This is a genomic window from Mesorhizobium sp. EU05-FHT14A09 (assembly GCF_058790995.1).
Window position 1 is genome coordinate 55361 of the sequence record NZ_JBYTDF010000003.1, and the last position, 110353, is coordinate 165713.

General features: G+C 62.4%; 119 protein-coding genes and 1 tRNA gene (2 of these 120 cut by a window edge). 73 read left to right on the forward strand and 47 right to left on the reverse strand.

Annotation, left to right across the window (positions count from 1 at the left end; translation table 11 throughout):
• On the reverse strand, nt 1–578 hold the 5' portion of the coding sequence (gene zapE / locus AC3WTO_RS11790; RefSeq protein WP_492460928.1) for a cell division protein ZapE. It extends 589 nt beyond the left edge of the window; the window shows 578 of its 1167 coding nt (coding positions 1–578); it begins with the start codon at nt 576–578; its stop codon lies off the left edge, out of view.
• Nucleotides 579–626: 48 nt separating this feature from the next.
• Nucleotides 627–1172, reverse strand: coding sequence for an AprI/Inh family metalloprotease inhibitor (locus AC3WTO_RS11795; protein ID WP_492460929.1), 546 nt, complete (start codon nt 1170–1172; stop codon nt 627–629).
• A gap of 240 nt (nt 1173–1412) precedes the next feature.
• On the opposite strand from AC3WTO_RS11795, the gene AC3WTO_RS11800 reads away from it, so the two are divergent.
• The 7 genes from AC3WTO_RS11800 to AC3WTO_RS11830 all read left to right on the forward strand — a co-directional run bounded on the left by AC3WTO_RS11800 (nt 1413) and on the right by AC3WTO_RS11830 (nt 7376).
• Nucleotides 1413–1991: a hypothetical protein gene (locus AC3WTO_RS11800; RefSeq protein ID WP_492460930.1), complete on the forward strand. Its 579-nt coding sequence runs from the start codon at nt 1413–1415 to the stop codon at nt 1989–1991.
• A gap of 111 nt (nt 1992–2102) precedes the next feature.
• Nucleotides 2103–2264 (forward strand): DUF1328 domain-containing protein, encoded by a 162-nt coding sequence (locus AC3WTO_RS11805; protein WP_492460931.1) that lies wholly within the window; start codon nt 2103–2105, stop codon nt 2262–2264.
• An 83-nt stretch (nt 2265–2347) separates the two neighbouring features.
• Nucleotides 2348–3229 carry a diaminopimelate epimerase gene (gene dapF / locus AC3WTO_RS11810; RefSeq protein ID WP_492460932.1) on the forward strand — a complete coding sequence of 294 codons (882 nt, stop codon included), beginning with the start codon at nt 2348–2350 and terminating at the stop codon, nt 3227–3229.
• Complete coding sequence (gene mtaB / locus AC3WTO_RS11815; protein WP_492460933.1) at nt 3229–4530, forward strand: tRNA (N(6)-L-threonylcarbamoyladenosine(37)-C(2))-methylthiotransferase MtaB; 1302 nt, start codon at nt 3229–3231, stop codon at nt 4528–4530. Before dapF ends, mtaB begins: the two co-directional genes overlap by 1 nt.
• A 14-nt stretch (nt 4531–4544) precedes the next feature.
• Nucleotides 4545–6401, forward strand: a complete 1857-nt coding sequence (ftsY, locus tag AC3WTO_RS11820; protein WP_492460934.1) for a signal recognition particle-docking protein FtsY — start codon at nt 4545–4547, stop codon at nt 6399–6401.
• A 3-nt stretch (nt 6402–6404) separates the two neighbouring features.
• Nucleotides 6405–7052 carry a septation protein A gene (locus tag AC3WTO_RS11825; protein WP_492460935.1) on the forward strand — a complete coding sequence of 216 codons (648 nt, stop codon included), beginning with the start codon at nt 6405–6407 and terminating at the stop codon, nt 7050–7052.
• Nucleotides 7053–7211: 159 nt separating this feature from the next.
• Nucleotides 7212–7376: a DUF1127 domain-containing protein gene (locus AC3WTO_RS11830; protein WP_129412452.1), complete on the forward strand. Its 165-nt coding sequence runs from the start codon at nt 7212–7214 to the stop codon at nt 7374–7376.
• Between the two features lie 94 nt (nt 7377–7470).
• On the opposite strand, the gene AC3WTO_RS11835 is transcribed toward AC3WTO_RS11830, so the two are convergent.
• The 5 genes from AC3WTO_RS11835 to ccmA all read right to left on the reverse strand — a co-directional run bounded on the left by AC3WTO_RS11835 (nt 7471) and on the right by ccmA (nt 10695).
• On the reverse strand, nt 7471–8361 hold the full coding sequence (locus AC3WTO_RS11835; RefSeq protein ID WP_492460936.1) for a bile acid:sodium symporter family protein: 891 nt from the start codon (nt 8359–8361) through the stop codon (nt 7471–7473).
• A gap of 181 nt (nt 8362–8542) precedes the next feature.
• Entirely contained in the window at nt 8543–9121 is a 579-nt protein-coding gene (locus AC3WTO_RS11840) for a DsbE family thiol:disulfide interchange protein (protein ID WP_492460937.1), read from the reverse strand.
• Between the two features lie 16 nt (nt 9122–9137).
• Nucleotides 9138–9302: a heme exporter protein CcmD gene (gene ccmD, locus AC3WTO_RS11845; RefSeq protein WP_492460938.1), complete on the reverse strand. Its 165-nt coding sequence runs from the start codon at nt 9300–9302 to the stop codon at nt 9138–9140.
• A 119-nt stretch (nt 9303–9421) separates the two neighbouring features.
• Nucleotides 9422–10087, reverse strand: coding sequence for a heme exporter protein CcmB (gene ccmB / locus AC3WTO_RS11850; RefSeq protein WP_492460939.1), 666 nt, complete (start codon nt 10085–10087; stop codon nt 9422–9424).
• Entirely contained in the window at nt 10087–10695 is a 609-nt protein-coding gene (ccmA, locus tag AC3WTO_RS11855; RefSeq protein WP_492460940.1) for a heme ABC exporter ATP-binding protein CcmA, read from the reverse strand. Before ccmA ends, ccmB begins: the two co-directional genes overlap by 1 nt.
• A 289-nt stretch (nt 10696–10984) precedes the next feature.
• Between ccmA and acnA the strand changes: the two genes are divergently transcribed.
• Nucleotides 10985–13675, forward strand: coding sequence for an aconitate hydratase AcnA (gene acnA, locus AC3WTO_RS11860; protein ID WP_492460941.1), 2691 nt, complete (start codon nt 10985–10987; stop codon nt 13673–13675).
• A gap of 180 nt (nt 13676–13855) precedes the next feature.
• On the forward strand, nt 13856–14623 hold the full coding sequence (locus AC3WTO_RS11865) for a DUF1223 domain-containing protein (RefSeq protein ID WP_492460942.1): 768 nt from the start codon (nt 13856–13858) through the stop codon (nt 14621–14623).
• 45 nt (nt 14624–14668) lie between these two features.
• Here AC3WTO_RS11865 and AC3WTO_RS11870 read toward each other — a convergent pair whose 3' ends face one another.
• Nucleotides 14669–15532 carry a PhzF family phenazine biosynthesis protein gene (locus AC3WTO_RS11870; protein WP_492460943.1) on the reverse strand — a complete coding sequence of 288 codons (864 nt, stop codon included), beginning with the start codon at nt 15530–15532 and terminating at the stop codon, nt 14669–14671.
• Nucleotides 15533–15572: 40 nt separating this feature from the next.
• Nucleotides 15573–15941, reverse strand: coding sequence for an ArsR/SmtB family transcription factor (locus AC3WTO_RS11875; RefSeq protein ID WP_492460944.1), 369 nt, complete (start codon nt 15939–15941; stop codon nt 15573–15575).
• A gap of 468 nt (nt 15942–16409) precedes the next feature.
• On the opposite strand from AC3WTO_RS11875, the gene AC3WTO_RS11880 reads away from it, so the two are divergent.
• Nucleotides 16410–16796 carry a DUF2794 domain-containing protein gene (locus tag AC3WTO_RS11880; RefSeq protein WP_492460945.1) on the forward strand — a complete coding sequence of 129 codons (387 nt, stop codon included), beginning with the start codon at nt 16410–16412 and terminating at the stop codon, nt 16794–16796.
• A 13-nt stretch (nt 16797–16809) separates the two neighbouring features.
• Here AC3WTO_RS11880 and AC3WTO_RS11885 read toward each other — a convergent pair whose 3' ends face one another.
• The 4 genes from AC3WTO_RS11885 to AC3WTO_RS11900 form a co-directional block, all read right to left on the reverse strand.
• Nucleotides 16810–17388, reverse strand: coding sequence for a GNAT family N-acetyltransferase (locus AC3WTO_RS11885; RefSeq protein ID WP_492461525.1), 579 nt, complete (start codon nt 17386–17388; stop codon nt 16810–16812).
• Nucleotides 17389–17552: 164 nt separating this feature from the next.
• Nucleotides 17553–18332 (reverse strand): Bax inhibitor-1/YccA family protein, encoded by a 780-nt coding sequence (locus tag AC3WTO_RS11890; RefSeq protein ID WP_492460946.1) that lies wholly within the window; start codon nt 18330–18332, stop codon nt 17553–17555.
• A gap of 253 nt (nt 18333–18585) precedes the next feature.
• A complete protein-coding gene (locus AC3WTO_RS11895; protein WP_492460947.1) occupies nt 18586–21162 on the reverse strand; it encodes an ABC transporter permease in 2577 nt (858 codons plus the stop codon).
• A 10-nt stretch (nt 21163–21172) separates the two neighbouring features.
• The gene (locus AC3WTO_RS11900) at nt 21173–21871 is read right to left on the reverse strand and encodes an ABC transporter ATP-binding protein (protein ID WP_492460948.1); all 699 of its coding nucleotides are present in this window, start codon (nt 21869–21871) and stop codon (nt 21173–21175) included.
• Between the two features lie 64 nt (nt 21872–21935).
• Here AC3WTO_RS11900 and AC3WTO_RS11905 point away from each other — a divergent pair, with 64 nt between their 5' ends.
• Both AC3WTO_RS11905 and thpR read left to right on the forward strand, forming a co-directional pair.
• Nucleotides 21936–22574, forward strand: coding sequence for an arylesterase (locus tag AC3WTO_RS11905; protein ID WP_492460949.1), 639 nt, complete (start codon nt 21936–21938; stop codon nt 22572–22574).
• A gap of 118 nt (nt 22575–22692) precedes the next feature.
• Entirely contained in the window at nt 22693–23289 is a 597-nt protein-coding gene (thpR, locus tag AC3WTO_RS11910; RefSeq protein ID WP_492460950.1) for an RNA 2',3'-cyclic phosphodiesterase, read from the forward strand.
• On the opposite strand, the gene AC3WTO_RS11915 is transcribed toward thpR, so the two are convergent.
• Nucleotides 23193–23711 (reverse strand): low molecular weight protein-tyrosine-phosphatase, encoded by a 519-nt coding sequence (locus AC3WTO_RS11915; RefSeq protein WP_492460951.1) that lies wholly within the window; start codon nt 23709–23711, stop codon nt 23193–23195. The two genes, thpR and AC3WTO_RS11915, sit on opposite strands and share 97 nt — an antisense overlap.
• A gap of 131 nt (nt 23712–23842) precedes the next feature.
• On the opposite strand from AC3WTO_RS11915, the gene AC3WTO_RS11920 reads away from it, so the two are divergent.
• The 8 genes from AC3WTO_RS11920 to AC3WTO_RS11955 all read left to right on the forward strand — a co-directional run bounded on the left by AC3WTO_RS11920 (nt 23843) and on the right by AC3WTO_RS11955 (nt 28727).
• Entirely contained in the window at nt 23843–24139 is a 297-nt protein-coding gene (locus AC3WTO_RS11920; protein ID WP_492460952.1) for a 4a-hydroxytetrahydrobiopterin dehydratase, read from the forward strand.
• Nucleotides 24140–24274: 135 nt separating this feature from the next.
• A complete protein-coding gene (locus tag AC3WTO_RS11925; protein WP_492460953.1) occupies nt 24275–24637 on the forward strand; it encodes a YkvA family protein in 363 nt (120 codons plus the stop codon).
• Between the two features lie 268 nt (nt 24638–24905).
• Nucleotides 24906–25409, forward strand: coding sequence for an invasion associated locus B family protein (locus AC3WTO_RS11930; RefSeq protein WP_492460954.1), 504 nt, complete (start codon nt 24906–24908; stop codon nt 25407–25409).
• A 79-nt stretch (nt 25410–25488) separates the two neighbouring features.
• The gene (locus AC3WTO_RS11935) at nt 25489–25992 is read left to right on the forward strand and encodes a GNAT family N-acetyltransferase (RefSeq protein WP_492460955.1); all 504 of its coding nucleotides are present in this window, start codon (nt 25489–25491) and stop codon (nt 25990–25992) included.
• A gap of 90 nt (nt 25993–26082) precedes the next feature.
• Nucleotides 26083–27315: a dual-specificity RNA methyltransferase RlmN gene (gene rlmN / locus AC3WTO_RS11940; RefSeq protein ID WP_492460956.1), complete on the forward strand. Its 1233-nt coding sequence runs from the start codon at nt 26083–26085 to the stop codon at nt 27313–27315.
• Nucleotides 27315–27788 (forward strand): hypothetical protein, encoded by a 474-nt coding sequence (locus AC3WTO_RS11945; RefSeq protein ID WP_492460957.1) that lies wholly within the window; start codon nt 27315–27317, stop codon nt 27786–27788. Before rlmN ends, AC3WTO_RS11945 begins: the two co-directional genes overlap by 1 nt.
• On the forward strand, nt 27785–28252 hold the full coding sequence (locus AC3WTO_RS11950) for a hypothetical protein (protein WP_492460958.1): 468 nt from the start codon (nt 27785–27787) through the stop codon (nt 28250–28252). The genes AC3WTO_RS11945 and AC3WTO_RS11950 overlap by 4 nt, the downstream gene beginning before the upstream one ends.
• A complete protein-coding gene (locus tag AC3WTO_RS11955) occupies nt 28236–28727 on the forward strand; it encodes a GNAT family N-acetyltransferase (RefSeq protein WP_492460959.1) in 492 nt (163 codons plus the stop codon). Before AC3WTO_RS11950 ends, AC3WTO_RS11955 begins: the two co-directional genes overlap by 17 nt.
• Here the strand turns inward: AC3WTO_RS11955 and AC3WTO_RS11960 are convergent.
• Nucleotides 28699–29340: a LysE family translocator gene (locus AC3WTO_RS11960; RefSeq protein WP_492460960.1), complete on the reverse strand. Its 642-nt coding sequence runs from the start codon at nt 29338–29340 to the stop codon at nt 28699–28701. The genes AC3WTO_RS11955 and AC3WTO_RS11960 overlap by 29 nt on opposite strands.
• Before the next feature lie 72 nt (nt 29341–29412).
• On the reverse strand, nt 29413–31497 hold the full coding sequence (locus AC3WTO_RS11965) for a putative bifunctional diguanylate cyclase/phosphodiesterase (protein ID WP_492460961.1): 2085 nt from the start codon (nt 31495–31497) through the stop codon (nt 29413–29415).
• Between the two features lie 396 nt (nt 31498–31893).
• Between AC3WTO_RS11965 and AC3WTO_RS11970 the strand changes: the two genes are divergently transcribed.
• From AC3WTO_RS11970 to AC3WTO_RS11980, 3 genes are all read left to right on the forward strand, one after another.
• Nucleotides 31894–33117 (forward strand): argininosuccinate synthase, encoded by a 1224-nt coding sequence (locus tag AC3WTO_RS11970; protein WP_492460962.1) that lies wholly within the window; start codon nt 31894–31896, stop codon nt 33115–33117.
• A gap of 2 nt (nt 33118–33119) precedes the next feature.
• Nucleotides 33120–33647: a hypothetical protein gene (locus tag AC3WTO_RS11975; protein WP_492460963.1), complete on the forward strand. Its 528-nt coding sequence runs from the start codon at nt 33120–33122 to the stop codon at nt 33645–33647.
• Between the two features lie 133 nt (nt 33648–33780).
• On the forward strand, nt 33781–34089 hold the full coding sequence (locus AC3WTO_RS11980) for a hypothetical protein (RefSeq protein ID WP_492460964.1): 309 nt from the start codon (nt 33781–33783) through the stop codon (nt 34087–34089).
• A gap of 109 nt (nt 34090–34198) precedes the next feature.
• Here the strand turns inward: AC3WTO_RS11980 and AC3WTO_RS11985 are convergent, their stop codons facing one another.
• The gene (locus AC3WTO_RS11985) at nt 34199–34990 is read right to left on the reverse strand and encodes a lytic murein transglycosylase (RefSeq protein WP_492460965.1); all 792 of its coding nucleotides are present in this window, start codon (nt 34988–34990) and stop codon (nt 34199–34201) included.
• Nucleotides 34991–35030: 40 nt separating this feature from the next.
• Between AC3WTO_RS11985 and AC3WTO_RS11990 the strand changes: the two genes are divergently transcribed.
• The 6 genes from AC3WTO_RS11990 (at nt 35031) to rpsP (ending at nt 39670) form a co-directional block, all read left to right on the forward strand.
• Nucleotides 35031–35222, forward strand: coding sequence for a hypothetical protein (locus tag AC3WTO_RS11990; RefSeq protein WP_492460966.1), 192 nt, complete (start codon nt 35031–35033; stop codon nt 35220–35222).
• Between the two features lie 63 nt (nt 35223–35285).
• Nucleotides 35286–35876: a DUF1236 domain-containing protein gene (locus AC3WTO_RS11995; protein WP_492460967.1), complete on the forward strand. Its 591-nt coding sequence runs from the start codon at nt 35286–35288 to the stop codon at nt 35874–35876.
• Between the two features lie 220 nt (nt 35877–36096).
• The gene (locus AC3WTO_RS12000) at nt 36097–37038 is read left to right on the forward strand and encodes a CPBP family intramembrane glutamic endopeptidase (RefSeq protein WP_492460968.1); all 942 of its coding nucleotides are present in this window, start codon (nt 36097–36099) and stop codon (nt 37036–37038) included.
• 267 nt (nt 37039–37305) lie between these two features.
• Nucleotides 37306–38901, forward strand: a complete 1596-nt coding sequence (gene ffh, locus AC3WTO_RS12005; protein WP_492460969.1) for a signal recognition particle protein — start codon at nt 37306–37308, stop codon at nt 38899–38901.
• A gap of 7 nt (nt 38902–38908) precedes the next feature.
• Nucleotides 38909–39226, forward strand: coding sequence for a chorismate mutase (locus tag AC3WTO_RS12010; protein ID WP_492460970.1), 318 nt, complete (start codon nt 38909–38911; stop codon nt 39224–39226).
• Between the two features lie 57 nt (nt 39227–39283).
• Nucleotides 39284–39670, forward strand: a complete 387-nt coding sequence (gene rpsP, locus AC3WTO_RS12015; protein ID WP_492460971.1) for a 30S ribosomal protein S16 — start codon at nt 39284–39286, stop codon at nt 39668–39670.
• A gap of 55 nt (nt 39671–39725) precedes the next feature.
• Here rpsP and AC3WTO_RS12020 read toward each other — a convergent pair whose 3' ends face one another.
• On the reverse strand, nt 39726–40136 hold the full coding sequence (locus AC3WTO_RS12020) for a cupin domain-containing protein (protein ID WP_492460972.1): 411 nt from the start codon (nt 40134–40136) through the stop codon (nt 39726–39728).
• A 99-nt stretch (nt 40137–40235) separates the two neighbouring features.
• On the opposite strand from AC3WTO_RS12020, the gene AC3WTO_RS12025 reads away from it, so the two are divergent.
• Entirely contained in the window at nt 40236–41129 is an 894-nt protein-coding gene (locus AC3WTO_RS12025; protein ID WP_492460973.1) for a LysR family transcriptional regulator, read from the forward strand.
• Nucleotides 41130–41396: 267 nt separating this feature from the next.
• Entirely contained in the window at nt 41397–43916 is a 2520-nt protein-coding gene (locus AC3WTO_RS12030; protein ID WP_492460974.1) for a putative bifunctional diguanylate cyclase/phosphodiesterase, read from the forward strand.
• Nucleotides 43917–43922: 6 nt separating this feature from the next.
• Here AC3WTO_RS12030 and AC3WTO_RS12035 read toward each other — a convergent pair whose 3' ends face one another.
• The 3 genes from AC3WTO_RS12035 to AC3WTO_RS12045 form a co-directional block, all read right to left on the reverse strand.
• On the reverse strand, nt 43923–44828 hold the full coding sequence (locus AC3WTO_RS12035) for a bestrophin family protein (RefSeq protein ID WP_492460975.1): 906 nt from the start codon (nt 44826–44828) through the stop codon (nt 43923–43925).
• A 136-nt stretch (nt 44829–44964) separates the two neighbouring features.
• Nucleotides 44965–45276 (reverse strand): YMGG-like glycine zipper-containing protein, encoded by a 312-nt coding sequence (locus tag AC3WTO_RS12040; RefSeq protein ID WP_492460976.1) that lies wholly within the window; start codon nt 45274–45276, stop codon nt 44965–44967.
• Nucleotides 45277–45357: 81 nt separating this feature from the next.
• Nucleotides 45358–45786 carry a DoxX family protein gene (locus AC3WTO_RS12045; RefSeq protein WP_492460977.1) on the reverse strand — a complete coding sequence of 143 codons (429 nt, stop codon included), beginning with the start codon at nt 45784–45786 and terminating at the stop codon, nt 45358–45360.
• Between the two features lie 133 nt (nt 45787–45919).
• Here AC3WTO_RS12045 and AC3WTO_RS12050 point away from each other — a divergent pair, with 133 nt between their 5' ends.
• The 3 genes from AC3WTO_RS12050 to AC3WTO_RS12060 all read left to right on the forward strand — a co-directional run bounded on the left by AC3WTO_RS12050 (nt 45920) and on the right by AC3WTO_RS12060 (nt 48923).
• Nucleotides 45920–46327 carry an ACT domain-containing protein gene (locus tag AC3WTO_RS12050; RefSeq protein WP_492460978.1) on the forward strand — a complete coding sequence of 136 codons (408 nt, stop codon included), beginning with the start codon at nt 45920–45922 and terminating at the stop codon, nt 46325–46327.
• A gap of 60 nt (nt 46328–46387) precedes the next feature.
• A complete protein-coding gene (locus tag AC3WTO_RS12055) occupies nt 46388–47587 on the forward strand; it encodes a GGDEF domain-containing protein (protein WP_492460979.1) in 1200 nt (399 codons plus the stop codon).
• Nucleotides 47588–47699: 112 nt separating this feature from the next.
• Entirely contained in the window at nt 47700–48923 is a 1224-nt protein-coding gene (locus AC3WTO_RS12060) for a GGDEF domain-containing protein (RefSeq protein WP_492460980.1), read from the forward strand.
• Here AC3WTO_RS12060 and AC3WTO_RS12065 read toward each other — a convergent pair.
• Nucleotides 48907–49257, reverse strand: coding sequence for a hypothetical protein (locus AC3WTO_RS12065; RefSeq protein WP_492460981.1), 351 nt, complete (start codon nt 49255–49257; stop codon nt 48907–48909). The two genes, AC3WTO_RS12060 and AC3WTO_RS12065, sit on opposite strands and share 17 nt — an antisense overlap.
• A gap of 294 nt (nt 49258–49551) precedes the next feature.
• Here AC3WTO_RS12065 and AC3WTO_RS12070 point away from each other — a divergent pair, with 294 nt between their 5' ends.
• The 9 genes from AC3WTO_RS12070 (at nt 49552) to AC3WTO_RS12110 (ending at nt 57540) form a co-directional block, all read left to right on the forward strand.
• Nucleotides 49552–49956, forward strand: coding sequence for a hypothetical protein (locus AC3WTO_RS12070; protein ID WP_492460982.1), 405 nt, complete (start codon nt 49552–49554; stop codon nt 49954–49956).
• A gap of 235 nt (nt 49957–50191) precedes the next feature.
• Nucleotides 50192–50596 (forward strand): succinate dehydrogenase, cytochrome b556 subunit, encoded by a 405-nt coding sequence (sdhC, locus tag AC3WTO_RS12075; protein ID WP_492460983.1) that lies wholly within the window; start codon nt 50192–50194, stop codon nt 50594–50596.
• 3 nt (nt 50597–50599) lie between these two features.
• Nucleotides 50600–50995, forward strand: a complete 396-nt coding sequence (gene sdhD, locus AC3WTO_RS12080; protein WP_492460984.1) for a succinate dehydrogenase, hydrophobic membrane anchor protein — start codon at nt 50600–50602, stop codon at nt 50993–50995.
• Between the two features lie 4 nt (nt 50996–50999).
• Complete coding sequence (sdhA, locus tag AC3WTO_RS12085; RefSeq protein ID WP_492460985.1) at nt 51000–52838, forward strand: succinate dehydrogenase flavoprotein subunit; 1839 nt, start codon at nt 51000–51002, stop codon at nt 52836–52838.
• A gap of 2 nt (nt 52839–52840) precedes the next feature.
• Nucleotides 52841–53281 carry a DUF3052 domain-containing protein gene (locus tag AC3WTO_RS12090; RefSeq protein WP_492460986.1) on the forward strand — a complete coding sequence of 147 codons (441 nt, stop codon included), beginning with the start codon at nt 52841–52843 and terminating at the stop codon, nt 53279–53281.
• On the forward strand, nt 53281–54060 hold the full coding sequence (locus AC3WTO_RS12095) for a succinate dehydrogenase iron-sulfur subunit (RefSeq protein WP_379065363.1): 780 nt from the start codon (nt 53281–53283) through the stop codon (nt 54058–54060). The genes AC3WTO_RS12090 and AC3WTO_RS12095 overlap by 1 nt, the downstream gene beginning before the upstream one ends.
• Nucleotides 54061–54073: 13 nt before the next feature.
• Nucleotides 54074–54715, forward strand: a complete 642-nt coding sequence (locus AC3WTO_RS12100; protein ID WP_492460987.1) for a YceH family protein — start codon at nt 54074–54076, stop codon at nt 54713–54715.
• A gap of 2 nt (nt 54716–54717) precedes the next feature.
• A complete protein-coding gene (locus AC3WTO_RS12105) occupies nt 54718–55824 on the forward strand; it encodes an NAD(P)-binding domain-containing protein (RefSeq protein ID WP_492460988.1) in 1107 nt (368 codons plus the stop codon).
• Between the two features lie 162 nt (nt 55825–55986).
• A complete protein-coding gene (locus AC3WTO_RS12110) occupies nt 55987–57540 on the forward strand; it encodes an MFS transporter (RefSeq protein ID WP_492460989.1) in 1554 nt (517 codons plus the stop codon).
• A gap of 28 nt (nt 57541–57568) precedes the next feature.
• Here the strand turns inward: AC3WTO_RS12110 and AC3WTO_RS12115 are convergent, their stop codons facing one another.
• A complete protein-coding gene (locus AC3WTO_RS12115; protein WP_492460990.1) occupies nt 57569–57994 on the reverse strand; it encodes an OsmC family protein in 426 nt (141 codons plus the stop codon).
• A gap of 179 nt (nt 57995–58173) precedes the next feature.
• Between AC3WTO_RS12115 and AC3WTO_RS12120 the strand changes: the two genes are divergently transcribed.
• Nucleotides 58174–58530 (forward strand): YciI family protein, encoded by a 357-nt coding sequence (locus AC3WTO_RS12120; RefSeq protein ID WP_492460991.1) that lies wholly within the window; start codon nt 58174–58176, stop codon nt 58528–58530.
• An 18-nt stretch (nt 58531–58548) separates the two neighbouring features.
• Here AC3WTO_RS12120 and AC3WTO_RS12125 read toward each other — a convergent pair whose 3' ends face one another.
• Nucleotides 58549–59019: a YbaK/EbsC family protein gene (locus AC3WTO_RS12125; RefSeq protein WP_492460992.1), complete on the reverse strand. Its 471-nt coding sequence runs from the start codon at nt 59017–59019 to the stop codon at nt 58549–58551.
• A 96-nt stretch (nt 59020–59115) separates the two neighbouring features.
• Nucleotides 59116–60381 (reverse strand): ubiquinone biosynthesis hydroxylase, encoded by a 1266-nt coding sequence (locus tag AC3WTO_RS12130; RefSeq protein WP_492460993.1) that lies wholly within the window; start codon nt 60379–60381, stop codon nt 59116–59118.
• Between the two features lie 106 nt (nt 60382–60487).
• Here AC3WTO_RS12130 and tesB point away from each other — a divergent pair, with 106 nt between their 5' ends.
• The 6 genes from tesB (at nt 60488) to AC3WTO_RS12160 (ending at nt 68052) form a co-directional block, all read left to right on the forward strand.
• On the forward strand, nt 60488–61363 hold the full coding sequence (gene tesB / locus AC3WTO_RS12135) for an acyl-CoA thioesterase II (RefSeq protein WP_492460994.1): 876 nt from the start codon (nt 60488–60490) through the stop codon (nt 61361–61363).
• Between the two features lie 219 nt (nt 61364–61582).
• On the forward strand, nt 61583–61921 hold the full coding sequence (locus AC3WTO_RS12140; protein WP_492460995.1) for a P-II family nitrogen regulator: 339 nt from the start codon (nt 61583–61585) through the stop codon (nt 61919–61921).
• A gap of 29 nt (nt 61922–61950) precedes the next feature.
• A complete protein-coding gene (locus tag AC3WTO_RS12145) occupies nt 61951–63273 on the forward strand; it encodes an ammonium transporter (protein WP_492460996.1) in 1323 nt (440 codons plus the stop codon).
• Between the two features lie 250 nt (nt 63274–63523).
• The gene (locus AC3WTO_RS12150; RefSeq protein WP_492460997.1) at nt 63524–66247 is read left to right on the forward strand and encodes a DNA translocase FtsK; all 2724 of its coding nucleotides are present in this window, start codon (nt 63524–63526) and stop codon (nt 66245–66247) included.
• A gap of 75 nt (nt 66248–66322) precedes the next feature.
• Nucleotides 66323–67012, forward strand: coding sequence for an outer membrane lipoprotein carrier protein LolA (locus AC3WTO_RS12155; protein WP_492460998.1), 690 nt, complete (start codon nt 66323–66325; stop codon nt 67010–67012).
• Nucleotides 67013–67248: 236 nt separating this feature from the next.
• Entirely contained in the window at nt 67249–68052 is an 804-nt protein-coding gene (locus AC3WTO_RS12160; protein WP_492460999.1) for an exodeoxyribonuclease III, read from the forward strand.
• Nucleotides 68053–68264: 212 nt separating this feature from the next.
• Here AC3WTO_RS12160 and AC3WTO_RS12165 read toward each other — a convergent pair whose 3' ends face one another.
• The 3 genes from AC3WTO_RS12165 to AC3WTO_RS12175 form a co-directional block, all read right to left on the reverse strand.
• Nucleotides 68265–68759, reverse strand: coding sequence for a GNAT family N-acetyltransferase (locus AC3WTO_RS12165; RefSeq protein ID WP_492461000.1), 495 nt, complete (start codon nt 68757–68759; stop codon nt 68265–68267).
• 45 nt (nt 68760–68804) lie between these two features.
• Nucleotides 68805–69260, reverse strand: coding sequence for a cyclic nucleotide-binding domain-containing protein (locus AC3WTO_RS12170; RefSeq protein ID WP_492461001.1), 456 nt, complete (start codon nt 69258–69260; stop codon nt 68805–68807).
• Between the two features lie 232 nt (nt 69261–69492).
• A complete protein-coding gene (locus tag AC3WTO_RS12175) occupies nt 69493–70176 on the reverse strand; it encodes a response regulator transcription factor (protein WP_492461002.1) in 684 nt (227 codons plus the stop codon).
• A gap of 107 nt (nt 70177–70283) precedes the next feature.
• Between AC3WTO_RS12175 and AC3WTO_RS12180 the strand changes: the two genes are divergently transcribed.
• Nucleotides 70284–70868, forward strand: coding sequence for a L,D-transpeptidase family protein (locus AC3WTO_RS12180; RefSeq protein WP_492461526.1), 585 nt, complete (start codon nt 70284–70286; stop codon nt 70866–70868).
• Nucleotides 70869–70899: 31 nt separating this feature from the next.
• Here AC3WTO_RS12180 and AC3WTO_RS12185 read toward each other — a convergent pair whose 3' ends face one another.
• Nucleotides 70900–71148 carry a hypothetical protein gene (locus AC3WTO_RS12185; protein ID WP_492461003.1) on the reverse strand — a complete coding sequence of 83 codons (249 nt, stop codon included), beginning with the start codon at nt 71146–71148 and terminating at the stop codon, nt 70900–70902.
• A 134-nt stretch (nt 71149–71282) separates the two neighbouring features.
• On the opposite strand from AC3WTO_RS12185, the gene AC3WTO_RS12190 reads away from it, so the two are divergent.
• Nucleotides 71283–72233 (forward strand): LysR substrate-binding domain-containing protein, encoded by a 951-nt coding sequence (locus AC3WTO_RS12190; protein WP_492461004.1) that lies wholly within the window; start codon nt 71283–71285, stop codon nt 72231–72233.
• On the opposite strand, the gene AC3WTO_RS12195 is transcribed toward AC3WTO_RS12190, so the two are convergent.
• The 5 genes from AC3WTO_RS12195 to tsaD all read right to left on the reverse strand — a co-directional run bounded on the left by AC3WTO_RS12195 (nt 72230) and on the right by tsaD (nt 75788).
• Nucleotides 72230–72838, reverse strand: a complete 609-nt coding sequence (locus AC3WTO_RS12195; RefSeq protein WP_492461528.1) for a class I SAM-dependent methyltransferase — start codon at nt 72836–72838, stop codon at nt 72230–72232. The two genes, AC3WTO_RS12190 and AC3WTO_RS12195, sit on opposite strands and share 4 nt — an antisense overlap.
• 50 nt (nt 72839–72888) lie before the next feature.
• Nucleotides 72889–73314 carry an EVE domain-containing protein gene (locus AC3WTO_RS12200; RefSeq protein WP_239362381.1) on the reverse strand — a complete coding sequence of 142 codons (426 nt, stop codon included), beginning with the start codon at nt 73312–73314 and terminating at the stop codon, nt 72889–72891.
• 72 nt (nt 73315–73386) lie between these two features.
• Complete coding sequence (locus AC3WTO_RS12205) at nt 73387–73683, reverse strand: YciI-like protein (RefSeq protein WP_492461005.1); 297 nt, start codon at nt 73681–73683, stop codon at nt 73387–73389.
• A gap of 24 nt (nt 73684–73707) precedes the next feature.
• Entirely contained in the window at nt 73708–74706 is a 999-nt protein-coding gene (locus AC3WTO_RS12210; protein WP_492461006.1) for an NAD(P)H-dependent glycerol-3-phosphate dehydrogenase, read from the reverse strand.
• Complete coding sequence (tsaD, locus tag AC3WTO_RS12215) at nt 74703–75788, reverse strand: tRNA (adenosine(37)-N6)-threonylcarbamoyltransferase complex transferase subunit TsaD (protein WP_492461529.1); 1086 nt, start codon at nt 75786–75788, stop codon at nt 74703–74705. Before tsaD ends, AC3WTO_RS12210 begins: the two co-directional genes overlap by 4 nt.
• Before the next feature lie 108 nt (nt 75789–75896).
• Between tsaD and hemC the strand changes: the two genes are divergently transcribed.
• The 6 genes from hemC to AC3WTO_RS12245 all read left to right on the forward strand — a co-directional run bounded on the left by hemC (nt 75897) and on the right by AC3WTO_RS12245 (nt 81826).
• Complete coding sequence (hemC, locus tag AC3WTO_RS12220; RefSeq protein ID WP_492461007.1) at nt 75897–76823, forward strand: hydroxymethylbilane synthase; 927 nt, start codon at nt 75897–75899, stop codon at nt 76821–76823.
• Nucleotides 76824–76845: 22 nt separating this feature from the next.
• Nucleotides 76846–77562, forward strand: coding sequence for a uroporphyrinogen-III synthase (locus tag AC3WTO_RS12225; RefSeq protein ID WP_492461008.1), 717 nt, complete (start codon nt 76846–76848; stop codon nt 77560–77562).
• A 98-nt stretch (nt 77563–77660) separates the two neighbouring features.
• Nucleotides 77661–79031: a COG4223 family protein gene (locus AC3WTO_RS12230; protein WP_492461009.1), complete on the forward strand. Its 1371-nt coding sequence runs from the start codon at nt 77661–77663 to the stop codon at nt 79029–79031.
• Between the two features lie 4 nt (nt 79032–79035).
• A complete protein-coding gene (locus tag AC3WTO_RS12235) occupies nt 79036–80571 on the forward strand; it encodes a heme biosynthesis protein HemY (protein WP_492461010.1) in 1536 nt (511 codons plus the stop codon).
• 45 nt (nt 80572–80616) lie between these two features.
• Nucleotides 80617–81099 (forward strand): tellurite resistance TerB family protein, encoded by a 483-nt coding sequence (locus tag AC3WTO_RS12240; RefSeq protein ID WP_492461011.1) that lies wholly within the window; start codon nt 80617–80619, stop codon nt 81097–81099.
• Between the two features lie 16 nt (nt 81100–81115).
• Nucleotides 81116–81826: a glutamine amidotransferase gene (locus AC3WTO_RS12245; protein ID WP_492461012.1), complete on the forward strand. Its 711-nt coding sequence runs from the start codon at nt 81116–81118 to the stop codon at nt 81824–81826.
• Between the two features lie 8 nt (nt 81827–81834).
• Here the strand turns inward: AC3WTO_RS12245 and AC3WTO_RS12250 are convergent, their stop codons facing one another.
• From AC3WTO_RS12250 to AC3WTO_RS12260, 3 genes are all read right to left on the reverse strand, one after another.
• Nucleotides 81835–83076 (reverse strand): MFS transporter, encoded by a 1242-nt coding sequence (locus AC3WTO_RS12250; RefSeq protein WP_492461013.1) that lies wholly within the window; start codon nt 83074–83076, stop codon nt 81835–81837.
• Between the two features lie 237 nt (nt 83077–83313).
• Complete coding sequence (locus AC3WTO_RS12255) at nt 83314–84414, reverse strand: pyridoxal phosphate-dependent aminotransferase (protein WP_492461014.1); 1101 nt, start codon at nt 84412–84414, stop codon at nt 83314–83316.
• Between the two features lie 110 nt (nt 84415–84524).
• Nucleotides 84525–85100 carry a TetR/AcrR family transcriptional regulator gene (locus AC3WTO_RS12260; protein ID WP_492461015.1) on the reverse strand — a complete coding sequence of 192 codons (576 nt, stop codon included), beginning with the start codon at nt 85098–85100 and terminating at the stop codon, nt 84525–84527.
• A 140-nt stretch (nt 85101–85240) separates the two neighbouring features.
• On the opposite strand from AC3WTO_RS12260, the gene AC3WTO_RS12265 reads away from it, so the two are divergent.
• Complete coding sequence (locus AC3WTO_RS12265) at nt 85241–87307, forward strand: 3-hydroxyacyl-CoA dehydrogenase NAD-binding domain-containing protein (protein ID WP_492461016.1); 2067 nt, start codon at nt 85241–85243, stop codon at nt 87305–87307.
• An 11-nt stretch (nt 87308–87318) separates the two neighbouring features.
• On the opposite strand, the gene AC3WTO_RS12270 is transcribed toward AC3WTO_RS12265, so the two are convergent.
• Nucleotides 87319–87394: transfer RNA gene (locus AC3WTO_RS12270), tRNA-Ala, on the reverse strand.
• A 234-nt stretch (nt 87395–87628) separates the two neighbouring features.
• Here AC3WTO_RS12270 and AC3WTO_RS12275 point away from each other — a divergent pair.
• From AC3WTO_RS12275 to AC3WTO_RS12285, 3 genes are all read left to right on the forward strand, one after another.
• Entirely contained in the window at nt 87629–87919 is a 291-nt protein-coding gene (locus AC3WTO_RS12275; RefSeq protein ID WP_492461017.1) for a YggT family protein, read from the forward strand.
• Between the two features lie 8 nt (nt 87920–87927).
• Nucleotides 87928–88248, forward strand: a complete 321-nt coding sequence (locus AC3WTO_RS12280; protein WP_492461018.1) for a DUF167 family protein — start codon at nt 87928–87930, stop codon at nt 88246–88248.
• A gap of 117 nt (nt 88249–88365) precedes the next feature.
• Nucleotides 88366–88953 (forward strand): hypothetical protein, encoded by a 588-nt coding sequence (locus AC3WTO_RS12285; protein ID WP_492461019.1) that lies wholly within the window; start codon nt 88366–88368, stop codon nt 88951–88953.
• Between the two features lie 63 nt (nt 88954–89016).
• Here the strand turns inward: AC3WTO_RS12285 and ppa are convergent, their stop codons facing one another.
• The 5 genes from ppa to AC3WTO_RS12310 form a co-directional block, all read right to left on the reverse strand.
• Entirely contained in the window at nt 89017–89553 is a 537-nt protein-coding gene (gene ppa / locus AC3WTO_RS12290) for an inorganic diphosphatase (protein WP_492461020.1), read from the reverse strand.
• 185 nt (nt 89554–89738) lie between these two features.
• Complete coding sequence (locus AC3WTO_RS12295; RefSeq protein ID WP_492461021.1) at nt 89739–90245, reverse strand: GNAT family N-acetyltransferase; 507 nt, start codon at nt 90243–90245, stop codon at nt 89739–89741.
• Between the two features lie 152 nt (nt 90246–90397).
• Complete coding sequence (locus tag AC3WTO_RS12300; protein ID WP_492461022.1) at nt 90398–91036, reverse strand: TPM domain-containing protein; 639 nt, start codon at nt 91034–91036, stop codon at nt 90398–90400.
• A gap of 2 nt (nt 91037–91038) precedes the next feature.
• Nucleotides 91039–91887: a TPM domain-containing protein gene (locus tag AC3WTO_RS12305; RefSeq protein ID WP_492461023.1), complete on the reverse strand. Its 849-nt coding sequence runs from the start codon at nt 91885–91887 to the stop codon at nt 91039–91041.
• A gap of 83 nt (nt 91888–91970) precedes the next feature.
• The gene (locus tag AC3WTO_RS12310; protein ID WP_492461024.1) at nt 91971–92615 is read right to left on the reverse strand and encodes a LemA family protein; all 645 of its coding nucleotides are present in this window, start codon (nt 92613–92615) and stop codon (nt 91971–91973) included.
• Between the two features lie 383 nt (nt 92616–92998).
• On the opposite strand from AC3WTO_RS12310, the gene pdxY reads away from it, so the two are divergent.
• The 5 genes from pdxY to AC3WTO_RS12335 all read left to right on the forward strand — a co-directional run bounded on the left by pdxY (nt 92999) and on the right by AC3WTO_RS12335 (nt 98349).
• Nucleotides 92999–93883 (forward strand): pyridoxal kinase PdxY, encoded by an 885-nt coding sequence (gene pdxY / locus AC3WTO_RS12315; protein WP_492461026.1) that lies wholly within the window; start codon nt 92999–93001, stop codon nt 93881–93883.
• Between the two features lie 36 nt (nt 93884–93919).
• Nucleotides 93920–94708: a DUF429 domain-containing protein gene (locus tag AC3WTO_RS12320; RefSeq protein ID WP_492461027.1), complete on the forward strand. Its 789-nt coding sequence runs from the start codon at nt 93920–93922 to the stop codon at nt 94706–94708.
• A 243-nt stretch (nt 94709–94951) separates the two neighbouring features.
• Nucleotides 94952–95596, forward strand: coding sequence for a carbonic anhydrase (locus AC3WTO_RS12325; RefSeq protein ID WP_492461028.1), 645 nt, complete (start codon nt 94952–94954; stop codon nt 95594–95596).
• 204 nt (nt 95597–95800) lie between these two features.
• Nucleotides 95801–96166 (forward strand): nuclear transport factor 2 family protein, encoded by a 366-nt coding sequence (locus tag AC3WTO_RS12330; RefSeq protein ID WP_492461530.1) that lies wholly within the window; start codon nt 95801–95803, stop codon nt 96164–96166.
• Nucleotides 96167–96303: 137 nt separating this feature from the next.
• Entirely contained in the window at nt 96304–98349 is a 2046-nt protein-coding gene (locus tag AC3WTO_RS12335; protein WP_492461029.1) for a M3 family metallopeptidase, read from the forward strand.
• Between the two features lie 32 nt (nt 98350–98381).
• Here AC3WTO_RS12335 and AC3WTO_RS12340 read toward each other — a convergent pair whose 3' ends face one another.
• Complete coding sequence (locus tag AC3WTO_RS12340; RefSeq protein WP_492461030.1) at nt 98382–98993, reverse strand: TetR/AcrR family transcriptional regulator; 612 nt, start codon at nt 98991–98993, stop codon at nt 98382–98384.
• Nucleotides 98994–99064: 71 nt separating this feature from the next.
• Here AC3WTO_RS12340 and AC3WTO_RS12345 point away from each other — a divergent pair, with 71 nt between their 5' ends.
• The gene (locus AC3WTO_RS12345) at nt 99065–100348 is read left to right on the forward strand and encodes an MFS transporter (RefSeq protein WP_492461031.1); all 1284 of its coding nucleotides are present in this window, start codon (nt 99065–99067) and stop codon (nt 100346–100348) included.
• Nucleotides 100349–100514: 166 nt separating this feature from the next.
• Complete coding sequence (locus AC3WTO_RS12350; protein ID WP_492461032.1) at nt 100515–102092, forward strand: alkaline phosphatase D family protein; 1578 nt, start codon at nt 100515–100517, stop codon at nt 102090–102092.
• A gap of 7 nt (nt 102093–102099) precedes the next feature.
• On the opposite strand, the gene AC3WTO_RS12355 is transcribed toward AC3WTO_RS12350, so the two are convergent.
• A complete protein-coding gene (locus AC3WTO_RS12355) occupies nt 102100–102375 on the reverse strand; it encodes a hypothetical protein (protein ID WP_492461033.1) in 276 nt (91 codons plus the stop codon).
• Nucleotides 102376–102587: 212 nt separating this feature from the next.
• Here AC3WTO_RS12355 and typA point away from each other — a divergent pair, with 212 nt between their 5' ends.
• Nucleotides 102588–104411 (forward strand): translational GTPase TypA, encoded by a 1824-nt coding sequence (typA, locus tag AC3WTO_RS12360; RefSeq protein WP_326893177.1) that lies wholly within the window; start codon nt 102588–102590, stop codon nt 104409–104411.
• A 187-nt stretch (nt 104412–104598) separates the two neighbouring features.
• Entirely contained in the window at nt 104599–105000 is a 402-nt protein-coding gene (locus AC3WTO_RS12365) for a hypothetical protein (protein ID WP_492461034.1), read from the forward strand.
• Here the strand turns inward: AC3WTO_RS12365 and AC3WTO_RS12370 are convergent.
• Nucleotides 104960–105601: a DUF1062 domain-containing protein gene (locus AC3WTO_RS12370; RefSeq protein WP_492461035.1), complete on the reverse strand. Its 642-nt coding sequence runs from the start codon at nt 105599–105601 to the stop codon at nt 104960–104962. The genes AC3WTO_RS12365 and AC3WTO_RS12370 overlap by 41 nt on opposite strands.
• 394 nt (nt 105602–105995) lie before the next feature.
• Here AC3WTO_RS12370 and AC3WTO_RS12375 point away from each other — a divergent pair, with 394 nt between their 5' ends.
• Nucleotides 105996–106610: a LysE family translocator gene (locus AC3WTO_RS12375; protein ID WP_492461036.1), complete on the forward strand. Its 615-nt coding sequence runs from the start codon at nt 105996–105998 to the stop codon at nt 106608–106610.
• 37 nt (nt 106611–106647) lie between these two features.
• Here the strand turns inward: AC3WTO_RS12375 and AC3WTO_RS12380 are convergent, their stop codons facing one another.
• Nucleotides 106648–107211 carry a peroxidase-related enzyme gene (locus AC3WTO_RS12380; RefSeq protein ID WP_492461037.1) on the reverse strand — a complete coding sequence of 188 codons (564 nt, stop codon included), beginning with the start codon at nt 107209–107211 and terminating at the stop codon, nt 106648–106650.
• A gap of 140 nt (nt 107212–107351) precedes the next feature.
• Between AC3WTO_RS12380 and AC3WTO_RS12385 the strand changes: the two genes are divergently transcribed.
• Nucleotides 107352–110353, forward strand: the 5' portion of a protein-coding gene (locus AC3WTO_RS12385) for an NAD-glutamate dehydrogenase (RefSeq protein WP_492461038.1). 1792 nt of this gene lie beyond the right edge of the window; only the first 3002 of its 4794 coding nucleotides appear in the window; its start codon is at nt 107352–107354; its stop codon lies beyond the right edge, outside the window.

The window sequence follows — 110353 nt, forward strand, 5'->3', positions numbered from 1 at the left end:
TCACGGTAAAGGTCGCGCGGCGCGACGTTGGACGTGGCAATCAGCACGATGCCGTTGGTAAAGAGCGCGGAAAACAGCCGCGACAGAATCATCGCGTCGGCAATATCGGTGACGGTGAATTCGTCGAAGCACAGAACCCAGGATTCCTCGGCCAGCGCCTTGGCGACAGGCGGAATGGGATCGTCTTCCTTGACGGTGCCTTCCTTGCGCGCCTGCCGGTGCTTCTGGATACGATCCTGCACATCGGCCATGAAGTCGTTGAAATGGACACGCCGTTTGCGCCTGACCGGCACAAGCTCGAAGAAGATGTCCATCAGCATGGTCTTGCCGCGGCCGACTCCGCCGTAGAGATAGAGGCCCTTGACGGTTGCCTGCGTGCGCGGGCGCCTGGCGAAAAGCCAACCCAGCGCACTGGATTTCTGGGCCAGCCGCTTGTCCGCGATCTCGTCGATGAGGCGGTCGAGCCGCCCCACGATGCGCTCCTGCGCGGGATCACGCGTCACCGCACGGGTTTCGACCAGATGATCGTAACGCTGCCTGACGGTTACGTGGGTCTGGAGGCCGTCACGCACATGCATAATGTCTGGTCACCGGATGGGGACAGGAGCTTCCTGTCCCGGCGGGTCTTATCTGGAAAGCGAGATCGGCTGGCCGTTGGAGGTCTGGCCGTCGAACTTGGTCGCGCTCGAGGAATAGAGCCGGGCCAGCGTGCCGCCGTCCTGATCGTAGAGGGTCAGCTGCTTGCCGGCGACATTCCACGACTTGACGTTGTCGATCGGCGGCGGGCAACGCAGCGGTCCGGCGCGATAACCCTGGCCAAACTTGGTCTGCGGCGTCGCCACCTTGCAGCTCTGGCCAGCGACCGAAGCACTCCAGACGCCGGCGATCGCCGAAGCGGTGAGGTCGGGCGCGTTCGGGGGAGGGGTTGCGCCACCACCTGCCGGCAAGGAGGCCACCTGAGTGCCGGCGCCCGGTGCTGTCGGGAATTTGGACGCGTCGGTCGGCGCCGGAGCGGCCGGCGGCGGCAGCTGGCTCGACGAGACGGTGCCGGAAGGCTGTGGCTCGAGCGGAGCGGGCTGCGAGTCCTCCGAGCCAAAGCGCGTGCTGGTACAGCCGCTGGCAACAAGTGCGGCAAGCGATACGGCAACAAGACCGGATCTCGAAAGGATCATGGCAACCTCCGCGGCCCGAAACGGGCGCCGTCCAAAGAAAATGCGCCTTCCACCAAAACGGCGAAGGCGGCAGAATTTCAACCCGATATGGTTAAAATAGGGTTTGCGCTGCCATCTGTTGCATTTTTATCGCAGTGTCCAACCAAGAACGGCAGGGGTTTGAAGGCAACTCGACCATTCCTTATCGATTGGTTTAACTCGCTACATTCGCAAACAGCGAGAATATGCAGGACAGCTTCGATGAGACAGTTGTTGGCGTGTCTGTTGGTTTCCGGGCTGTTTTTGAATCCGACTCATGCAGGACCTATTTCTGAAAACGCTGCTGAAGCGGAGAAATTGGCAAAGTCGGGAGCCCCTGAAGAAGCTCTGGCAAAGTTTCGCGCGGCTGAGGACGCCTTCTGGCAGGCGATCCCGCTTACGGTCGTAAATCTAAAGCATGTGCGCTCGGCAGGAGGGTTCGGCATTTACGCGGAGCGCCCCGACCACGTTTACAAACCTGACGAAAAAATAATGCTTTACATGGAGCCAGTGGGTTTTTCCTACGGCTCTGACGGGCTCGGTAACAACACCATTGCATTGTCTGTTGACTCTGCGCTCTATTCGAGCTCCGGCAAGAAGATTGGCAGCTCCAAAACCGTTAGCCAGGTCAATGCGGCCACTCGCGCCAAAAATCGTGAAATATTCATTAATCTTGGTATTTCTCCGAATGAGGAAAAATTACCAGCTGGAAGGTATCGTGTCGAACTCATCCTAACGGACGACAATTCCAGAAAGAGTGTTACATTATCAACCGACTTTGAGATATCTCAATCCTTGTGATCATCCTTATTCGCAGACTTCAAGCGATGGCGCCGCCATCTTAATTTCTCGGAACCTAGCATCCGACACGGCGTTGACCCAGGACGCTCATCGATTGCGAGGGTACCTGAAGTGATCAAATGGATTCTCATCCTGCTTATCGTCGCAGCCGCGGCGAGCCTGCTCGGCATGCCGGCATTGGCTGGCGCAGCCGCGACAGGCGCGCGCATTCTCATCGCCATCGTGCTGATCCTGTTCCTGCTCATCCTGCTCGGCGTCTTCGCCGTCACCTGACGCGACCTTTCCGCGGCCGGACTGGTAATTTCCGGCCGTTTCCGCCATATAGCGCCAAACAGACGTGGAATTTCAGGAACGTTATGGCTGGCGCGGCTCCCTTCGCCAAAATGAACGGCATCGGCAACGAGATCATCGTTGCCGATATGCGAGGCCGTGCCGACAAGGTTACCGCAGCGGCGGCGATCGCCCTGAACGCAGATCCCGCGACGCGCTTCGACCAGATCATGGCGATCTATGACGCGAAGACACCCGGCACCGCCTATTTCGTGGAAATCCTGAACTCGGACGGATCGTCGGCGCAGGCCTGCGGCAACGGCATGCGCTGCGTGGTGCAGGCGCTGGCCGCCGAGACGGGTCAGACGGTGTTCACCTTCGAGACTGTCGCTGGCATCCTCAACGCCAAGCAGCATGCCGACGGACTGATTTCGGTCGACATGGGCAAGCCGCGTTTCGGATGGCAGGAAATCCCGCTGGCCGAGGAATTTCGTGATACCCGCATGATCGAGCTGCAGATCGGGCCGATCGATGCGCCGGTATTGCATTCGCCTTCGGCCGTCTCGATGGGCAACCCGCATGCGATCTTCTGGGTCGACAACGACGTCTGGAGCTATGAGCTTGAGCGCTTCGGCCCGATGCTGGAAAACCATCCGATGTTCCCGGAGCGTGCCAACATCAGCATTGCCCAGGTGACCTCGCCCGACAGCATGGTCATCCGTACATGGGAACGTGGTGCCGGTCTCACCAAGGCCTGCGGCTCCGCCGCCTGCGCGGCCGCGGTTGCTGGTGCGCGCACCAGGCGCACCGGGCGCAGCGTCAATCTCACGGCGCCGGGCGGTCAGTTGCATGTCGAATGGCGTGACGATGATAATGTCATGCTGACCGGGCCAGCCGCATGGGAATTCTCCGGCACGTTCGATCCGGCCAATGGCGTCTGGACGCGCGACACCGAGAGCGCCGCCTGATGTCTGAAGCGCCTGCCAAGGGGATCGAGGTCGTCACCTTCGGTTGCCGGCTCAACACCTATGAATCCGAGGTGATGCGCCGGGAAGCGGAGAGCGCTGGCCTTGGTGCCTTGAAGGGCGGTGCCATCATCTTCAACACCTGCGCCGTGACAGGCGAAGCCGTGCGCCAGGCCAAGCAGTCTATTCGAAAGGCGCGGCGCGAGAATCCGGAAGCACGCATCATCGTCACCGGCTGTGCCGCCCAGACCAAGCCGCAGGATTTCTCGGTCATGGACGAGGTCGACCTCGTGCTCGGCAATGAAGAGAAGCTGAAGGCGCACAACTACCGCGCCTTGCCCGATTTCGGCGTCAACGATTTCGAGAAGGCCCGCGTCAACGACATCATGTCGGTGAAGGAAACGGCCTCGCACATGGTGGATGCCATCGAGGGGCGGGCGCGTGCTTTCGTGCAGGTCCAGAATGGCTGCGATCACCGCTGCACTTTCTGCATCATCCCTTACGGACGCGGCAATTCCCGCTCGGTGCCAATGGGTGCCGTGGTCGAGCAGATCAAGCGGCTGGCCGGCAACGGTTATGCCGAGATCGTGCTTTCCGGTGTCGACATGACCAGTTTCGGCGCCGATTTGCCTGGTGCGCCACGCCTGGGCAAACTGGTGAAGACCGTTCTGCGCCAGGTGCCGGAAGTGAAGCGGCTGCGGCTGTCGTCGATCGATTCGATCGAAGCCGATGACGATCTGCTTGAAGCGATCGCCACCGAGACCCGGCTGATGCCGCATCTGCATCTGTCGTTGCAGTCGGGCGACGACATGATCCTGAAGCGCATGAAGCGACGCCATCTGCGCGACCAGTCGATCCAATTCTGCGAGGATGTGCGCAAGCTGCGGCCCGGTATCGTCTTCGGCGCCGACATCATCGCCGGCTTTCCGACCGAAACCGACGAAATGTTCGAGAATTCGATCGCGATCGTCGAGGAATGCGGCCTCACCCATCTGCATGTTTTCCCGTTCAGCCCGCGTGAGGGCACGCCGGCCGCGCGCATGCCGCAGGTGCGGCGGGATGTGGTCAAGAGCCGGGCGGCACGCCTGCGCGCAGCAGGCGATGTGGCCTATGCGAGGCATCTGGCATCGCTGGCCGGAACCAGGCAGTCGATCCTGATCGAACGCGAAGGTCTTGGCCGTACCGAGGGCTTCACACTGGCGGCAATCATGGCCGGCCAGCCCGGCGAAATCATCGAGGCGGTGGTGACCGGCCATGACGGCGCCCGGCTCGAAGCCGCGCCGTTGACCGCGCGCGCAGCCTGAAACGAGCGGAACGCATGGCATTCGGGTTCATCAAGAAAGTCTTTTCCTTCGGCAAGAAGGAAGTGGTGGAGGAGAAGGTCGATGAGACCGCCCCGCTGCCGCCGCTCAATTTCGATGCGCTGGAGGCACTCAAGCCCGCCGCCGAGCAGGTCGTTCCCGATTTCCTGAAGCGAGAAGAGCCAGCCGAAGTCCTGCCTGCCGCGGAGCTGGTCGCGCGCGCGCCCGAAAAGGTCGAGCCGGAGACGCCCGTCGAAGCGCCGGTTGAACAACCGATAGACGCTATCGCCGAACCGGAAGCGCCCATCCAGCCGGAAGAGCCGGACGTTCGGACCGAAGAACCTGCGGTTGCCGAACCTGCTCCGGAGCCGGTCGAAGACGCAGCAGCGGCGGAATTCAAGCCAGAGCCAGAGCCCGAGCCCGCACTGGAAGTGCCCGAACCGACGTCGGAAGAGCCTGAAGAGGTTCCGGCCGAGCCGATCGAAGTTGAGCAGGCAGAGATCGCCGAGCTTGATCCAGTTGTTGCCGAACCGACAGAGCCTGAGCCTGTCGCCGAAATCGAGGTCGAGCCGGAAGCGGATGCAGCCGAGCCGGTGTCGGTCGTCCTGGACAGCGAGCCGGAGGTTGCGCCAGCCGAGCTGGAACAGCAGCCCGAGCCACAACCATTAGAGGAAGAGCCGGCAGCAAAGGAAGAGCCGGCGCCGCTGGTCGAACCCGAGATCGTCGTCGAGGCAGTGCCGGAAGCACAACCCGAAGCCGCGGCGGAAACGGCTGAGGTCGCACCGGCACCCGAGGCTCCTGCCCTGGTGCCCGTGGAAGCGCCTGAGGTTGGTGCGGTCGAGCCGCCCGCGCCTGTCGCAGAATCGGCCGCTGCCCGCGCAACGGCCGGCAAGGTCACCGTCAGCAAGAAGGTCGAGCAGAAGGCCGAGGCCGAAAAGGCGCCGGAACCGGTGGCCAAGCGCTCATGGTTCCAGCGCATGCGCGAGGGACTGGCTCGTTCGTCGCGTGAGCTGAGCGGCAACATTGCGGGCGTCTTCACCAAGCGCAAGCTCGACGAAGAGACATTGCAGGATCTGGAAGACGTGCTGATCCGCGCCGATCTCGGCGTCGAGACGGCCTTGCGGATCACCGATTCCCTGGCCTCCAGCCGCTACGGCAAGGATGTCTCCGACACGGAAGTGCGGGCGGTGATGGCCGCGGAAGTGGAAAAGGTGCTGGGGCCGGTGGCGAAGCCGCTGGAACTCGACCTGTCGCACAAGCCGCATGTCATCCTGGTCGTCGGCGTCAACGGCACCGGCAAGACCACCACCATCGGCAAGCTCGCGGCCAAACTCACCGATGGCGGGCTCTCGGTGATGCTCGCCGCCGGCGACACGTTCCGCGCCGCTGCGATCGAACAGCTCAAGATCTGGGGCGAACGCACCAAATCGCCGGTCATCGCCACCAAGCTCGGCGCCGATGCCGCCGGCCTCGCCTATGACGCCTTTGAGAAGGCCAAGGAGGCCGGCTCCGACGTGCTGATCATCGACACGGCCGGGCGCCTGCAGAACAAGGCCGAGCTGATGGCGGAGCTGGAAAAGATCGTGCGTGTCCTGGGCAAGCTCGATCCGGAAGCCCCACATACGGTTCTGCAGACGGTGGATGCGACCACCGGACAGAACGCGCTCAACCAGGTCGAGATCTTCCGCAACATTGCCGGGGTCAACGGACTGGTGATGACCAAGCTGGACGGTACGGCACGCGGCGGTATCCTGGTTGCCATCGCCGCCAAACATAAGCTGCCGGTCTACTTTATCGGTGTCGGCGAACAGGTCGACGACCTTGAACCCTTTTCCGCCAGCGATTTCGCCAAGGCGATCGCCGGCGTTGGATAGATGATGAACGAACCCATTCTCGAACAAGACCCGTCCGATCCTCGCAAGAAGGCTTTGCATCCCGGCCTCAAGTTCCTGCTGGAACTCGGGCCCGGCCTTGTCTTTTTCTTTGTGACGGTGCGCGGCGAATGGCTGGCGCAGAAGTTCCCGCTGCTGGCGGAGCTTGGCGAGCCGATCCTGATCGCCACCGCCTTCTTCATGGCGGCAACCGCGATTTCTCTGACGGTTTCCTGGCTTTTGACACGCAGCTTGCCGATCATGCCGCTGGTGTCGGCCGTCGTGGTCTTTGTGTTCGGCGCGCTGGCGATCTGGTTGCAGGACAAGACCTTCGCCTTCATGAAACCGACGATCATCAACTCGCTGTTCGGAGCTGTCCTGCTTGGCGGGCTGCTGTTCGGCAAGTCGCTGCTCGCCTATGCGTTCGACACGGCTTTCAAGCTTGATGCCGAAGGCTGGCGCAAGCTCACCTTCCGCTGGGGGCTGTTCTTCTTCTTCCTGGCCGTGGTCAACGAAGTGGTCTGGCGCAACTTTTCCGAGAACACCTGGCTGTACTTCAAGGTGTGGGGCATCATGCCGATCACGCTGCTGTTCACCTTCAGCCAGATGCCGTTGATCATGCGACACTCGGTCGAGGAACAGCCCAAAAAATAGGCCTTCAATCGATTAATTCGGCATTAACCTGCCATGCGCGGGGTGCAATGCTGCATTGCAGCATCTTGTTTTGCAATGCACACGAACTATGTCATGGTGGAATTGAAAAGGGAGGACTAACCGCCGCGCCAATGCGGCCTCAAGCGAAGGAATTTCGCCATGATCCTCGACCTCGTGTCCCGTGCTCGTGACAGCATGAACAAGCGCAAGCGCTACAACCAGCTCGTCAACGAGATCCAGAGCCTGACCGACCGCGACCTCGCCGACTTCAACGGCAACCGCGCCGAGATGCTCTACAACGTCCGCAAGCAGATCTACGGCTAAGCCGGTTTGTCGCAGGTCGCGCCAGGAATTCCCGGCGCTTGACGCGGAAAGTTCTGGAACCCGAAAGCCGGCCGGCTTTCGGGTTCTTTTGCTATCAGGATGATCTCTGCGCGGCAGCCGATGCTGTCTGCGCCCGCTTCAGCCAATAGCCGAAGATCGCAGCGGTCACGAAGGCGATGACCCCGTAGATCGCCGCCGGCACCGCCATCGTTGCATTGTTGAGCAGAAGCGGGCTGAGCGCGATGGCGATTGCCAAAGTGCCGTTGTGGATGCCGATCTCCATGCCGATGGCGGTCGCCTGCCGTTTGTCGATGCCTGCGGCGCGCGGCACGCAATAGCCGACTGCCAGACTGACCAGGTTGAAGGCAAGCGCAGCCAGTCCGACCACCGGCCCCCACGTCGCCGCGGTTTCCCACTCCTGAATCAGTGCTACCACCACCACCGCAAACAGGAACAGCATCGACAGGATCTTCACCGGCTGCGCCATGCGAGCGGCGAACGCGGGAAAGCGGCTGCGCAGCCACATGCCGATCAGCACCGGTCCGAGCACGATGACGAACACCTGCAGCACCTTCGCAAACTGCAGCGGGATAGCCTGATCGCCGGTCATGAAATGCGCGAGCGACCAGTTGACGATCAAGGGCAGCGTGGCGATCGACAGTGCCGAGTTGATCGCGGTCAGTGTGATGTTGAGCGCCACGTCACCGCCGGCGAGATGGCTGTAGAGATTGGCCGATGTGCCGCCGGGACTGGCTGCCAGCAGCATCATGCCCACGGCCAGCGCGGGTTCCAGCTTAAACAGGTAGACGAGTGCCAGGCAGGCCAGCGGCAGGATCAGCGTCTGGCACAGCAGTGCCACGATCACGGCCTTTGGTTTCTGGAGAACGTTGCGGAAATCCTGGAGCGTCAGCGACAGGCCGAGGCCCAGCATGATGACGCCGAGCGCAAGCGGCAGAAAGATTGTCAGCGCGGAACTGTCCTGCATCGAAGTCCCCTCCTCTTAGACTGCACGCGCCGTTTTGGCGCTCTCCCTCGCAGCCATTGACGGAAAGGTAATCGAAAAGCCGGTCGCTTGCCTATCAGGCACGCGGCCGAGCCGGCTTACCATGGGGCAGGTTGGGGGAAGACCGTTGCAGCACCCCACGTGCCCAGCAGTGCCAGGCGCCTTAGTCGGCTGCCAGCGCCTTTTCGATTTCGGGCAGGAGCAGTGCCTTGGCGGTCTGCGGGGTCAGCGGTCCGACATATTTGAAGGCAACCTTGCCGTCCTTGTCGATCAGGAAGGTTTCAGGCACGCCATAGACGCCCCAGTTGATGGCGGCGCGCCCGTTTGCATCGACGCCGATGACGCTGAACGGATTTCCGAGTTCGCCGAAGAAGCGACGCGCATTCTCCGGCTTGTCCTTGTAGTTCAGTGCTGCCATCACGAAACGCTTGTCCTGGGCAAGTCCCATCAGCACCGGATGCTCCTCGCGACAGGGTACGCACCATGAGGCGAAGACGTTGAGCAGCGTCACCTGGCCTTCGAACTCGGAGGAATCCAGGCCCGGCAGGCTGCTGCCTTCCAGGGGCGGAAGATCGGTCTCCGGCGCATCCTGACCAATGAGCGCCGAAGGGATGGCGGAAATGTCTCGCCCGGACAGCAATTGCGACAGGAACAGTCCGGCGAGACCGAGGAAGATCGCCAATGGCAACAGCAGGATCGGTTTGAAACGCCGGCGTCCGGGTGCTTCGGTTTGTTCGCTCACTTAAGACACCGCTTCATCATTTGCCCGCCTTGTCGGAGCGACGGCGAACGCCGGCCGCCTCCAGTTCTGCCAGTTCCCGGTTGCGGGCGCGCTGGTCAAGCAGGATCCAGCCGATCAGCCCGGCCAGGGCAATGGCGGTGATGCCGTAGGCGGCAGCTACATAAAGGGCGTGTGCACTCATGCGTGGCCTCGCGCGCAATCGACAGGCAGACTGTTTTCCGAGCCTTTTGCGATCATGCCTACCCTTAGTCCTCGCCTTTTCGGGACGCAATCCGGCGCCACGCCGCACCCAAAGTGCGATCAGTCGCCGCTGTGGCGCAGCGCCAGGGCAGCAGCCAATGGTCCGATGACTGCCAGAAACAACGTCAGCGCGGCAAGAATGAGGAAAGGCGGTAAAAAAGGATCGGGATCGTTGACGGCGCCGTAGCTGGCCGAGACGCCGAAGATCAGCACCGGAATGGTGATAGGCAGAACCAGCACCGAAATCAGCAGGCCGCTGCGCGGCAGCGCCACTGCTACGGCGGCGCCCGCGGCGCCGATGAAGGTGATGGCGGGGGTGCCGACCAGCAGGGTCAGCGCGGTGGCGCCGATACCGGTCGGGGTCATGTTCATGAACAGGCCGAGCAGGGGGGAGGCCACGACCAGCGGCAGCACGCTGACCGTCCAATGGGCGAGACATTTGACGAAGACGGTGAATGCCAGCATGTGGCGGTCGCCGTTGAGCACGAGCACGTCGAGCGAACCGTCCTCGCGCTCGGCCTGGAACAGACGGTCAAGGCCAAGCAGGGACGCAAGCAGCGCGCCGATCCAGAGGATTGCCGGGCCGATGCGGGCAAGCAGGTTGAGATCCGGGCCGACGCCGAAAGGAATGGTGGCAATCACGGCCAGGAAGAAGATCACGCCGGTCAGCGCTCCGCCACCGGCGCGAAAACCCAACCTGAGATCGCGGGCATAGAGAGCAAGCATCAGGATTGCCCTCCCATCTCCAAGGTCTTTGCCTTTTCGAGACCCAGAGGCAGGTGGGTCGCGGCGATAACGATGCCGCCAGCGGCGCAGTGGGCGTTGATCAGGTCTGCGAAACGCTGTTCCGATGCCTTGTCGAGGCCTGCGGTCGGCTCGTCCAGCAACCAGATGGGGCGGTGCGAGACCAGCAGCTTGGCAATGGCGGCGCGCCGGCGCTGTCCGGTCGACAGATATCCGAACGGCAAATGGCCGATGCCACCCAGCCCGACCGCATCGAGCGCTTCGGCGATGCCGAGCCGGCCCTCGCCACAGAAGCGCTGCCAGAAGGCGAGGTTCTCGGTCACCGTCAGCGCCGTCTTCATTGCATTTTGATGGCCGAGATAATGGCAGGCTGAAGCGACGCTCGGAAAGGTCACTCCTCCTTCGGCGATTCGCACAGTGCCGCCGGCGACTGGCAGGAAGCCGGCGATCACGCGCAACAGTGTCGACTTGCCGGAGCCGTTGGGGCCAGTGACCACGAGGCCTTCGCGATCTGCGACCGAAAAACCGATATCTTCGAAAACCGGCTCTCCGCCGCGCTCTCCGCTCAGATTTTCGGCGATAAGCCGCATTATTTACCCTTCGCCGAAAGTCTGAACGGCAGTGCATTGCGTCGCAGCAAAAATGCCGATTCCACGTCTAGAACTATTCCAGGATTTTCTCTATATGCACCCTTACCAACCCCAGCGGTCGGGGAAGGCAAAATGAATTTGCGCCGAACCAGCGCACGCGCCGCCTTGAACGGCTCGGGTTGCTTGGGAGCGGACAGCGGAAATGGCCGTACCCGCACCTTTGCGCGTGATGAGCATGCCCATCGGAGTCCGTTCCCTTTCAGGCTGAACAGACAAGGATGGATCGCTCGTGTCCAAATCACTAGACAGTTTCAATTGCCGCCGCACCCTGACCGCAGGTGGCGGTGAGTATGTGTATTTCGACCTGACCGAGGCTGAGAAGAACGGCCTGGCCGGAATATCCAAGCTCCCCTATTCGATGAAGGTGCTGCTGGAGAACCTGCTTCGCAATGAAGACGGCCGCTCCGTCACCAAGGAGGCGATCCAGGCGGTCGCCGGCTGGCTGGCCGACAAGGGTACCGCCGGTGTCGAAATTGCCTATCGCCCGGCGCGCGTTTTGATGCAGGACTTCACCGGCGTGCCCGCCGTGGTCGATCTTGCTGCCATGCGCGACGGTATCGCCGCCCTCGGCGGCGATCCTGAGAAGATCAACCCGCTCGTGCCGGTCGATCTGGTCATCGATCACTCGGTCATCGTCGACGAGTTCGGCACGCCGATGGCGTTCGCACGCAACGTCGAGCTGGAATATCAGCGCAACGAAGAGCGCTACAAGTTCCTGAAATGGGGCCAGCAGGCGTTCCGCAACTTCCGCGTGGTGCCGCCCGGCACCGGCATCTGCCACCAGGTCAATCTCGAATATCTCGGCCAGGTGGTGTGGACGAATGACGAGGATGGCGAGACCGTCGCCTATCCGGACACCTGCGTCGGAACCGATTCGCACACCACCATGATCAATGGTCTGGGCGTGCTGGGTTGGGGCGTCGGCGGCATCGAGGCCGAAGCTGCCATGCTTGGCCAGCCGGTTTCCATGCTGCTGCCCGAGGTTATCGGCTTCAAGCTGACCGGCAAGCTGAAGGAAGGCGTGACTGCCACCGACCTGGTGCTCACCGTCACCCAGATGCTGCGCAAGAAGGGCGTTGTCGGCAAGTTCGTCGAGTTCTTCGGTCCCGGCCTGTCCAACATGACGCTGGCCGACCGCGCCACCATCGGCAACATGGCGCCCGAATATGGCGCGACCTGCGGCTTCTTCCCGGTCGACGGCGAAACCGTGCGTTATCTGACCATGTCCGGCCGCTCGGAAGACCGCATCGCACTGGTCGAAGCCTATTCCAAGGCGCAGGGCATGTGGCGCCATGACGGTTCGGCCGATCCGGTGTTCACCGATACGCTCGAACTCGACCTCGGTTCCGTGGTGCCGTCGATGGCCGGTCCGAAGCGTCCGGAAGGCCGTGTCGCGCTCGAGGACATTCCGGCCGGCTTCGCCAAGGCGATGGAGACCGAGTACAAGAAGGCCGCCGAGATCCACAAGCGTTACGCGGTCGAGGGCACTGATCACGATCTCGGCCATGGCGATGTCGTCATTGCCGCCATCACCTCGTGCACCAACACCTCCAATCCTTCGGTGCTGATCGGTGCCGGCCTGCTGGCCCGCAACGCCAATCGCCTTGGCCTCAAGCAGAAGCCATGGGTCAAGACCTCTCTGGCGCCTGGCTCGCAGGTTGTCGCAGAATATCTGGAGAAGTCCGGCCTGCAGAAGGAACTCGACCAGATCGGCTTCAACCTCGTCGGCTTCGGCTGCACCACCTGCATCGGCAACTCTGGCCCGCTGCCGGGCCCGATCTCGAAGACCATCAATGACAAGGGCCTGATCGCTGCCGCGGTGCTCTCCGGCAACCGCAACTTCGAAGGCCGCGTGTCGCCGGATGTGCAGGCGAATTACCTCGCCTCGCCGCCGCTGGTGGTCGCCCACGCGCTCGCCGGCACCGTCACCAAGGATCTGACCAAGGAACCGATCGGCGATGACAGGGACGGCAAGCCGGTCTACCTGAAGGACATCTGGCCGACCTCGTCGGAGATTCAGGAATTCATCGAGAAGAACGTCACGCGCGAGCTGTTCTCCCGCAAATATGCCGACGTCTTCAAGGGCGATGAGAACTGGCAGAAGGTACAGGCCCCGTCAGGCCAGACCTATGCCTGGGACGACCAGTCGACCTATGTGCAGAACCCGCCTTATTTCGCCGGCATGGGCAGCAAGCCCGGCCATATCAGCGACATCAAGGGCGCACGGGTGCTGGGCCTGTTCGGCGACAAGATCACCACCGACCACATCTCGCCGGCGGGTTCGATCAAGGCTGCTTCGCCGGCTGGCAAATATCTCACCGACAACGGCGTCGGCGTTGCCGACTTCAACCAGTATGGCACGCGCCGCGGCAACCATGAGGTGATGATGCGTGGCACCTTCGCCAACATCCGCATCCGCAACCACATGCTTGGCGAGAACGGGCGCGAGGGTGGCTACACGATCCACTATCCGTCCAAGGAAGAGATGTCGATCTACGATGCCGCGATGGAATACCGCAAGGAAGGTGTGCCGCTGGTCATCTTCGCCGGTGTCGAATACGGCAACGGCTCCTCGCGCGACTGGGCGGCCAAGGGCACCAACCTGCTCGGCGTGCGCGCCGTGATCGCCCAGTCCTTCGAGCGTATCCACCGCTCGAATCTGGTCGGCATGGGCGTCATCCCATTCACCTTCGAGGAAGGCACGTCGTGGGCTTCGCTCAACCTGAAGGGTGACGAGCTGGTCGAGATCGACGGTCTCGAGACGATCAAGCCGCGGCAGAAGATGGTTGCCAAGGTCACGTTCGCCGACGGCACCGTCAAGAGCGTTCCGATCCTGTGCCGCATCGATACTCTCGACGAGCTCGATTATTACAAGAACGGTGGCATCTTGCAGTACGTGTTGCGCGACCTCGCAGCCTGACCTGCCAAGCATAGTTCAACAAGAGACCGCCGGAACGGAAGTTCCGGCGGTCTTGTTTTAGGGAAACAATCGTTTCGTTGACCTGCAAATTTCACCGCAACGTGACTTCCGGTTGAGCGTCGCTTCTGGCAGTAATTCAGAAAACACGAACATGCCGGCCGCGCCGGCGGGACCGGAAATATGTCCTTTCAGAAACCTTTTCAGCTGGCCGTGGCCGGGCTGGCGGTTTCGATGCTCGCAACTGCGGCCCAAGCGACCGAAAAGGCGCGGCCGCTGGGGGTTGTCGAACTGTTCACCAGCCAGGGCAACAAATCCTGCCCGCCCGCCGACCGTTATCTGGCGGAGATCGCCGCCAAGGGCGATGTGATCGCGCTCGCCTACCATGTCGACTACTGGGATTATCTCGGCTGGCAGGATTCGCTTGCCCGCAAGGAGAACACCGAACGCCAATACGGCTACATGCGTTCCTTCAAGGGACGCTCGGTCTATACGCCACAAGCCGTCATCAACGGTCGCGCCGACGTCAACGGCGCCAGCCGCGAGGCCATCAGTGGCGCGCTGGCCCGGTTGAACAAGAACGGCGAGGGCATGCGCATCGACATCACGGTGACCAACACCGGAGACGGGATATCGATCGAGGCCGGCAATGCTCCGAGCGATTCCGCCGGCACCCCGCTCAAGGCACATGTCGTCATCGTCTATTTCAATCCGCCGCAGGTGGTGAATGTCGGCAACGGCGAAAACAACGGCCGCAAGATGACGTATTGGAACGCCGTTTCCAATGTCCAGACTGCCGGCATGTGGTACGGCAAGGCGCAACGCTATGATCTGCCAGCCAGCGAGATTGCCAAGGCGGCCGGCTCCGCCGTGCTGCTGCAGTCGGTAGGCCGCGACGGTGAGCTCGGCCCGATCATCGGAGCGTCTTTCATCCGCAGGCCATCCGTCTGATCGCGGCCAGATCGACATCGTAGCCGGTAACGTCTCCGGCCCGTGTCATGAAGACGGCGCGATTACCGTGCCATGGCCGACGATGGCGATCCTGCCACCTACCTTTACCGAGCTGACATTGCCCGGCACTCCATGCGGCTCGACGACGAGCTCGCTGGGCCGTCCCGTGAAGCGTCCCTGGTTCAGGGTGAAGGCCTTGCCGGAGCGTGAATCGCCATATTGCAGGCAATAGCCACCAATGGTGCCGGCGGCGCTTCCCGTGGCGATATCCTCGATGATGCCGTCATTGTTCCAGTGCCGTATTTCGCACGCGGTTCGGTCGAAGAGCACGGCGAACTGGGCGCCGCTGGCTGCAAGGAGGCTGGTGATGTCAGCCTTGATCCTGGCGCGTGGCAGCACGTGCGGACGTACCGGCACGATCAGATAGCGCAGGCCGGTGCTCACAACGGCCAGCGGCAGTGCGGGATCGAAATCGGCAAGGGTCAGGTCGAAGGCCGCTGCGATCTCCTCGGACGCGGCGATTTCACCAAGGAACTGAGCCGCGCCCTGATCAAGCAAGCCGAAATAACCGGAGTCGGTCCGTTGCGTCACGACCGTGACGCTCTTGTCGGCAAGGTCGAACGTCCAGTGCTGGTCGTCCTTGTGCCCGGCTGTCTCGTGTAAGGCAGCCGCGGCGCCGATGATGGGGTGGCCGGCGAAGGGTAACTCTTCGACAAGATCGAAGACGCGCGCGCGGTATGTCGATGCGTCCGCCCCGGCTTCCAGGAAGATGGCCTCGAAATGCCGGAGTTCGCGGGTGATCGCCTGCATCTGGACAGCGTTGAGACCGGTGCTGTCGAGAAACACCGGCAGGCTGTTGCCGGCATAGGCGTGCGGCGCGAACACGTCGACATGCAGGTAAGACGGCATGAGTTACTCCGGTCCGCGTTTTCGTGAAAACGGAAACGCTCTAGAGGTCGCTGGCGAGATCACTTGTGAAACGAGTGATCTCCTCTTCGTTGCGCCGATAAAAGGTCCAGCCCTTCTTGCGCGTGGCGATAAGCAGCCCGCAGTCGGCCAAAAGGGTCAGATGACGTGAAGCGGTTGCGGCGGCGATGCCGAGCTTGTCGCGCAGAAAGTCGGCGCAGACGCCGTCGGCCACCAGGTCGCCGTCCTCCTGTGGCGGGAAATTTGCGACAGGATCCTTGAGATAGGCGAGAACTGCGAGCCGCACAGGGCTCGCAAGCCCCTTCAAGACGGCCAACCGGTGTTTGAAATCCGTACCTGTTTCGTTATTTCGCATAAATACGAAATAGATTGCATCGGTAATGAGAGTCAAGTCTTCGTCATCGTATCGTGCAAGGTTGGGTGCGAAGAAGATGACCGCAGGTCGGAGGCCGGTAGAAGGGGCGCCCTGAAAACATAAAAACCGACGTCAGCTCGGGTCCGACGCCGGTCTAAATTGTTCAGATTGTTGCCGCGACTTTCCTTCCGGAAGGCCGAGGTTGGTTCGATCCGACTCAGACCCGTGGGCGGGGGGCTTGGGGTTTACGAGCCGGTGCCGGACCGAACCGTCTCAGGCAACACCCGCAAGTTCGTCGGACATTGGGGCGACAACGCGGATAAAAGACGGCGAGAATGTGGCAAGGAATCACCATTTCCAACATATCGTTTGCAAACGTGAGTAGACGTCGCCGTCATTGGTGACGGCTGCTGACGTCGCGAACAGATTCGTGCGCGCCCTTGCAATTGCGATCCGAAAGCGCGACCCTGTTGCCAGCAAACGATTCAGCCTGAGGACAAAGGCATGATGGACCGTGGTGGCGGGACGGAGGATGGGGACGCATCCGCAATACTGATCCCGCTGCATGAGGCACGACGCGAGCGCCTCGATTTGCCGGTCGCTTTCGAGCGACGCGAACTAGATCTTATCCTTCGTCTCTATGGACGCATGGTTGCCGCCAATGAATGGCGCGACTACGCCATCGATCATCTTGCAGACCGTGCCGTGTTTTCCGTTTATCGCCGCGCTTCGGAAGTGCCCCTGTTCCAGATCGTCAAGGACCCGAAGCTGGCGCGACGCCAGGGTGCCTTCGCGGTTGTCGCCGCGGGCGGCCGCATCCTGAAACGCGGTCATGAACTTGCCCGTGTGCTTGGTATCTTCGACACCAGGCTCAAGCTGGTAAAGGCCTGAGAGTCGAAATCTTTCAAGCAGTTGGCTGCTTCTGGAAATTCCGTTCCGCCAACGATGCCGGGTCCGGCGGCAGCGAAGCGCCGCCGTTCAGTTCGAGCTGCATGAATACGGTATCCAGCCAGCGCTCGTGCTTGTAGCCAGAGCCGACAAGGCGCCCGGAATGGCTGAAGCCAAGCCGCTCGTGCAGTTTCACCGAAGCACTCTCGGGATGGCCGTCGCCGATCACGGCGACGACCTGCCGGAAGCCCAGCGTCCGTGCCGCCTCGATGAGGTCTTCCATCAAGCGCCGGCCGACGCCGCGGCCCTTTGCTTCGGGGGCGACATAGACCGAATCCTCGACGATGAAACGGTAGGCCTGGCGCGGCCGGAAGGCGCCGGCATAGGCGTAGCCGAGGATGGCGCCGCTCGAATCAGTGGCGACCAGATAAGGGAAACCGCCGGCCCTCAATGATTCGTAGCGTGCAGCCATTTCCTCGCGGCTCGGAGGGGCGAGTTCGTAAGACGCGGTGCCATTGGCGACGGCATCCGCATAGATTTCGGTTATCCGGTCGAGATCGGCTGGCTCCGCATCGCGGATCGTCAGATTGCTCATTTTTTGTGCACTCATGATTCCTGCCTCAGATAACAGCAAACCTGCGTGCAAAAGAAAAGGGGCGGCCGTTGGGCCGCCCCTTCGATTTCGCTGGTCCAGGCTTCAGAGCTTGGTTTGTCGCATCATCTCTGTCCGAAAAGTCTGCAACTTTTCGGGATCATGCTCTAGCGACGGTCGCCCATGAACTGCAGCAGGAACATGAACATGTTGATGAAGTCGAGATAGAGCTGCAGCGCGCCCATGATGGCCTTGCGGCCGGCGACGAGCGTATCGTCGTTCTCGTAGTACATTTCCTTGATCTTCTGGGTATCGTAGGCGGTGAGGCCGGCGAACACCAGCACGCCGATCGCCGAAACGGCGAAAGACAGCGCCGACGACTGCAGGAAGATGTTGATCACGGAGGCGATGATCAGGCCGAACACGCCCATGATCAGGAACGAGCCCATCGCGGTCAGGTCGCGCTTGGTGGTGTAGCCATAGAGCGACAGCGCGCCGAAGGCGGCAGCGGTAGCAAAGAAAGTCTGTGCGATCGATGCAGTCGTGTAGACGAGGAAAATCGACGACAGCGACAGGCCAACCAGACCGGCATACACCCAGAAGGTGGTCTGCGCGGCCGAGACACTCATCGTCTGCACACGGAACGACAGGAAGAACACCGCGGCAAGCGGGGCGAGGATGACGACCCAACGCAGCGGCGAAGCGAAGATAGCGTAACCGAACGAAGTCAGCATGTCGCCGCTCGGCAGCGTAGCGACTGCCGAGGCAGGGTCGGTCGTGGTAGCCAGCATAACGGTGCCAACAGCGGCAAGACCCGTGATCAGAAGGCCAAGGCCCATAAGGTTGTAAACCTTGAGCATATAAGCGCGCAGGCCTTCATCGATGCCGGCGTCGGCACGGGTTCCAACCGGCACGCTACGCGTTTGATAGTTGCGGAAGTCGGACATGGATTCCTCTGTTGCTCTGCCCCGTCGGGTGTCAGGTCCCTCGAACGAAACCTGGGCGCCGCTGGCGGGGCTCCAGCATGCCTGTGCGAAATATGAGGGTTATTGCCGACAAGAACAAGACCGTAACGGGCTGCAACGCTTCGTGACTGGCCGAAACACCATCATTCTTCGCCAGAACAGGCCATTTCTTACCGAAAATTAATCAGAACCCAAGGCAAGCACGCCCTCGCGTTTCCGCTAAAACGGAAACGCTCTAGACGCTGCGCAGCACGGGCGCCGCCTTCTGCCCGAGAATTCGCCACGTGCCGATAAGGCCGATCCCGACAGTGACGACCAGCGAAAGCACGATCGTGCCGACGGCCACCTCAGGCAGGAAAGTCCACGGCAGCGTCATGACATTCGAAATCACGAACCAAGCGGCGATGCCCCCGGCAAAAAGCGCAAAAATGGCGGTGGCAAGACCGATCAGCATGTATTCAAGGGAAAAGGCGGCGATCAGCGTGCGCCGCGTGGCGCCCAATGTCTTCAACACCACCGCATCGTGCACGCGAGCCCGGTTGCCGGCTGCCAGGGCGCCTGCCAGCACCAGCACGGAGGCGATGAGCGCCACGCCGGCCGCGGCACGGATCGCGGTGCCGATCTGCCCGACCAGCTGGTTGACGACGTCGAGCGCGTCCTTGACCCGGACGGTCGTCACCGTCGGATAGGCGCGGGTGACGGCGTTGAGCAAGCGGGCATCGTCGGCGACGGTCGCCGACTTGTCGGAAAGCGTGGCCAGCCAGGAATGCGGCGCACCGGCGAAGGTGTTGGGCGAAAATACCATGACGAAGTTGATGCCCATGCTCTCCCACTGCACGCGGCGGAAGCTGGCGATCTTGGCGGTGATGTTGCGACCAAGCACATTGACCGTCACTGTGTCGTCGAGCTTCAGGCCGAGCGCCTTGGCTTCATCAGCGGAGAAGGAAACCAAGGGCTCGCCCTGGTAATCGGCCGGCCACCAGGTGCCTTCGATCAGTGTCGCGTTTTCGGGTTTGGCGGGAGCATAGGTGACGCCGCGGTCACCCCTCAGGACCCAGGCCGCCTCGGGCGGCACCTTGACCTTGTCGACAGGGACGCCGTTCAGGGCCATGAGCCGTCCCCGCAGCATCGGCACCTTGGCCAGCGCGCCGGCTGGAGCCTCCTTGCCGACCAGGGAGGTGAAAGCATCGACGTCGGCCGCCTGGATGTCGACGAAGAAGAAATTGGGCGCACGTTCCGGCAAGCTGCCACCGATCTGGCGCCGCAGATTGCCGTCGATCAGCGCCAGCGTCACCAGGAGGGTCAGCCCCAACCCCAGCGACAGAACGACCGAAGGCGTCAGCGCGCCCGGCCGGTGGATGTTGCCGACGGCGAGCCGCAGGGCAGTAGACCGCACTCGCGGGCTTTTCCGGGCGATGAACTGGACGAGTGCGCTGACGATGCGCAGCACCAGGAATGAAAACACCGTTGCGCCGACGAAAATCGCGGCGATGCGGCGATCGTTGGCCATGAAAATCGCCAGCACAGCCAACGCGATCGCTATGGCCAGCGCGATTATGACATAGACCAGCTTTGGCAGGCCACGGCTCTCGAAGCCCATTTCGCGGAACAGGGCGGTTGCAGGGACGTCACGCGCCCGCCCGAGTGGCAGGAGCGCAAAGACCAGCGTCACCATCAGACCGAACAGCGCCGCGAGCGCGAGCGAGCCGGGATAAAACCCACCTTCGGCCGGCACCGGAATGACGGATTGCAATGCGGCACTTGCCGCAAAGGGCATTGCTGCGCCAAGCAGCAGGCCGGCAAGGATGCCAAGTCCGGAAATGATCAGGATCTGGACCAGGTAGACCGTAAAGACGAAACGGCCTGAAGCACCGAGGCTCTTGAAAGTGGCGATCACCGCGCGCTTTCCGTCGAGATAGGCGCGCACGGCGTTGGCGACGCCGACGCCGCCAACCACCAGCGCTGTCAGCCCCACCAACGTCAGGAACTGCGAAAAACGCTCAATGTTCGAGGACAGGGCAGGGGCTGCATTGGTGCGGTTGCGGATCGACCAGCCTGCTTCCGGGAATTTCTCCGTTGCCAACTGACGGATGTTTTCGATGTCGGCCTCGCTGGCGCTTGCCGGCAGCCGCACCTTGTAGGCGTTTTCGACCAGGCTGCCGGGCTGAACCAGGCCGGATGCCTGGAGAGCCTCCCTGGAGACGAGCAGGCGCGGTGCGAAGCCGAAGCCATCGGAGACAGCATCCGGTTCGCCGATCAGCCGGGCGCGCAATTCGAAGGTCGTATTGCCCAGCTTGACGCGGTCGCCCGGTTTCAGATGCAGTCGCTCGAACAACAGGTCGGGAGCGGCGGCTCCGAAAACACCAGCGGTTTGGCCGAGCAACGCATCGCGCGTCAGGGACGGTTCGGTCTGCAGGGCACCGTAGAGCGGATAGGCGTCGTCGACTGCTTTGGCTTCGACCAGGGCCTGGTCGGAACCATCCGGCAGCCGCGCCATCGAACGCATGCTGGAGCTTTCCGAGACGACGCCCAACCCGTCGAGGAAACTCCGTTCAGCAGGGTTCGCCTCGCGCTGGTTGAGCTGGAAGCGGATGTCGCCGCCGAGCAGTGTCTGGCCCTGGGCAGCGACGCCATCCGAAATAGAGCGAGCCACCGAATTGACGCCGCCGATGGCGGCCACGCCAAGCGCGATGCAGGCGAGAAAAATGAGAAAACCGGACAGGCCGCCGCGCATCTCTCGCAACGAAAAACGGATCGCCAAAGCCAGTATCCCGGCAGGTGAAGAGGCGCTGGTCGTGGCGTTGCCGGGCATCCGTCAGCTCTCAGGCCGGAATCTTGGCCGGGGCGGCATCGGCCTCGATGCGACCGGAGCGCATCGCCACCTGCCGCGAGCAACGGGCCGCCAGGGAGGGATCATGCGTGACCAGGACCAGCGTCATGCCGCGTTCCGCGGCCTTGGCGAAAAGCAGGTCGGCAACCTGCTTGCCTGTGGCCTGGTCGAGATTGCCGGTGGGCTCGTCGGCGATCAGGATGCGCGGCGAAGGCGCAAGCGCCCTGGCGATCGCAACGCGCTGCTGCTCACCGCCCGAAAGTTCACCTGGATAGTGGGTAACACGGTCGGCCAGACCGACGGCGGCCAGTTCGCGCGCGGCAATACCGAACGGATCGGCCGTGCCGGCCAGTTCGAGCGGCACGGCCACGTTCTCGAGCGCGGTCATGTTGGGGATGAGGTGGAAGGACTGGAAGACGATACCGACATTGCGGCCCCGAAAGGCCGCGATCTGGTCTTCGCTCTTTCCGTTGAGCACTTCGCCGGCAATACGCACCGTGCCGGCGTCGACCCGCTCCAACCCGGCCAGAACCATCAGCAAGGTAGATTTGCCCGAACCGGATGGCCCAACGATACCTGTGGTTTCGCCGGTCGCGACATCGAGACTGATGCCCTTGAGCACGTTCACCGAGGAAGCACCCTCGCCGAGGGTCAGGGAAACGTCCTTCAGCTGAATAGCGGCTTCAGTCAAAGCAAAACTGTCCTATATGAAGGGAACGCGGGCGGGTTTGCCCCGGTGATATGGGTTCTGCCGCATGGCTTTCAAACATCTGGCTGCTTTTGTCGCGCTTTTCCTTGCATTTGTCCTGACTTCGCCCGTTCGGGCCGAACAAGTCCAGATCGTCGGGTTCGGTGACAGTCTGACCGCGGGCTTCGGCCTGGCGCCGGGAGAAGGCTTTACCGATCGGCTGCAGGTGGCTCTGCGCGCCAAGGGTTATGATGTCGCCGTCGCCAATGCCGGCGTCTCGGGCGATACGTCGAGCGGCGGACTGGCGCGGCTCGACTGGTCCATTCCCGATGGCACGAGCCTGGTGATCCTCGAACTCGGTGCCAACGATATGTTGCGCGGCATCGATCCGCAGATGGTCGAGACCAATCTGGACAAAATGCTGGCACGGCTGAAGGAGCGCAAAATTCCCGTCCTGCTCGCCGGCATGGTAGCCGCTCCCAATCTCGGCCATGCCTATGGCGAGGCGTTCGGCACGCTCTATCCGCGACTGGCCAAGAAATACGATGTGCCGTTCTACCCTTTCTTCCTCGACGGGGTCGCCGGCAACCCTGCCTTGCAGCTGGAGGACAAGATGCATCCCAATGCAAAGGGCATCGACGTCATCGTCGAGCGGATCCTTCCGGATGTCGAAAAAGTGATCAAGGCGCTTCCGGCAAGGTCCTGAGCCGGCTGCTCGACTGGCGGCCCGCGTCGAGATGTCTGGAAAATAAACCTCTTGCTCCCGCCGCTTTTCAGTGATTCGCTGTCATTCGAGAGTTCGATTCGAGGACAGGAGGCTTACGATGCCACGTCTTTTCACGGCCCTCGAAATTCCGCGTGATGCGGCGCTTTCGCTCTCCTTGCTCAGGGGCGGCCTGCCCGGCGCCCGATGGATCGATGTCGAAAATTACCATCTGACGTTGCGCTTCATCGGCGATGTCGAAGGCCATGTTGCCGATGAGGTTGCCAATGCGCTGGACCGCATCGACCGCTCGTCCTTTTCGCTGACCCTTTGCGGTGTCGGCGCTTTCGGCCAGAAAAAACCGCATGCGGTGTGGGCCGGTGTCATTCCCTCTCCCGACCTCAACATGCTCCAGGCCGATATCGAGCGTGTCTGCAAGCGGCTTGGCGTGCCGACCGATCCACGCAAATTCACTCCGCATGTGACGCTGGCGCGGCTGCGCAACTCCAGCCCTCTTGAGGTTGCCGGATATCTCTCCGCACGCGGCAATTTCGCTGCCATGCCGTTCAGGGTCGGCCGCTTCGTGCTGATGTCGTCGCGCGATTCCGTCGGCGGCGGGCCTTACGTCGTCGAGGAAGCGTGGCCGCTGTCTGATGCCGCCACGCGCCCGTCCAACCGGGTGGCAATGACCTCCGACGCTTCGCGGATCATGCGATAGACCGAAGCAAAACCCTCCGGCCCGCCGTAATAGGGATCCGGGACCTCGCGGCCGCGATCGCCGGCGAATTCGAGGAACAGATGGATGTGTTCGCGCGCCTCCGGCGGCGCCGACGCCTTGAGATCCGCAACATTCGACCGGTCCATGCCGAAGATCAGGTCGAAACGTGAAAAATCGTCGATGGCGACCTTTCGCGCTTTCTGGCCCGAGATGTCGATGCCGTGGCGCGCGGCGATTTCGATCGAGCGCGGATCGGGTGCCGAACCAGCGTGCCAACCACCCGTGCCTGCCGAATCCAGCAGAAATCGATGCTCCAGTCCACGCCCGGTCAACACATCCCTGAACACGCCTTCCGCCAGCGGTGAGCGGCAGATGTTGCCGAGACAGACGAAAAGGATCGATTTAGGGGGTTCCACGCGCATCCGACGCTACGGTATCCTCTGCCAATTCTGATGCGCGTTGCGCATCAGGTATTGTTTTGCGCATGTCGTTGTCGCGGAGCCGCTGGCACTTTTGAGCGACATGTTTAACCGCGATAGCACGGAAGCAAGCCATGGCGAGAGAAAAATTGGACGGGCAGGCCGTTGCGGCACTTCTGGCCGGACTCGAGAACTGGACGCTTGCCGCCGATGGGACGTCGATCCGGCGCAGGTTCGAATTCAAGAATTTCTCGGAGGCCTTCGCCTTCATGACGCGCTCGGCGCTTGCCGCCGAGAAGCTGGATCACCATCCAGACTGGTCGAATGTCTACAAGACGGTGGATGTCACGTTGAATACACATGACGCCGGCGGGCTCACAGCGCTCGACTTCGAACTGGCCAAGAAGATGGATCGCTTCGCCGGTAACTGAACCGACCAAGTCGGCACCGCCGACTGAGTGAGCCGAGCCGACCAAATCGATTGCATCTTGTGAAGGATCGCAAGGGTCACCACATTTTCTGGCGAGGCCAGGCGTTGCCTGACGCTTCACGAGGGAAAACCACTGATGGTGCAAGGCAGCAACTACGAATTCTTCGGGCCCGACGGCAAGGCTATCGGCGAAGAGAACGTGCGCGCGAAATTCTGGCGCACCGCGAAGAAGGCAGCGCGGCAGGTTCCGTTCATGGAAGACGTCGTTGCGGCCTATTATTGCGCCCTGGACAAGGAAACGCCGGTCAAGGTCAAGGCGATCCTGCTTGGTGCACTCGCCTATTTCGTGCTGCCGGTCGACGCCATTCCCGATATCGTCGCGGGCATCGGTTTCACCGATGACGTTGCGGTTCTGACCGCGGCGATCACCGCGGTGCGCGCGCATATTACGCCCGCTCACAAACTGGCTGCCCGCCAGGCGATCGCCGAACAGGACTGACGCGGCGTCACCGCATTGCGTGCCGATGCGGTCCCTTTCGGGTAAGTCCAGTCAAATTCTTGCCGTTTTCCTGCTCTCCAAGTCGGCGCCGGGACACCGTGTCGTTGCCTGAAGGGTGGCCAAGGCACGGAATTGGCGGCGGTTTCCGAAGGGCATCTTCTTTTCAATGAAAAGTTCACCCTTTGGTAACCCAGATTAAATCAAACTAAAGCGAACCGGCGGGCGGGGGTCCGCCTGGCCCCGCACCGTATGGAATACAGGGAATAAGATGCGCGGATTGATCCTCACAGCCACCAGTCTGGTCCTGCTCGCCGTTGCCTCGCCGGCATTGGCGCAGCAGGCAACCAAGATCGGCCAGCATAATGCCTGGGGCACCTACAGCTACAAGGCGCAGACCGGCAAGGTGTGCTACGTGTTGACCGTTCCGACCGACAAACAGCCGCCCACGCTCGACCATGGCGACATGTTCTTCTTCGTCAGTCAGCGCCCGGGCCAGCAGGTTTCGTACGAGCCGCAGTTCATCGCAGGCTACAACTTCCAGCAGAATTCGAAGGCTACCGTGACGATCGACAACAAGTCGTTCTCGATGTTCACGCGCGGCAAGTCGGCCTGGGTTGAAAACGCCGCGGAGGAGCCGATGCTGATCGCGGCGATGAAGACGGGCAAGGACATGAAAGTGATGGCCAAGTCCGGCCGCGGCAACCCGACCTCCTATGTCTTCTCCCTGAAGGGCATTTCGGCGGCACTTCAGTCGATCGCCAGTTGCAAATAGGGTTCTGAAATCCCAATTTCTCGAAGAAGGGCCGGGCAACCCCCGGCCCTTCCTGTTTCAGGAACGAGGGGGCTTCCCAATGATGCGCGTCGTTGTCGATGAGGCTGGCGAACATCTCGATGCGGCGGCGCAGATATGGGCCGAGGCGACCAGTTGGCGCGACAATGACAAGGATGTGGCGCCGCTCGAATTGTCACGGCCCATCATCAAGCGCGTGCTGGAGATCTCGCCGCGTTCTTTCCTGCTGATGGTTTTCGAGGACGAGGATGACGGGCGACCGATCGCCTTCACCGCGGTCGCGCCCGTTACCGGAGATGAAGATATGGCTGAATTGCACTATCTCGGCGTCGAGCCGTCGTCCTGGGGCAGGGCCTATGGCGCGGTGGCGCTGGTGACAACGCAGGATGCCATGTTCGAACGGGGCTTTTCCGCAGCGAAGCTCTCGGTATACGTCGATAATGAGCGCGCGGTTCAATTCTACGAACGCTGGGGTTGGCGAGCGCATGGCGAGCCGGTGCCGCATCCGCGCACCGGTAGGCTGGAACAGGAGTATCGGTTCACTCTTGAGCCGCCCAAGCAATAAATCGGCCATCGTGACGCCATGCAATAGCTGTGATATGTGGCGCCTGAACCCTATCTAGCCAGGATTGTTCTTGTTCAAGCCAGATCTGCCATGACCTTTTCGCTCGACATCACTGATGGCAACACCCGTGCCGCGCTTGCGGCACGCGCAGCCGCGCCGCAAAAAGGCTCGCTCGTCGGCCTCAGCCGTGTCGAAATGGCCGAGGCGCTGGTCGCTGCCGGTATTGTCCCCGAAAAGCAGGCCAAGATGCGCGTGCAGCAGCTCTGGCACTGGCTCTATGTGCGCGGCGTCTCCGAATTCTCGCAGATGTTCAACATCTCGAAGGATCTGCGCACCGCGCTCGATCAGCATTTTGTGATTGGTCGTCCAGAGATCGTCGAGGAACAGATCTCATCGGATGGCACGCGCAAGTGGCTGTTCCGTTTCCCCCCGCGCGGCGCCGGCAGGCCGGTGGAGATCGAGACCGTCTATATTCCCGAGGAGGGGCGCGGCACGCTGTGCATTTCCTCGCAGGTCGGTTGTACCCTGACCTGTTCGTTCTGCCACACCGGCACGCAAAAGCTGGTGCGCAACCTGACGGCGGAAGAGATCCTGGCGCAGTTGCTGACGGCACGCGACCGGCTGGGCGACTTCCCGGATCGTGACACGCCGGCCGGCGCCATCGTGCCGGCGGAAGGCCGTAAGGTCTCCAACATCGTCATGATGGGCATGGGCGAGCCGCTCTACAATTTCGAGGCGGTCAAGCAGGCGTTGCTGATCGCTTCGGATGGCGATGGCCTGGCCCTGTCCAAGCGTCGTATCACGCTCTCCACGTCGGGCGTTGTGCCGGAAATCTTCCGAACCGGCGAAGAGATTGGCGTGATGCTGGCGATTTCGCTGCATGCGTCGAATGACGACCTGCGCGATCTTCTGGTGCCGATCAACAAGAAGTACCCGCTGAAGGATCTGATCGACGCCTGTCGCAAATATCCAGGCCTGTCCAACGCACGCCGTATTACTTTCGAATACGTGATGCTCAAGGACGTCAACGACAGTCTGGACGATGCCAAGGCGCTGGTGCAGTTGCTGAAGGGCATTCCGGCCAAGATCAACCTGATCCCATTCAATCCCTGGCCCGGCACCAACTATCAGTGCTCGGACTGGGAAACGATCGAGAAGTTCGCCGATTCCATCAACAATGCCGGCTACGCTTCGCCGATCCGGACGCCGCGCGGTCGTGATATCCTCGCCGCTTGCGGCCAGCTGAAGTCGGAATCGGAGCGGCTGAAGAAATCCGAGCGCCTGGCGCTCGAAGCAATGATGATCGCGGGACACGGCGAGTAGTGAGCGGGCAGAGGTCTGCTCCGACACTCTGGCTTGGTCGTTTCGGCCTCCTCATCCTCGGCTACCTGGCCGCAGTCACCGCAGCGACCGCAGCCACGGTGATCGCGCTCTTTATGACCAGTCTCGTCGCGGACGGCGCCGATATGCCCGCCCTGCTGAAGGGCCTGCGCCAGATACCGCAGACCTTTATGATCGGCATCGTCATAACCGTGCAATCGGCATTGCCCGGCTTCCTGATTGCCATATCGGCTGCGGCAATCCTCAGGTGGATCAAGCCGCTGAGCTACACGCTGGCAGGGGGATTGAACGGCGCCTTCTCCATTATTGTGCTCAATTTCTTCACGGACACCCGACTGTTCAACCTCCCGCAGGGTCTACTGATCCTGTGCGTCATCGGCGGCCTCGTCGGCGGTTTCGTTTTTCATCTGGTTTGCATCCGCCGAATTGCCAACTGGGGCAGGACGACCGCATGAACCGCTTCGCGGCTTATTTCATCCGCTGTGTTGTCATCCTGTTCGGTTATGCCGTTGCCGTACTGGCGGCGAGCGCCTTCATCAACGTGCTGTTTCTGGGCGCGATCGGATTCAACGCCGAGGAAACCCGCTGGTTGGCGAGCGGACCATTGGTCGTCACCATTCCGCTCCTGGCCGTCTTCGTCGGCTATTTCGCGTTCGCGCCCTCGGCTCTGCTGATCCTGGTGACAGAGGTTCTTGGTCGGCGCGACTGGCTGTTTTATGCGCTGGGCGGTGGTGTGGTCGCAGGCATAGTGCTTGGCGTAGCCTGGCAATCGGGCGATCCGGACTTCGCGGTTACCGACACGCGCATCATTCTCGGCATCCTCGGCGCGGGAATGGTCGGCGGCATTTTCTACTGGCTCAGCGCCGGCCGCTGGGCCGGTAGCTGGTGGCAGGACAGCATTGATGACGGGCAACGCTGAAATCGACATTGCGCAAACGCGCGCCGATACGCCTGAAATCGCTGAGCTGATCGCAGAGCGTCTCGCGCATTCGCACGCAACCGTGCCGGTGCAGAGCATTCACACGCTGGGTCTCGAGGCATTGAACCGGCCGGAGATCCTTTTCTGGACGGCGCGCCTGAGAGGGGCGCTGGTTGGCTGCGGTGCGCTGAAGCTGGAGAGCGGCAGGCTGGCCGAACTCAAGAGCATGTTCGTGCGTCCGCAGGCGCGCGGGCTCGGCATATCGAAACACGTGCTTACTGCGATAGAAAGCGAAGCAGCGCGCCGGTCCATCGAGCGCATCAATCTCGAAACCGGCACGGACAGCCACGCCGCGCGCAGGCTCTACGAGAACTTCGGCTATGCCTATTGCGAGCCGTTCGGTGCCTACTCGCCCGATCCGCTCTGTGTCTTCATGACGAAGCGGATCATTTCGCCTGGGCCGTCAGGATCTTGAGCGCGAAAGCGGAGAACACGCCAGCGAACAGATAGTCCACGGCTCGCGTCACGCGGGGGCTTGCCTTCATCGCCGCCGAGAATTTTTCCGCCGCAAAGACCATTGGCGCGGTGACCGGAATCGACAACACCACGAACATGGCGCCGAGAAAGAACAGCTTGCCGGGCGCATGTGGGTCGTGCGCGGAAACGAATTGCGGCAGGAAGGTCATGAAGAACAGGATGATCTTCGGGTTGAGCAGGTTTACTCCCAGTCCGGCCGCCCAGGCGCGGGTTAGCGAGACTTGCGGTCCGGCCCGCTTTTCCGGCGAGAAAGCCGATCCCTTGGCAATTGCCTGCCAGGCGAGGAAGACAAGGTAGCCGGCGCCGAAGATCTTCAGCACGAAAAACGCCATTGGCGAGGCAACGATCAGCGCTGAAATGCCGACCACCACCAGCGATGTGTGGATCAGCGTGCCGCACAGTGCTCCCGCCATCGAGGCGAAGCCGGCGGCGCGCCCCTGGCTCAAGGTGCGGCTGACAAACAATGTCATGTCCGGCCCCGGCGTGATCGCCAGGATGAAGGTGGCGATGGCGAACTGGATCAGCGTGGTGGTATCTGGAACAAACGACATTGCGATCCCCGCAGCAGGCAATCCGAGCCATAGCCGATAAGCTCGTCTTGCTCCAGGGGCAGTTTTGCCGCCCTATCGACCCAGCCGTCTCAGCGATGGAAGCTCCAGGACGGGGACTTCGGCAACGTCCTCGACGATGCCCGGGCCAAAGGTTGCTTCGATGATCTTCCCCAGCGGTTGCGGCCTGCCAAGCAGGTAACCCTGTGCCTCGTTGCAGCCTTCCTTCTGCAAAATGGAAAGCTGGATTGTTGTCTCGACACCTTCTGCAAGCACCGGGATTTCGAGGCTGCGCCCCAAAGCCAGCACTGCGCGCACGATGGCCTTGGCCTGCGGGCTCTTTTCGATATCGCCCATGAAGGAGCGGTCGAGCTTGATCTTGTCGAACGGAAAGGAACGCAGCGTATCGAGCGAGGAATAGCCGGTGCCGAAATCATCGATCGCGATGGTGACGCCAAGCGCCTTGATCTGGCGCAGCGCATGCAGGGTTCGCGACTTGTCAGCAATGATGGCGGACTCGGTCAGTTCCAGCTCCAGCCGGCGCGCCGGCAAGCCGGTTTCCAGCAGGATCTCGTGGATCAGCTTCGGCAGGTTGTTGTGCGAGAGCTGCTTGGGCGACAGGTTGACGGCAACCTTGTGCTCATTATGCCAACCTGCCGCGTGCCGGCATGCGGTGCGCAAAACCCACTCGCCGATCGCCTGGATTGAGCCGTTTTCCTCCGCGATCGGTATGAACTCGGCCGGTGGGATCATGCCACGTTCGGGGTGACGCCAGCGCAGCAGCGCCTCATAGCCGGTCACGTCACCGGTCAGCACGGAGGCTTGCAACTGGTAGTGAAGGGCCAGCTCGCCGCGCTCGATCGCGTGGCGCAGATCGTTCGCAAGCGCGCGCCGGTCGCGGGCCGCCTCATCCATGGCTGGTTCATAGAAGCACACGACTTGCTGCACATCCGCCTTGGCACGATACATGGCGAGGTCGGCATTGCTCACCAGGCGTTCACAGTCCTCGCCGTCGAGCGGATAGACGGCAACGCCGATGCTTGCCCCGGTAACGATCTCGAAATCGTCGAAACGCAGCGGCTGGAACAGCGCCTTTTCCAGTCTGGCAACAAAATCGAGAAGATCACTCTGCTCAGAAAACCGTTTGATCGCGGCGAACTCGTCGCCGCCGAGCCGAGCTGCGAACTCCCCATCCTTCAGCAGGCGCGTCAGGCGCCGCGCAATGGTCTTCAGGGCCTGATCGCCTGCAGCGTGTCCGCGCAGGTCGTTGATCTCCTTGAAACGGTCGAGATCGATGCCGATAACGGCGACCCGGGTGTCCTCGGCTTCACCCGCCCGCTCGATCGCATGAGCAAGATGGTCGTTGAAACTCGTCCGGTTCGGCAGGCCGGTCAGCCCGTCGTTGAGGGCGAGATGCTGCAGGCGCTCGTAGTTCTCGAAACGTGTGCGCTCGTCGATGAGATGGCTGACGGCGCCGGTGCCGGCGATCAGCAGTCCGACGATCGCCACCGAGACGGCCATGGCCTCGAGCACGCTGGGGTTGGTGCCGCCGGTGACGAAGGACATCGGCGTCACGGAAACGGCGGCCATGCCCGTGAAGTGCAAGCCCACGATTGCCAGAACCAGGCTGGCGGTGCCGACGAGGAATGCCTTCGGGCTCTGCCCATCGACCCACTGCCTCAATGCCAGGGACGCAGCGACAACTGCTATAAGGACGGATGTGGCGACGTAGGCGCCGTCCCATTCGACGATGCCGGCAACGTGATAAGCGGCCATGCCAGTATAGTGCATCGCCGAGACCGACAGGCCGACGACGGCACCTCCTGTCACCGCTGCGAAACGGTGGCTGCTTGCTGCCCCGGCAAAGCCGAGACCGGTGCCGATGATGGCAATGACCAGCGACGCCATGGTCAGCAGAGGCTCGAAGAAAATGGGGGCACCCGGGTCATAGGCCAGCATGGCGACGAAATGCGTACACCAGATCGACGAGCCGGCAGCGACGGCGGTCAGGACCAGCCAACCCTTGGCCTGCACGCCTTCGGTTTTCCTGGCGCGCTGGAAAAGGCCGGAGGTGACCCAGCAACCGGTGACGCAGAGGAATGCCGCAAGGAAGACGAGCCACAGGTTGTGTTCCATGGCGATGCAGGAGATGACGCGCATCAGATTCAGCTGACCTTCGAAGTGAGGCGATCGAGAGAATTGAGACCGACTAGCGGTTGAATCGTGAAGGCAGCTTTAACCCACTGGTATTTGAGGGGAGTTGCCTGTGGAGTTGAGCGGTACGGTCAATTAAGTGTTTTCATCAGCCGCCCCTAATGTTGGGCGGATGCCCGGCTCAACATCTTTGCTGCCAAACAATTTGGCGCAGTTGGCCGCTTCCCTCGGGATGGGAACCGCATTAGAGCGTTTCCGTTTTTCACGGAAACGCGGAAACGCTCTAGTCTTTTGTTTTTACGCAATTCCGGACGGAAAACCGCTACACACTTTTCCCGGAATTGCTCTAATAGTGGCGCCGAAAAGCGGTTCTGGCCAAATGCAGGAAGGTTGTCCTCCGATATGTCCAAGTTCAAAGACGTGAAGAAGGTTGTGCTCGCCTATTCGGGTGGTCTCGATACCTCGATCATCCTGAAGTGGCTGCAGACCGAACTCGGCGCGGAAGTCGTGACCTTTACCGCCGACCTTGGCCAGGGCGAAGAACTGGAGCCGGCGCGCCGCAAGGCCGAGATGCTCGGCATCAAGGAGATCTTCATCGAGGACGTGCGCGAGGAATTCGTGCGCGACTTCGTCTTCCCGATGTTCCGCGCCAACGCGGTCTATGAAGGTGTCTATCTGCTCGGCACGTCGATCGCCCGACCGCTGATCTCAAAGCACCTGATCGAGATCGCCGAAAAGACCGGAGCCGATGCCATCGCGCATGGCGCGACCGGCAAGGGCAACGACCAGGTGCGTTTCGAACTCTCCGCCTATGCGCTGAACCCCGACATCAAGATCATCGCGCCATGGCGTGACTGGTCGTTCAAGAGCCGCACGCACCTGCTGGAATTCGCCGAGCAGCACCAGATCCCGGTTGCCAAGGACAAGAAGGGCGAGGCGCCATTCTCGGTCGACGCGAACCTGCTGCACTCCTCTTCGGAAGGAAAGGTGCTGGAAGATCCATCGGTCGAAGCGCCTGAATATGTGCATATGCGCACGATCTCGCCGGAAGCCGCCCCGGACAAGGCGACGATCATCAAGATCGGTTTCGAGAAGGGCGATGCGGTTTCGATCAATGGCGAGCGTTTGTCGCCGGCGACGCTGCTTGCCAAGCTCAACGACTACGGCCGCGACAACGGCATCGGCCGTCTCGACCTGGTCGAGAACCGCTTCGTCGGCATGAAGTCGCGCGGCGTCTACGAGACGCCTGGCGGCACGATCCTGCTTGCCGCGCACCGTGCGATCGAGAGCATCACGCTCGATCGCGGTGCGGCTCACCTCAAGGATGAGCTGATGCCGCGTTATGCTGAGCTGATATACTACGGCTTCTGGTTCTCGCCGGAGCGGCAGATGCTGCAGGCCGCGATCGACCTCAGCCAGAAGGATGTCGAGGGCGAGGTGACGCTGAAGCTCTACAAGGGCAATGTTATGGTCACTGGCCGCGAGAGCCCGAAATCGCTCTACTCCGACAAGCTGGTAACCTTCGAGGACGATCAGGGTGCCTACGACCAGAAGGACGCAGCCGGTTTCATCAAGCTGAATGCGCTGCGCCTGCGCACACTCGCCGCCCGCAACAAACGCGGCTGATCGTGCGTAAGCCCTTTTGCTCTGCCGCCGGTATTGTGCTGCTGGCGGCGGTTCAACCCGCTGCTACCCAGGATTTTGATCCAGCTGCACTGGATCTGCCCGCGCTGGTCGAATGCCGCGTCGATGTGCCGACCTACAACGGTCTCGCCTTGTGGCTTGCGGGCGAAGGTGACGCGGCCGGAAAGCTGGGTTGGCGCAAGGTCGAGAGCGGCAATCCCTTTCTGTCGCAATATGAGCTGGAAAAGCCGTTTGCCGCCTTCGGCATGGAAACGAAAACGCTGGTTTTCACGTCCAGCGGTCCGATGGCCGTGCTGGATGGTACCGATGCGGCCGATCTGGCGAAGAAGCTCGGCGTAGAGCCGATGATTTCCAACCCGCAAAAATTCCTCGGAGAAAAGGTCGTTTCGGAGAACACCGAGACGTCCGAAGGCGTGACGTTTGCCACGCGCATCAGCCTCAACGTTTCCACGGTCGAGACGCATCCAGGCAAAGTGTTGGCGGGATGTTCCTACACGATCGACATCAAGTAGCGCATCCGGTGATGCTATGCTGGCGGTCTGATTGCTTCTTGAAGTCTTGTACAATGATAGGCCAAGCTAAGGCATCGCTACAGCTTGAAGTTTGCTGCGCCTGCATTTGCATCATTTGGCTGAGGGGGCCTTGATGAAGAATTATCTCGCTGCGTTGCTCGCAACGGTCGTTTTGCTTGCCGGTGCTCGCATGGCTGAAGCCGACGGCAAGCCAAACATAAAGGCTGGCATCGAGCAGTGCGTAAAGGATTACGCCCTGTTTCCTCTCTCCCTGAAGGAAGAGTTGAGAACTTTCATGGGGGTTTCGAAAGAGCGTGCGCCTGCGCTTTTTTGTCAGCGCCTGGTCAAAGCTGTTGCCAGCGGTCGGATTACATTTTCCGACATCAACCGGCTCCAGGAGAGCCGGGCCACCGAAATCTGGAAGGTCATCAAAGGACGGTAGTCGAGGATCGCCGGGCCGGCGATCCTCGCAATTTCCGTCTGAACGGCCTGAAGGAGTTAGAGCGTCTCCGTGAAGCACGGAGACGCTTCAGGCCCAAAGCCGTCTCCCATCAATCGTTGTCGATGGCCGTGGCGATGCGGGCGATTGCCTGCTGATAGACGCTGGCGGAGTTCCAGCCAGCGATAGCCCCCATGTTGCCCTCGGCGCCGACGCCAGCCTGCCAGCCGTGGCCCTTGAGGAAATTGGCGGTGGAAGCGAGCGCGGTTTCCTTGTCGCGCAGGTTCGCGCCGCCGACGCCATATTTCAGGACGTTCCCAGGCAGGAACTGGGTATGGCCGATCTCGCCATGCATCGCGCCCACCGAGCTGGCCGTCAGCGCGCCGCGATCGACGAGCTTGAGAGCCGCGATGGCATGGGGGTAGAAGAACTCGGGCCGGCGGCAGTCATAGGCGAGGGTCACAATGGCGGAGACGGTGTTCTGCTTGCCCATGGCAGCGCCGAAACCGGTTTCCATGCCCCAGATGGCGAGCAGCACGCCGGGTGTCACGCCATAGGTGCTCTCAATCCTGTTGAAGAGGGCCGCGTTCGCCTTCTTCATGGACTTGCCGCGCGAAATGATCGTCGCAGCGCCCCTGCGCTTCATGAAATCTTCGACAGAGCCGCTGAAAGCCTTCTTGACCGCCCGGTCAGCCCGGATGGTCGCCGTGGCGTATGTTGCACCTTCCAGTGCCGCAAGGCCGCGGCTCTTGACGCCGGCAGCCTGCGCTTCCTGGGCGAATTCCACTTTCCACTGGTCGAACCCAGCGCCAGACTTGCCGCATTCGGCGGCCTGGGTGGCGCCCGTCAGCAGCAAAAGCGCCGCCGCGGCCGCGAAAACCTTTCCCTTGGCATGCAATGCCATTCTCATCTCCTGGTTGCCTGAATCACCTCGCGAGGCGAATTTGCCAGCGAACATCGAACTTGTCATCGACGTTTGCCAGGCGCCCGCCGTGTTCCGGCTAAAAAGCCAGAACCCCGCTCCAATCAAGCTTTTTTTGCGGATTTTGCCCGATTGGAGCGTCGATCTGGCGGTGCCTGCGGCTCACCTGCAACGACAAGCCGGAACAAAGCGTGAGCATCCGGCAAAACTTTAACGGGAACGGCGGGGTGACGCGGACGTTTCCGCAGCGAGGGACGTTAACAAGAGGAGCGAGACAATGAGGACATTGCTGTTGTCCGCGATCGCGGGAACACTGGTTGCCCTGTCGGGCTCGGCCTGGGCGGATACGCTCGTATCGGCCGACAGAGACCTCAACATGCGGGCCGGGCCTGGTTCGGGCTATCCTGTGGTCGGTGTCCTGGCGGCAGGCCAGACCGCGGTGCTGGATGGTTGCCTACAAGGATCGAAATGGTGCGCCGTCGGCGATGTCGGCAATCGTGCCTGGGTCAATTCGGACTATGTGACCAGCGAATTCTCCGGGAGGCGCGTGATCCTGGCAGAGCGGCCTCTCGATTCCGGGGTGACCGTGATCGAGACACCGGCTGTTGCCGAGGAAGACGAGCTGTCGACCGGTGCAATCATCCAGGCCGACGAGGCGTCGATACCGCCGATGGAAGTTCGCAGCTATGTCAGGACGAATGCAGTCGATCCGATTTATGTAGAGGACGAAATTCGGACCGGCGGTTCGCTGCCCGATACGGTCGTGCTGCGCGAAGTTCCGGGCTACGACTATCGTTATGCCTATGTGAACGGCGAACCGGTCATCGTCAGCCCGTCGTCCCGGCATATCGTCTATGTCGGTGACTAGGACAGCCAGCAACGGTGCGCAGCGTTCGTGCGTCCGGAATTGCGTGAGGCAAAGGATTGGGGCGTTCCCGCGAGAGGCGGAACGCTTGAGGACATCGCGATGCAGGCGGGCCATCCAGCGAATTAACCCAATTCCTTGCGGTGTGATTGCGAGGGTTCCGGGCATCGCCTAGTCATGGCGATGCCCGCTTCAGCATGCGGGTTGATCGAGAAGAACCTGCATGACCACCGAGCCAACAGCCTTCGAGCGCTATCGTGCGAGCCAGAGCGGCAAGATGACTCTGCTGCGTCTGTTGCTCGGGACAGTCATCATCGTGCTGGCCTGGACGCTTGCGACCTTTGCGGTGGTGCGGATTGGCTGGGGTTTCGTCGCGCTCGTGCCCGTCTCGTTACGGCCGGCCGGTTATGGGATGGAGGCTTTCCTGGCTTCACCCATCGGTGTTCTGACAGCGCTTCTCACGTTCTGCGGTATCTGGGGCGGTGCGTGGCTGGTGATGCGATGGATCCATCGCGAGCCTCTATCGGCGCTTTTCGGCAACAGCCGTCGCATTTCCCGATCCGATTTCCTCAAGGGGTTTGTTGCCGTCATTCTCACTTCGATCGCTTCCGAGGTGCTGCTGTATGCGCTCGATCCCGTCATCCGGCGCGGTTCGATTGGTCTTTCCGTCTGGTTGATCGCACTGGTGCCGGTGGCGTTGCTGACTTTCGTGCAGACTTCCGCGGAGGAGCTGCTGTTTCGCGGCTACCTGCCACGCGGCTTGGCCGGGCGTTTCCGCAGTCCCTTGGTGTGGGCACTGCTGCCGACGCTCGTCTTCACCGCGCTGCACTGGAGTGGAGGCTACGCGCCGGCGATGAATGCCGCCGGGCTCATCACCATCGGTGCCTTTGCGGCGGTCCTGATGATGCTCGTCTACGTGACGGGCAATCTGGGCGCTGCCTTCGGTGCGCATCTCGGCAACAACCTGTTCGGTTTCCTGCTGATTTCGCATCAGGCCAATCTTTCCAGTTTCGCGCTGTTCGAGGCGCGATCGCTGGAAGGACCGGGCTGGGCTGGCATCGACATCGCCCTGATCGCAGGCATTGGCATCGTGTCCAGCCTGCTGACGGCGCTGCTTCTGCTGCATCCGCGTTCCCTGCTCCGGGTGACGCGCGATCCTGGTTGAATGATCGAAAAGCCGGATTTCCGGCGTTTCCCTTGACTCCCGGCCATTTTTCCTGTCAAAGGCCGGCAACTTCCGCGACGAACGTTTTCGCGAAAGCCGACCGGGACGTGGCGAGCGCCGCATGATGCGCTGCAGAATGATCCCGGAGGCCAACACCCGGCAGCGCTGAGCGCCCCCGGGTGCTTTTTGGTTTTGGGCTTTTGCTTGGATGATCGGGACGGACGTATTACCTCTCGGGTCCGACCACCCGGGATCGAAGGAAGAAGCATGTTCGAATCGCTGCAAGAGCGACTAGGCTCAATTCTGAACGGCCTCACCGGCCGTGGCGCGTTGTCGGAGGCAGATGTCTCGGCTGCGCTGCGCGAAGTGCGCCGTGCGCTGCTGGAGGCTGACGTCGCGCTGGAAGTCGTGCGCTCGTTCACCGACAAGGTGCGCGAGAAGGCGGTCGGTGCGGCGGTTCTGAAGGCGATCAAGCCCGGCCAGATGGTCGTCAAGATCGTGCACGACGAACTGGTCGACATGCTGGGCGCCGAAGGTGTCGCCATCGATCTCAATGCGCCGGCTCCGGTCGTCGTCATGATGGTCGGCCTGCAGGGCTCCGGTAAAACGACAACCAGCGCCAAGATCGCCAAGCGGCTGACCGAGCGCCAGGGCAAGAAAGTGCTCATGGCCTCGCTCGATACGCGCCGCCCGGCTGCGCAGGAGCAGTTGCGGCAACTCGGCGAGCAGACCAAGGTGGCGACGCTGCCGATCATCGCCGGGCAGACGCCGGTCGATATCGCCAAGCGCGCCGTGCAGGCGGCCAAGCTGGGCGGCCACGACGTCGTCATCCTCGACACCGCCGGCCGCACGCATATCGACGAGCCGCTGATGGTCGAGATGGCCGACATCAAGAAGGCCTCGACCCCGCATGAAATCCTGCTGGTGGCCGACTCGCTGACCGGTCAGGACGCCGTCAACCTCGCCAAGAATTTCGACGATCGCGTCGGCATCACCGGCCTGGTGCTGACCCGCATGGACGGCGACGGCCGCGGCGGTGCCGCGCTTTCGATGCGTGCCGTCACCGGCAAGCCGATCAAGCTCATCGGCACCGGCGAAAAGATGGATGGGCTGGAGGAATTCCATCCCAAGCGCATCGCCGATCGTATCCTCGGCATGGGCGATATCGTCTCGCTGGTCGAGAAGGCCGCCGAAACCATCGACGCGGAAAAGGCCGCGGCGATGGCCAAGAAGATGCAGTCCGGCAAGTTCGACCTGAACGACCTCGCCGATCAGCTCGGCCAGATGCAGAAGATGGGCGGCATGGGCGGCATCATGGGCCTGATGCCCGGCATGGGCAAGATGAAGGACCAGATGGCGTCCGCTGGCCTCGACGACAAGATGTTCGGCCGCCAGCTCGCCATCATCTCGTCGATGACCAAGGCTGAACGCGCCAATCCGGACCTTCTCAAGCACAGCCGCAAGAAGCGCATTGCCGCCGGTTCGGGCACCGATGCCGCTGAGATCAACAAGCTGCTGAAGATGCATCGCGGCATGGCCGACATGATGAAGGCGATGGGCGGCAAGGGTAAGGGCGGCGGCATGATGCGCGGCCTGATGGGCGGCCTCGCCAACAAGATGGGCCTCGGCGGCATGATGCCAGGCATGGGCGGCATGCCCGATCTTTCCAAGATGGATCCCAAGCAGATCGAAGCCCTGCAGAAGCAGGCGGAAGCCGCTGGTCTCGGCAAAGGCCTGCCTGGCGGAATGCCAGGAGGGTTTCCCGGCCTGGGCGGCGGTGGTCTGCCTGGCCTGCCCGGTGGCCTGAAGCTCCCGGGCCTGGGCGGCCCGGGTGGCCTGCCCGGCCTTGGCAAGAAGAAGTGAGGCGGCAATGAGCGACGAAAAGACAATGGAAGGCGCACGCGCCCAGCTTGCCGGCTACCGCGCCTCGATCGACAACATCGACGCCGCGCTCGTCCATATGCTGGCGGAGCGCTTCCGCTGCACCAAGGCGGTTGGCGTGCTGAAAGCCACGCATGGCCTGCCGCCGGCCGATCCGAAGCGCGAGACCGAGCAGATCGAGCGACTGCGCCGGCTTGCCAAGGAAGCGCAGCTCGATCCCGACTTCGCAGAGAAATTCCTGAACTTCGTCATCCGCGAAGTGATCCGCCATCACGAGCAGATCGCCGCGGAAACGGCGCAAGCATGACCGGCCGAACCCGGCCGTAACCCGATCAACGAGAATCAGAGCTTTAGGAGAAACAAAATGGCACTGAAGATCAGACTGGCCCGTGCGGGCTCGAAGAAGCGTCCTTACTACCACATCGTCGTCGCCGACGCGCGCTCGCCGCGCGACGGCCGCTTCATTGAAGCGATCGGCGCCTGGAACCCGCTGCTGCCCAAGGACGGCGAGCGCATCAAGATCGATGCCGACCGCGCCAAGCATTGGCTGGGCAACGGCGCACAGCCGACCGATCGCGTGCTGCGCTTCTTCGACGAGGCAGGCATCGCCAAGCGCGAAGCCCGCAACAACCCGAACAAGGCTGAGCCGGGCAAGAAGGCGCAGGAACGCGCCGCCCTGCTGAAGAAGGCCCAGGAAGACGCGGCCGCTGCCGTGGCTGCTGCTGCCGCTCCGGCTGAAGCCAGCGAATAAGCAATTCCGCTTTTGCGGAGAGAAACGGCGGGTCGCAAGGCCCGCCGTTTTGCGTTCACGCCATAGGATCGGCAAACGGAGTGTCCGGCCTGCTGGCGTAGAAGATCACCATGCGCGCGGGCGTATCGCCACTCAGGTTGCGGCCGGTCATGGCGACATGCGCCGGCTCTATGAAGACGTCGCCTGCCTTCACGTCCACCGGCGTCCGGCCATCGAGTTCGAGCGTGAACGTGCCTTCCAGCATGTAGACCGTGACCGGGTGGCGATGGCTGTGGCGCGGCGTGCAGTCGCCCGGATCGAGCCTGGCCAGAAGAACCCGTATTTCCTGGATCTCCTCCTGCGGCATGCCGGTCGCCGTCTCGCGGCATAAGACCGAGAGTTTCGCGGTGCCCGAGGCTTGTGCCGAGGTGATGATGCCGACGGTCATGCCGGCGATGGCGTCTCTGGTTGCCATTGTCTTATGCATCGCTTCCTCCATCCCTGCCGAATGAAGGCTAGTGCGGAGGCGGGATTTGCGGCAGCCGCAAGCTTGCAGAGCTGCCGGGCAGAAGCGCATAACTTCGGGATGTTCGACTGGAACGACCTGCGCTACCTGCTTGCCGTCGCGCGTGAGGGCAGCACGCTGGCGGCTGCCCGGGTCCTGGGCGTCAACCAGTCCACGGTTCACCGGCGGCTCGTCGAACTCGAACGCCGCATCGGTTTCGCGCTCGTGGTGCGCCACGCGACAGGCTACAGGCTGACCGGACTTGGCGAGACGTTGCTCCCGGCGGCCGAGCGCGTGGATGAAGCAGTCTCACTTCTGCAGAACCAGATCCGGGCCTATGGCGATGAGCTTGTCGGGATCATTCGCCTGACCTGTCCTGAACCGCTGGTATCGCGCCTGGTCGGGTCGCCCTATCTCGACCTTTTCCACGAAAACCATCCAGGTCTGAAAATCGAATTCGTGATGAGCGACCGCTATCTCGACCTCGGAAAGGGCGAGGCGGATGTGGCGTTGCGTTCAGGCGAACCGGACGACGAGAGGCTGATAGGGCGCAAGATTGCCGATTCGATATGGGCGGTCTACGCCAGCAAAAGCTATCTCCAGCATCATGGCCGGCCGGAACGGATCGACGATCTCGGTCATCACGCGCTCGTCGGCTTCGACGGAATGCTCGCCGGTCATCGCGCTGCGAAATGGCTGGCGGCGGTCGCACCCGCTGCCAGGATCGCAGCGCGCAACAACAGTGTGCTTGGCGTGCTGCATGCCGTGAAATCGGGTATCGGTATCGCGCCGCTGCCCACCACCATCGCGGGGATGGACAACGATCTGGTCCAGGTTATCCCGCCTGTCCAGGATCTGACGCGCGGCTGGTATCTCCTGACCCGGGTGGATCTGCGTCATACGCCGCGTATCAGCAGCTTCTTTGATTTCACCTTCCGTCATCTCGACCTCATCCGGCCGATCCTGATGGGGTGAGGCCGTCCTGTCTCATGGCTGAAAGACCGGCGCGGACGCGCGTTTCGGCCCTTCGAAGTATGACGGCTATATGACGCTCGGCTTAAGCAAGAAGTAAGTAAGCCGCCGCTAACGTGCCGGCATGGCGCGCGATCCGACGATGTTGCGCGAGGCATGATGCCGTGATGCCTGGCCGATACCTTTCGGCATGAAAATCGATGCGACTCTGCCGTGAAGCCTGATGGAAGCCGGGCCGTGGAAGCGTTGCGGCAATGGCGGGCTGGAAAGATGTCGATCGCAGTGCGGATCAAGGAACTGGATGAACTTGCGAGGCAGCAGCGGCCTCTCGAGCCCAATCCGCCGGGCCAGGCTGAGCGCGCATTCTGGATCGATACCGAATTCGAGGATGTCCGATTGATGCTGCGCCGCTGGCAGGCAGCTTACATCGACGGTGTCCTCCCACCCTATGAGGAACTTGCACTGGGCAGCGTCGGCCGTTTTGCCGACGAGCTGGCGGTGATACGGCTCTCGGAGGGCCATGAGGGTTTTATCCTGCGCGCCGGCACCCGCTTCTGCGGCCTTGCCGATATCGCGGAAGCTTCAGTCTCCCTTTCCGCGCTGCCTTTTGCCGTCCGGCGTGCCGTGAACGACGCCATCGATCTCTCCCGTCTGGCTGCGCGCCCTTACCTTACGCTGTGCCGGTCGATCATAGACGGCATGGTGTCGACGATGGAGGTGCTGGCGCTGCCATTGTCCTGTCGCTGGCCAGGTGAATATTTCCTGATCTTCGCCAGACCGCGCAAAAGCCAGGTCGATCTCGCCCGCCTGCTCATCAACTCGACCGAAGAGGGCATTCTGGCGTTGAGTCCGCTGGAAGGCGTCGGCACCGCGCCCCGCGACTATCAGGTTCTTAGCATAAACAATGCCGCTGCCAGGATGCTCGGCGCGCCGGCGGAAAACATGCGTCTGCGTCTGCTGTCCGAGGTGCGCGCCGCAGAATGCCTGGCGCGCCTGCTGGAGCGTTGCCGCGACCGAGCCCAGGGGGCCGCGGCGCCGTCGCTCGAACTCGAATACGAACTCGCAGGCGAAGCCATCTCTTTGCAGGTCGGGGTCGCCGAGACCGATGGCCTTCTTGCCGTGACGCTGACCGACGTGCGCGACATCCGCAACCGCGAGGTTCTGTTTCGCTCGCTGTTCGACGACAATCCGGTGCCGATGTATGTGCGCCATCTCGCAACCGGCGAGTTTCTCAACGTGAATGCCGCGGCCCTTCATCTCTATGGGCACGATCGCGCAGCGTTCCTGGCCCTGGACATCCGCAATCTCGAGCCGAATTCCGCCGCGCGCGTCGGTTCCTCGGGCGAGCGCTTCGCGCGCCATCGCACGGTATCCGGAGCCGAGCTGGACGTCATCGAATACACACGCGCCATAACCGTTGGCGGGCAGGCTGCAACGCTGTCGACCATCGTCGACGTGACGGAACGCAAGCGAGCGGAAGAACGCATCTCCTTCCTCGCCCATCACGATCCGCTGACCGGCGTCGGCAACCGCACCACCTTCTCGCAGGAAATCGAGGAAGCCGTGGCGACGGCGGTCGCTGGTCACCAGCCCTTCGCGCTGGTCCTGATCGACCTCGACGACTTCAAGGCGGTCAACGACACGCTGGGGCATGCAGCGGGCGATTCCCTGCTGATCGAGACGGCGGACAGGATCCGCCGGCTGCTGCGTCGCACCGATCTCGTGGCGCGTCTCGGTGGTGACGAGTTCGCGGTTCTGCTGCGCGGCGCGCTGAGCCGGGACGATGTCCAACTGCTGGCCGGGCGGATCATCCAGGCGATCGCCCAGCCGCATGGCTATGAAGGGCACAAGCTGTCGATCGGCGCCAGCCTTGGCGCCGCCATCGCTCCTGTCGATGCGCGCGAGGCCGGCACACTGCTGAAATGCGCCGACCTGGCGCTCTACCGCTCGAAGCGGGAAGGCAAGGGCACATTCCATTTCTTCGAACCGGAGATGGATGCCGAAATGCGGGAGCGCCGCGAGCTGGAGCTCGAGCTGCGCGCCGCGGATTTCGACCGCGAACTGGAGTTGCACTACCAGCCGATCATCTCCCTGCGCAGCGGTGGCCTGCGTGGCTTCGAGGCACTGGTGCGCTGGCGCAACCCGAGACGTGGCATGGTGTCTCCGGCGGAATTCATCCCGCTGGCCGAAGAGACCGGCATGATCGACGCCATTGGCAGATGGGTGCTCGAAGAGGCCTGTCGGCGCGCGGCCACCTGGCCGCAGGACCTCATCATCGCGGTCAATGCCTCGGCGGTACAATTTCGCCAGGGGCGCTTCGCGGAGACTGTCAGTCAGGCACTCGCCGCATCCGGCCTCGACCCTGCGCGCCTGGAGATCGAAATCACCGAATCCGTGCTGCTTGCCGATACCGGGGCCAACCTGGCCTTGCTGGAGCGGCTCAAGGATGTCGGCGTGCGTATCGCGCTCGACGACTTCGGCACCGGCTATTCCAGCATGAGCTATCTCAGACGCTTCCCGTTCAGCCGGCTGAAGATCGACCGCTCCTTCATCCGCGACATAGGCTCCAGTCGCGAATCCATGGCGATCGTCAGGGCCATCATTGGTCTGGGCACCAATCTCGGCATCGACACCACCGCGGAAGGGGTCGAGACCGGAGCGCAGCTTGAGCTGCTGAGGCAGGAACGCTGCGGCGAGATCCAGGGCTTCCTGTTCAGTCCGCCGGTCGACAGTGAGGGCGCCTCGCGCATCATCGACAGCTACCGAAGCGACGACAGCAAGGTCGCCTAGGGGGCGTCAGGAGTAGAAGAAGTTCTCAGCCTCCAGCATCGCGGGCGCCGGTTCGCCGAGCGCTTCGAACACGGAGACCTCGCAGACCCGGCAGAGCGCATCGAGCGCAAGGTCGTTGGCCTCCGTGCCGAAAGGATCTTCCAGTTCTTCCGACAAGGCATCGAGCCCGAAGAAGGTATAGGCGATCAGCGCCGTGAACAGCGGCGTCACCCAGCCGGCCGACGCGGCAAGCCCGAAGGGCAACAGCAGGCAGACGATGTACGCCGTTCTGTGCAGTAGCAGGGCGTAGGCAAAAGGCAGCGGTGTGCCGGCGATGCGTTCGCAACCGGCCTGCATGGCCGCAACCGCCGACAAACGCTCGTCGAGGATACGGTAGCCAATGCTGTCGATCGCACCGCCCTCGCGCAAGGTTGCGACCCGCTTGCCCATGCGCCGCACCATCTCGTCCGGCCGATTGGCGAAGCGGGTGAGGTTATCCGTGGCATCACCGATGAAAAGGCGCACCTCGGCGGTGCTGTCGATCCGGCGCAGTTGGCCGCGCAGCAAATGGCAAAAGGCCAGAAGATCCATCAGCAGCAAACGCTGTTCTTCCCGCACCGAAATCAGGCCGGTGGCTGCGCGGGCGAGATTGCGGACGTCGTAGACCAGTTGCCCCCATAATTTGCGCGCTTCCCACCAGCGGTCGTAGGCGGCGTTGTTGCGGAAGCCGAGATAAATCGACAGGGTCACGCCCAGCAGGCCGAAAGGGGCGATGGTGAAGCCGCTGAGTTCGATGCCGAAATATCTGACCAGCGCGACAACGGCCGCCGCATAAGCGGCAAACCCAAGGATCTGGGGCAGGATTCGCGGTACGATCGACCCGCGCATGATGAAGAAGAGCTGCCAGAGCCCCGGTTTTGGCCGTACGATCATGACAACCCCATTCCTGACCCGCTTGGATGTGTCCGTCAGATTCTCTGGGCATAGAATGGGAAGCGGTTGCTAGCAACAGACGGTCGCGACGCGATGCGTCGAGGCCGATGCTTCAAAAACTGTTTGCGGTTGCGCGTCAGTAGTCGGGGCGAGCGCGATAGTCGGGATCGTCGTTGTAATAACGGCCGCCGCGATCGGGACAGCGATCAACGAAGACGCGTCCGTAGCGGTCACGATAGCGACATTTGCCGCGTTCGCTGGCATTGCCGATCAGGGCGCCCGCCACCGTGCCGACGGCGCCGCCGATGACCGCGCCTTCGACCGGATTGCCGGCTACGGCGGCACCCACCGCTGCACCACCCAGTCCGCCGATCGCAGCACCCTTTTCCGTCTGCGAACAGGCGGCGAGGGGCAGCAGCACCGCCGCCAGGATCAACACATTCTTCATGATCGTTCCTTTCGAGGCGATATGCCTCCCGCCTGTGTTGAACGTCATAGTTCTGGATTCGATCCAAAACGTTGGCATCTCTCAGCTTGCGAACGGCAGCAGTGCGCGCAGCCGCCGGTCGCGCAGCCACAGGCCGCCCCACAAGAGCAGGCCGAGATAGATCCCGAAGAAGGTGTGCGAAAACAGCGGATTGCCGATCCTGACATGGGTGGCGATCGCACCGCCGAAATAACCGGTGAGCAGGATGGCGCCCAGGACGGATGTCCGTGGCCAAGCATAGAGCGCTGTGGAAACCAGCCCGATAATGCCGAGAAGGCGCGCGGTGCCGACATCGGCGGGCCAGCCGATTTCGGTCATCGTCTGGGTGACGATATCGAGCGGCGGCAATTTGATGACGCCGTCAAAGATCATGAAAAGGATGATCAAGCCGCTCATGATGCGGCCGGCCCACAGAGCGCGCGGCGAGATGGTTTCCAGGTTCGGCACGTTGATCTGCGAGATGTTGGACATGGTTGTTCCCTCCAGTTGCTTCGGGGGTCTGGAATTGTCTCCAACCACCTGCGAAGTTACGCCTAGGACGAGCCAGCAGTCGCAAACCCGACATGGGGTCGCATTTTTTGTCATCGAAATCGCGAGGATAGACATGAGCGGCGAAACCAACCTCTCGAAATTGCTCGGCTCGATGCGTCCGCAACTGCAACCGGACAGGTATGTCTTTGTCTCGCTTCCACTGGACCGCAGTCTGCCGGACGGCGTTCCGCCTTTGATGGTGTTTGGCGAGAAAGAAGGCTGGACCTGCATCGTGAATGAGGATGCGGCGAGCCAGGCTGGGCTTTCCGGTACCTTCCCGTGCCGTATGATCACGCTTTCCGTCCACTCGTCACTGGAAGCTGTCGGCTTTCTGGCCGCGGTGCTGCCGCGTCTTGCGGCGGCAGGCATGGGGGTCAATCCGGTTTCCGGCTTCTACCACGATCATCTGTTCGTGCCGGCCGATCGTGCGCAAGACGCCATGCACATCCTTGAGGAACTGGCACAGGCACACAAAGGCTGACACCCCCACTTAACGCGTTGTTTGTCCCTTCGCTCTAAGGTGAAGGCGGGACATTCGGGCGTGTCGGTGAGTCAGGACCTCTTCATATCACTTCTCAATCCGGTGCTGTCGATCGTTCTGTCGACGGCATTTTTCGTGCTGTGGTCCTTCAGGCGCGAAAACCGTTACGTGCTGCAGCTGAGCATCTGCTACTTCGCGGTGGCCGTCGGCTTCATGCTGCAGTCTTTCGATTTCGGCGCGGGGCCGGCCGTATCGAAGGTCATTTCCAATCTCCTGTTTTTCGGAGCGCTTCTGCTGCTGGTGGCAGCTGTCACGACCCGCCAGGGCGTGCGCGTTCCCTTGCTGGCATCGCTTCTGTGCATAGCGGCCGGCATGGGCGGGCTGCTGTGGTTCCTGTTTGTGCAGCCCTATTTTCCGGGACGGGTGTTTTCCGTGAACTACGGACTTGGCGCGCTGTGCATCGTCGCCATGTTGCGGCTGCGCCAATCCAACCGTCGTTCGGTGATTGACCGCATGATCGTCCTGATGGCCGGCGTCAGGGCCGCGGACTTTTTCATTCGTCCGCTGCTGGTGGCGCTGCTGAGCGGCGTCGACGCTGGACTTCCGCCATACACGCACTCGCCTTACTGGCTGACCACGAGCCTTTCTGTGATGGTTTTCTCGCTGCTGATCGCACTCACCCTGCTGACCGCCGTTGCGCTCGACACCATCAAGGAACTGCAGGCCGAGTCGGAGACCGATGCGCTATCGAAGCTGCTCAACCGGCGTGGCTTCGAGCAGAAGGCCGCATCCGTGCTGGAGCGCTGCACCCGCATGGGTACGCCAGTGACGCTGGTGCTCGCCGATCTCGATCACTTCAAGTCGGTGAACGACCGTTTCGGACATGCTGTCGGCGACCAGGTCATCGTCGAGTTCGCCACAAAGCTGCAGAGTGCAGGCTCACGCGCGGTCGTCGGCCGGGTCGGGGGGGAGGAATTCGCGGTGCTGATGCCGTCGACAGACCTTGTCGCCGGGCGTCTCTTTGCCGAAACGGTGCGCGAGGCCTTCTGCTCGGAGACGGTGGAAGGTGTGCCACCCGGCGTCAAGCTGACGGCCAGCTTCGGTGTTGCCGGCCGCTTCGGCGGCGAGGAACTCGCCCCACTGATGCTGCGTGCCGATGAGGCGCTCTACAAGGCCAAGCAGAACGGTCGCGACAGTGTCCGCATCTCGTTTCAGCGGCAACCGGCTGCGACGTTCGTGGAACTGCCAGCCGCAAGTTGAGGAGGTCGTCGTCCGGTTAACCTGTTCTTCGTATCGCGGCGTTATGATCATCACTTGCTAAAATGACCAATTTGATGCGACCGGAACCGAGGCTGCGGATAGATTTGTCGCGATGAGTGGTGCGAACTTCATCCTGGCGATCAACCTTTTCGTCGCTGGCCTGCTGGCAGCGGCCTTCATGACTGTTGCCGCCTATGACACGCGTCGTGTCGCCGCACGCTGGCTGGCGCTGGGCTATGCCGTCGGCATGGCCTATTTCGTCGTCGAATTCTCTATCCCCGCTTTCAACTATGCGACGCCGCCGGTGGTGGCGGCCTTTGCCGTGTTCCTTGCCGCAACGCTCATCTTCAACATCGGGCTGGCATACAAATACGGCATAACGCCACCCTGGCGCTTCATGGCCGCGTTCCTGCTGGCCACTTCGGTGATCGTCTATTTCGTGCAGGATCTGCCCCGGAACTCCTTCCCGCGCATGATGGCCTACCAGTTTCCCTATGCGGCAGCACAGCTGATCGGATTTTGGATCGTCTGGTCGTCCAGGCAACGGCGCGAGAAGCTCGACATCATCCTGATGGTGGTTCTCGTGGCAAGCGCCCTGCAGTTTGCGTCGAAGCCGCTGATCGCCCATGCGCTGGGTGGTTGGGGCGCCGACCCGCAGGCCTATCTGCAAACGAATTATGCGATGGTTTCGCAGTCGTTGGGCACGGTGTTCGCGATCGCGCTTGCCCTGCTGCTTCTGGTCATCCTGGTGCGTGACGTTCTCTCCGAGGCCACCTCGAAATCCGAGACCGACACGCTGTCCGGCCTGCTCAATCGTGGTGGGTTCGAGCGTCATGCCGAAACCGCGCTGCGCGAGGGCACCCGCCAAGGCCTGCCGGTATCGCTGGTCATCGCCGATCTCGATCATTTCAAGCTGGTCAACGACAATTTCGGCCATGCCTGCGGCGATCGCGTCATCGAAACCTTTTCCGGTTTCCTGCGCGACGCGGCCGGCCAGAGTCATCTCGCCGCGCGTCTCGGCGGCGAAGAGTTCGCGGTGATGCTGCCAGGTACCAATCTTGCCGCCGCGCGGCTGTTCGCGGAAGGTGCGCGCAGCGCCTTCGGTGCGCTGCCGATCAAGGGGCTGCCATTGTCCTATCGCTGTACGGCAAGCTTCGGCGTTGCCGAACTGCGGCCGGGCGAAACCCTTTCCGAACTGATGCGCAGAGCGGATGAAGCCCTCTACGGGGCAAAGAAGGGCGGTCGTGACCAGGTCCGTGTCGCTTCGGGTCCTCTCACGGTCGTTGCGAAGCCCAACGGCAAGCCGCTGGGCAACGGCTTCAACGGCAGGGACTGATTTCCGGCATTTCACCGTCGGCGAGGCCGTACATATAGGAACGGCCTTTTACGAAGGCCGGTGGACGATAGCAGTCGCGCTCGCCAGAGCCGACGCGGTCGAGATAAAGCACCCTGGGTTGGCCAGCACTGGTGTAGTCGGCCATCTTCTTGGCCATGGCGCCCTCACCGACGAGGATGCGTTTGTAGCCCGTCGCGCTGTCGATCACGAGGTTGCCAAAGGAATCGGCATAGGCACGATCATGTTGACTCGACCAGGCCAACGCGGGCAGCGCATGACCGCAGGTCGCTACAGCGAGTACGAGACCGGCGCAGATCTTGCGGGTCAAATGCATGGCGCTCCTCCATTCGGAAACGAGGGTGCCTCCTCGAATCGCAGAATTAACCTTTTCTTAACCTTTGTTAAGGGGGTGAGGCGCGTCCAGGCAACGGCTTTGCTTAACATGGTTAATATCATGGCTTGATCGGCCGGGACGATCGCGACTAGGTTGGCCAACTGGAGGATTCTCATGGCGCTACGCCGAATTACCCGGGCGAAGCCCACCCTGGAGCAATTCCAGGAAAAGTGCGTAGCGGTTTTCCGTCCGGAATTGCGCAAAAACAAAATATTAGAGCGTTTCCGCGTTTCCGTGAAAAACGGAAACGCTCTGGTCGTGCTGCTGGCGCTGGCCGGTTGTGTTTCGCAGCCGGGCAAACCCGGCCCGAATGCCAGCACCGCGCAGGGGCAGCTGATCGCAGCCGCCTCCGCCGCACCGAATGCGCCGAGCTCCCAAACCGCGACCACGCTGGTCGAAAAAGATACGCCACAGCCGCGCATGGCGACCTATAACTGCGCCGATGGTGGCAGGATGACCGTGGAAAACATCGGCACGGCGATCCGCGTCATGGGCTCCGATGGCGTCAATGAAGAACTGCCTGCGGTGCCGGCAGGCCAGAACAGCCGCTTCGGCATTAACCATGACGCGATCGTGATCGACGGGCGCGAAGCACTGGTCATGAAAGCCAACGCAACCCCGGTCGCCTGCCGGCGCTGATCCTTTCGGGCGGCATCCGATAGGCCAGTCGGGTAGTGGCATTCGCAGTCGCGAGGAAGTTCAATCGGTTAAAGGCGGCGGCACCGCTATTCGTCAGACTAAATGACTTTTCCGAAACGATTTTCTGGCTTTGACGCGGTGCAAAAAGCGTTTTAGAACGCCGCTGTCCATAGTCGCATTCCGAAGCGTTGATGCCGCGTTTGCATCGCCGTGACGGGTGCCGAACGGGGAAGCCATGAGCCACTCACCAGCCACCCGCGACAGACCGCTTTCGCCGCATCTCACGATCTACCGGCCAGCGATCACCATGACGATGTCGATCGTGCACCGCATTACCGGCGGTGCGCTGTATTTCGGCACGTTGCTGGTCGCCTGGTGGCTGACGGCAGCGGCCGGTCCGCAGTCCTATTTCGAGTTCGTCAACGCCGTCTTCGGCTCCTGGTTTGGCCAGCTGGTGCTGCTTGGCTACACGTGGGCGCTGATGCATCACATGCTTGGCGGCATCCGCCATTTCGTATGGGACACCGGCGCGGGCCTGGAAAAACACACCGCGTCGAAGATCGCATGGGCGACACTGGTCGGCTCGGCGATCCTGACGATCCTGATCTGGGTCGTCGGCTACATGGTCCGGGGAGGCTGAGCGATGAGCGCGAACAAAACCAACATGCGTACGCCGCTCGGCAAGGTGCGCGGCCTTGGTTCGGCGCATGAAGGCACAATGCATTTCTGGCGCCAGCGCCTGACGGCGGTCGCCAACGTCCCGTTGCTGCTGTTCTTCGTCGGCTTCCTCATCGTCAACAACGGCGCATCCTATGAGGAAGTCCGCGCGGCTCTCGCCAACCCCTTCGTTTCGCTGGTTATGATCCTGGTGCTGATTTCCGGGCTCGTGCACATGCGGCTCGGCATGCAGGTCATCATCGAGGACTATGTCACCAGCGAAGGCAGAAAGCTGACGCTGCTGATCCTCAACACTTTCTTCACAGTCGCGGTCGGCGTGGTTTCGATCTTCGCCCTGCTCAAACTGGCATTCGGAGGCTGACGCTTTGGCCAAGGACGCAAAAAGCGGCAGCGTTGGCTCCGCCTATACCTATGTGGACCACAAGTTCGACGTGGTGATCGTCGGCGCCGGTGGCGCCGGTCTGCGTGCCACGCTCGGCATGGCCGAGCAGGGCCTTCGCACGGCCTGCATCACCAAGGTCTTCCCGACCCGCTCGCACACGGTGGCGGCGCAGGGCGGCATCGCCGCTTCGCTGCAGAACATGGGTCCAGACAGCTGGCAGTGGCATCTCTATGACACCGTCAAGGGTTCGGACTGGCTCGGCGACGTCGATGCCATGGAATATATGGTTCGCGAGGCACCCGCCGCAGTCTATGAACTCGAGCACTATGGCGTGCCGTTCTCGCGGACCGAGGAAGGCAAGATCTACCAGCGCCCGTTCGGCGGGCATATGATGAACTACGGCGACGGTCCGCCCGTGCAGCGCACCTGCGCGGCGGCTGACCGCACCGGCCACGCCATCCTGCACACGCTCTATGGCCAGTCGCTGAAGAACAACGCGCAGTTCTTCATCGAATATTTCGCGCTCGACCTGATCATGGACGATGACGGCACCTGCACCGGTGTCGTTGCCTGGAACCTCGACGACGGCACCATCCATCGCTTCTCCGCCAAGATGGTGGTGCTGGCGACCGGCGGCTACGGCCGCGCCTATCTGTCGGCTACCTCGGCGCACACCTGCACCGGTGACGGCGGCGGCATGGCCGTGCGCGCCGGCCTGCCGTTGCAGGACATGGAGTTCGTGCAGTTCCATCCGACCGGCATTTACGGCGCAGGCTGCCTGATCACGGAGGGTGCACGCGGCGAGGGTGGCTATCTGGTCAACTCGGAAGGCGAACGCTTCATGGAGCGTTATGCGCCTTCGGCGAAGGATCTCGCCTCCCGCGACGTCGTTTCGCGCTGCATGACGCTGGAAATCCGCGAGGGGCGCGGCGTCGGCAAGCTGAAGGATCACATCTTCCTGCATCTCGACCATCTCGATCCGGCCGTTCTGCACGAACGCCTGCCGGGTATCTCGGAATCGGCCAAGATCTTCGCGGGCGTTGACGTGACGCGCGAGCCGATCCCGGTGCTGCCGACCGTGCACTACAATATGGGCGGCGTGCCGACCAATTATTGGGGCGAGGTGCTGAACCCGACGGCGAAAAACCAGGACCGGGTATCGCCAGGCCTGATGGCCGTTGGCGAGGCCGGCTGCGCTTCCGTGCATGGCGCCAATCGTCTCGGCTCCAACTCGCTGATCGATCTCGTGGTGTTCGGCCGTGCAGCCGCGATCCGCGCTGGCCAGGTGGTGGACCGCACCTCCGCCGTGCCGTCGGCCAATCCGAAGTCGCTCGAAAAGATCATGGATCGGTTCGACCGGCTCCGCCACGCCAATGGCGGTACACCGACAGCGGTACTGCGCGACAAGATGCAGCGTGCCATGCAGGAAGACGCTGCCGTGTTCCGCACGCAGGAGTCGCTGGAGCAGGGCTGCAAGCGCATCTCCGCCATCTGGGGCGAATTGAAGGATATCAAGGTCTTCGACCGCTCGATGATCTGGAATTCGGACCTGGTCGAGACGCTGGAGTTGGAAAACCTGATGGCCAACGCCATCGCCACCGTCTATGGCGCCGAGGCGCGCAAGGAAAGCCGCGGTGCGCATGCTCGGGAGGACTTCTCGGCGCGTGACGATGGCAACTGGCGCAAGCACACGCTGGCCAAGGTCAGCGAGGATGGCAAAGTAACTTTGACCTATCGCGGGGTGCACACCGAAACCACGCTGCCGCTGGACAAGGGCGGCATCGACCCGGCAAAGATCGCGCCAAAGGCGCGGGTTTACTGACGATGGGTGCGGCGCTGGCCACGGCTGGCTATTCCGGTACGCCGCTGGCGGCGAAGCTGGGGCTGAAGGACGGCATGCACGCCGCCTTCCTGGCCTTGCCGGAGCAGTTGGCGTGGCTGGGCGAAGCAGTCCGATTTGTCACGGTGAAGCATTTCGCCGCCTGGCGGGACATCGAGGCCGATGCAGGCTGCGATGTGGTGCATGCCTTCACCAGGCAACGCGACGAGGTCGAGGTGTCACTCACTCAGTTGCAGGCCGCGATCAAGCGTGACGGCATGATCTGGGTGTCTTGGCCGAAAAAGGCATCCAAGGTGCCGACCGATGTGACCGAGGACGTGATACGCGCCGAAGCGCTCAAGCTCGATCTGGTCGACGTCAAGGTCGCGGCAATCGATGAAATCTGGTCCGGGCTGAAGCTCGTCATCCGAAAGGACCGCAGGTAATGGTCGAACTCGCACTCCCCAAGAATTCGCAGGTCAAGCCGGGCAAGACCTGGCCGAAGCCGGAAGGCGCGACGAACCTGCGCGAATACCGCATCTACCGGTGGTCGCCGGACGACGACGAGAATCCGCGCATCGACACCTATTTCGTCGACATGGACGATTGCGGACCGATGGTTCTCGACGCGCTGCTCTACATCAAGAACAAGATCGACCCGACGCTGACGCTGCGCCGTTCCTGCCGCGAAGGCATCTGCGGCTCCTGCGCCATGAACATCGACGGCTCCAACACGCTGGCCTGCACCAAGGGCTGCGACGACATCTCCGGCGCTGTGAAGGTTTATCCGCTGCCGCATATGCCGGTGGTGAAGGATCTTGTTCCCGATCTCACCAATTTCTACGCCCAGCACCGCTCGATCGAGCCATGGCTGAAGACGGTTTCCCCGGAGCCGGCCAAGGAATGGCTGCAGAGCCATGAAGATCGCCAGAAGCTCGACGGGCTCTATGAGTGCATCCTGTGCGCCTGCTGCTCGACTTCGTGCCCGAGCTACTGGTGGAACGGCGATCGCTATCTCGGCCCGGCAACGCTGCTGCAGGCCTATCGCTGGCTGATCGATTCCAGAGACGAAGCCACGGGCGAGCGCCTGGACAATCTCGAGGATCCGTTCCGGCTCTATCGCTGCCACACCATCATGAACTGCGCGCAGACTTGCCCCAAGGGTTTGAACCCGGCCAAGGCGATCGCCGAGATCAAGAAGATGATGGTGGAGCGGCGAGTCTGAGGCGACAGCGCATATGACCGCAGAAGATCTTCCGCATCTCACACCGGCCGAGGCTCGTGTTCTCGGTTGCCTGATCGAGAAGAAAGAACTCACCCCCGACGTCTATCCGATGACGTCGAATGCGCTGGTGGCCGCCGCCAACCAGAAGACCTCGCGCGAGCCGGTGATGGCGCTGGAGATGGTCGAGATCATGCGTACGCTGAGCACGCTGCAGGCCAAAGGCCTGGTGCGCCAGCAATTCGCATCGCGTGTCGAGCGCTACGAGCATCAGATGGCGCAGAAGTTTTCGCTGACCCGCAATCAGAGTGCGCTGATCGGCCTGCTTCTGCTGCGCGGTCCGCAGACGGTGTACGAACTGCAGGCGCGCGCGGAGCGCATGGCCAATTTCGCTGATGCCGACGCCGTTCGCGGCGAGCTCGACATGCTGATCGGCCGCCGCCCGCCCCTGGTCAAGGAAATCGGGCGGGCCCCTGGCCAGCGCGAAGACCGTTTTGCACATCTGCTTTCCGGGGACGTCGAGGTCAGTGCCGTGATTGCGACCAGCCGTGCGCCCAGCATGGCGACCTCAGCCGTTTCGGAACTCGAGGAGCGTATCCGGCTTCTGGAAGAGGAAGTGGCGGCCCTCAAGGGCCGGCTCGATGCAGCAGGTGCCTAGGCGTGTCTGAGCCGCGCGCCGACGCTTCGACACACGTCAGTTTCAAGGTCGATATCGTCGTCATCGGCGCCGGACAGGCCGGCCTGTCTTCCGCCTACCACCTCGGCAAGCTGGGGCTGGCTATCGGTCGGCAATTCCTGGTGCTCGACAGCAACCCGACGCCCGGTGGTGCCTGGCAGCATCGCTGGCCCTCGCTGACGCTCAGCACCGTCAACCGGGTGCATGACTTGCCGGGCATGCAATTTTCCGAAGCTGTCGACACGGGAGACGGTGACGTCAGGGCTTCGGTCGCGGTGCCCGAATATTTCGCCAGCTACGAGCGCAAATTCAACCTGCCCGTCTACCGGCCTGTTACCGTTAAAGTCGTCTGCGATCGGTCCGGACGGCTGCGGATCGAGACAAACCGCGAGACGTTCTCGGCGCGCGGCATCATCAACGCTACGGGGACATGGGAAAATCCGGTCATCCCGGCCTATCCCGGCGCTGGCCTGTTCCGAGGGCAGCAGCTCCACACCCACGACTACCGCGGCGCCGAGGAGTTCGCGGGAAAGCACGTCGTCGTGGTCGGTGGTGGCATTTCGGCTTTGCAGCATCTCGACGAAATCTCGCAAGTGACCAGCACGACCTGGGTCACCCGTCGCGCGCCGCAGTTCCGGGAACAGCCCTTCACGCCGGAAGATGGCCGCGCTGCCGTTGCTGCGGTCGAAGACAGGGTCCGGCGTGGCCTGGTTCCCGGATCGGTGGTTTCCGTTACCGGCATTTCGCTAACCTCGGCCCTACGCGCCGCCCAAGGTCGTGGTGTCTTGAAGCGCCTGCCGATGTTCGACGAGATCACCGAAGACGGCGTTCGCTGGTCCGATGGAACCGAGCAGAAGGCGGACGTCATCCTCTGGGCAACGGGCTTCCGCAGCGCGCTCGATCACCTCGCGCCGCTGCAATTGCGCGAGGACAATGGCGGCATCGTCATGGCTGGCCGCCTGGCGACGCAGGTCCAGAAAGACCCGCGTATCCATCTGGTCGGCTACGGACCTTCGGCTTCCACCATTGGCGCCAATCGCGCCGGGGGTGCCGCTGCCCGCGAACTGACAACCTATCTCAGCCTCGCCTGACCTGAAGCCGGTAGCCCTCTGACATGCCCTGATTTCAGTGGCGAGATGTGTCAGCAGCAACAAGTCGCGCTCTTGAACCGGCTACCGGTGCTCCCTCTATAAGGGTCTTGGCAAATACACGCCGCGCCGGCACGTCTGCCGCCGAGGGCGATGGAGGGGTAAATGCCGGATCAGAAAGCGACACGCCGGGAATGGATCGGGCTGGTGGCACTTGCTCTGCCTTGCCTGCTTTACACGATGGATTTGACAGTGCTCAATCTGGCCGTGCCGCATCTGGTCGCGGACCTGAAGCCGAGTGCCGTGCAGTTGCTGTGGATCGTCGATATCTATGGCTTCCTGATCGCCGGTTCGCTGATCACCATGGGCACGCTCGGCGACCGCATCGGCCGACGCAAGGTATTGCTGGCCGGTGCCGTCCTCTTCGGCATTGCCTCGGTGATTGCCGCTTTTTCGACCTCGGCCGAAATGTTGATCGCGGCGCGCGCGCTTCTGGGCATTGCCGGCGCCACGCTGGCGCCATCGACGCTTTCGCTCATTCGCAACATGTTCCATGACGCCGGTGAGCGCACCTTCGCCATTTCGATCTGGGCGACCAGCTACTCGGTGGGCGCCGCCATCGGGCCACTGCTTGGTGGCGCGCTGCTCGAGTATTTCTGGTGGGGCTCGGTGTTCCTGCTGGCGGTTCCGGTCATGGTGCTGCTTCTGATCGTCGGGCCGATCCTGCTGCCCGAATACCGCGACCCCGGCGCCGGTCGGCTCGACGTCACCAGCGCGGCGCTTTCGCTGGTTGCTGTGCTGGCCATGGTCTACGGCCTGAAACAGATCGCTTCCGACGGCCTCGCCTGGCTGCCGGTCGCGGCGATCCTGGCGGGGCTCGCCATCGGTGCGGCCTTCGTGGCGCGGCAGCGCCGCCTTGCCGATCCTCTGCTCGATCTCAGCCTGTTTCGCTCGCGTCCATTCAGTGCTGCGCTGATCGTGAATGTCGTTGCTTGTTTCGTGGCGTTCGGGTCCTTCGTCTTCACGGCCCAATATCTGCAGCTGGTGATCGGGTTGTCGCCGCTGAAGGCAGGCTTGTGGACATTGCCATCGTCCGTCGGGTTCGTCGTTTCGTCGATGATGAGTTCATGGATCGTTGCGCGCATTCCGGCGCCGCGCGTCATTGCGGCTGGCCTGGCTCTCGCGGCGCTAGCCTTCCTGTTGCTCACCCAGATCGGCAACGGTCATCCGCTGACGATGGTGGTCGCCTCGACCATCGTCATGTCGCTGGGACTCGGTCTTGTCTTTACGCTGACCACCGATCTGATCGTGGGCGCAGCACCACCTGAACGTGCAGGTGCTGCCGGCGCGCTTTCGGAAACCGGTGCGGAATTCGGCGGTGTGCTTGGCATTGCCGTGCTCGGCAGCATTGGCATGGCGATCTATCGCGGGGCGATGGTGAGCGGAATACCGGTCGGTGTGCCGGAAGAGGCTGCGGAGACAGCGCGCGATACGCTGGGCGGCGCGGTTGCGATTGCGCCGCAACTGCCAAGCGGGCTCGCCGATGCGTTGCTGGCCGTAGCCCGCAGCGCCTTCACCAGCAGCTTCGAGGTGACCGCGACGATCTCGACGGTGCTGACCGTTGTCGCGGCTGTCGTGATGCTGTTGATGTTCCGCAAGGATGGCCCGAGCAAGCCATCCGACGAGCCGCAATCGGCCGCTTTGCAAAAGGCCGCATAGCCCGGAGGACCAACACGGCCCCGCCGGTTCAGGCGAGCTTTGCGTCCAGGCCAACCTTGATGGCGCCGAGCGCGCGCGAAACCGGGCATTCCGCCTTGGCCTTGGCGGCCAGTTCCTGGAATTTGGCGTCGTCGATGCCGGGAACGTCGGCAACCAGCGTGAGGTTGCTCTCGGTGATGCCGGTGCCGGGGATGAGTTTCACCGCAGCCTTCGCGTCCAGCTTGGCGGCCGGCGTGCCATTCTCGGCCAGGAAATGCGAGAGCTGCATGGCGTAGCAACCGGCGTGAGCGGCCGCGATCAGTTCCTCAGGGTTGGTGCCGGATTTGCCGCTTTCGTCCTCGAAGCGCATCTTGAACGAATAGGGCGTGCCCTTGAGTGCGCCGCTCTGGGTGTCGATCGTGCCGCCACCTTCCTTGAGGTTGCCTTTCCAGACGGCTGTTGCGGTGCGATCCATGGTCTTTCTCCTGCTGGGACTTGAGAGGCACGACTATAACGCCGCAAGCTGACAAGACCACAACATCCTTGCCCGTCGGATACGCCCGTAAACATTGGCCAGGAATGTCGGTCATGCGCGGGCTGGGCCGTCCTTGGGTTGGCGCCGTATCGGTGCGCACCACAATGGGGACATGAACGATGAAATATCTGTGTCTGGTCTACCACGAGGAAGCAGCGCTGCGGGCGTTGTCCGCCGAAGCCTCCCGGAGACTCAATGCCGACTCGCTTGCCTACGACAAGGTGCTGGAAAACAGCAGCCATCTGATCGCCGCCGAGGCGTTGCAATCGGTGAAGACGGCAAAGGTGGTGCGCAAGCGCAAGGGCAGGATATTGGTCACAGACGGTCCATTCGCCGAAACCAAGGAACAATTGCTGGGCTTCATCCTGGTCGAAGCGGACGATCTCGAAAAAGCGCTGGCGCTCGCCGCCGAGATCCCCTTGGCGGAGATGGGCATGATCGAGGTGCGCGCTATCTACGACATTGCACAGCCTTAGCGCGGCAAGGCATCGATCCTAGGCCGCGGGCGGCTGGCAGACATCGACCCACTCGGCGCCGACGAGCGCCGCCATGCGCTCGGGAGCAAGCCGCACGGCGGCATTTGTGGCGCCGGCAGCTGGGACCACTTCATCAAAAGCCTTCAGCGAAACATCGCAATACACCGGCAATGGCGATGGCAGGCCGAAGGCGCAAACGCCGCCAATCGGATGGCTGGTCAGCGCCACGACCTCATCGGCCTCCAGCATGCGTGCCTTGCCGCCGAAGCGGTCCTTGAACTTGCGGTTGTCGAGGCGTGCGGTGCCAGCGGCAACCACCAGCATCGCCGTGTCGCCGACCCGCAGGCAAATCGTCTTGGCGATCTGGTCGGGCGCCACGCCATGGGCCTCGGCCGCCAGCGCCACCGTTGCCGAACTTGCTTCGGTGACAATGACATCGATATCGGGGGCTTTGGCGGCGAAAAAGGCGCGGACGGAATCGAGGCTCATGCCGGAACCATAGGGATGGCCTGGCGGGCAGGCAACCGGAGTGCTTCCGTGTCGTAGCGGCCAGCCACGATATCGATTGGTCCTGAGACCTGAGGCCTATATCGCTTCGCCTTTCAGCAGGCGCGGCGTTCCATCGGCCAGGCCAGAAGCCTGCCGGATGAAGAAATCCTTCAGGCGGGGCATGCGTTCGACAAGGCCGAGGCCGATATCGCGCACCGCGCGCAGCGGCGCGATGTCGTTGGAAAACAGCCGGTTCAGCACATCGGTGGTGACGCCCATCTGCATGGTGTCGAACCGGCGCCATTGCTGGTAGCGTTCGAGGACATCGAGTGCGCCGATATCCTGGCCAAGCCGGTCGGCCTCGACGATCACCTCGGCGAGCGCGGCAACATCCTTGAAGCCGAGATTGAGTCCCTGTCCTGCGATCGGATGGATGCCGTGAGCGGCATCACCTGCCAACGCGAGGCGCTGCGCAACGAAGGCGCGAGCAAGCGTCAGCCCCAGCGGCCAGGCGCGCGGTTTGTCCACGGCACGGATTTCGCCGAGCTTCAGCCCGAAGCGCTGTTCCAGCTCCATCTCGAAAACGAGGTCGTCGCCACCGACGAGCTTGTCGGCGTCCTTGGTGCGCTCCACCCAAACAATGGAGGAGCGATTGGTGCCGTCCTTGTCCGGTTTCAGCGGCAAGGTGGCGAAAGGTCCCGCCGGGAGGAAATGCTCCTCGGCGCGGCCGTTGTGCGGCCGTTCATGCGCGACGGTGCAGACGATGCCGGACTGGCCGTATTCCCACCGCACCGTCTTGATGCCGGCCATGTCGCGGAGCCTGGAGTTGACGCCATCGGCGGCGATCAACAGGCGTGCAAGCAGGGTGGCGCCGTCGGCCAGATGAACGGTCAGGCCGGTGGTGCTGGTGTCGAAGGACTGCACGGCGACGCCTTCGATCAGGTCGATGCCCAGCCGCTCGGCCTGGCGGCGCAGCGCGCCGTTGAGATCGCGGTTGGCGACCATGTGGGCAAAAGGTTCGCCGGGGGCGACCTCGCCGTCGAAGGTGAGGAAGGTCGGGCGCACCGGATCCGCCGTGCGCGAATCGGTGATGATCATTTCGGTGATCGCCTGCGCCTGCGGCGCGATCTCGGCCCAGACGCCGAGCTGGTCGAGCATGCGGCAGGCCGCGGCGGCTATTGCCGAGGCGCGGCCGTCCTTCTGCCAGATGCCGGCCGGAGCGGCATCGACGACGGCAATGCGCAGGCTGGGCCGAGCCTGCTTGAGCGAAACGGCGGCGGCGAGGCCGACATAGCCCGCGCCGGCAACCAGCACGTCGAGCCGCGTGCTTTCCAGTGCTTCCTGCGCTTGTTTCGTTGCCATTCCAGCTGCCTTTCCCACCTGGGCGTTCCAGGGTATGCCCGCTTTATGCCTTGACTGCCCGTCGCCGCTGTCCGAAACCGCGCCGACAATTGCGAGGAACGGCCGCATGACGCAAGCCATGAACGAACTTCTTGGCATTCTCGACCTGGAGAAGCTGGAAGACAACCTGTTCCGAGGTCGCAGCCCCCAGACAGACTGGCAGCGTGTTTTCGGAGGCCAGACGATCGCGCAGGCGCTGGTGGCGGCGCAGCGTACCGTTGAACCGGACCGGCATGTGCATTCGCTGCATGGCTATTTCATGCGGCCGGGCGACACCAAGCTGCCGATCATCTACGAGGTCGATCGTATTCGTGATGGTTCGTCCTTCACCACGCGGCGCGTGGTGGCGGTCCAGCACGGCCACGCTATCTTCTCGCTGGAAGCCTCATTCCAGCTGGATGAAGGCGGCCTCGAACACCAGATCCCGATGCCGCTCGATGTGCCGGAGCCGGACACGCTGATGACGCAGCGCGACCTGCTTGAGAAGTTCGGCGAAGCGGTGCCGGAAGGAATCAAGCGCTACTGGCAGCGTGAGCGGCCGATCGAGATGCGCCCGATCATGCTCAAGCACTACACCAGCCGCGAGCAACTGGAGCCGAAACAGAACATCTGGATCCGTACGACCGGACCCGTTCCGAACGATCGCGCATTGCAAGCCGCCGTTCTGGCCTATCTGTCGGACATGACCTTGCTCGATACCTCGACCTTCGCACACGGCCGGGCCATCTTCGATCGCGATATCCAGGCGGCCAGTCTCGATCATTCGATGTGGTTCCACCGCAGCCACCCGATCGACGACTGGATCCTCTACGCGCAGGACAGCCCATCGACACAGGGCGCTCGTGGTTTCACGCGAGGCTCGCTGTTTGCGCGTGACGGGACGCTGATTGCCTCCGTGGCGCAGGAAGGGCTGATCCGCCTGAAACGATCGCCTTCAGAATAGGCATTCAATACTTTTTGCCTAATTTATAGGCATTAATCGTACGCGCCAAACGCGACCGGTTTGGCTGTGACGACCCCAATTCTTTTGTTTTCAATATGTTAGATATCCGTTTCGGCATTTGGCACGGAGCTTGAATTGCCATGGGCACTCGCCGGCCCATGTCGAGGCCGGTGATGTCGCGTGGAACGCGGGGACGCAACGAACAAAGGGCGAATCCTGATGAAAATCGTGATGGCCATCATCAAGCCGTTCAAGCTCGACGAGGTGCGCGAAGCGCTCACCGCCGTCGGCATCCAGGGTCTGACCGTCACCGAAGTCAAAGGCTACGGGCGTCAGAAGGGGCATACCGAAATCTATCGCGGAGCGGAGTACGCCGTCTCCTTCCTTCCCAAGATCAAGATCGAGGTCGCCGTTTCGACCGACCTCGTCGACCGGGCCATCGAGGCGATCACCAGCGCCGCCAAGACCGGCCAGATCGGCGACGGCAAGGTCTTCGTCTTCGGCATCGACCAGGCCGTGCGTATCCGCACCGGCGAAACAGACACCGACGCGCTGTGAGCGGGTCACGCATCGTTATGGAGAGATCGATGAACAATCTTCCTAGCCTGAAGAGGGCGGCAATGCCGCTGGCCGCGCTGGCCGGCCTGCTTGCCGCAACCGTTGCCTATGCGCAGGAAGCGGCACCTGCCGCGCCCGCCCCCACGCTCGACACCGGCAACACCGCCTGGATGCTGACCTCCACGGCGTTGGTGCTGATGATGACCATTCCGGGTCTCGCCCTGTTCTATGCCGGCATGGTGCGCAAGAAGAACCTGCTGGCCACGGTAATGCAGAGCTTCGCGATCTGCTGTCTGGTCACCGTGCTGTGGTTCGTGGCGGGCTATTCGCTGGCATTCTCGGATGGCGGTTCGCTCAACGCCTATGTCGGCGGCTTCTCGAAAGTCCTGTTCCAGGGCATCACGGTCTCGTCATTGTGGGCACCGGGTGTCGCCAACATCCCTGAGTATGTTTTCGCGATGTTCCAGATGACCTTCGCGATCATCACGCCGGCGCTGATCGCCGGCGCATTCGCCGAACGCATGAAGTTCTCGGCACTGCTGCTGTTCAGCGGCTTATGGCTTCTGGTCGTCTACGCGCCGGTCGCCCATTGGGTATGGGGCGGCGGTTTCCTTGGCTCCGCCGGCGTGCTCGACTTTGCCGGTGGCACGGTGGTGCACATCAATGCCGGTGTCGCGGGCCTCGTCTGCGCGCTGGTGTTGGGCAAGCGTGAGGGCTACGGCTCGGTCAACATGGCGCCCTACAACCTCGTTTATGCGGTGATCGGCGCCGCGCTGCTGTGGGTGGGCTGGTTTGGTTTCAATGCCGGTTCAGAGCTCGCTGCCGACGGTCTTGCCGGTGCCGCCATGGTCAACACGCAGGTCGCTGCCGCTGCAGCCGGCCTCGCCTGGATGTTCACCGAATGGCTGGTTGCCAAGAAGCCGTCGGTGCTCGGCATCATCTCCGGCGTCGTTGCCGGCCTCGTCGCGGTGACACCGGCTTCCGGCTTCGTCAATCCGACCGGTGCCTTCCTCATCGGTATCGCCGCGGGCATCGTCTGCTATTTCGCGGCCGTAAAGCTCAAGCATGCCCTGGGCTATGACGACTCGCTCGATGCCTTCGGCGTGCATGGTGTCGGTGGCATCGTCGGCGCGCTGCTCACCGGCGTCTTCGCCGACCCTGCCATCAACGCGCTCGGCAAGGATGCCTCGGTGCTCAAGCAGCTCTACGGCATCGTCTTCACCATCGTCTGGGCCGCGGTCGCCACCTTCGTCATCCTCTATGTGGTCAAGGCGTTGGTCGGCCTGCGTCCGAGCAAGCAGGAAGAGATCGAAGGGCTGGACGTAACCCAGCATGGCGAGGTGGTTCAGTAAACGTCACATCGCGGTGGCTTCGTCCGCCTGACAAAATCATCCCGTCGTGGGCCGCTGCGAACGCGCTCACGTCACTTGGGCCCGGAGCGATCCGGGCCCTTTTTTGTGTCGTGTAGGCATGGTGTCACCAAAGATCCTGCCTTGCCCCGCATAGTTAATGCCGCCTTAACCATCGCCTCGATAGTCTGGGTTCCGAATCTGCCGGAGTGCGTCCTGCGTCCGGCCCAGGCAACGACAGACGGGGAAATTCATGCGTTCAGGGGCATCGGCACCGCTCGCGATGACTGGCACCGGGCACGGCTTCCAGGCGTTCCTGCGCCGCCAGGCCGGCCGGCTTGTCGGCGGTGCGCTGTTTGTTTTCGTCGCTTTCGGCGTGGCCGCGCTGGCGACGTGGAACGTTGCTGATCCGTCCTTCTCGCATGCCACCGACAATCCGGTGACCAACGCGATGGGATATCCCGGCGCGGTATTCTCCGACCTTGCCACCCAGTTCTTTGGCCTCTCCGCCGTTGCCGCGCTGGTCCCGGCGGTGATCTGGGGCTTCCTGCTGTTCTCCGCCCGCGGTGTCGACAAGATGCCGCGCCGCGGCATTTCGTGGTCTGGCTTCGCCCTGCTTGCCGCAGCCATGGCCGGTTGCGTCGTGCCGCCCAAGACCTGGCCGTTGCCAAGCGGTCTGGGTGGTGTCTTCGGCGACATGGTGCTGAAGGTGCCGGGGATCTTCCTTGGTGGCTATCCGACTGGTGTCGCCGCAAGCGTCGTTGCCGTCCTGCTGGCCGCGCCCGCGCTGTGGCTGTTTGCCTATGGCGCTGCCCTGATTTCCCGCACCAACGGCTTTGCCGTCATGGATGAACCAGAGCCGAAGCGTCGCGAGAAGGAAGAAGACCGCGACGCCATCCTGTTCGAGAACGACGAGGACGACGACGACAATGGCGGGTTGCTGGCGCTTGGCGCCGTCACCCACTGGTGGCTGTCGTTCCGTGCCTGGCTCCATCGCCGTGCCGTCGCGCGCCGGCGCGAAGAGGAAGGCGAATTCGACTTCGCCGAAATGCCGTCGCGCGAAAGCGCCTGGCGCCGCGCGGCCGAACGCGTGGAATCGGCCGAACTTGCCGAAGCCCGCATGAGCTCAAGCGGCCGCGCCCGAGTCGAACCCGAGTTCTTTGCGGCGATGGTCAAGGAACGCCACCCGTCGGTCGATCCAGCAGCGGCACCGTTCCAGACGGATGATTTCGACGATGGCGATTTCGGCGGAGCCGATTTCGAACGCGACGAAGACGATTATCTGCACGACCAGCCGGTGGCGTCGCCGCGTGCGCAAGCCGGATCCAACACTCAGGTGCGCAATTTCCGCTCCGATGCCGCAACGCGCGTCGAGGCGCCGGCCCCTCGGCCGACGCAGGGCGCACGTGTCCAGCGCGAGGCCCAGACCTCGCTGATCGCTTCCAGCAGTTTCGAGATGCCGTCGCTGCATTTCCTGTCCGAACCGAAGAGCGTGGCCCGCGATCCAAGCCTGTCGAAGGATGCGCTGGAACAGAATGCCCGCCTGCTGGAAGGTGTGCTCGAGGACTTCGGGGTCAAGGGCGAGATCATCCATGTCCGGCCCGGTCCGGTGGTCACGCTTTACGAACTGGAGCCGGCGCCCGGCATCAAGTCGAGCCGGGTCATCGGCCTGGCGGACGATATCGCCCGTTCGATGAGCGCGATCGCCGCACGCGTCGCCGTCGTGCCCGGCCGCAACGCCATCGGCATCGAATTGCCCAACGCCAAGCGCGAGATGGTCTATCTGCGCGAGATCCTGGCCAGCCGCGACTTCGAAGAAAGCAAGGCCAAGCTCGCGCTTGCTCTCGGCAAGACCATCAACGGCGAGCCCGTCATCGTTGACATCGCCAAGATGCCGCACGTTCTGGTCGCCGGTACCACGGGTTCGGGTAAATCGGTTGCCATCAACACCATGATCCTGTCGCTGCTCTATCGGCTGAAGCCGGAGGAATGCCGCCTGATCATGATCGATCCGAAGATGCTGGAACTCTCCGTCTATGACGGCATTCCGCATCTGCTCACGCCTGTCGTCACCGATCCCAAGAAGGCCGTCGTCGCGCTGAAATGGACGGTGCGCGAGATGGAGGATCGCTACCGCAAGATGTCCAAGGTCGGCGTGCGCAACATTGACGGCTTCAACCAGCGCGTCGCCCAGGCCGACAAGAAGGGCGAAAAGATCTCGCGGACCGTCCAGACCGGTTTCGATCGCCAGACCGGCGAGGCGATCTATGAGACCGAGGATCTCGATCTCGAGCCGATGCCCTATATCGTCGTCATCATCGACGAAATGGCCGACCTGATGATGGTTGCCGGCAAGGATATCGAAGGCGCCGTGCAGCGTCTTGCGCAAATGGCGCGCGCGGCCGGCATCCACGTCATCATGGCGACGCAGCGTCCGTCGGTCGACGTCATCACCGGCACGATCAAGGCCAATTTCCCGACCCGTATCTCGTTCCAGGTGACGTCGAAGATCGACTCGCGCACCATTCTCGGTGAACAGGGTGCCGAACAGCTGCTCGGCATGGGCGACATGCTCTACATGGCCGGCGGCGGCCGCATCCAGCGCGTGCACGGTCCGTTCGTGGCCGACGATGAAGTCGAGAAGGTGGTGCAGCACCTCAAGTTGCAGGGCGTGCCGGAATATCTCGATGCGATCACCGAAGACGACGAGGACGGCGATGACGAACCGTCGGGTCGCGGCGGCTCCGGTGGCGGCAACAGCAATCTCGATGATTCCGACGACCCATACGACCAGGCCGTGGCGGTGGTGCTGCGCGACGGCAAGGCTTCGACCAGCTACATCCAGCGTCGTCTCGGCATAGGCTACAACCGCGCGGCCTCGATCATCGAGCGGATGGAGCAGGAAGGCATCGTCGGCGCAGCCAATCACGCAGGCAAGCGCGAGATCCTGGTGCCGACGGAAGAAGACAAGTTCTGACAGCAGGGACGGTCAAACTAAAGCCCAACTGAGGGTTCACCACCTGTCCGGAACAACGATACGAGAGTGAGCGGCATGAAAGACGATCTCTTCGCAGCGACAACCGGTCTCGCCCTGACGCGGCGGCGGTTGCTCGGGCTTGGCCTGATGGTGGCGGGTGCCGCCGCGGCCAATGCCGTGCCGGTCTTCATGCCCGTGGCTGCTGCCCAGGCCAGTGTCCCGCCTGCCGCACAGAAGATCGCCGATCACTTCTCGGCCGTGAAGTCGATGACGGGCGAATTCGTGCAGTTTGGACCGAAAGGCGAGCAGACCGGCGGCAAGTTCTTCCTGGAACGTCCGGGCAAGATCCGATTCAACTATGACGGCGCCAACAATTTCAAGGTTATCTCGGACGGCGAATCGGTGGTTCTGCTCAACAAGAAGCTGCAGACGTCCGATCTCTATCCGCTTTCCAAGACACCGCTGAAGCTCCTGCTCGAAGACCGGATCGACCTGTCCGGCGACCGCGTGAAGACCGTGAAGGAAGAAGAAGACCTCACCACGATCAAGCTGTCGGACAAGCAGGTGTTCGGCAATTCGACCATCACCATGATGTTCGATCCGAAGACCTATGAGCTGCGCCAGTGGACGATCACCGACGCGCAGGGCAAGGACACGACGGTGATGATTTTCAACACACGGGAAGGCGTTTCCTTCGCGCCGGACACGTTCAAGATCGACTACACCGCCAACCGCGAGCTCAACACCAAAGGCAGCAATCGCTAGGCAAGCATTTGCTCGTATCCGGGCACGACCTCCGCGCTTGAGCGTCGTCCTCCGCAAAATGAGCAAAGCCGGCCCCGCGACCACTCGCAATGTCCACATGAAAGGTGGGCATTCGGGGATTGTTGCGCGGGCGACTTGTCTTTGCTTGTCGGGGCTGGCAGGTTCCGCGCCAATCTTTTCTCTATGATGCCTTGGCTTGGGCCCGCCGGCTTGACGGGCACGGGTTCGGAACACGCATGGCTTTCACCCTGGCAACCTGGAACATCAACTCGGTCCGGCTGCGCATGCCGCTGGTCGAACAGCTGGTCGACGAACGCAATCCCGACATCATCTGCCTGCAGGAAACCAAATGTCCGGACGAGCTGTTTCCGGTGAATGCGTTCCGCAAGCTCGGCTATGAGCACATCGCCATCCACGGACAGAAAGGCTACCACGGTGTCGCCACCGTTTCGCGGCGGCCGATCGAGATCGTGGAAAAGCGCCGCTTCTGCGAGATCGAGGATAGCCGGCATATTTCGGTGCGTTTCGAAGCCGGCGACAAGAAGATCGTGCTGCACAATTTCTACGTGCCGGCCGGCGGTGACGAGCCCGATCCGGCGATCAATCCGAAATTCCGGCACAAGCTCGATTTCGTGCAAGAGATGAACAATGTCCGCGCCGACGAAAACGACGGAGTGGGCTCAATCCTGGTCGGGGATCTCAACATCGCGCCGCTCGAACACGACGTCTGGTCGCACAAGCAGCTGCTCAACGTCGTCAGCCATACACCGGTCGAGACCGAAAGCTTCGAAGCCATGCGCAGGCAAGGTGCCTGGGCCGACCTGATGCGCCTGAATGTGCCCGCTGATCAGAAGATCTATACGTGGTGGAGCTATCGCGCCGCCGACTGGCAGGCGTCGGATCGCGGCCGCCGGCTCGACCATATCTGGTCCTCGAACAACCTGGTGCCCGCTTTCACGGGGTATGAAATCCTGCGCACGGCGCGTGGCTGGGAGCGCCCGTCCGACCACGTGCCGGTGATTGCCCGGTTCGATCTCTGATGCCAGAGGTCCTGGACGCTGACGCCTCCAGGATGATGCCTCAATCGCCGGCGCGGCCCATCCGGACCGCCAGAGAAAAACCAAAAAATTGGAGCGTTTCCGCTTTCCATAAACGGAAACGCTCCAGCTTACGCGCCAACAGGCGCGGCAAGAACACGGGCAATTGGCGTGCGCTGCACGGTCACTCAAGTGACCGCTGGTAAAGAGGGCCTCTAGCCGTTGCCCGCGTGCCATTCGGGGCGTAGCAACGACATTACAAGCTCGTCGCGATATTCGCCGTCGAAATAGGCGCTGCCACGTGAAATGCCCTCGGCTTGGAAACCGATCGCCTCATACATGCGCCGGGCACGCAAATTGTCCGGAAACAGGCCGATGACGAGGCGATGGACATTGGTCTCCTGGAACGCGCGTGCCACGGCAGCGGCAAGCAGCCGCCGCCCCTGGCCCTGACCAGGACTGATGACGGCAACACGACGGACCAGCGTCGTGCGTTCGACCGCATTCCAGAACCGCAGCATGACGAAACCGATCGGCGTCGGGCCATCATAGCCGATGAAATAGGTGTGGCTGCCATCGACAAAGGCGTCGCGGTGCCGCTGTTCCTCCCAGCGGCCGACAAGCCGGTCATAACCATCCAGCCGCTCGGTCGCCATGATGAAGGGCAGATCGTCGACGCTGGCGCGAACAAGTTGAAAGGTCGCACTCATAGGGTGTCTCCGTCGGAGCGCACTGCGCTCTTTCCTTGCAGGTCCCTAGCCGCCGAAACGCGGTGCCAGCTCTTCGATCCGCTCGATCAGTGCCTGCAATTCCTCGACGATGCGCTGGTGCAATTGCACGGCAAGATCAGGGTATTCCTCGAGAATGCGACGGAACATCTTGCGATTGAGACGCAGAACCTGTGAATCGATCGCCGCGGAGGCGCTGGTCAGGCGTTTTGTGTCGGCAATCAAGGCCAGCTCGCCCAGGATCGCGCCAGGCCCCGCGGTGCTGATGACGACATGATTGCTGTCGGCTTCACGGTAGAGGGCAATGCGGCCGCTGATTACGACGTAAGCCGAGTCGGCCTCGTCTTCTTCACGATAGAGCTTCCTGTCCGCCGGCAGCGAGGTGGTCTCGGCACCGAAGGCGAGCAGGCGCAGCTGCTCCGGCGCGAAGCCCTCGAAGAGCCCCACGGCGGACAGGATGCGGATGTCGTCATCCAGCGCCATCAGTTATGTCCCCGGACCGACAGGTCGTTCCCTCCGTTGCGCGACCCCACCCAAATCGCTATCCGGCCAACTACACTTAATTGACCAATAATATAGAGCCTTTAACAGAATCTGTTCGGACAGGGGAGCGGTTCGACAAAAGGCAGCGTGCCCATGGCGAAACGGCCGGGAAAATCCCGGCCGTTTGCAAACAGGTACATGTGCCTTGCCTCACGCCAAGACGAGAGGCTGGTCAGGGAACCAGCTTGTAGCCACCGCTTTCGGTGACAAGGATCGCCGCATTCGATGGGTCTTGCTCGATCTTCTGGCGCAGCCGGTAAACGTGGGTTTCCAGCGTGTGGGTCGTGACACCGGAATTGTAGCCCCAGACCTCCTCGAGCAGCACATCGCGCGTCACGACCTTCTGCTCGGCGCGATAGAGGTACTTGATGATGGAGGCTTCTTTTTCCGTCAGCCTCACCTTGCCGCCGCGCTGGTCGATCAGCAGCTTCTGGCTCGGCTTGAAGGTGTAAGGCCCAACGGTGAAGGTGGCATCCTCGCTCTGCTCGTGCTGGCGCAGCTGCGCCCGGATGCGTGCAAGCAGGACAGCGAAGCGGAACGGCTTGGTGACGTAGTCGTTGGCGCCGGCTTCCAGGCCGAGGATCGTGTCGGAATCCGTATCGTGCCCGGTCAGCATGATGATCGGCGCCTTGTAGCCGCCCTTGCGCAGGATTTTCACCGCTTCACGGCCATCCATGTCCGGCAGGCCGACGTCCATGATCAAAAGGTCGATCATGCCGTTGCGTGCCGTGGCGACGCCTTTCGCTGCACTGGTTTCCTGGAGGACGTCGAATTCCTCGTAGAGCGACAATTGCTCTGCCAGCGTGGTGCGGAGGTCTTCGTCGTCGTCGACAACAAGGATAGTGCGTGAAGTCATGGATCAATCCGTTGTTTCAAAACTACAAAATGATAGGTGTGTCGTCGACTGGCATCCGTGTATGCGGATGTTGTCGCCTTAAACAGCCGATCACGGTAATTTGTTCCATGTCACCATCATACCCGAAAAACCGTGTGCGCAATGCGGCGGGCCGATCCTTGCGCACAGGTCTTCGAACACTGGTCGTTCGGGCACGGCCGGGTGATGGCACCAAGGGGCTTCTGCAGGCCGGAAGGCTTGTGTTTCCCTGTGCCTTGGGCAAGGGCGGGATTTCGTCGGACAAGCGCGAAGGCGATGGCGCTACGCCGCTTGCGGCTATGCGCATCCTGTCGGGCTATTTTCGCAATGATCAGTTTTCCGGCGCCCGACGCACGCGGCTCGGGATGGCGCCCATCGGCCCGGATCTCGGCTGGTGTGAAGTGCCGGACGACCGCAACTACAACCGGCCGGTCAGGATCCCGTACGGCGCCAGCCATGAACGGATGAAGCGGGATGACCGGCTCTATGATGCCTGTCTGGTGCTTGACTGGAACATCCGGCCGCGCCGCCGCGGGCGCGGCAGCGCGATCTTCTTCCATCTGGCGCGGCCGGGCTTCACGCCGACGCAGGGTTGCGTCGCCGTCACCGCGCAGACCATGGCGCGGCTGCTGCCGCTGCTGTCGGACCGGACCGTGGTGAAGGTGGTGCGCTGAGCGCCCGTTCAACGCAATTCAGGAAAACGCTTTAGCGACGCCGCTGCTGCCGGGGCGCCTGCCAGCCGAGATCGAGCAGGCCAAGGCGCTGCGGCGCTTCGGTGACGGTACGGGCAACATCTTCCCGGCGCAGGCCGACGTCGCGCAGATAGGAGTCCGAAAGCGCTTCAGCGTTCTGCAGCGGCAGCGATGCGGCGACACGAGCTTGACGCAACCAATCGAACACGGGCTGAATGCGGCTCGGGCGCGGCAGGTGGGATTTCAGGACAATAGCGGACATGACCAGATTCTTTCAAAGCAGCGAAGCTTAAGCTGCGCTTGGCAATTTTTGACTGACCCCAGTATCTCGCATTGAAACACAAGGGGGAAACGAGTAGTTCTTGGGAGATCATCAAGGGGCGCTTGAAGATAGTCATGTCCCGCCTGCTGCCTGGAACCCGTGCGCTGCGGACGCTGGAAGCCGCCGGCCGGCATCTCAACTTCACCCGCGCCGCCGATGAACTCGGGTTGACGCCAGCGGCGGTCAGCTACCAGATCAAGGAAATCGAGGACCAGCTCGGCCTTATCCTGTTCACGCGCACCAGCCGCAGCATCCGTCTGACTGAAGCCGGGCTTGCCCTGGTGGATGCGTCGGCAGATGCATTGGAAACGCTCAACAGGGCGGTCACCAAGGCAAAAAAACTTTCGCGGGGTGCGGCGCAGCTGAAGGTGACGGCCAGTGCGGAATTCGCCACGCGCTGGTTGCTGCGGCGTGTCGATGGCTTCCGCAAGCTATATCCCGACATCGATCTGCGTTTCGACATCACCTATGACGTGCGCGACTTCGATCGCGACGATGTCGATGTCGGCGTTCGCTTCGGTACCGGCAGATATCCGGGGCTTCATGCCGAGAGACTGTTCGAGAACGTCATCATTCCGGTTTGCAGCCCCGAATTGCTGCGCCAGGGACCGCCGCTCAACGAACCGCGCGACCTGCTCAAACACACGCTGGTTCACATCGAATGGGTGCGCCAGGGTATTGTCTGGCCGAACTGGCGCATGTGGATGGCGGCGGCCGGGGTGGAAGATTTTGACGACAGCCGCACCGTGGTGATGACGACGTCGACGGATGCCATCGCCGCTGCCGCCGGCGGAAACGTCGTGGCACTGGCCGATTTCGCCATGGTTGCCAACGATCTGTCGGAAGGTCGCCTGGTGCGACCGTTCGAGCTCGGCATCAAGGTGCCGCCGGAATTCGCCTATTTCCTGGTCTATCCGGAAGCGTCGGCGCAGGATGCGCGTATTGTCGCCTTCAAGGACTGGATCCTGGCCGAGGCGCATGCGCCTCTGGTCGATACCGCGCGGCGACCGTGGGACGATTTCTAGCCGACTTGGGCAAAGCGCCAGACGGTCGTTCGCTTGACCTCGGCATCCTCCAGCGCACGCGTTACCGGCACTTGATAGGTTGCCAGCCGTTCCAGGCCGGTCTTGGGCAGATAGGCACGGCCGGGATCCCCGATCAGGATGTCGGCCCCACGCGCCGTCAGGGCGGAAAACCATGGCAGCAGCCGCTCTGCGAACGGCTTTTCGTAAAAGACGTCGCCGGCGAGCACCACATCCCAGCCGCTGTCAATGCCGACCTGATCCTGGCCGTTGAAACCAACTGCCACATCATTCGCCATCGCATTGAGACGGATCGCGGTTTCGCAGAAAGGGTCGATGTCGGCGGCTTCGGCCGAAATCGCCACAGCTCTCATCGCCGCGATGGCGACGAGACCCGAGCCTGACGCGAAATCAAGAACGCGGCGGCCACGAACTGTCCCCGGATGGTCGAGTATGTAGCGTGCCAGACCTTGCCCGCCGGCCCAGGCAAAGGCCCAGAATGGTGGCGGCAGACCGATTTCGGCAAGCTCTTCCTCGGTGCGCCGCCACAGATCATGCGCCTCGTCAGCAAGGCGCAGCGTGATTTCGGGCACGTGCGGCGGCGCCATCGGCGCCGTGTTGTCGAGAATGAAGCGTTCGGCGGTTTGCGGCGTCAGCGTCACGGTGCGGGGTTGAGGCCGCCCATGCGACAGACTTCCTTCCACTCTTCCGGCGTCACCGGCTGCACCGACAGCCGGCCAAGCCTGACCAGCGCCATTTCCGACAGCTTCGGGTTGTTCTTGATGTCCGCCAGCGTCGGCGGTGTCGGCACGTCGCGGACGGCGCGGATGTCGACGCACTCCCAGCGCGGATCGTCAGTCGTGGTGTCGTGATGCGCCAGTGCGCAGACCTCGGCAATGCCGACGATGTTGAGCCCTTCGTTGGAATGATAGAAGAAGCCGAGATCGCCGATCTGCATCGCCTTCATGTTGTTGCGTGCGGCATAGTTGCGCACGCCGTCCCATTGCGTGCCGGCCTTGCCCTTCTCCTTCAGCATGTCGAAGGAGAATTTGAACGGTTCGGATTTGAAGAGCCAATAGTTCATCGTGGTCCCTCTGCTGCCCGGAAATAGCTGGTTTTGTTGTTCGCAGGTTCCTACTGCGACCTGCCTGCCGGCTCAGGCTTCGGCCGGCTTGTTGAAGACCCAATTCCACGGCTTGACGTCGACGCTCTCGAACAGGCCGGCCTTCGCGTAAGGGTCGGCTGCGGCAAGCGCTTCTGCGGCGGTCAGGTCGGCTGCCTCGACGACGACAAGGCTGCCGTTCGGCTTGCCGTCGGCGTCGAGAAAGGGGCCGGCGAAGGCCAGCTTCTTTTCGGCGTTCAAGCCGTTGAGAAAGTTGACGTGATCCGGGCGCGCATCGAGGCGAACCTGGAGATGGGCGGGTTTATCCTTGCAGATCAGCGCAAACAGCATCGTGCTTCCTCAGTCGATTTCGGTTTAGTCTGTCTCGGTTTTTAGGGGCCGCGTCATCAGCATGGAGACGGCCTCGCTGATGGTGATGGCGCCTTCCAGGATGGCGGCGACGGCGGAGATGATCGGCGCGTCGATGCCCTGTTCGGCGGCAAGGCGGGCGGCGATCGCCGCCGTCGGCACCCCTTCGGCCAGCGGCCGGCCGGCCAGCGTCTCGCCGCGTCCGAGAGCCAATCCGTAGGCAAAATTGCGCGATTGCGCCGATGAGCAGGTGAGCATCAGGTCGCCGAGGCCGGAAAGCCCCATCAGCGTCTCCGGCCTGGCGCCGAACGCCGCGCCGATGCGGCGCAACTCGACAAAACCGCGCGTCACCATGGCGGCCTGGGCGCTGGCGCCGAGGCCGGCTCCGTTCACGGCACCGGCGGCGAGTGCGAAGACATTCTTCAGCGCGCCGCCGATCTCGACGCCGACGAGGTCGTCGCTGGAATAGCAACGCAGGTTTTGCGCGGAAAACAGTGCCGCAAGTTCGGCCGCCAGAACCTCTTCACGGGCAGCAACGACCACGGCGGTCGGCAAGCCCTTGGCGACGTCGGTGGCAAAGCTCGGCCCCGACAGGGCAGCGATCGGATTTTCGGGCAGGATCTCGCCGGCTATCGCCGAAAGCAGGGCGCCGGTGTCGCGCTCGATACCCTTGGCGCACAAGACCAATGGAGTGCCACCAGCAACGTGTTGCCTGGCTTCGCCAAGCACCTGGCGCAGCGACTGCGCCGGCGTCACGACAAGGATGCAATCGGCGCCACCGAGGACCTCACCCAACGATGAACTCGCCTCAATGCCCTGGTCGAGGACGATGCCGGGCAGGTAACGCGGGTTCTCGCCCCGGCGGATCGCCGCCACCATGTCAGCGTCGCGGGCCCACAAGGACACCTGATGGCCGGCGCGCAGCATTGCCTGCGCCAGCGCGGTTCCCCAGGCTCCGCCGCCCAGAACAGCGATGCGGCGGACGATAACATGCGGTTCGCTCATGCCTTGGCTCCTCGCCTGCCCGAACCCACCACCGGCGCCGAAACAGCATCGAGTGGCCAGCGCGAACGCGGCACGAAGTCGAATGCGTTCTCTTCCTCGAGACCGGCGTTGAGGCGTTCGATGCCCGCCCAGGCGATCATTGCCGCGTTGTCGGTGCACAGTTTCAGCGGCGGTGCAACGAAGCGGAAACCCGCTTTGTCGCAAAGTGCTTCCAGCGCCGCTTTGATCATCCGATTGGCGGCAACGCCGCCGGCGACGACGAGCGCAGGCTGCTTTTGGTCCGGAAATTCCGCCTTGAAGCGGGTCAGGGCCCGCGAAACGCGGCCCGCGAGTGCGTCGGAAACGGCCGTCTGGAATGAGGCGCAGACGTCGGCGACGTCCTGTTCGGTTAGCGGTGCAATCGCCTGGGCGGCCTGGCGCACGGCGGTTTTCAGCCCTGAGAAGGAGAAGTCGGGCTGGGCCGACCCTTTCATGGGGCGTGGAAAGGCAAAGCGGCTCGGATCGCCTGTTGCCGCGGCCTTTTCAACATTGGGTCCGCCCGGATAGGGCAGGCCAAGCATCTTGGCGGTCTTGTCGAACGCTTCGCCAAGCGCGTCATCTATGGTGGTGGCCCAGCGCTGATAGTCGCCGACCCCGGCGACACGCACGATCTGGGTGTGCCCGCCGGAGACCAGAAGCAGCAGGTAGGGAAAGGCGAGGCCATCGGTCAGCCGCGCGGTCAAGGCATGGCCTTCAAGGTGGTTGATGGCGAGCAGAGGCTTGCCGGCAGCGGCGGCAATGGCCTTCGCCGTCATCAGGCCGACGATCAGGCCGCCGACAAGGCCGGGGCCGGCGGTCGCGGCAACAGCGTCAATGTCACGCAGGTCGGTGCCGGAATCGGCAAGCGCTGCCTCGACAATACCGTCCAGCGCCTCGACATGGGCGCGTGCGGCGATCTCGGGCACGACGCCACCAAATGCCGCATGTTCGGCGATCTGGCTAAGCACGACATTGGACAGGATTTCCGGCGCGGAAGCGCCATCCAGCGCCACGACGCTGGCTGCCGTTTCGTCACAGCTCGTCTCTATGCCCAGAACGCGGATCAATTCGCCGCAAACCTCGATGATTGCCGATCAGCAACTTCCCCGTTAGGAGAAGGCTGGATATGCGGAGCTCAGGCTCCGAGCCGGGGTTATCACGGACCGCGCTTGATGCAAACAACCTTGAAGATTGGAACCCGAGGCAGCCTGCTGGCGCTGGCGCAGGCGCATGAAACGCGCGACAGGCTGATGGCGGCGCATGGATTGCCGGAAGACGCCTTCGAAGTGGTGGTGATTTCGACCAGCGGCGACCGCATCCAGGATCGGCCGCTGTCGGAAGCCGGCGGCAAGGGGCTCTTCACCAAAGAGATCGAAGAAGCACTGCTGGACGGGCGCATCGACATCGCCGTGCACTCGTCCAAGGATATGCCGACGACGCTGCCGGACGGGCTGGAACTGTCCGCTTTCCTGCCGCGCGAGGATGCCCGCGAGGCTTTTATCAGCCCGAAAGCGGCGCGCATTGCCGATCTGCCGGCGGGAGCCAAGGTCGGTTCCTCCTCACTCAGGCGTCAGGCGCTGATCTGCAGGATGCGGCCCGATCTCGATGTGGTGTTGTTTCGCGGCAATGTGCAGACGCGGCTGCGCAAGCTGAACGAGGGCGTCGCCGATGGTACGATTTTGGCGTTGGCCGGGCTGAAACGGCTGGACCTGGAGCATATCGCCACCGATATCATGTCGCTGGAGGCGTTTCCGCCAGCGCCGGGCCAAGGTGCGATCTGTATCGAAAGCCGAATCGGCGATGGGAATGCCGGCACCATGCTGGCTGCCATCCACGATGTCCCGACGGGCCAGGCACTGGCCTGCGAGCGCGCTTTCCTCGCGGCGCTCGACGGTTCCTGCCGCACGCCGATCGCCGGTTATGCGACGGTGATCGACGGCAGGCTGTCTTTCTCGGGCATGATCCTGACGCCCGATGGCAGCGATGTTCGCGAAGTAGCGCGAAACGGGCTTGGCAGGGATGCGGCAGCAATCGGTGCCGAAGCCGGAGAGGATGTGCGGGCGCGGGCCGGCGCACACTTCTTCGAAGGCTGGAGCTGATGCGCTGCCGGGACGCCGGGAAATGAAACGCGTTTTGGTGACGCGGCCGGAACCTGGTGCCAGCCGGACAGCAGCGCGGCTCCGGGATCTCGGCTTCGAGCCGATTGTGCTGCCGCTTTCGGAAACATGCGCGTTACCGGCTGCCCTGCAGACGCCGCTCGAGGCCGTTTCCGCTGTGCTGGTGACCAGCGCCAATGCCGTGCGTCATGCGTCCGCAGGCATGCTGCGTCAGCTTTCCGGTCTGCCTTGCCATGTCGTCGGGCCCAAGACGGCCGCCGCGGCGCGCGCGGCGGGACTTTCCGTTGTCGAAACGGGATCGGGCGACGCCAGGCAATTGGCCGCGTTGATCGCACCTTCGCTTGCTGGCACCACCGCGATCTACCTGTGTGGTCGCGTCCGCTCCGCGGATTTCGAGATGTTTCTTGCCGATGCAGGCGTCAAGATCCTGCCGGTCGAGAGCTATGACACCTTGCCTGTCGACTATCCCGGCAAGGTGGTGGCGACCCAACTCGCGGGCCAGCCTGTGGCAGCGGCCTTGCTCTACTCGGCCAAGGCGGCGCAGGCCTATTCGATTTTGGTGCAACGGCCGGAATTGGCGCGCTACTTTGAAGGAACGCGCGTGTTGACGCTGTCGGCACGGGTCGCAGACGCGGTGGGCCAGGGTTTTGCAAGGCGGCCGGCGGTCGCAAGGAGTCCGGACGAAGACAACTTGCTGGCGTTGCTCGACGCGCCGGAATGAGGCTGCTTCATCATAGCGCCCCTTTTCACAGCTTGGAGGTGTGGTAGACCGTTTTTAGCCTGCCGCCTGACGGTCCGAACCATTTGGGGAGCCGAAGCATGGTCAAGACGCCCAAGACGCGCCATTCCAGGAGCCGTCGCGAACCGGTGACGATCGATCTCGATCCCGCCGATGTCTCGCGGGTGGGCGGCAAGGACCAGTCCGACACCGGCAAACAGCCGGAACAGATTCCGGGCGCTCAATCGCAAGCACCGGAAGCCGAATCGTTAGATGCGGCTTCGGCCGGCGCTTCCGAATCCAGCACGGCGACGTCGGAGGACAAAACCTCCCAATCGCGAGGTTTCGACTACGATTTCGGTGAGCGCGATGCCCGGCCACAGCCGAAGGCGGCGGAGGCTGCACCGGAAGCGACCAAGCCAACCGATCAGGGCAAGACCAATGGAGGCTTTGTGAACGATCAGCCTGCTGAACCGAAACGAGCCGGTGTCGGCACGCTTGCCGCCGGCGTGATCGGCGGTGTCGTGGCGCTTGCCGGTATGGGCATTCTGCAGGCAGCCGGCCTGTTCGGCACTTCCGATACGGCTGCCAAGAGCGAGATTGCAGGGCTGAAAAGCGAGGTCGCTGCGCTCAAGTCCAATTCCGATGGTTCCGCACAGCTGGCCACAGCCCTGGACCAGGTGAAGACCGATGTGGCTGCCCTGAAGACGGTACCGGCCGCAGGCGTCGATGAAGGGCGCGTGAAGGCGCTGGCCGACAAGATTGCCGAACTCGATACGGGGCTCGCCGCACTGCGCAGCGAAAGTGGCGCCGCAGCCGTCGATCTGGGTCCGTTGAACAGCAAAGTGACCACGCTGGATGCGCAGGTGCAATCGGCTGAGCAGGCTGCAGCCGCGCTGGATGGCCGTCTAGGTGCGGTCGAGCAGCAGGCGTCACAACTTGCCAGCAAGGTCGAAGCGCAGGCTTCGCAGCCCAAGATCGCGCTGGCCATCGCCGCTTCGGCGCTCAAGGCCGCGCTCGAGCGCGGTGCGCCGTTCACCGCGGAGCTCGATACGTTCGCGGCGGTCCGGCCGGACGCGCCGCAGATCGCGATGTTGCGCAGCTATGCCGAAAAAGGCATCCCGACCCGCATCGACATCGCGGCCGGGATGGGTGCCGCCGCCAATGCGATGGTCTCGGCGGCAACGCCGGTCGATCCTGACCAGAGTATTTTCCAGCGCCTGCTGACCAGCGCCGAATCGCTGATCAAGGTCCGCCCCATCGGTGCCGTCGAAGGCAAGGGCGCGCCGGAAACCGTGGCGCGCATGGAAGTCGCCGTGAACCAGGGCGACTATGCCAAGGCGCTCGCCGAATTCGACACGCTGCCCGACACGGCCAAGGCCGCGGGCGCTGATTTCGCCGGCAAGCTCAAGGCGCGGCAAGAGGCGGAAGCGGCGGTGAATGAGCTGGTATCCGGTGCAATGAAGGGGTGACGAGATGATCCGTATCCTCTTCTATCTGGCAATCATCTTCGCGCTTGGGCTGGGTTTCGCGTGGCTGGCCGACCGGCCCGGCGAAATGGTCGTCACCTTCTCCGGTTACCAGTACCAGGTCAGCCTGATGGTGGCGGCGATGGCTGTCGTGGCGGTGGTGGCTGCGGTGATGCTCACCTGGTGGTTGCTCAAGTCGATCTGGAACAGTCCCTATGCAATCGCCCGGCATTTCCGGGTGCGGCGCCGCGACCGTGGCTACCAGGCGCTGTCGACCGGCATGATCGCCGCTGGTGCCGGCGATGGCGCGCTGGCGCGTCGCAAGGCCAAGGAAGCGGTCAAGCTGATCCGCTCGGACCAGGAGCCGCTGATCAATCTCCTCGATGCGCAGGCGTCGTTGCTGGAAGGTGACCATGACAGCGCCCGCCTGAAATTCGAAGCCATGCTCGACGATCCCGAAATGCGCCTGCTTGGCCTGCGCGGCCTCTATCTCGAAGCCGAGCGGCTGGGCGACCGTAACGCGGCGCGGCACTATGCTGGTCGCGCGGCCGCGGTTGCGCCGCAACTGGCCTGGGCAGCCGAATCGACGATGGAAGAACTGGCCGCCAGAGGCGACTGGGACGGTGCCTTGACGCTGGTCGATGCGCAGAAGTCGAGCCGCCAGGTCGAACGCGATGTCGCCAACCGGCGCCGGGGCGTCCTTCTGACGGCCAAGGCAGAGGCGCTGCTGGACAGCGATGTCACCGGGGCCAAGGCGGCTGCGCTTGAGGCGAACAAGCTGCTGCCGGAATTCACTCCCGCGGCGATCGTTGCCGCCAAGGTGCTGTTCAAGCAGAACGACCTGCGCAAGGGCTCGAAGATCCTCGAAACGGCATGGCGTGCGGAGCCGCATCCCGACCTCGCCGATCTTTATGTCCATGCCAGGACAGCGGATGCCGTGCTCGATCGTCTCGGTCGCGCCCGCAAGCTGCAGGAGATGAAGAAAAACCACCCCGAATCCTCGCTTGCGGTGGCGCGGGCGGCGCTCGACGCGCAGGATTTTGCGCTGGCCCGCGAGGAGGCCGCGGCCGCGGCCCGCATGCAGCCAAGCGAAGGAACCTATCTGCTGCTCGCCGACATCGAAGAGGCCGATGGCGGCAATCAGGGCAAGGTGCGACAGCTGCTCTCGCAGGCCGTGCGCGCCCCGCATGATGCCGCATGGGTCGCAGATGGCGTCACCGCAGAACGCTGGGCGCCGATCTCACCGGTAACCGGGCGGATCGACGCTTTCGAATGGCGTGGGCCGGTGGAGCGCGCAGGCCGGCTGATCGAGGCAAGCCGCCCGGTTCCTGAAGTGGCGCCACCATCGCTTGCCGGTCCCGAGCGCGACGACGATGACGTTGTCGTGCTCGACGCGGAAACCGTTCCGGTTTCCAGCAGCGCGGCAGGGACACCCAGGCCCGCTCCGGCATTGGACGCCGATGAAGCACTGCATCAGCCCGACGATCCCGGCGTCGGACCCGAAGACGAGGTTGAAAAGTCGCGTCGTTTCCGCTTGTTTTGAAAAGCTGTGACTTGATCGCGCTCCGGAAAGGACCAGATTATCCTTATGTTCGAACGTGTTCTGTCTTTTCTGAAAGAATTGCCCGCTACCGGCGCGCGTGCCCATGCCGGGGCGGATGATCCGCGGGTGGCGGCAGCAGCGCTGCTTTACCACGTCATGAGCGCCGACGGCGTGCGCCAGGACGTCGAATGGGAGCGGTTCAAGGCCATCCTGGCCGAGACCTATTCCGTGGAGGGCCAGGAGCTGGAAGCACTGGCGGCAGCCGGCGAGAAAGCTGACAACGAGGCAATCGACTTTTACGCCTTCACCAGCATTCTCAAGCGGGATCTCGATCCGGAGCAGCGCAAGGCCTTCATCGGGCTGATGTGGGAAATCGTCTACGCGGACGGTGAATTGCACGAGCTTGAGGACAACACCGTCTGGCGGGTGGCGGAACTGCTCGATGTCGAGCGGGTCGACCGGGTGGCTGCACGGCGCAAGGCGGCAGCCGAAGTCCCCGGGGCCAAGGGCAACGCGAACGACGAATGAGCAGGGCCGGACATTCGTGAAAGCTGATCAGCGGCCCCGGATCCTGGTTGTTCTGCATCAGGAAAATTCCAGCCCTGGTCGCGTCGGCCACATGCTGATCGAGGCAGGTTACGAGCTCGACATACGTCGGCCACCGCTGGGTGATCAGCTTCCGCAAACACTCAGCCAGCATGCCGGGGCGGTGGTGTTCGGTGGGCCGATGAGCGCGAACGACGATCACGAGGAGTTCGTCCGGCGCGAGACCGATTGGCTGTCGGTACCTCTGAAGGAAGACAAGCCGCTGCTCGGCATCTGCCTGGGCGCGCAGATGCTGGTCAATCATCTCGGGGGCAAGGTCGACAGTCATCGCGACGGGCTGGTCGAGATCGGCTGGTATCCGCTGCGCGCCACCGAGGAAGGCAAGAAGCTGATGCACTGGCCGGAGATGGTCTACCATTTCCATCGCGAGGGCTTTTCGCTGCCGAAGGATGCGACGCTGCTCGCCACGTCGGACACCTATCCCAACCAGGCCTTTCGTTATGGTGACAAGGCCTGGGGCATCCAGTTCCACGGCGAGCTCACCCGCATGATGATGCAGCGCTGGGTCGTGCACGGTGCGCATCGTTTCGAGCTACCGGGCGCCCAGCCCGGCCGCGATCATCTCGGCGGCCGGTTGATCTGGGATATGCATCTGAAACGCTGGCTGGGCGAATTCCTGGAAACGATCTTCGGCCGGCCCGTCGCCTAAGTGGCCGGCTACTTAGGAATGTCGAGACGGCGTACCTTGCGCAGGTCCGGAAAAAGCGCCGCCCAGATGCCGGCCACCACGATGGCGCCGACACCGCCGATCACCACCGCCGGAACCGTGCCGATCAGCGCCGCCATGGTGCCTGCCCTGAATTCGCCGACCTCGTTGGATGCGCCAACGAAGACCTGGTTGACGGCATTGACGCGGCCACGAACCTCGTCCGGCGTCCACAATTGGATCAGCGTTTCGCGGATGTAGACGCTGACCATGTCGGTAGCACCGAGAAACGCCAGCGCGACGATGGACAGCCAGGTGACGGTGGATGCGCCGAACAGAGCCGTGAAGGCGCCGAACACGGCGACAAAGAAAAGCATGACGGCTCCGGCATGGTCGCGAAGCGGGTGACCGGCGAGCCAGACTGCCACGCAAAGCGCGCCAATGCCTGGAGCGGAGCGCAGCAGACCAAGACCCCAGGGGCCGAGATCGAGAATATCGCGCGCATAGACCGGCAGCAGCGCCGTGGCGCCGGAAAGCAGTACCGCGACGAGGTCGAGCGAGATCGCGCCCAGTACGACTTTTTCGCGCCAGATATAGTGGAAGCCCGCAAACAGGCTCTCCAGGCTCGGTTTGTCGGTCTCGTTGCGCTGGGCGGGTTTCGGGATGCCAAGGATCAGCAGAAGTGCGAACAGCATCAGCACGGTGGCGGTGCCATAGGCGACTTCGGACGACAGGCCATAGAGTAGGCCGCCGGCAACCGGGCCGATGATGGTCGCGGTCTGCCAGGCAGAAGAGTTCCACGCAATCGCATTGGCGAAGTCCTTGGGCGGCACCAAATTGGCTACCAGCGAAGCGGAAGCCGGACCGAAGAAGGCGCGGGCAATACCGAAAAGGAGAAGCACGCCGAAGACCGGCAACGGCGAATATAGCCCGTGCCAGGTCAAGAGCAGCAGCACCAGCGCGCAAGCTGCCTCCATCAGTGTTGCCAGCGCCATGATCCTGCGACGGCCGAAGCGGTCCGCGACGACGCCGGTGACCAGAACCAGGACGAGCGATGGCAGGAATTGCACGATGCCGACAAGGCCAAGATCGAACGGATCGCGCGTCAGGTCGTAGATCTGCCAGCCGACCGCCACGGAAACGACCTGCGTGGCAAAGGTGAGGAGAAAACGTGAGGCCCAATAGTTGCGGAAGGCGGTGTGACGGAAGGCAGCATAACGCTGATCCGGAGACGGTCGGGATTCGGAGGACATTGAATTCAGCCCCTGGCGGTTTACACAGGCCGGCCGGGCTCTTCCACCATGGGCGCTGTTCCGGTGCGGGAGCTATAAACCAGTTTGTCGCGCTGCGCGCGCATAAATTTCGCAATGCTTGCGGCCAGCGCGTTCTCGTCTCTCGCGGAAACGCGCTGGCTCTTTTTTATACAATTCCGGACGCAAAACCGCTGCGCACTTTTCCTGGAATTGCTTCACGGTGAAAAGTCTGTCCGGTTAGTCGCGCAATGCCGCCGAGATGGCGCCGAGGCCGCCGCGGAGTTCGTCGGCCGACGGCCAGCCGAAACCGACGCGAAAGAAGCTTTTCGGCGTCTCGAACCAGTGGCCGGGGCCGACATAGGTGCCGTGTTGTTCGAGCAGCCTGACGTAGAAGCCGTCGAGATCGAAATCCGGCGCAACGTTGATGCGCGGAAAGCCGACGACACCACCCGATGGCTGCACCCAATCGACCTGCGGCTCTCCATCAATCCAGTCCTGCACGATAGCCCGCCGCGCCGCCATTTCGGGCAGTAGCTTGCCGAGGAAGGCATCGCGTTGTTCCAGCATGCTGCGGGCAATCGCTTCGTCGATGACGCTGCCGCAGATGCCGATCTGTTCCTTGGCTGCCAGGAACCTCTCCTGCAGCTCGGCATCGCGTGTGATCAGCCAGCCGATGCGGATGCCTGGAATGCCGAAGGCCTTGGACAGTGAAGAGACACTGATGGCGCGTTTGCTGAGCGACGCGGCTGTGGGCAGCCTGGTGCCATAGCTCAGGTCGCGATAGGTCTCGTCGACGAGGAGATAGCAGCCGTGTCGCTCGGTGAGGGCGATCAGCCCATCGAGATCGGCGCGGCTCATCATCGTCCCGGTTGGATTGTGCGGGCAGGTGACGCTGATATAGCGGGTCTCGGGTCGCAGTGCGGCGGCGATGCGCGTGATATCGACCGCGAAGTCTTCCTCGAAGGTGAGGTCGACATAGCTGATCGCGCAGCCGATCGCTTTCGGGGTCTCGATGTTGGTGGCGTAGTTCGGCCGCACCACGACCAGATGGTCGCGTTCCGACAACAGCGATGTGGCGATGATGAAGAGCGCGCCAGCCGCACCGGCAGTGACCAGGACATCGTCCGAAGTCAGGCCGTTGTCCTGGGCGGCGATCAGTTCACGAAGTGGCCGGTCACCGCGATGCTCACCGTAGAAGAGGGTAAGATCCGGCAGCTTGATCCCGATATCGGAGAGCTTCTGGTCGGCGATGGAGCTTTCGGAGAGGTTGTAGCGGATGCGGTCGTAGCCATATTCCTCCGGCGCCTCTTTCTCGATCACCATGCGCGCGTAGTTCATCGGCAAACCTCCATCCCGTGGAGCGCATAAGGACACCCCATCATTTCGATTTGATATAAGCCTAGGAGAGAAGGCTTGCGCGAAACAATCCCGACTGCAGCGCTCCTGAATCAGTTTCTCGGCTGCAGGCCCGAGACGATCAGCGCGTAGTATTGCAGGGCGAATTCGGTAGCGCGGGTTTTGCCTTCCGGCCGGAACCAGCGCACCATCCAGTTCATCAACGACAGGACCGCGCGGGCAGCGATGGTGACATCGTCTATGGCGAACGCGCCGCTGACCTTGCCGTCGGCGAGCAGACTGCGCAGCAGCGTTTCATAGCGATCCCGCAGCGCCAGCTGTTGTTCCGTCCAGTGGTTCTTTTCGATGCCGCCGAAGCCGTGCAGCATGACGACGAAGGCAGCATGGTTGGCTTCGAGGAATTCTGCCTGCGCCCGCATGAACGCTTTCAGCCGGTCAGGCGGGGTTTCCGATGCGTTCACTTCCGCGCTGACGGCAGCATATTGCCGCTCCAGAAGGTCGATCATCATCTCGTCGAAGATGTCTTTCTTGGTCGGGAAGTAGTGATAGACGGCGGCCTTGGTGACGCCCACCGCCCCTGCGACATCGTTGAGCGAGGCGCCTTCGAAGCCATGGGCAGCGAACAGCTTCGCCGCGGCGTCCAGGATTGTGGCACGCGGTGCCGGCATGCTTGGCGGCCGACCGACCGGAGCTTTCGCTGTCTTGACCTGATCCGACCGTTGACGAGGCATGGCCCAAGTTTTATTACCGGCCAGCCGGTTTGTAAATATGAACGGTGCCACCTGCGCAATTGGGAAGAGGTGCGATCATGGCCGAAGCAGCATCAGCCGAAAACAAGGTGAGTGTCGAACATCGCGGCGGTGTCGCGATCGTCACGATCGACAATCCGCCCGTCAACGCGCTGTCGTTCTCGGTGCGGAAACCGTTGCATGACGCGCTAGTCCGGTTGCGTGACGATGCAGCCACGGCCACCATTGTTCTCACCTGCGCCGGCCGCACCTTCATCGCCGGTGCCGACATCACCGAATTCGGCAAGCCGATGCAGGATCCGGACCTGCGCGCGCTGATCGCGCTGCTGGAAGCGATCGAAAAGCCGACCGTCGCAGCCATCCATGGCACTGCGCTGGGCGGCGGTCTGGAACTGGCACTCGCATGCCATTACCGTGTCGCCGACAGGACTGCGAAGCTCGGCCTGCCCGAAGTCAAGCTCGGCCTGCTGCCAGGTGCCGGCGGCACGGTACGGCTGCCGGCACTGGTCGGTCCGCTGAAGGCACTGGATATGATCACGTCCGGTACGCCGATCGCGGCTGCCGAGGCGCTGGAAGCGGGTCTCGTCGACACGCTCGCCGTCGATGGGCTGGTCGCAGACGCTGCTGCCTTTGCCGCCGTCAAGGCTGCGGAAGGCGGCCCGTTCGTCCCTGTGCGAAGCCGGCGCGACAGGATCGAAGCCGCCGATCGCGAACAGCTGGAAACCCGGATCAAGGCCGTTGTCGGCAAGGCCAAAGGCCTGCGGGCTCCAGTCGCCTGCACGGAAGCGGTGCGCAACGCCGTGCTTTTGCCTTTCGATGAGGCGTTGGCTGCCGAGCGCGCGCTGTTTGTGGAACTGGTGGCATCGGACCAGTCCAAGGCGCAGCGGCATCTGTTCTTCGCCGAGCGCGAAGCCGCCAAGGTGGAAGGCGTCGACAAATCGGTGAAGCCGCGGCCAATCCAACGTGTCGGCATCATCGGCGCCGGCACGATGGGTGGTGGCATCGCCATGGCTTTTGCCAATGGCGGCATTGCCGTCACCCTGGTCGAGGCGGCGCAGGATGCGCTGCAGCGCGGGCTCGATCGCATCGAGAAGAACTATGCGATCTCGGTCTCGCGCGGCTCGCTGAGCGAGGCGGCCAAGACGGCGCGCATGGGACTGCTCTCCGGCACCACGGACTATGCGTCTCTGGCCGACTGCGACCTCATCATCGAAGCCGTGTTCGAGGACATGGCGGTGAAGAGAGATGTGCTTGCCGCCATCGACGCGGTGGCGAAGCCGGGTGCGATCATTGCCACCAATACATCCTATCTCGACGTCAACGCGCTGGCTGCTTCGGTCAGTCGGCCGCAGGATTTCGCCGGCATGCATTTCTTTTCGCCGGCCAACATCATGAAGCTGCTGGAAATCGTGCGCGGCAAGGACACGGCTCCCGATGTGCTGGTAACGCTGCTGTCGCTCGCCCGCTCTATCGGCAAGGTGCCGGTGGTGGTCGGCGTCTGCCACGGTTTCGTCGGCAACCGCATGCTCACGGCGCGTGGCGCCGATGTCGAAGCCTTGCTCCTGGAAGGGGCCAGCCCGGCTGATGTCGACAAGGCATTCACCGATTTCGGCTGGCCGATGGGGCCGTTCCAGATGTGGGACCTCGCCGGGCTGGATATCAGCTGGCGCAATCGCAAGGCACTCGGCAAGACGGCATTGATCGCAGACTGGTTGTGCGAACAGGGCCGTTTCGGCCAGAAGACCGGTCGCGGCTTCTATCTCTATGCAGATGGCCGCACTGCGCAGCCCGATCCGGAACTGGCCAACCACATCGCCGCCGAGGCGAAGCGGCTGGGCATCGCGCCGCGTGTGATCTCAGCCGAGGAGATCATCGAACGCACGCTCTATCCGCTGATCAATGAAGGCTCGCGCATTCTGGAGGAAGGCATCGCGGCACGCGAATCCGACGTCGACCTGGTCTGGGTCAATGGCTACGGTTTCCCGCTCGGCAAGGGCGGTCCGATGTTCTGGGCGCGCCAGAAGGGACTGGCAGGGATCGTCGAGCGCCTGGATCATTGGCACCAGAAGACCGACAAGGACGTGTTCAAGCCGTCGGAATGGCTGAAGGCGGCTGCAGGAGCGTAATGGAATTCCGTTGGTGGAGCTGAGGGGGATCGAACCCCTGACCTCGTCATTGCGAACGACGCGCTCTCCCAGCTGAGCTACAGCCCCGTCCAGCGGATGGCGCATTTATGAGGCGAGGCGCTCGGCTGTCAAGCGAGCTTTGGGCACCAGCCGTCGTCGCTCCGCCGTTGGCGTCGCCCGGTCTTCAGCGCCACTGTCCCACCGCGCGGAATGACAACGATCATCTTCGAGGCTAAGAAACCGGGAAAACGCCTCAGGCTTGCCCGGCTCTTGCCGCATCGGTGCGCAATCGCTAAATGTCGGCAACACTCGGAGACCTGCATGATCGCCCTTATTCAAACCGTCGTTCTGGCGCTTGACCTCTACTGGTGGATCATCATCGCCTCGGCCATCTTCTCCTGGCTCTACGCCTTCAACGTCGTCAATCCGCGCAACCAGGTCGTCGGTACGATCGGCAACGCGCTCTACCGGCTGACGGAACCGGCGCTGCGGCCCATTCGCCGCATCCTGCCGGATCTCGGCGGCATCGACATTTCGCCGATCATTCTTCTGCTGATCCTGTTCTTCCTGCGCCAGTTCATCCTGACGACCGTCGCTCCGGCGCTTGTCTGAACAGAACGATGGGCGAAATCTTTCGCCTGCGCGCCGGTGGTATCGATCTGTTCGTACGGCTGACGCCGAAAGCGCCGTTCGATGCCCTGGAGGGCATGGAGACGTCTGCCGACGGTCGTTGCCATCTCAAGGCGCGCGTGCGCGCCGTTCCTGAAAAAGGCGCTGCCAACACTGCGTTGGAAAAGCTCGTCGCCAGGACGCTGGCAATACCGGCATCGGCGGTGACAGTTGCGGCGGGTGGTACGGCGCGGTTGAAAACGTTGCATGTCAGCGGCGATCCGGCCGAACTCGTGGCACGCGTCCGAGGCAGCTTCGTCACAACTGCATAGCGGTTTCGCGTAAAACAAAAGGTTGGAGCGTCCTGCGAAAACGGAACGCCTAGCCTTACCGTGGCATGGGCACGATTTTAGCGATAAAGTGCCGGACAGCCTCAGCCGGAGACCGTCATGCGCGCCGTTTTCGCCTTTCTCGTCCTTGCAGGTTTCTGCCAGTCCGCGTCGGCGGGCAACATCTCAAGCGCCTACACGGACCTCGTCACCGAGAAGGATTGCCTGACTTATACGAAGGCCGGCGAGAACGATGGCGACTGGGCAGATCTCTCCTGCGCCGGCTATCGCGGATATCCGGTCCTGCTTACCTATGACGACGCGCGCGAATCCGTGTTCTACGGTTTTCCACCTGCTGACATGACGTCGAGCTGGGAAAGCTTTGTCGGGTTCAACAGCGCCGGGCCGAAGGTTGAATGGCGGGTGGAAACGACCGGAGATGTCTCGGTTCCGTTCGCCGCGATTCATCGGCGATCCGTCAGCAGCGGCGATGACGGCTCGAAAAAGACCGAGGTTCTGGTGGTGGCAAAGGTTGCCCAGATGGAAGGGCGCCAGGGCTGCACCGTCGCGCTCGTTGCCACTGACAGTGCAAATGCGAATGAGGAAGCCCGCAAGATCGCCGACGAGAAAGTGCGCTCCTTCACCTGCGGCAAGGACGCGCGCATCACCGTTGGCGAGGTTCCGGCCTTTGGCCGGGTCGACAATTGAAAATGCCGGCCGCAGCGGTTTCTCGGAAACGCTGCGGCCGGCATTCATAAAGCTCAGGCGATCCTACTTCTTGGCGGCCTTGGCGCGCTCGATCGCCTCGACGATCATCTTCCTGGCGTAGGCGGCATCGTGCCAGCCACCGATCTTCACCCATTTACCGGGTTCGAGATCCTTGTAGTGCTCGAAGAAGTGCTCGATCTGCTTGAGGGTGATCTCCGGCATATCGGTGTGGTTGAACACCTTGTCGTAACGCTTGGTGATGTGCGACGACGGCACCGCGATCACCTTCTCGTCCTGGCCGGCATTGTCTTCCATGATCAGAACGCCGATCGGGCGCACGTTGATGACACAGCCTGGAACCAGTTCGCGCGTGTTGCAGACCAGAACGTCGATCGGATCGCCGTCGCCGGACAAGGTGTGTGGTACGAAGCCGTAATTCCCGGGATAGCGCATCGGCGTATAGAGGAAGCGGTCGACGAACAGCGTGCCGGCTTCCTTGTCCATCTCGTATTTGATCGGCTCGCCGCCAACCGCTACCTCGATGATGACATTGACGTCTTCCGGCGGATTCTTGCCGATCGATATCGCTTCGATGCGCATGGGCTACCCTCGCTTTGGCGCAGTCCTGAAGGGATCTGTCATCAGGTCATGCGCAAGATGAAACGGCTTGCCAGGCAGCGTGTTTGTGCAGGACCCGACAATCGCGCACCGAATAACGGGCGAAACGGCTTTGTGCAATGCGGCAATGCGTGCGGACAACGACCGGCCTTGGCTGGACAGCCGGCTCAATCCCAGACGAAAGCGACCTTCTTCAGCGCTTTCTGTTCGAAGATCTCGACACCTTCGGCGATATCGCGGCCACCTTCACCGGTATAGAAGGCAAGCGCATTCTGGTTCTCTTCCAGCGCCCAGACCACCAGACCGCTCAGGCCATGATCGGCAAGTTTGCGGCGCGCGGCCGTAAACAGCCGGCGTCCCAGACCGATACCCTGATATTCCGGCCGCAGGTAAAGTTCATAGATCTCGCCCTGCTGGCGCAGTTCGCTGGCGCGATTGCGCCCGACGGTCGCGTAGCCAGCAATGGTGCCGCCGATCTCCACCACCAGCACCGTGGCAGCCCGGCGGATGGCATTCGCCCACCAGTCTGAGCCACGACGGTTGATCATCGCCGTCAGCGTCTTGTGCGGGATGATGCCGCTATAGGCGCCACGCCACGCCTCGAGATGCACGTCGGCTATCCCGACCGCGTCGCGGGGCTCTGCCTTGCGGATGTCGATGACCAGCGTGTTCATGGTTTGTTAACCATAGACCCGGTCGGGACGCTTGCAAAGAGTCCGCCTTGCTTTCGCACAAGCGAAAAATACTGGGCCACGCATCAGGCTCAGAGCCGTTTTCAGCAAGTGCGATGCGTGGATGCGGTGCGCGCGGCGCTTCGATGGTTGGGCTAGATCTCGACCAGATGATCGTCGAGCTCGTTGACGTCGCCTGGGCCAACCGGGAAATGCTGCGCCAGCACGGAGCCGACAGCGCCGATGGCACCGACAAAACCGTCCGCCAAGCGATCGTCACCGGCATGGGCGGTCAGGTCGCGCACAACGCCGTCCCAGATATGCTGGCCGACCTTGGCGTCGATGCCGCTGTCGGCAACCACCTCGGCATAGCGTTCTGCAATCGACACGAAGATCAGCACGCCGGTCCGTGCGGCGGTGCGATGCACGTTGCGGGCAAGGAACTGCTTCACCGCATTGGCGTGCGCGGCCTTGTAGCGCTGCCGGCGCGGCACGAAATGGATGCGCAGGCGTGGCACCAGCCACAGAAGGACAAAAAGGCTGATGGCGGCCACTGCCTGCACGATGAGGAAATGCGGCAGGCGCATGGTCAGCCACAGTGCTTCGAGCACATAACCGAAAGCAATGCTGACGGCGAACAGGGCAAGCGTCGCGGTGAAAGCGGCCTGGAAGAAGTATCCGTCGCTCGAGCGGGCCACCACGCAGTAGATTTCGCCGCTCGTCGATTGCTCTGCCGTACGGATCGCCTGGGCGATGCGCTCATGGTCGGCGTGGGTAAGGGAACGCGTTGTCATCTTCACCAGCTTCCCGAAGATCCGCCGCCGCCTGACGAACCGCCGCCGCCCGAGAAGCCGCCACCGCCGGACGACCACCCACCGCCACCGCCGGACCACCCGCCACCGCTGCCAGACGACCATCCGCCGCCACCGCCATTGTTTGACGAGCGCCGGTTGGTGTCGAACGTCATGCCAAGCCAGCGGTAGCGGCCCGGGCCGATCTTGGTGCCGAAGATCGGCGGCAGGACCGCCATGGCGAGGCCGCCGAAGAACAGCACTGCCCAGATGGTGATGAACAGCGCGAACATCACCTGTTCGGCGTCATATTCGCTGAAACTGTCCTGCTGGTGGCGTCTGCCGCGCGCTTCGAGCTCTTCGGGATTGCCTTCCAGCACCATGATCATGTCGTCGACGGCCTTGGTGATGCCGCCGGCGAAATCGCCACCGCGAAAGGCCGGCACCATGTCGTTTTCGATGATCAGCTTGGTGTGCAGGTCGGTCAGCGTGCCTTCCAGGCCGTAGCCGACCTCGATGCGCATCTTGCGGTCGTTCTTGGCGACCAGCAGCAGGGCGCCGTTGTTGTCGCTGGCCTGACCGAGCTTCCAGGCGCGGAACAGCCGGTTGGCGTAGGGCTCGATCTCCTCGCCGCCAAGGCTGTCGATGGTGGCGACGACGATCTGGTCAGAGCCTTTCTTCTCGAAATCGGCCAGCTTCTGCTCCAGGGCCGCTTTGGTGGCCGGATCGAGCATGCCGGCATTGTCGACGACACGTCCGGTCAGGGCCGGCAAGTCGTCGGCCAACGCCATGCCGGCGAGCAGCATGGCAAAGAGCGCTGCAAGCAGCATTTTCAATGCAACAGCCCAGCGCATCACCTGCGCCTCAGGCGCAGGCCAGCGGTGGGATGGCGGGAAGGAACGCAAGGTTCAATCGGTCCTGGTCAGCAGCGTGGCACTCAGCCACCCTGTCCCGCCGGCTTGCTGGTGCCGAAATCGACCTTCGGCGTCTGCATCTTGTCTTCGCTGATGGTGAAGTTCTGGAAGGGCTCGTTGGAGCGGAACCAGAAGGTTGCCCACAGCACGGATGGGAAGGTCTTGAGCGTCAGATTGTAGTCCTTGACCGCCTGGATGTAGTCGCGGCGCGCCACCGCGATGCGGTTTTCGGTGCCTTCGAGCTGCGCCTGCAGCGCGATGAAATTCTGATTGGCCTTGAGATCGGGATAGTTCTCGGTGATGGCAAGCAGGCGCGACAGCGCGCTGGTCAGGCCCGACTGGCTGTCCTGGAATCGCTTGAAAGCTTCCGGATCCTTGAGGGTCTCGGGCGTCACCGTGACCTGCGTGGCCTTGGAACGCGCCTCGACCACGGCGTCCAGCGTATCCTTTTCGTGCGCGGCGTAGCCCTTAACCGTTTCGACCAGGTTCGGAATGAGGTCGGCGCGGCGCTGATACTGGTTCAGCACTTCGCTCCAGGCCGCCTTGGCGTTTTCTTCCGCGGTTGGAATGGTGTTGTAGCCGCATGCCGACAGCAGTGGCAGCAGAAGCGCCATAAAGAGGAAGGCCGGCAGGTTGCGGGGAAGCGAAGACAGGCGCTGGGCGTACATGAGCGGTCCCTCGTTTGCTCGAATAGTGAAGCAATACCATAAAGATCGCAGGAGAAAACGCCTTTGCGCTACCCGACCCGCATGTGGGCGTGGCGCAGCTTCGCCGTCGACGAGGCCCTGTCATGATGGTGAGGATCAGTTTAGGATCATCGAAAAGAGGGTCGCCGTGGCAGGTCAACCGGACAGGGATAACGAGCACGAAACACGCCGGATTCTTGACCGGATCGCACGCGAGTCCGCGCCACATCCTACGCGTCTCGAGGAAGATGAGAACGATCCCATCGAACGCTGGGGCACGCTTATCGGTCGCGGGCTTGGGCTTGTTGTCACGATCGCCATGCTGATTGGCGTCGGCTATTACCTCCATCACTCATAGGAAAAGCATGAACGCCAGCCAGTCCGAGGCGCCCCGCGCCGTCATCGTCGTGTCCAGCCACGTTGCGCGTGGTTCCGTCGGCAATCGCGCCGCCGTCTTCGCGCTGGAAACGCTGGGTTTCCCGGTATGGGCAGTGCCGACGGTGATCCTGCCCTGGCACCCCGGTCACGGCCGTGCGACAAGGATCGTTCCGCCAGCGGAACAATTTGCCGCCCTGATGGCCGACCTGGGGCGCGCACCCTGGCTCGGCGAGGTTGGCGCCGTCCTTTCCGGCTATCTTGGCGAGGCGAGCCAGGCCGACGCGATCGCCGATCTGGTCGGCGCGGTCAAGGCGAAGAACCCGCGCGCGCTTTATGTCTGCGATCCGGTGATGGGCGATTCCGGCGGGCTCTATGTGCCCGAGGCGACCGCCAAGGCCCTGCGCGACCGGCTGATGCCGCTAGCAGATATCGCCACGCCGAACCGTTACGAGCTTGCCTGGATGGCGGGGGCCGAGCTGCCGGATCTGAAGTCGACCACGGCGGCGGCGCTGGATGCCGGGCCGGCAACCATGCTGGTGACGTCGGCGCCAGCGATGATGTCGGGCAGCACCGGCAACCTCCTGCTCGATTCCAATCAGGTCGTGCTGGCTGAGCACCGCCTGATCGACAGGCCGCCAAACGGTCTTGGCGATCTGACCGGCGCCGTCTTCCTGGCGCGCACGCTTTCAGGGCAGCCGCCCGCCAAGGCCCTGCAGTCCACGACGGCTGCCGTCTACGAAATCCTGGCGCGCACGGCCAAGCGTGGCGGCGACGAGCTGCAGCTCGAGACCGACGCGCAAAGCCTGTCGCAACCGATGGCCATGGTGCAGATGCGCCATCTCACGCATCCGGGCCGGGGTCGCACCGCGTGACGGGAAAGCGCGACGCATAGAATGTCGGAGCGTCCTATGCGGGGCCATATGGATGCGCGGCACTCCAGTGTCACCCTGGCCGGGGTCGACGGCTGCAAGGCAGGCTGGATCGCGGTGCGGCGGGATCCCGCCGGATCGCCGGTCGCCTGCGTCTATCCCGGTTTCGCAGACCTGCTGGCGGCTCTTCCACCCGATGCGATCCTAGCCGTCGACATGCCTATCGGTCTGCCGGAGGTTTCAGGCCGCGGTGGGCGCGGACCCGAGGCATTGGTGCGCCCCCTGCTCGGCGAGAGGCAATCCAGTGTCTTCGCCATTCCCTCGCGCGCGGCGGTGTATGCCGACACGGCCGCCTTCAGCACGGTGGAGGCCTGGTACCAGGCGCATCGTTGCGCGAGTGCCGTCGCGGCAGCGACATCCGATCCGCCGCGTGGGGTTTCCATCCAGGCTTTCGGCATCTTTGCCAAGATCCGCGAGATCGACGGACTTCTGACGGCGCAACCGGATCTGCGACCGCGGATATTCGAATCGCATCCGGAAGTCGCGTTCTGGCGGCTCAATGACGGGCGCGCGATGCGCTTGCCCAAGAAGATCAAGGGCGCGGTCAATCCCGCCGGCATGGAAGAACGGCGGATTCTGCTGACCCGTCATGGCTATACACGGGCCTTTCTCGACCAGGCGGCGCCAAAAGGCGCGGCTGCTGACGACTTCCTCGATGCTGCCGCCATGCTGCTGATCGCCGGCCGGATCGCACGGGGTGAAGCGGTTCCTTATCCGAATCCGCCCTTGGTCGATGGCAAGGGCATTCCCGTCGCGATCCACGTATGACCGGCTCTGGGCGCAAGCTATGCGTCATGCAGAGCACTCGTGGGCGAGCCATGACAATTTTGCATTGATTGCGTGGCCAATTTGCCGTTAGTGCAGTTCCAGGAAAAATGTGTGGCGGTTTTCCGTCCGGAATTGCGCAAAACAAGGACGTAGAGCGTTTCCGCGTTTCCGTTAAAAACGGAAACGCTCTAGTGCCTTTCGCCGTGGAAACGAGCCGTCGCCGTCCAGCCTGGAAAGGTCCAGATGCCGCATCTCCCTGAACATCTCATTGCCGGCTATCGCAATTTCATCAACGGCCGCTATGTGGCCGAGGCCGATCACTACAGGTCGCTGGCGCGCGAGGGCCAGGCGCCCGAGACGATGATCGTTGCCTGCTGCGACTCGCGCGCGGCGCCGGAGGTGATCTTCAACGCCGGACCCGGCGAACTGTTCGTGCTGCGCAATGTTGCCAATCTGGTGCCGCCCTATGCGCCGGACGGTGAATATCATTCGACGTCGGCGGCCCTCGAATTCGCGGTGCAGAGCCTGAGGGTCAAGAACATCGTGGTCATGGGACACGGCCGCTGCGGGGGCATCCGCGCTGCGCTCGACACGACCTCGGCGCCGCTGTCGCCTGGCGATTTCATCGGCAAGTGGATGAGCCTGATCGCGCCGGCCGCGGAAGCCGTTTCGGCCTCGACCATGATGACGACCGGCGAGCGGCAGACGGCGCTGGAGCGCATCTCCATTCGTTACTCCATCGCCAATTTGCGCACCTTTCCGTGCGTCAAGATTCTCGAAGGCAAGGGCAAGCTGACCCTGCATGGCGCCTGGTTCGATATCTCCACCGGCGAGCTGTGGGCGATGAACAACGAAACCGGCGACTTCGAACGGCCGGACTTCGGCTGAGCAACGACCTTCCCTTCTCCTCCATACAGGCCTAGAGCGTTTCCGCTTTTCACGGAAACGCTCTAACTTTTTGTTTTGACGCAATTCCGGACGGAAAACCGCTACCCACTTTTCCTGGAATTGCTCTAGGTTGCATGGAGGAGGTGTCGCGTTGTGCCTGTTCCCGGCTCGTCGAAACTCCCTGCGGTCGTCCTTTATGCACTGATGCTGGGCTCAGCACAGGCTGACGACAATGCTGTCATCGGCCGCTGGTATGCCGCGCTGCTGGTTGCAGACCGCGGCGGCCTTGCCGACATACTGGCAGACGATGCCCGCGTCCGGTTGCAAGATGTCGATACCGAGCAGAACAAGCAACAATTCCTCGCATCGATGGACGAATGGCAGGGCGCGGTGAAGGGTGCGAACATCCGGCACCGTGTCGAGAGCGCGGACAATGGCCTGGTGACCGTCGTCGTCTGCTACGATTTCCCCGGGAATGATCTTTTGACGAGAGAGGTTTTCGCTCTGACCGACGAACGCATCACCGCATCCTCGCAAGCGACAATCGCAGAAAATTGCGACGGCTTCTGAGAAAGCTGCGCAGGGCGCTGGATCGCTGGCTATTTGATGCCGGCCGGCAGGACTTGTCGTTGCACCGGCCACCTCATGAGCCTACATCGGGGAGATATCGTTATTCCGCCTTCCCCGCATCCCGCGAAAGTCCCGTCATGTCCGTATCCGATCTCGCCGCCCATCCCTTGACCAACTGGCAGGGGCCGTTCGGTCTGCCTGATTTCACGAAGATCGGCGATGGCGACTTCGGGCCGGTGTTCGACGCGGCACTGAAGGCGCATGAGGCCGAAATCGAGGGCATAGCCGCCAATACCGAACAAGCCACCATCGAAAACACCCTGCAGGCGCTGGAGCTCGCCGGTGAGGCGCTGGATCGCGCTTCCTCGATCTTCTGGTGCCGGGCCGGTGCCCATACCAACGACACGATCCAGGCCATGGAGCGAGAGGTCGCACCGAAGATGTCGCGACATTTCTCCGCGATCTCGATGAATGAGAAGCTGTTTGCCCGTGTCGACGATCTTTATGGGCGGCGCGAAAGCCTGAAGCTCGATGCCGAGACATTGCGTGTCCTGGAGCGGACCTGGAAGGGTTTCGTCCGATCCGGCGCCAAGCTTGATGCCGACGGCAAGAAGCGGCTTGCCGCGATCAACGAAAAACTATCCTCGCTCGGCACCAGCTTCGGCCAGAATGTGCTGGCCGACGAACGCGAATGGGCCTTGTTTCTCCATGAGAGCGATCTTGCCGGGCTTCCGGATTTCCTGAAAAGCGCGATGGCGGAAGCCGCCGAGACGCGTGGTCAGAAAGGTCGCTACGCGGTGACGTTGTCGCGGTCGATCTATGAGCCCTTCACCACCTTCTCCGAGCGTCGCGACTTGCGCGAAGCGGCGTGGCGAGCCTTTACGCAGCGCGGCCAGAACGGCGGCGCCAGCGACAATACCGCCGTCGTGCGCGATATGCTGGCGCTACGCGCCGAGAAGGCAAAGCTTCTGGGCTACGGGTCCTTTGCTGCGCTGAAACTCGACGACACAATGGCCAAGACACCGAAGGCCGTCCACGACCTGCTCGACCCGGTCTGGGAAAAGGCGCTGGAGAAGGCAGCCAGCGACCAGAAAGAACTGGAGCGACTGGCGACAGCGGCCGGCAGCAACGAACCATTCGCCGCCTGGGACTGGCGCTTCTACCAGGAGAAGCTGCGCGCCGAGAAGTTCGCTTTCGACGAAGCCGAGCTGAAACCTTACCTGCAGCTCGACCATGTCATCGCGGCCTGTTTCGACGTCGCGACAAGGCTGTTCGGCCTCACCTTCGAAGAAAAGAAAGGCATTGCCGGCTGGCATCCGGATGCGCGCGTGTTCGTGGTGAACAATGCCGACGGATCGGAGCGGGCGCTGTTCCTGGCCGACTATTTCGCCAGATCGTCCAAACGCTCTGGCGCCTGGATGAGTGCGCTGCAGTCCGGCTACAAACTGGGCAAGGGCGCGAAGCCGATCATCTACAACATCATGAACTTCGCCAAGCCGCCGGCAGGCGAGGCGGCGCTGCTGTCAGTGGACGAGGCCAAGACGCTGTTCCATGAATTCGGCCACGCGCTGCACGGCATGCTGACCGACGTCACCTGGCCATCGGTGTCAGGCACCTCTGTGAGCCGCGACTTCGTCGAACTGCCTTCGCAGCTCTATGAACATTGGCTGACGGTGCCGGCCGTGCTGGAAAAACATGCGCTGCATGTGAAGACCGGCAAGCCGATGCCGAAGGCGCTGCTCGACAAGATGCTGGCTGCGCGCACCTTTGGTGCTGGTTTCGCCACGGTCGAATTCACGGCGTCGGCGCTGGTCGACATGGCCTATCACGCTCGGTCGGATGCACCATCCGAGCCATTGGTATTCGAGGCGGAGACGCTCGAGAAGCTGGCGATGCCGGACACGATAGCCATGCGCCACCGCACTCCGCATTTCAGCCATGTCTTCGCGGGCGACGGCTATTCAGCTGGCTACTATTCCTACATGTGGTCGGAAGTTCTCGATGCCGATGCGTTCTCGGCGTTTGAGGAAACCGGCGATCCGTTCAATCCGGCTTTGGCGAAGAAGCTGCGTGAAAACATCTACGCGGCCGGCGGCTCGAAGGATCCGGAAGAGCTTTACACCGCCTTCCGCGGCAAGATGCCGACGGCGGATGCCATGATGACGAAGCGCGGGCTGACCTGAGGCCGGCCTTTCTTTCTGCCAAGCGGATGGTGCTAGCTTTTCAGGCTGGCGCCGATCAACAGATCAGCCTGCTTGGCGACGGACTGTGACGGACCGCCAGGGCCGAAGACCTGGCTTGAGATGTAAGCGCCTTCGATGAGGAGCAGCAGGCCGTCACCAAGAGTGGCGGGGTCGGCTGCGCCCATATCCTTGGCCATGGCGCGCAGTCGGCGGCGCAGTTCGCGCTTGTTTTCCTCGCTGACCACGCGCGCCGGATGGCCGGGTTCGGGGTACTCGACGGCCGCGTTGGTCATGCCGCAGCCGCGATAGCCCTGCTTCTGCGAGCGTTTGCCGACCCGGGTCAGGAAAGCGATGATCTGCGCGCGCGGGTCGCCCGGATGTGCCGCCACCGCCTCGTCGAACCGTGCCCAGAACTCGAGGTCGTATTTGCGCAGATAGGATGCTGCCAGTTCGTCCTTGGACGAAAAGGAGCGATAAAGGCTCGGCTTGGTGACGCCGGCCTTTTTTACGATCTCGTCGACGCCGATCGCCCGGATGCCCTCGCGGTAGAATAGGTCATGCGCGACGTCGAGGATCTTCTCGGCCGCCGGCGGCAAGGCTGCGTCTCGCGAAACGCTGGCTTCAATATTTTTGTCAGTGGGCATGAGGCGTTCCAATTGACATGTTACTAACCGGTACGTACACATTCGGCAATTGCAACGTACCGGTCAGTAACATGATAGTCCAGCCCCGCCCGTTTGGCCAGCGCTACGCCTTCGTCGTCGTTGCGGTCATCTTTCTTTCCCTACTGATCGCCGCAGGCCTGCGTTCAGCACCCTCGGTGATGATGCTGCCGTTGGAAAACGACTTCGGCTGGCGCCGCGACGTGGTGTCGCTGGCGGCCGCCATCGGCATTTTCCTCTATGGCATGACCGGCCCGTTTGCCGCTGCGCTGATGGAGCGTATCGGCCTGCGCAAGACGGTCATCGGCTCGCTGGTGGTGATGTCGGCGTCGACCGCGCTCTCCCTGTTCATGACGCAATCCTGGCAGCTCATCGCGACCTGGGGTGTTTTCTCCGGTGTCGGGTCGGGCGCTGTGGCCACGGTGCTCGGTGCCACCATCGTCAACCGCTGGTTCAAAACCAATCGCGGCTTGATCATGGGCCTGATGTCGGCATCCAGCGCCACCGGCCTGCTGATCTTCCTGCCGTTCCTGGCTTGGCTCGCGCAGTCTGGCGGCTGGAAACCGGTGGCGCTTGTCATCGCCATCGCCACGGCGGCACTCGTGCCACTGGTGTGGCTGCTGGTACCGGAGCGGCCGGCATCGATCGGCCAGGTGCGTTTCGGCGCCGAACCGGACGACGTTCCGCCGACGCCTCCGGCCGCGGCTGGTAACTTCATTTCCCATACGCTGGGCACGCTGCGTGAAGCAGCCAGGACACGTGTTTTCTGGTACCTCTTCGCCACTTTCTTTATCTGTGGCTTCACCACAAACGGCCTCGTCGGTACGCATCTGATCGCGTTCTGCGCCGACAACGGCATCAACGAGATCCAGGCTGCCGGCCTGCTTTCGCTGATGGGTATCTTCGACCTTATCGGCACCACCCTATCGGGCTGGCTGACCGACCGCTTCGATCCGCGCAAGCTGCTCGGCGTCTATTATGCCATCCGCGGCCTGTCACTGATGTATCTGCCATATTCCGGTTTCTCGGCGACCGCGCTCATCATCTTCGCTGTATTCTATGGGCTGGACTGGATCGCCACCGTGCCGCCGACGCTGCGTCTGTCAAACGAGGCCTTCGGCGATGCCAAGGGACCGCTGGTGTTCGGCTGGATTGTCGCGGGCCATCAGGTCGGTGCGGCCGCGGCGGCCTTCTTCGGCGGTGCCATGCGCGAGTTCCAGGGCAGCTACGAGCTCGCCTTCGTCATAGCGGGCATGACCGGCATCATCGCGGCCTGCCTGTCGCTGCTGATCAACACCAACCGCCCGATGCTGCAGCCGAAGGGGCAGCCGGCCTGACGCTCCGTTCTTTGTTATTATGCAATTCCGGACGCGGCACATTTTGCGGGAATTGCTCCAGCGTCGGCGGCCTGTGAATCGTCAAGAAAGGTTCATCTGTTCGAAACCTGACTGAAACAATGGGCGGAGACCTTGGCGGCTCCCACTCGCCGCCAAGGAGCCAGCCATGCGCCAGCCAGCCAACCTCAGCCGCCGTGTCTTCCTCGCCTCGACCGGCGCAGCCGGTCTGGTCGGGTTATCCGGCCTGGCCATGCCTTACTATTCCCGTGCGAACACGCGTCCGGCTTTCACCCACGGTGTCCAGTCTGGTGATGTCGACGCGGTTTCCGGCATGATCTGGACGCGTGCCGACAGGCCCGCCCGTGTTCAGTTCGAGGTGGCGACGACGGAAAGCTTCGCCAACGCCCAACGGCTGGCGCCGCTCAATGCACTGCCTGACAGCGACTATGCGGTGAAGCGCCTGCTCGGCGACCTGGCGTCCGACCAGGACATCTTCTATCGCATGACGTTCGCCGACCTGAATGACGTCAATGCGGTTTCCGAGCCGATGGTCGGCCGGTTCCGCACCGCGCCGACCTCCCGTCGCTCTGTACGCTTTGCGTGGTCGGGGGATACTGCCGGTCAGGGCTGGGGTATCGATGAGGTCGGCATGAAGACCTATGCCTCGATCGCCAGGCACACGCCTGATTTCTTCCTGCATTCGGGCGACACGATCTATGCCGATGGCGCCATGAAGGACGAAGTCGATCTCAAGGACGGCACAAAGTGGAAGAATGTCGTGCTCATCGACGAGAAGCGCAAGGTCGCCGAAACGCTCGATGAATATCGCGGCCAGTGGAAATACAACCTGCTCGACAAGAACCTGCTCGCCATGAATGCGGCACTGCCGACTTTCTTCCAGTGGGACGACCATGAGGTGATCAACAACTGGTCGAGCTCGAAAGACCTGACCGCCGACGATCGTTACAAGGAAAAGTCGATCGCCGTGCTGGCAGCGCGTGCGGGCCGTGCTTTCCATGAGATGACGCCGATCCGCTTCACGCCGACTGAACCCGGCCGCATCTACCGCAAGATCGCCTATGGGCCGCTGGTCGACGTCTTTTTCCTCGACATGCGTTCCTATCGTGGTGCCAACGGTCCGAACCTGCAGACGGAACTCAATACGGAGTCACGCATGCTGGGCGAACAGCAGACCCGCTGGCTGAAGCGCGAGCTCGCCACTTCCAAGGCGACCTGGAAAGTGATTGCCGCGGACATGCCGATCGGGCTGGTCGTGTGGGATGACGGCGCCAACAAGAAGGGCTCGGAAGCGGTTGCCAATGGCGACAACGGGCCGGCCAAGGGGCGCGAACTGGAATTTGCCGATCTGCTGCGCTTCATCAAGAATGCCGGCATCACCAACACGGTCTGGCTGACGGCCGACGTGCACTACACCGCTGCCCATCACTACAGCCCCGATCGTGCTCAGTTCCAGGATTTCGAGCCGTTCTGGGAGTTCGTTTCCGGACCGATCCATTCCGGCACCTTCGGCCCCAACGATCTCGACATGACCTTCGGGCCGGAGGTGAAGTATGTGAAAGCGCCAAGCGCCGAGCAGGGCCAGAACCTGCCGCCTTCCGCAGGCTTCCAGTTCTTCGGTCTGGTCGACATCGACGGCAATACCGAGCAACTGACGGTCAGGCTGATGGATCGCGACGACAATGAACTCTACAAGACGACGCTCGATCCGGTGCGGGCGGCTTGAGCGGAGATCAGTGCTCGAAGCAGGCGGCCGGAACGTTCGGCCATGTCGCCTTGTCGCAGCCGACATCGGCCTGGCGCTGCTTGAAGGCGGCGCTGACCGGGCCGGTAACGATCGGATCGACGCCGTCCGGAGCATCGGGGAACAGCTTCTCCGCCTGCGTCGAAACCACCGCCATCGGCTTGTCGGCAGGCGTTGCAGCCGACCAGGCGCCACCCAGCGCAAGCAAGGCGACCAGGGTGGCCGACAGGGAGATCATCACGAACCGGTTCAGACTGCGTATCATGGACGCCCGAATGCTCCACAGCGGAAAAGGTTCCGCGCTTGGTTAATGAAATTCTACGCTCCTGCCACTTAACAAAAGATGACCAACGAATTGCTGGCACGCCTCCCCCTTTCGCAAATGCGAAAAACCCTGTATGAGCCGCGCAACCGAAAAAGGCGGCGTCTCGATTTGACTATCCGGGCGTGCTGCCTGTGCAACCTCCGAGACCCAGCATGAACCTCCGCAATATCGCGATCATCGCGCACGTCGACCATGGCAAGACCACGCTCGTCGATCAGCTTCTCAAGCAATCCGGCTCGTTCCGTGAAAACCAGCGTGTTGCAGAACGCGCTATGGATTCGAACGATCTCGAAAAAGAACGCGGCATCACCATCCTGGCCAAGGCGACTTCTGTCGACTGGAAGGATACCCGCATCAACATCGTCGACACCCCCGGCCACGCCGATTTCGGCGGCGAAGTCGAGCGCATCCTGTCGATGGTCGATAGCGCGATCGTCCTGGTCGACGCCGCTGAAGGCCCGATGCCGCAGACCAAGTTCGTTGTCGGCAAGGCGCTCAAGGTTGGTCTCAAGCCGATCGTCGTGATCAACAAGATCGACCGTCCCGACGGCCGTCATCAGGAGGTCATCAACGAGGTGTTCGACCTGTTCGCTGCCCTCGATGCGACCGACGAACAGCTTGACTTCCCGATCCTGTACGGTTCGGGTCGCGACGGTTGGGTCTCCGAGAACCCGGAAGGCCCGAAGGACCAGGGCCTCGCGCCACTGTTCGACCTCGTGCTCAAGCACGTTCCGGCTCCGACCGTTCATCCCGGTCCGTTCCGCATGATCGGTACCATTCTCGAGGCAAACCCGTTCCTCGGCCGCATCATCACTGGTCGCATCGAATCCGGCACGCTGAAGTCCAACCAGCCGGTGAAGGTTCTGCACCACGACGGTACGTTGCTGGAAACCGGCCGCGTCTCCAAGATCCTGGCCTTCCGCGGACTTGAGCGCCAACCGATCGAAGAAGCCCAGGCAGGCGACATCGTCGCCATCGCCGGCCTCTCGAAGGGCACCGTCGCCGACACTTTCTGCGACCCGTCCGTCACCGAACCGCTGCATGCGCAGCCGATCGATCCGCCGACCGTCACCATGTCCTTCATCGTTAACGATTCGCCGCTCGCCGGTACCGAAGGCGACAAGGTGACCAGCCGCGTCATCCGCGACCGACTGCTCAAGGAAGCTGAGGGCAATGTCGCGCTGAAGATCGAAGAATCGGCCGACAGGGACTCGTTCTACGTGTCCGGCCGCGGCGAACTCCAGCTCGCAGTGCTGATCGAGACGATGCGTCGCGAGGGCTTCGAGCTGGCCGTTTCGCGGCCCCGCGTCGTCATGCAGAAGGACGAGAACGGCGAGCTGATGGAGCCTGTCGAAGAAGTCGTCATCGACGTCGATGAGGAGCATGCCGGCGTCGTCGTGCAGAAGATGTCGGAGCGCAAGGCCGAGATGGTCGAACTGCGTCCGTCGGGCGGCAATCGCCAGCGTCTGGTGTTCCATGCGCCGACGCGCGGCCTGATCGGTTACCAGTCGGAACTGCTGACGGATACACGTGGCACGGCCGTGATGAACCGTCTGTTCCATTCCTATCAGGCCTACAAGGGTGAACTGCCCGGCCGCACCAACGGCGTTCTGATCTCGAACGACCAGGGCGAGTCGGTTGCATTCGCCATGTGGAACCTCGAAGATCGCGGCCCGATGGTCATCGACGCCGGCGTCAAGGTTTACCAGGGCATGATCATCGGCATCCATAGCCGTGACAACGACCTTGAGGTCAATGTTCTGAAGGGCAAGAAGCTCACCAACATCCGCGCTGCCGGCAAGGACGAGGCCGTCAAGCTGACGCCGCCGATCCGCATGACGCTGGAACGCGCTCTGGCCTGGATCCAGGACGACGAGCTGGTCGAAGTGACGCCGAAGACCATTCGCCTGCGCAAGCTCTATCTCGACCCGAACGAGCGCAAGCGCTTCGAGAAGTCGAAGGTCAGCGCGGCCTGATGATTTGAAAGGGCGGGGTTTTCCCCGCCCTTTCTTGTAAATTCGACTGCTTCGGAATGTCTTGGCAGAAGCAATCGCCTGCCGCACGCAGTCTTGGATTTTTGAGCGCTTCGGAAGCTGTTTGTCCGAAGCGTTGAATTTGGGCTTTGTCCATCCCACAGTAATAGATACTTGCTGGGGGACTGTGATGAGCGCCAGACTTAGGCTGCTGGCGACATATTTCAGCATCATCGAGGCGCGGATTTGCTTGTCCAAGCTTGATGCCTACGGTGTCTATGCGCTTGCACCGCTTGCGGTCGTATCGGTGGCACCTCACTGGATGACCATGCATGGTGGTGTACCTGTCTGGGTTTTTGAGCAAGATCTCGAAGCGGCCCGGGCGTTACTTGCAGCGGTGGAGGGCACGCCGAAAGCGCCACGCCGTCGGATTCTTGAAGGCATAAGCGGGGTGCTTCTAATCTTCTTTTTCGGAGTGCCGCCGGGACCCTCCCCCGCATTCGCGCGCAGCCAGCTTTGGTTTTCCGGAACGATGGCCGTTGTGCTGGCTCTCATAGCCTTTCTCCACGCAAGCCAGCTCGGTCTCGTATAGCGTTCAACAGGATCGTTTCGCTGCATTCCTGTGGCAGATCGATGCCGATTCTGCTGCCATCGACTGCCAACCTGTTGAGCCTGATATTCGTTTTAGGATGATCTAGCCTTGCTATCATCGCGATCCGGGCTCGCGGCAGGCCGAGCTCCATCGCCAGGAGACGATCAAGTCGGATGGAAACGGAGCTTGGCAGACGGAGAAAGATCTCCAGTCGTGTCGGCCTGTCTGGCCTGTCTCCCAAGACTTCCTTGCACGCGATGCTGCCGGCGAATTCCTCGACACGATGTGCGGCCTGGCGCAGGGCCGCGACATCGAAGGCGAAACGGTTCGCCAGCGCCGGATCGTTGGCTTCCAGGCCGGAGAGCAGATCAGGGTCCAGATTCCGCGCATTGCGGCGTTCGAAAAGCGTGTGGTTCCAGGTCTCGTCGCAGGTGACGCACTTGTAGACAAGCCAGGCGTCGAGCCGCCGGCCATTGGCGTTGAGGCGGAATTTGTCGCTGCACTCGAAGGCGCGCTGTGTGCCGCAACGCGGACAGCTGCGCCAGGGGCGAGGAGAACGGTTTGCAGTGAGAGTCCATCGGACGCGGAGCGTGCACGACATGCCGGTTGGTCCTTCCCGTCGGGAAGTCCGTCCAAGCGGCGATAAACGAGATGCCTCTTGTGAAGGCGCGGAATGGCGTTCGTGTGGAGGTCAGGCAGTTTGCCTTCGAGACTGGCGCCGAAGCGCTGGCCAAACCGGTCTCGAACCACCACAGGAACGAACGCAATATTGAAATCAGCAGCGTTTGCACGCTGCCATGCGAGTTCTGGGAGAGCTGACGAGACCGGCGGTTACGATGGCAAAGTCGGGAGCCTGGGGCTGATGACGATGCGGCGTTCTAGCGAGCGGCATCGATGAGATCAAGCGGTGCTGCTCGGTCTTCTTCTGGCGATGAATGCTTCCGATTGCATCGAACTACTTTCCGCCTATGCTTCAGCGCCTGACGGAGCATGCCATGACATTCACATCCCTTCTTATTTTCGCCGGTGCGCTGTTCGTCGCCGCCGGCTCCCCCGGTCCCTCGATCGCGGCACTGGTGGCGCGGGTGATCTCGAAAGGATTCCGGGACGTGCTGCCGTTCCTGCTCGCCATGTGGATCGGTGAAGCGATCTGGCTGTCCTTTGCCGTGTTCGGGCTGGCGGTGGTGGCGCAAACCTTCCATCTCGCCTTCGTCGTCATCAAATGGCTCGGCGTCGCTTATCTCGCATACCTCGCCTGGAAGATGTGGACGGCGCCGGTGGAGACGGCCGAGGGCACTTTGCCGAAGGAAGATTCGCCGGTGAAGCTTTTCCTTGCCGGCATGGCGGTGACGCTCGGCAATCCCAAGATCATGATGTTTTATCTGGCGCTGCTGCCCACCATCATCGATCTTGCTTCGGTCTCCATGCTGGGATGGATGGAACTGACGGCGACGATGGCTGTGGTGCTGATCGTTATCGACTTCGCCTGGATCCTGGCCGCGGCACAGGCGCGCAAGCTTCTGAAAAGCCCTCATGCCATGCGCATCGCCAATCGGGTTTCCGCTGGCACCATGGCCGGTGCTGCCGCCGCGATCGCGACGCGAAGCTGAGCTTCTTTTCCTCTCGCCGTGAATGGGGAGGGGAATTCTATCTCGCCATTGCGTGGTATTCGGCGTTCGGGCGCATGTCGATGGCTGCCGCGACGCGATTCGACATGTTGAAAAAGGCAACCGTCGAAGCGATGTCCCAGATATCGCGGTCGGTGAAACCGGCCTTTCGTAGCGCCTCGCGATCGGCCTCGACGATCTTTGCCGGCTGTTCGGTCAGTTTGACCGCGAATTCGAGCATGGCGCGCGGCTTTTCGGTAAGATCGGCGGCACGGAAGTTCATCACCATCATCTCGCCGAATGCCGGATCGCCGGACAATTGCCGCACCGCTGCACCGTGTGCGGTCAGGCAATAATAACAGTGGTTGATGGAAGAGACGACGACGGCGATCATCTCGCGCTCGAGCTTGGAAAGCCCGGAATCGCCGAGCATGAGGTCGTTGTAGGTGTCGGTGAAGGCGCGCAGCTTCTTTTCGTCGAAGGCATAGGCCTTGAGCACGTTGGGCACGAGACCGAGTTTTTCCTCGCATTTGGCGAAGTAGGTCTTGGTAGTTTCGCTGAGTTCCGCCTGCGGCAAGTCCAGCGCGGTGATTTTCTCGCTCATCGCGATCTCCTTTCGCCAATGTCTGCAAATTTCTTATGCAGGCAGCATTTTTCTTAGGCAGCCGTCAAACCTTTGTCGCCAAAAGGCGTTCATCTGCTACGATAGTCGCAATGCAGCCTATGGCGGAGGTAAATCGCATCATGGCCAGCCTGAAGTCCGCAACCAAGCCAAAGAAACCGGTGGTAAAGGGAGGCGGAAAAGAAGGTCAAAGGCCAGGGCGGCTGGCAGACTATCTGCTGGCAAGAGCTCCGTCCGAAGACGTTGCGGCCTATGACGCCGCCGACCTCGCCCGAGCCGCCGAACTGGCAGAGAGTGCCGTTCTCCGCCACAAGAAGGGCGAAAGCATCGTCTCGGTCGAGACTGCATCCGGCGTGTCGCGCCAGGGTCGGCCGGTGACGGTGATCACTGTCGTCAACGACAACATGCCTTTCCTGTTCGATTCGATTCTCGGCGAGATCACCGAGGCCGCAGGCGAACCGACGCTGGTCACCCACCCCGTCATTGCGGTCAGGCATTCGAAGGCCGGCGTGGCCGAAATCGTCGGTGATGGCGGCCTGGCCAAGGAAGATGCCGGTCTCGACAAGCTTAGTGTCGTGCACGTCCATATCGGCCGGCTTTCCGAAGAAGCCGCTGCGGCGCTCGCTGCGCGGCTGACGAAGACGCTGGCGCAGGTGCGCGCTGCCGTGACGGACTGGAAACCGATGCTGGCACGGCTCGACCAGGCGATCTCCGAGTTCCGCTATGCACCGGTGCCGCTCGACAAGAAGCATGTCGCCGAGGGCATCGCTTTCCTCGAATGGCTGCGCGACGACAATTTCACCTTCCTCGGCATGCGTGAGTTTAAATATTCCGGTGGTGAGAAAAGCGGCAACCTGGAGCGTGCGGAGAAGCCGGGACTGGGCATTCTTTCCGATCCGGATGTGCTGGTGCTGCGACGCGGTACCGAGGCGGTGACGACGACGCCTGAGATCCGCGCATTCCTGCATGGACCTGAACCGCTTATCGTCACCAAGGCCAATGCCAAGTCGGTGGTGCACCGGCGCATCTATCTCGACTACATCGGCATCAAGACCTACGACAACAATGGCAAGCTGGCCGGCGAGCTGCGCATCGTTGGCCTGTTCACCTCGACCGCCTACACGCGCTCGGTGATGAAGATCCCTTATCTGCGTTCCAAGGCGGAAACGGTGATCGCCAAATCCGGTTTCAATCCGGACGATCATTCCGGCAAGGCGCTGATCAACGTGCTGGAAAGTTATCCGCGCGACGAGCTGTTCCAGGTGCCGGTTCCGACCTTGCGCAAACATGCCGAGGCGATCCTCGGTTTGGTCGAGCGGCCACGGGTTCGTGCGCTGGTGCGCGCCGACCAGTTCGACCGCTTCGTATCCATCCTCGTCTTCGTACCGCGTGATCGCTACGACAGCGTCGTGCGCGAAAAGATGGGCGTCTACCTGAAAACCGTTTTCGATGGTCGTTTGTCGGCTTACTATCCGGCTTTTCCAGAAGGCGGGCTGGCTCGCGTACACTTCATCATCGGCCGCTCCGGCGGCAAGACGCCCAAGGTCGAGCAGGAAACGGTCGAGGCAGCGATCCGCGATATTGTGCGCACCTGGGAAGATGCATTGGCGGAAGCCGCCGAGGCCGGTGGCAATGATCCGGCGTTGAAAGCGATCGCCGCACGATTCCCGGAAAGCTATCGCGATTCCTTCTCGTCGGCTGTGGCGTTGGTCGATGCTGAACGCATTGCAAAGCTCTCGGCCGCGAATCCGATCGACATCGATTATTATCGCGACGCCGGCCAGGCGCCGGAACAGGCCTCGCTGAAGATCTATCATCACGGCAGCCCGGTCGCGCTGTCGCGGCGGGTGCCGTTGCTGGAGAACACCGGATTCCGGGTGATCAGCGAGCGCACTTTCGAGATCGACAAGGAGGACGGCAGCCGCGTCTTCATCCACGACATGGAGCTGGAGAATGCCTTCGGCCAGCCAATCGATCTCGCCGACGAGGGGGCGCTGTTCGAGGACGTGTTCCTGGCGGTGTGGCGTGGCGACGTCGACAATGACGGCTACAACAGCCTTGCCCAGACGGCTGGGCTGAAGGCGACCGAGATTCTGGTGCTGCGCGCCTATGGCCGGTACCTGCAGCAGGCGGGCATCCCGCAGAGCCAGGATTTCATAGCTGCGACTCTGAACCGTTATCCCGATATCGCGCGGGGCCTCTATGCGCTCTTCGTCGCGCGGCATGGAGCGGACGCGGCGGGCGATGGCGTCACTACGGCCAAGCACCTCAAGGCGAAGATCAAGGACGCGCTGGAGGATGTTCCCAGCATCGACGACGACACCATCATTCGTCGCTATCTCAACCTTATCGAAGCAACGCTGCGGACCAACCATTTCGTGGAAGGCAAGAAAGAGCGTGGCCAGTCGCTGGCGATCAAGCTCGATTCGCGCGCCGTCGACGGCTTGCCAGAACCGAGGCCGTGGCGCGAGATTTTCGTCTACGGCTCCGAGGTGGAAGGCGTGCATCTGCGCTTCGGCGCAGTGGCCCGCGGCGGCCTGCGCTGGTCGGATCGTGCCCAGGATTACCGCACCGAAGTTCTGGGCCTGGTGAAAGCGCAGCAGGTGAAGAATGCCGTCATCGTGCCGGTGGGCGCCAAGGGTGGCTTTTATCCAAAGCGCCTGCCGTCGGCCTTCCAGCGCGACCTTTGGTTCGAGGCGGGCCGTCAGGCCTATATCAACTTCGTTTCGAGCCTGCTGTCGATCACCGACAATATCGGCATAGACCATGTCGTGCCGCCGGCCGGGGTGGTGCGCCACGACGCCGACGATCCGTACTTCGTCGTCGCAGCAGACAAGGGTACAGCAACCTTCTCCGACACCGCCAATGCGATTTCGGAAAAGCACGGCTTCTGGCTGGACGATGCCTTCGCTTCGGGCGGTTCGGCAGGCTACGACCACAAGAAGATGGGCATCACCGCCAAGGGTGCCTGGGAAGCGGTGAAGCGGCATTTCCGCGAAATGAACCGTGACATCCAGACATCGCCCTTCACGGTGGTCGGCGTCGGCGACATGTCGGGCGACGTGTTCGGCAACGGCATGCTGTTGTCGGAACAGACGAAGCTGATCGCTGCCTTCGACCATCG

Coding starts and splice junctions, on each gene's coding strand:
- AC3WTO_RS12205 (WP_492461005.1), bottom strand. CDS start 73,683: ATGCTGTTTGCGCTGATCTGCAAGGATAAACCCGCCCATCTCCAGGTT.
- hemC (WP_492461007.1), top strand. CDS start 75,897: ATGCAAACAACCTTGAAGATTGGAACCCGAGGCAGCCTGCTGGCGCTG.
- AC3WTO_RS11830 (WP_129412452.1), top strand. CDS start 7,212: ATGATCCTCGACCTCGTGTCCCGTGCTCGTGACAGCATGAACAAGCGC.
- AC3WTO_RS12170 (WP_492461001.1), bottom strand. CDS start 69,260: ATGGCGCTGGATGACGACATCCGCATCCTGTCCGCCGTGGGGCTCTTC.
- tesB (WP_492460994.1), top strand. CDS start 60,488: ATGACGCAAGCCATGAACGAACTTCTTGGCATTCTCGACCTGGAGAAG.
- AC3WTO_RS12340 (WP_492461030.1), bottom strand. CDS start 98,993: ATGCCCACTGACAAAAATATTGAAGCCAGCGTTTCGCGAGACGCAGCC.
- AC3WTO_RS12235 (WP_492461010.1), top strand. CDS start 79,036: ATGATCCGTATCCTCTTCTATCTGGCAATCATCTTCGCGCTTGGGCTG.
- AC3WTO_RS12120 (WP_492460991.1), top strand. CDS start 58,174: ATGAAATATCTGTGTCTGGTCTACCACGAGGAAGCAGCGCTGCGGGCG.
- AC3WTO_RS12180 (WP_492461526.1), top strand. CDS start 70,284: ATGTCACCATCATACCCGAAAAACCGTGTGCGCAATGCGGCGGGCCGA.
- ppa (WP_492461020.1), bottom strand. CDS start 89,553: ATGCGCATCGAAGCGATATCGATCGGCAAGAATCCGCCGGAAGACGTC.
- AC3WTO_RS11890 (WP_492460946.1), bottom strand. CDS start 18,332: ATGTCCGACTTCCGCAACTATCAAACGCGTAGCGTGCCGGTTGGAACC.
- AC3WTO_RS12125 (WP_492460992.1), bottom strand. CDS start 59,019: ATGAGCCTCGATTCCGTCCGCGCCTTTTTCGCCGCCAAAGCCCCCGAT.
- AC3WTO_RS12110 (WP_492460989.1), top strand. CDS start 55,987: ATGCCGGATCAGAAAGCGACACGCCGGGAATGGATCGGGCTGGTGGCA.
- AC3WTO_RS12095 (WP_379065363.1), top strand. CDS start 53,281: ATGGTCGAACTCGCACTCCCCAAGAATTCGCAGGTCAAGCCGGGCAAG.
- AC3WTO_RS12035 (WP_492460975.1), bottom strand. CDS start 44,828: ATGATCGTACGGCCAAAACCGGGGCTCTGGCAGCTCTTCTTCATCATG.
- sdhD (WP_492460984.1), top strand. CDS start 50,600: ATGAGCGCGAACAAAACCAACATGCGTACGCCGCTCGGCAAGGTGCGC.
- AC3WTO_RS12090 (WP_492460986.1), top strand. CDS start 52,841: ATGGGTGCGGCGCTGGCCACGGCTGGCTATTCCGGTACGCCGCTGGCG.
- AC3WTO_RS12115 (WP_492460990.1), bottom strand. CDS start 57,994: ATGGATCGCACCGCAACAGCCGTCTGGAAAGGCAACCTCAAGGAAGGT.
- AC3WTO_RS12225 (WP_492461008.1), top strand. CDS start 76,846: ATGAAACGCGTTTTGGTGACGCGGCCGGAACCTGGTGCCAGCCGGACA.
- AC3WTO_RS12305 (WP_492461023.1), bottom strand. CDS start 91,887: ATGCGCTGGGCTGTTGCATTGAAAATGCTGCTTGCAGCGCTCTTTGCC.
- AC3WTO_RS12285 (WP_492461019.1), top strand. CDS start 88,366: ATGCGCGCCGTTTTCGCCTTTCTCGTCCTTGCAGGTTTCTGCCAGTCC.
- ftsY (WP_492460934.1), top strand. CDS start 4,545: ATGGCATTCGGGTTCATCAAGAAAGTCTTTTCCTTCGGCAAGAAGGAA.
- AC3WTO_RS11885 (WP_492461525.1), bottom strand. CDS start 17,388: ATGAGCAATCTGACGATCCGCGATGCGGAGCCAGCCGATCTCGACCGG.
- AC3WTO_RS12295 (WP_492461021.1), bottom strand. CDS start 90,245: ATGAACACGCTGGTCATCGACATCCGCAAGGCAGAGCCCCGCGACGCG.
- AC3WTO_RS11835 (WP_492460936.1), bottom strand. CDS start 8,361: ATGCAGGACAGTTCCGCGCTGACAATCTTTCTGCCGCTTGCGCTCGGC.
- AC3WTO_RS11960 (WP_492460960.1), bottom strand. CDS start 29,340: ATGTCGTTTGTTCCAGATACCACCACGCTGATCCAGTTCGCCATCGCC.
- rlmN (WP_492460956.1), top strand. CDS start 26,083: ATGACCTTTTCGCTCGACATCACTGATGGCAACACCCGTGCCGCGCTT.
- AC3WTO_RS11870 (WP_492460943.1), bottom strand. CDS start 15,532: ATGCCGTCTTACCTGCATGTCGACGTGTTCGCGCCGCACGCCTATGCC.
- AC3WTO_RS12320 (WP_492461027.1), top strand. CDS start 93,920: ATGCGGGGCCATATGGATGCGCGGCACTCCAGTGTCACCCTGGCCGGG.
- AC3WTO_RS11935 (WP_492460955.1), top strand. CDS start 25,489: ATGATGCGCGTCGTTGTCGATGAGGCTGGCGAACATCTCGATGCGGCG.
- ccmD (WP_492460938.1), bottom strand. CDS start 9,302: ATGAGTGCACACGCCCTTTATGTAGCTGCCGCCTACGGCATCACCGCC.
- AC3WTO_RS12190 (WP_492461004.1), top strand. CDS start 71,283: ATGTCCCGCCTGCTGCCTGGAACCCGTGCGCTGCGGACGCTGGAAGCC.
- AC3WTO_RS12240 (WP_492461011.1), top strand. CDS start 80,617: ATGTTCGAACGTGTTCTGTCTTTTCTGAAAGAATTGCCCGCTACCGGC.
- AC3WTO_RS11825 (WP_492460935.1), top strand. CDS start 6,405: ATGAACGAACCCATTCTCGAACAAGACCCGTCCGATCCTCGCAAGAAG.
- AC3WTO_RS12210 (WP_492461006.1), bottom strand. CDS start 74,706: ATGAGCGAACCGCATGTTATCGTCCGCCGCATCGCTGTTCTGGGCGGC.
- AC3WTO_RS12325 (WP_492461028.1), top strand. CDS start 94,952: ATGCCGCATCTCCCTGAACATCTCATTGCCGGCTATCGCAATTTCATC.
- AC3WTO_RS12145 (WP_492460996.1), top strand. CDS start 61,951: ATGAACAATCTTCCTAGCCTGAAGAGGGCGGCAATGCCGCTGGCCGCG.
- AC3WTO_RS11955 (WP_492460959.1), top strand. CDS start 28,236: ATGACGGGCAACGCTGAAATCGACATTGCGCAAACGCGCGCCGATACG.
- AC3WTO_RS11930 (WP_492460954.1), top strand. CDS start 24,906: ATGCGCGGATTGATCCTCACAGCCACCAGTCTGGTCCTGCTCGCCGTT.
- AC3WTO_RS11925 (WP_492460953.1), top strand. CDS start 24,275: ATGGTGCAAGGCAGCAACTACGAATTCTTCGGGCCCGACGGCAAGGCT.
- AC3WTO_RS11795 (WP_492460929.1), bottom strand. CDS start 1,172: ATGATCCTTTCGAGATCCGGTCTTGTTGCCGTATCGCTTGCCGCACTT.
- ffh (WP_492460969.1), top strand. CDS start 37,306: ATGTTCGAATCGCTGCAAGAGCGACTAGGCTCAATTCTGAACGGCCTC.
- AC3WTO_RS11985 (WP_492460965.1), bottom strand. CDS start 34,990: ATGGCATTGCATGCCAAGGGAAAGGTTTTCGCGGCCGCGGCGGCGCTT.
- thpR (WP_492460950.1), top strand. CDS start 22,693: ATGCCACGTCTTTTCACGGCCCTCGAAATTCCGCGTGATGCGGCGCTT.
- AC3WTO_RS12045 (WP_492460977.1), bottom strand. CDS start 45,786: ATGTCCAACATCTCGCAGATCAACGTGCCGAACCTGGAAACCATCTCG.
- AC3WTO_RS12025 (WP_492460973.1), top strand. CDS start 40,236: ATGTTCGACTGGAACGACCTGCGCTACCTGCTTGCCGTCGCGCGTGAG.
- AC3WTO_RS12060 (WP_492460980.1), top strand. CDS start 47,700: ATGAGTGGTGCGAACTTCATCCTGGCGATCAACCTTTTCGTCGCTGGC.
- AC3WTO_RS12150 (WP_492460997.1), top strand. CDS start 63,524: ATGCGTTCAGGGGCATCGGCACCGCTCGCGATGACTGGCACCGGGCAC.
- AC3WTO_RS11915 (WP_492460951.1), bottom strand. CDS start 23,711: ATGCGCGTGGAACCCCCTAAATCGATCCTTTTCGTCTGTCTCGGCAAC.
- AC3WTO_RS12185 (WP_492461003.1), bottom strand. CDS start 71,148: ATGTCCGCTATTGTCCTGAAATCCCACCTGCCGCGCCCGAGCCGCATT.
- AC3WTO_RS11995 (WP_492460967.1), top strand. CDS start 35,286: ATGAGGACATTGCTGTTGTCCGCGATCGCGGGAACACTGGTTGCCCTG.
- AC3WTO_RS12140 (WP_492460995.1), top strand. CDS start 61,583: ATGAAAATCGTGATGGCCATCATCAAGCCGTTCAAGCTCGACGAGGTG.
- typA (WP_326893177.1), top strand. CDS start 102,588: ATGAACCTCCGCAATATCGCGATCATCGCGCACGTCGACCATGGCAAG.
- AC3WTO_RS12250 (WP_492461013.1), bottom strand. CDS start 83,076: ATGTCCTCCGAATCCCGACCGTCTCCGGATCAGCGTTATGCTGCCTTC.
- AC3WTO_RS12130 (WP_492460993.1), bottom strand. CDS start 60,381: ATGGCAACGAAACAAGCGCAGGAAGCACTGGAAAGCACGCGGCTCGAC.
- rpsP (WP_492460971.1), top strand. CDS start 39,284: ATGGCACTGAAGATCAGACTGGCCCGTGCGGGCTCGAAGAAGCGTCCT.
- AC3WTO_RS11895 (WP_492460947.1), bottom strand. CDS start 21,162: ATGCCCGGCAACGCCACGACCAGCGCCTCTTCACCTGCCGGGATACTG.
- AC3WTO_RS12065 (WP_492460981.1), bottom strand. CDS start 49,257: ATGCATTTGACCCGCAAGATCTGCGCCGGTCTCGTACTCGCTGTAGCG.
- AC3WTO_RS12030 (WP_492460974.1), top strand. CDS start 41,397: ATGTCGATCGCAGTGCGGATCAAGGAACTGGATGAACTTGCGAGGCAG.
- AC3WTO_RS12230 (WP_492461009.1), top strand. CDS start 77,661: ATGGTCAAGACGCCCAAGACGCGCCATTCCAGGAGCCGTCGCGAACCG.
- AC3WTO_RS12375 (WP_492461036.1), top strand. CDS start 105,996: ATGACATTCACATCCCTTCTTATTTTCGCCGGTGCGCTGTTCGTCGCC.
- AC3WTO_RS11980 (WP_492460964.1), top strand. CDS start 33,781: ATGAAGAATTATCTCGCTGCGTTGCTCGCAACGGTCGTTTTGCTTGCC.
- AC3WTO_RS12155 (WP_492460998.1), top strand. CDS start 66,323: ATGAAAGACGATCTCTTCGCAGCGACAACCGGTCTCGCCCTGACGCGG.
- mtaB (WP_492460933.1), top strand. CDS start 3,229: ATGTCTGAAGCGCCTGCCAAGGGGATCGAGGTCGTCACCTTCGGTTGC.
- AC3WTO_RS12100 (WP_492460987.1), top strand. CDS start 54,074: ATGACCGCAGAAGATCTTCCGCATCTCACACCGGCCGAGGCTCGTGTT.
- AC3WTO_RS12040 (WP_492460976.1), bottom strand. CDS start 45,276: ATGAAGAATGTGTTGATCCTGGCGGCGGTGCTGCTGCCCCTCGCCGCC.
- AC3WTO_RS12195 (WP_492461528.1), bottom strand. CDS start 72,838: ATGGCGCCGCCGCACGTGCCCGAAATCACGCTGCGCCTTGCTGACGAG.
- AC3WTO_RS12175 (WP_492461002.1), bottom strand. CDS start 70,176: ATGACTTCACGCACTATCCTTGTTGTCGACGACGACGAAGACCTCCGC.
- AC3WTO_RS12280 (WP_492461018.1), top strand. CDS start 87,928: ATGGGCGAAATCTTTCGCCTGCGCGCCGGTGGTATCGATCTGTTCGTA.
- AC3WTO_RS12330 (WP_492461530.1), top strand. CDS start 95,801: ATGCTGGGCTCAGCACAGGCTGACGACAATGCTGTCATCGGCCGCTGG.
- AC3WTO_RS11965 (WP_492460961.1), bottom strand. CDS start 31,497: ATGCGCGTCATCTCCTGCATCGCCATGGAACACAACCTGTGGCTCGTC.
- AC3WTO_RS12275 (WP_492461017.1), top strand. CDS start 87,629: ATGATCGCCCTTATTCAAACCGTCGTTCTGGCGCTTGACCTCTACTGG.
- pdxY (WP_492461026.1), top strand. CDS start 92,999: ATGAACGCCAGCCAGTCCGAGGCGCCCCGCGCCGTCATCGTCGTGTCC.
- AC3WTO_RS12345 (WP_492461031.1), top strand. CDS start 99,065: ATGATAGTCCAGCCCCGCCCGTTTGGCCAGCGCTACGCCTTCGTCGTC.
- AC3WTO_RS12355 (WP_492461033.1), bottom strand. CDS start 102,375: ATGATACGCAGTCTGAACCGGTTCGTGATGATCTCCCTGTCGGCCACC.
- AC3WTO_RS12370 (WP_492461035.1), bottom strand. CDS start 105,601: ATGTCGTGCACGCTCCGCGTCCGATGGACTCTCACTGCAAACCGTTCT.
- AC3WTO_RS12310 (WP_492461024.1), bottom strand. CDS start 92,615: ATGTACGCCCAGCGCCTGTCTTCGCTTCCCCGCAACCTGCCGGCCTTC.
- ccmB (WP_492460939.1), bottom strand. CDS start 10,087: ATGCTTGCTCTCTATGCCCGCGATCTCAGGTTGGGTTTTCGCGCCGGT.
- AC3WTO_RS11950 (WP_492460958.1), top strand. CDS start 27,785: ATGAACCGCTTCGCGGCTTATTTCATCCGCTGTGTTGTCATCCTGTTC.
- AC3WTO_RS12380 (WP_492461037.1), bottom strand. CDS start 107,211: ATGAGCGAGAAAATCACCGCGCTGGACTTGCCGCAGGCGGAACTCAGC.
- AC3WTO_RS12265 (WP_492461016.1), top strand. CDS start 85,241: ATGGCCGAAGCAGCATCAGCCGAAAACAAGGTGAGTGTCGAACATCGC.
- AC3WTO_RS12165 (WP_492461000.1), bottom strand. CDS start 68,759: ATGAGTGCGACCTTTCAACTTGTTCGCGCCAGCGTCGACGATCTGCCC.
- AC3WTO_RS11880 (WP_492460945.1), top strand. CDS start 16,410: ATGATGGACCGTGGTGGCGGGACGGAGGATGGGGACGCATCCGCAATA.
- AC3WTO_RS12350 (WP_492461032.1), top strand. CDS start 100,515: ATGCGCCAGCCAGCCAACCTCAGCCGCCGTGTCTTCCTCGCCTCGACC.
- AC3WTO_RS12200 (WP_239362381.1), bottom strand. CDS start 73,314: ATGAACTATTGGCTCTTCAAATCCGAACCGTTCAAATTCTCCTTCGAC.
- AC3WTO_RS12020 (WP_492460972.1), bottom strand. CDS start 40,136: ATGCATAAGACAATGGCAACCAGAGACGCCATCGCCGGCATGACCGTC.
- AC3WTO_RS12365 (WP_492461034.1), top strand. CDS start 104,599: ATGAGCGCCAGACTTAGGCTGCTGGCGACATATTTCAGCATCATCGAG.
- AC3WTO_RS12335 (WP_492461029.1), top strand. CDS start 96,304: ATGTCCGTATCCGATCTCGCCGCCCATCCCTTGACCAACTGGCAGGGG.
- AC3WTO_RS12010 (WP_492460970.1), top strand. CDS start 38,909: ATGAGCGACGAAAAGACAATGGAAGGCGCACGCGCCCAGCTTGCCGGC.
- sdhC (WP_492460983.1), top strand. CDS start 50,192: ATGAGCCACTCACCAGCCACCCGCGACAGACCGCTTTCGCCGCATCTC.
- AC3WTO_RS11905 (WP_492460949.1), top strand. CDS start 21,936: ATGGCTTTCAAACATCTGGCTGCTTTTGTCGCGCTTTTCCTTGCATTT.
- AC3WTO_RS12050 (WP_492460978.1), top strand. CDS start 45,920: ATGAGCGGCGAAACCAACCTCTCGAAATTGCTCGGCTCGATGCGTCCG.
- AC3WTO_RS12000 (WP_492460968.1), top strand. CDS start 36,097: ATGACCACCGAGCCAACAGCCTTCGAGCGCTATCGTGCGAGCCAGAGC.
- AC3WTO_RS11800 (WP_492460930.1), top strand. CDS start 1,413: ATGAGACAGTTGTTGGCGTGTCTGTTGGTTTCCGGGCTGTTTTTGAAT.
- AC3WTO_RS11920 (WP_492460952.1), top strand. CDS start 23,843: ATGGCGAGAGAAAAATTGGACGGGCAGGCCGTTGCGGCACTTCTGGCC.
- AC3WTO_RS12255 (WP_492461014.1), bottom strand. CDS start 84,414: ATGAACTACGCGCGCATGGTGATCGAGAAAGAGGCGCCGGAGGAATAT.
- AC3WTO_RS11970 (WP_492460962.1), top strand. CDS start 31,894: ATGTCCAAGTTCAAAGACGTGAAGAAGGTTGTGCTCGCCTATTCGGGT.
- AC3WTO_RS12260 (WP_492461015.1), bottom strand. CDS start 85,100: ATGCCGGCACCGCGTGCCACAATCCTGGACGCCGCGGCGAAGCTGTTC.
- AC3WTO_RS11865 (WP_492460942.1), top strand. CDS start 13,856: ATGTCCTTTCAGAAACCTTTTCAGCTGGCCGTGGCCGGGCTGGCGGTT.
- AC3WTO_RS12160 (WP_492460999.1), top strand. CDS start 67,249: ATGGCTTTCACCCTGGCAACCTGGAACATCAACTCGGTCCGGCTGCGC.
- dapF (WP_492460932.1), top strand. CDS start 2,348: ATGGCTGGCGCGGCTCCCTTCGCCAAAATGAACGGCATCGGCAACGAG.
- ccmA (WP_492460940.1), bottom strand. CDS start 10,695: ATGCGGCTTATCGCCGAAAATCTGAGCGGAGAGCGCGGCGGAGAGCCG.
- AC3WTO_RS12300 (WP_492461022.1), bottom strand. CDS start 91,036: ATGACAACGCGTTCCCTTACCCACGCCGACCATGAGCGCATCGCCCAG.